Annotated in this window: 121 protein-coding genes, 1 tRNA gene and 2 riboswitches (1 of these 124 cut by a window edge); of the genes, 69 read left to right on the plus strand and 53 right to left on the minus strand. The window is 67.1% G+C overall.

The genetic code is table 11. The annotated features are described in order from the left end of the window. Positions 1-302 precede the first annotated feature (302 nt). From ACP693_RS11925 to ACP693_RS11940, 4 genes are all read left to right on the plus strand, one after another. Complete coding sequence (locus ACP693_RS11925; RefSeq protein ID WP_426019672.1) at positions 303-1556, plus strand: cation:proton antiporter; 1254 nt, start codon at positions 303-305, stop codon at positions 1554-1556. Between the two features lie 40 nt (positions 1557-1596). Further along, positions 1597-1797, plus strand: a complete 201-nt coding sequence (locus ACP693_RS11930) for a DUF2093 domain-containing protein (protein WP_426019674.1) — start codon at positions 1597-1599, stop codon at positions 1795-1797. After that, entirely contained in the window at positions 1794-2651 is an 858-nt protein-coding gene (locus tag ACP693_RS11935) for a M23 family metallopeptidase (RefSeq protein WP_426019676.1), read from the plus strand. The genes ACP693_RS11930 and ACP693_RS11935 overlap by 4 nt, the downstream gene beginning before the upstream one ends. A 66-nt stretch (positions 2652-2717) precedes the next feature. Beyond that, positions 2718-3224, plus strand: a complete 507-nt coding sequence (locus tag ACP693_RS11940; protein WP_426019678.1) for a response regulator — start codon at positions 2718-2720, stop codon at positions 3222-3224. On the opposite strand, the gene ACP693_RS11945 is transcribed toward ACP693_RS11940, so the two are convergent. Both ACP693_RS11945 and ACP693_RS11950 read right to left on the minus strand, forming a co-directional pair. Further along, complete coding sequence (locus ACP693_RS11945; protein WP_426019679.1) at positions 3170-4147, minus strand: lysophospholipid acyltransferase family protein; 978 nt, start codon at positions 4145-4147, stop codon at positions 3170-3172. The genes ACP693_RS11940 and ACP693_RS11945 overlap by 55 nt on opposite strands. Further along, positions 4137-4919: an SDR family NAD(P)-dependent oxidoreductase gene (locus ACP693_RS11950; RefSeq protein WP_426019680.1), complete on the minus strand. Its 783-nt coding sequence runs from the start codon at positions 4917-4919 to the stop codon at positions 4137-4139. Before ACP693_RS11950 ends, ACP693_RS11945 begins: the two co-directional genes overlap by 11 nt. A gap of 109 nt (positions 4920-5028) precedes the next feature. On the opposite strand from ACP693_RS11950, the gene ACP693_RS11955 reads away from it, so the two are divergent. Next, positions 5029-6303, plus strand: coding sequence for an EAL domain-containing protein (locus ACP693_RS11955; RefSeq protein WP_425984875.1), 1275 nt, complete (start codon positions 5029-5031; stop codon positions 6301-6303). 61 nt (positions 6304-6364) lie between these two features. Here the strand turns inward: ACP693_RS11955 and ACP693_RS11960 are convergent, their stop codons facing one another. The 4 genes from ACP693_RS11960 to ACP693_RS11975 all read right to left on the minus strand — a co-directional run bounded on the left by ACP693_RS11960 (position 6365) and on the right by ACP693_RS11975 (position 7695). Beyond that, on the minus strand, positions 6365-6670 hold the full coding sequence (locus ACP693_RS11960) for a hypothetical protein (protein ID WP_426019682.1): 306 nt from the start codon (positions 6668-6670) through the stop codon (positions 6365-6367). A gap of 150 nt (positions 6671-6820) precedes the next feature. Continuing rightward, positions 6821-7096 (minus strand): DUF2312 domain-containing protein, encoded by a 276-nt coding sequence (locus ACP693_RS11965; RefSeq protein WP_135195123.1) that lies wholly within the window; start codon positions 7094-7096, stop codon positions 6821-6823. 194 nt (positions 7097-7290) lie between these two features. Continuing rightward, entirely contained in the window at positions 7291-7416 is a 126-nt protein-coding gene (ykgO, locus tag ACP693_RS11970; RefSeq protein ID WP_008263184.1) for a type B 50S ribosomal protein L36, read from the minus strand. A gap of 202 nt (positions 7417-7618) precedes the next feature. After that, positions 7619-7695 (minus strand) — tRNA-Ala (locus ACP693_RS11975). A 182-nt stretch (positions 7696-7877) separates the two neighbouring features. Here ACP693_RS11975 and ACP693_RS11980 point away from each other — a divergent pair. After that, positions 7878-9161, plus strand: a complete 1284-nt coding sequence (locus ACP693_RS11980) for a lytic murein transglycosylase (protein WP_426019684.1) — start codon at positions 7878-7880, stop codon at positions 9159-9161. A gap of 643 nt (positions 9162-9804) precedes the next feature. Here ACP693_RS11980 and cysS read toward each other — a convergent pair. Next, positions 9805-11256 carry a cysteine--tRNA ligase gene (cysS, locus tag ACP693_RS11985; RefSeq protein ID WP_426019685.1) on the minus strand — a complete coding sequence of 484 codons (1452 nt, stop codon included), beginning with the start codon at positions 11254-11256 and terminating at the stop codon, positions 9805-9807. A 107-nt stretch (positions 11257-11363) separates the two neighbouring features. Here cysS and folE point away from each other — a divergent pair, with 107 nt between their 5' ends. From folE to ACP693_RS12055, 14 genes are all read left to right on the plus strand, one after another. Then, positions 11364-11978 carry a GTP cyclohydrolase I FolE gene (gene folE, locus ACP693_RS11990; RefSeq protein ID WP_426019686.1) on the plus strand — a complete coding sequence of 205 codons (615 nt, stop codon included), beginning with the start codon at positions 11364-11366 and terminating at the stop codon, positions 11976-11978. A 169-nt stretch (positions 11979-12147) separates the two neighbouring features. Next, positions 12148-12582 (plus strand): biopolymer transporter ExbD, encoded by a 435-nt coding sequence (locus ACP693_RS11995; protein ID WP_426019688.1) that lies wholly within the window; start codon positions 12148-12150, stop codon positions 12580-12582. 143 nt (positions 12583-12725) lie between these two features. Next, positions 12726-14567, plus strand: a complete 1842-nt coding sequence (locus ACP693_RS12000; RefSeq protein WP_426019690.1) for a gamma-glutamyltransferase family protein — start codon at positions 12726-12728, stop codon at positions 14565-14567. Between the two features lie 29 nt (positions 14568-14596). Further along, entirely contained in the window at positions 14597-14959 is a 363-nt protein-coding gene (locus ACP693_RS12005) for an MmcQ/YjbR family DNA-binding protein (protein ID WP_426019691.1), read from the plus strand. A 35-nt stretch (positions 14960-14994) separates the two neighbouring features. Continuing rightward, entirely contained in the window at positions 14995-15837 is an 843-nt protein-coding gene (locus tag ACP693_RS12010; protein ID WP_426019693.1) for an aldo/keto reductase, read from the plus strand. A 15-nt stretch (positions 15838-15852) separates the two neighbouring features. Next, the gene (locus ACP693_RS12015) at positions 15853-16515 is read left to right on the plus strand and encodes a Pr6Pr family membrane protein (RefSeq protein ID WP_426019695.1); all 663 of its coding nucleotides are present in this window, start codon (positions 15853-15855) and stop codon (positions 16513-16515) included. Between the two features lie 9 nt (positions 16516-16524). Beyond that, positions 16525-18054: a UbiD family decarboxylase gene (locus tag ACP693_RS12020; RefSeq protein WP_426019697.1), complete on the plus strand. Its 1530-nt coding sequence runs from the start codon at positions 16525-16527 to the stop codon at positions 18052-18054. 30 nt (positions 18055-18084) lie between these two features. Then, the gene (locus ACP693_RS12025) at positions 18085-18717 is read left to right on the plus strand and encodes a hypothetical protein (RefSeq protein WP_426019699.1); all 633 of its coding nucleotides are present in this window, start codon (positions 18085-18087) and stop codon (positions 18715-18717) included. Between the two features lie 38 nt (positions 18718-18755). Further along, positions 18756-20606 (plus strand): M14 family metallopeptidase, encoded by a 1851-nt coding sequence (locus ACP693_RS12030; RefSeq protein ID WP_426019701.1) that lies wholly within the window; start codon positions 18756-18758, stop codon positions 20604-20606. A gap of 3 nt (positions 20607-20609) precedes the next feature. Beyond that, positions 20610-21017: an MAPEG family protein gene (locus ACP693_RS12035; protein ID WP_426019703.1), complete on the plus strand. Its 408-nt coding sequence runs from the start codon at positions 20610-20612 to the stop codon at positions 21015-21017. Between the two features lie 39 nt (positions 21018-21056). Further along, the gene (locus tag ACP693_RS12040) at positions 21057-22412 is read left to right on the plus strand and encodes a TldD/PmbA family protein (RefSeq protein ID WP_426019705.1); all 1356 of its coding nucleotides are present in this window, start codon (positions 21057-21059) and stop codon (positions 22410-22412) included. Beyond that, positions 22409-23206: a 3'(2'),5'-bisphosphate nucleotidase CysQ gene (locus ACP693_RS12045; protein WP_426019707.1), complete on the plus strand. Its 798-nt coding sequence runs from the start codon at positions 22409-22411 to the stop codon at positions 23204-23206. The genes ACP693_RS12040 and ACP693_RS12045 overlap by 4 nt, the downstream gene beginning before the upstream one ends. A 106-nt stretch (positions 23207-23312) precedes the next feature. Continuing rightward, a complete protein-coding gene (locus ACP693_RS12050) occupies positions 23313-23558 on the plus strand; it encodes a DUF4170 domain-containing protein (RefSeq protein ID WP_017505336.1) in 246 nt (81 codons plus the stop codon). 66 nt (positions 23559-23624) lie between these two features. Continuing rightward, complete coding sequence (locus ACP693_RS12055; protein WP_426019710.1) at positions 23625-23837, plus strand: hypothetical protein; 213 nt, start codon at positions 23625-23627, stop codon at positions 23835-23837. Positions 23838-23994: 157 nt separating this feature from the next. Here the strand turns inward: ACP693_RS12055 and ACP693_RS12060 are convergent, their stop codons facing one another. After that, the gene (locus tag ACP693_RS12060) at positions 23995-24660 is read right to left on the minus strand and encodes a fused DSP-PTPase phosphatase/NAD kinase-like protein (RefSeq protein ID WP_426019712.1); all 666 of its coding nucleotides are present in this window, start codon (positions 24658-24660) and stop codon (positions 23995-23997) included. 86 nt (positions 24661-24746) lie between these two features. Between ACP693_RS12060 and ACP693_RS12065 the strand changes: the two genes are divergently transcribed. The 5 genes from ACP693_RS12065 to lpxK are packed head-to-tail and all read left to right on the plus strand — an operon-like array spanning position 24747 to position 30122. Next, positions 24747-25265: a hypothetical protein gene (locus ACP693_RS12065; protein ID WP_426019714.1), complete on the plus strand. Its 519-nt coding sequence runs from the start codon at positions 24747-24749 to the stop codon at positions 25263-25265. 31 nt (positions 25266-25296) lie between these two features. Further along, positions 25297-27126 (plus strand): ABC transporter ATP-binding protein, encoded by a 1830-nt coding sequence (locus ACP693_RS12070; protein ID WP_426019716.1) that lies wholly within the window; start codon positions 25297-25299, stop codon positions 27124-27126. After that, positions 27123-27806: a lysophospholipid acyltransferase family protein gene (locus tag ACP693_RS12075; protein ID WP_426019718.1), complete on the plus strand. Its 684-nt coding sequence runs from the start codon at positions 27123-27125 to the stop codon at positions 27804-27806. The genes ACP693_RS12070 and ACP693_RS12075 overlap by 4 nt, the downstream gene beginning before the upstream one ends. 10 nt (positions 27807-27816) lie before the next feature. Then, positions 27817-29109: a 3-deoxy-D-manno-octulosonic acid transferase gene (locus tag ACP693_RS12080; RefSeq protein WP_426019720.1), complete on the plus strand. Its 1293-nt coding sequence runs from the start codon at positions 27817-27819 to the stop codon at positions 29107-29109. Next, complete coding sequence (lpxK, locus tag ACP693_RS12085) at positions 29106-30122, plus strand: tetraacyldisaccharide 4'-kinase (RefSeq protein ID WP_426020729.1); 1017 nt, start codon at positions 29106-29108, stop codon at positions 30120-30122. The genes ACP693_RS12080 and lpxK overlap by 4 nt, the downstream gene beginning before the upstream one ends. Here lpxK and ACP693_RS12090 read toward each other — a convergent pair. Then, positions 30107-31432 (minus strand): amidohydrolase family protein, encoded by a 1326-nt coding sequence (locus ACP693_RS12090; protein WP_426019722.1) that lies wholly within the window; start codon positions 31430-31432, stop codon positions 30107-30109. The two genes, lpxK and ACP693_RS12090, sit on opposite strands and share 16 nt — an antisense overlap. A gap of 156 nt (positions 31433-31588) precedes the next feature. Between ACP693_RS12090 and ACP693_RS12095 the strand changes: the two genes are divergently transcribed. Further along, entirely contained in the window at positions 31589-32239 is a 651-nt protein-coding gene (locus ACP693_RS12095; protein ID WP_425984917.1) for a murein L,D-transpeptidase catalytic domain family protein, read from the plus strand. A gap of 3 nt (positions 32240-32242) precedes the next feature. Here the strand turns inward: ACP693_RS12095 and ACP693_RS12100 are convergent, their stop codons facing one another. The 5 genes from ACP693_RS12100 to ACP693_RS12120 form a co-directional block, all read right to left on the minus strand. After that, positions 32243-32551, minus strand: a complete 309-nt coding sequence (locus ACP693_RS12100; RefSeq protein WP_236547515.1) for a type II toxin-antitoxin system RelE/ParE family toxin — start codon at positions 32549-32551, stop codon at positions 32243-32245. Further along, a complete protein-coding gene (locus ACP693_RS12105) occupies positions 32509-32700 on the minus strand; it encodes a CopG family transcriptional regulator (protein ID WP_135195096.1) in 192 nt (63 codons plus the stop codon). The genes ACP693_RS12100 and ACP693_RS12105 overlap by 43 nt, the downstream gene beginning before the upstream one ends. A 32-nt stretch (positions 32701-32732) precedes the next feature. Then, the gene (purD, locus tag ACP693_RS12110) at positions 32733-34007 is read right to left on the minus strand and encodes a phosphoribosylamine--glycine ligase (protein ID WP_426019725.1); all 1275 of its coding nucleotides are present in this window, start codon (positions 34005-34007) and stop codon (positions 32733-32735) included. Between the two features lie 73 nt (positions 34008-34080). Then, complete coding sequence (locus tag ACP693_RS12115) at positions 34081-34509, minus strand: hypothetical protein (RefSeq protein ID WP_426019727.1); 429 nt, start codon at positions 34507-34509, stop codon at positions 34081-34083. A gap of 15 nt (positions 34510-34524) precedes the next feature. Beyond that, positions 34525-34686, minus strand: coding sequence for a hypothetical protein (locus ACP693_RS12120; protein ID WP_426019729.1), 162 nt, complete (start codon positions 34684-34686; stop codon positions 34525-34527). A gap of 64 nt (positions 34687-34750) precedes the next feature. Between ACP693_RS12120 and xseA the strand changes: the two genes are divergently transcribed. The 9 genes from xseA to ACP693_RS12165 all read left to right on the plus strand — a co-directional run bounded on the left by xseA (position 34751) and on the right by ACP693_RS12165 (position 43361). Then, positions 34751-36346 carry an exodeoxyribonuclease VII large subunit gene (xseA, locus tag ACP693_RS12125; protein WP_426019730.1) on the plus strand — a complete coding sequence of 532 codons (1596 nt, stop codon included), beginning with the start codon at positions 34751-34753 and terminating at the stop codon, positions 36344-36346. 52 nt (positions 36347-36398) lie between these two features. Beyond that, positions 36399-36905: a signal peptidase II gene (lspA, locus tag ACP693_RS12130; RefSeq protein ID WP_426019732.1), complete on the plus strand. Its 507-nt coding sequence runs from the start codon at positions 36399-36401 to the stop codon at positions 36903-36905. 71 nt (positions 36906-36976) lie between these two features. Beyond that, positions 36977-37543 (plus strand): DUF3035 domain-containing protein, encoded by a 567-nt coding sequence (locus ACP693_RS12135; RefSeq protein WP_426019734.1) that lies wholly within the window; start codon positions 36977-36979, stop codon positions 37541-37543. Positions 37544-37618: 75 nt separating this feature from the next. Further along, positions 37619-38062, plus strand: a complete 444-nt coding sequence (locus ACP693_RS12140) for a PaaI family thioesterase (protein ID WP_425984932.1) — start codon at positions 37619-37621, stop codon at positions 38060-38062. 109 nt (positions 38063-38171) lie between these two features. Beyond that, entirely contained in the window at positions 38172-38852 is a 681-nt protein-coding gene (locus ACP693_RS12145; RefSeq protein ID WP_426019736.1) for a Tat pathway signal sequence domain protein, read from the plus strand. Continuing rightward, positions 38853-40655, plus strand: coding sequence for an arginine--tRNA ligase (argS, locus tag ACP693_RS12150; RefSeq protein ID WP_426019738.1), 1803 nt, complete (start codon positions 38853-38855; stop codon positions 40653-40655). 13 nt (positions 40656-40668) lie between these two features. Then, on the plus strand, positions 40669-41700 hold the full coding sequence (locus ACP693_RS12155) for an adenosine deaminase (RefSeq protein WP_426019740.1): 1032 nt from the start codon (positions 40669-40671) through the stop codon (positions 41698-41700). Continuing rightward, positions 41697-42017: a hypothetical protein gene (locus tag ACP693_RS12160; protein ID WP_426019742.1), complete on the plus strand. Its 321-nt coding sequence runs from the start codon at positions 41697-41699 to the stop codon at positions 42015-42017. Before ACP693_RS12155 ends, ACP693_RS12160 begins: the two co-directional genes overlap by 4 nt. A gap of 42 nt (positions 42018-42059) precedes the next feature. Further along, a complete protein-coding gene (locus tag ACP693_RS12165) occupies positions 42060-43361 on the plus strand; it encodes a type VI secretion protein ImpB (protein WP_426019744.1) in 1302 nt (433 codons plus the stop codon). A 6-nt stretch (positions 43362-43367) separates the two neighbouring features. Here ACP693_RS12165 and pncA read toward each other — a convergent pair whose 3' ends face one another. From pncA to ACP693_RS12180, 3 genes are all read right to left on the minus strand, one after another. Then, positions 43368-44000: a bifunctional nicotinamidase/pyrazinamidase gene (pncA, locus tag ACP693_RS12170; RefSeq protein WP_426019746.1), complete on the minus strand. Its 633-nt coding sequence runs from the start codon at positions 43998-44000 to the stop codon at positions 43368-43370. Next, positions 44000-44965, minus strand: a complete 966-nt coding sequence (locus ACP693_RS12175; RefSeq protein ID WP_426019748.1) for a class 1 fructose-bisphosphatase — start codon at positions 44963-44965, stop codon at positions 44000-44002. Before ACP693_RS12175 ends, pncA begins: the two co-directional genes overlap by 1 nt. 226 nt (positions 44966-45191) lie before the next feature. Continuing rightward, entirely contained in the window at positions 45192-46229 is a 1038-nt protein-coding gene (locus ACP693_RS12180; protein WP_426019750.1) for an alpha/beta hydrolase, read from the minus strand. Between the two features lie 105 nt (positions 46230-46334). Next, positions 46335-46432, plus strand: a riboswitch (glycine riboswitch). Between the two features lie 3 nt (positions 46433-46435). Continuing rightward, positions 46436-46520: riboswitch (glycine riboswitch) on the plus strand. Positions 46521-46575: 55 nt separating this feature from the next. On the opposite strand from ACP693_RS12180, the gene gcvT reads away from it, so the two are divergent. The 4 genes from gcvT to gcvPB all read left to right on the plus strand — a co-directional run bounded on the left by gcvT (position 46576) and on the right by gcvPB (position 51060). Continuing rightward, positions 46576-47691, plus strand: a complete 1116-nt coding sequence (gcvT, locus tag ACP693_RS12185; RefSeq protein ID WP_426019752.1) for a glycine cleavage system aminomethyltransferase GcvT — start codon at positions 46576-46578, stop codon at positions 47689-47691. 10 nt (positions 47692-47701) lie between these two features. Beyond that, complete coding sequence (gcvH, locus tag ACP693_RS12190; RefSeq protein ID WP_426019754.1) at positions 47702-48067, plus strand: glycine cleavage system protein GcvH; 366 nt, start codon at positions 47702-47704, stop codon at positions 48065-48067. Positions 48068-48132: 65 nt separating this feature from the next. Beyond that, positions 48133-49479, plus strand: coding sequence for an aminomethyl-transferring glycine dehydrogenase subunit GcvPA (gene gcvPA, locus ACP693_RS12195; RefSeq protein ID WP_426019756.1), 1347 nt, complete (start codon positions 48133-48135; stop codon positions 49477-49479). A gap of 12 nt (positions 49480-49491) precedes the next feature. Next, on the plus strand, positions 49492-51060 hold the full coding sequence (gene gcvPB, locus ACP693_RS12200) for an aminomethyl-transferring glycine dehydrogenase subunit GcvPB (protein ID WP_426019758.1): 1569 nt from the start codon (positions 49492-49494) through the stop codon (positions 51058-51060). A gap of 91 nt (positions 51061-51151) precedes the next feature. Here gcvPB and ACP693_RS12205 read toward each other — a convergent pair whose 3' ends face one another. Continuing rightward, a complete protein-coding gene (locus ACP693_RS12205; RefSeq protein ID WP_426019760.1) occupies positions 51152-51757 on the minus strand; it encodes a TetR family transcriptional regulator in 606 nt (201 codons plus the stop codon). Positions 51758-51827: 70 nt separating this feature from the next. On the opposite strand from ACP693_RS12205, the gene ACP693_RS12210 reads away from it, so the two are divergent. The 3 genes from ACP693_RS12210 to ACP693_RS12220 all read left to right on the plus strand — a co-directional run bounded on the left by ACP693_RS12210 (position 51828) and on the right by ACP693_RS12220 (position 53984). Further along, positions 51828-52772 (plus strand): oxidoreductase, encoded by a 945-nt coding sequence (locus ACP693_RS12210; protein WP_426019762.1) that lies wholly within the window; start codon positions 51828-51830, stop codon positions 52770-52772. A 203-nt stretch (positions 52773-52975) separates the two neighbouring features. Then, positions 52976-53380, plus strand: a complete 405-nt coding sequence (locus ACP693_RS12215) for a PGPGW domain-containing protein (RefSeq protein WP_245159446.1) — start codon at positions 52976-52978, stop codon at positions 53378-53380. A 133-nt stretch (positions 53381-53513) separates the two neighbouring features. Further along, positions 53514-53984: a DUF6789 family protein gene (locus ACP693_RS12220; protein ID WP_426019764.1), complete on the plus strand. Its 471-nt coding sequence runs from the start codon at positions 53514-53516 to the stop codon at positions 53982-53984. A 76-nt stretch (positions 53985-54060) separates the two neighbouring features. On the opposite strand, the gene ACP693_RS12225 is transcribed toward ACP693_RS12220, so the two are convergent. The 5 genes from ACP693_RS12225 to ACP693_RS12245 all read right to left on the minus strand — a co-directional run bounded on the left by ACP693_RS12225 (position 54061) and on the right by ACP693_RS12245 (position 56651). Further along, positions 54061-54576, minus strand: a complete 516-nt coding sequence (locus ACP693_RS12225) for a F0F1 ATP synthase subunit B (RefSeq protein ID WP_346496269.1) — start codon at positions 54574-54576, stop codon at positions 54061-54063. Next, positions 54576-55148 (minus strand): hypothetical protein, encoded by a 573-nt coding sequence (locus ACP693_RS12230; protein WP_426019766.1) that lies wholly within the window; start codon positions 55146-55148, stop codon positions 54576-54578. Before ACP693_RS12230 ends, ACP693_RS12225 begins: the two co-directional genes overlap by 1 nt. Positions 55149-55216: 68 nt before the next feature. Further along, complete coding sequence (locus ACP693_RS12235) at positions 55217-55441, minus strand: F0F1 ATP synthase subunit C (protein ID WP_008261286.1); 225 nt, start codon at positions 55439-55441, stop codon at positions 55217-55219. 58 nt (positions 55442-55499) lie between these two features. Then, a complete protein-coding gene (locus ACP693_RS12240) occupies positions 55500-56285 on the minus strand; it encodes a F0F1 ATP synthase subunit A (RefSeq protein ID WP_426019768.1) in 786 nt (261 codons plus the stop codon). A 6-nt stretch (positions 56286-56291) separates the two neighbouring features. Beyond that, entirely contained in the window at positions 56292-56651 is a 360-nt protein-coding gene (locus ACP693_RS12245; RefSeq protein ID WP_135195075.1) for an AtpZ/AtpI family protein, read from the minus strand. 250 nt (positions 56652-56901) lie between these two features. On the opposite strand from ACP693_RS12245, the gene ispH reads away from it, so the two are divergent. Next, positions 56902-57873, plus strand: a complete 972-nt coding sequence (ispH, locus tag ACP693_RS12250) for a 4-hydroxy-3-methylbut-2-enyl diphosphate reductase (RefSeq protein ID WP_426019771.1) — start codon at positions 56902-56904, stop codon at positions 57871-57873. A 199-nt stretch (positions 57874-58072) separates the two neighbouring features. Here the strand turns inward: ispH and ACP693_RS12255 are convergent, their stop codons facing one another. The 6 genes from ACP693_RS12255 to ACP693_RS12280 form a co-directional block, all read right to left on the minus strand. After that, positions 58073-59611, minus strand: coding sequence for an ATP-binding protein (locus ACP693_RS12255; protein ID WP_426019773.1), 1539 nt, complete (start codon positions 59609-59611; stop codon positions 58073-58075). Positions 59612-59728: 117 nt separating this feature from the next. Beyond that, positions 59729-60400 carry an SMC-Scp complex subunit ScpB gene (scpB, locus tag ACP693_RS12260; protein WP_426019775.1) on the minus strand — a complete coding sequence of 224 codons (672 nt, stop codon included), beginning with the start codon at positions 60398-60400 and terminating at the stop codon, positions 59729-59731. Positions 60401-60547: 147 nt separating this feature from the next. Further along, the gene (locus tag ACP693_RS12265; RefSeq protein ID WP_426019777.1) at positions 60548-61369 is read right to left on the minus strand and encodes a segregation and condensation protein A; all 822 of its coding nucleotides are present in this window, start codon (positions 61367-61369) and stop codon (positions 60548-60550) included. 54 nt (positions 61370-61423) lie between these two features. Further along, the gene (nagZ, locus tag ACP693_RS12270; RefSeq protein ID WP_426019779.1) at positions 61424-62473 is read right to left on the minus strand and encodes a beta-N-acetylhexosaminidase; all 1050 of its coding nucleotides are present in this window, start codon (positions 62471-62473) and stop codon (positions 61424-61426) included. 175 nt (positions 62474-62648) lie between these two features. Further along, positions 62649-63419, minus strand: a complete 771-nt coding sequence (locus ACP693_RS12275; protein WP_426019781.1) for an SPOR domain-containing protein — start codon at positions 63417-63419, stop codon at positions 62649-62651. Positions 63420-63496: 77 nt separating this feature from the next. After that, positions 63497-64702, minus strand: a complete 1206-nt coding sequence (locus ACP693_RS12280) for a deoxyguanosinetriphosphate triphosphohydrolase (protein WP_426019783.1) — start codon at positions 64700-64702, stop codon at positions 63497-63499. Between the two features lie 72 nt (positions 64703-64774). On the opposite strand from ACP693_RS12280, the gene erpA reads away from it, so the two are divergent. Then, on the plus strand, positions 64775-65161 hold the full coding sequence (erpA, locus tag ACP693_RS12285) for an iron-sulfur cluster insertion protein ErpA (RefSeq protein ID WP_426019784.1): 387 nt from the start codon (positions 64775-64777) through the stop codon (positions 65159-65161). A 6-nt stretch (positions 65162-65167) separates the two neighbouring features. On the opposite strand, the gene ACP693_RS12290 is transcribed toward erpA, so the two are convergent. The 3 genes from ACP693_RS12290 to ACP693_RS12300 are packed head-to-tail and all read right to left on the minus strand — an operon-like array spanning position 65168 to position 68615. Further along, positions 65168-65350 carry a hypothetical protein gene (locus ACP693_RS12290; protein WP_426019786.1) on the minus strand — a complete coding sequence of 61 codons (183 nt, stop codon included), beginning with the start codon at positions 65348-65350 and terminating at the stop codon, positions 65168-65170. After that, on the minus strand, positions 65347-66438 hold the full coding sequence (locus ACP693_RS12295) for a PepSY-associated TM helix domain-containing protein (protein ID WP_426019787.1): 1092 nt from the start codon (positions 66436-66438) through the stop codon (positions 65347-65349). Before ACP693_RS12295 ends, ACP693_RS12290 begins: the two co-directional genes overlap by 4 nt. A gap of 5 nt (positions 66439-66443) precedes the next feature. Continuing rightward, positions 66444-68615 carry a TonB-dependent receptor gene (locus ACP693_RS12300; protein WP_426019789.1) on the minus strand — a complete coding sequence of 724 codons (2172 nt, stop codon included), beginning with the start codon at positions 68613-68615 and terminating at the stop codon, positions 66444-66446. Between the two features lie 146 nt (positions 68616-68761). Between ACP693_RS12300 and ACP693_RS12305 the strand changes: the two genes are divergently transcribed. Genes ACP693_RS12305 through ACP693_RS12315 form a run of 3 tightly spaced genes read left to right on the plus strand, consistent with a single transcriptional unit; the run spans position 68762 to position 70691 of the window. Beyond that, positions 68762-69067, plus strand: coding sequence for a metalloregulator ArsR/SmtB family transcription factor (locus ACP693_RS12305; RefSeq protein ID WP_426019790.1), 306 nt, complete (start codon positions 68762-68764; stop codon positions 69065-69067). Continuing rightward, positions 69064-69744, plus strand: coding sequence for an SdpI family protein (locus ACP693_RS12310; protein ID WP_426019792.1), 681 nt, complete (start codon positions 69064-69066; stop codon positions 69742-69744). Before ACP693_RS12305 ends, ACP693_RS12310 begins: the two co-directional genes overlap by 4 nt. A gap of 11 nt (positions 69745-69755) precedes the next feature. Then, positions 69756-70691, plus strand: coding sequence for an alpha/beta fold hydrolase (locus tag ACP693_RS12315; protein ID WP_426019795.1), 936 nt, complete (start codon positions 69756-69758; stop codon positions 70689-70691). A 26-nt stretch (positions 70692-70717) separates the two neighbouring features. Here ACP693_RS12315 and ACP693_RS12320 read toward each other — a convergent pair whose 3' ends face one another. From ACP693_RS12320 to ACP693_RS12335, 4 genes are all read right to left on the minus strand, one after another. Further along, positions 70718-71335 carry a hypothetical protein gene (locus ACP693_RS12320; protein ID WP_426019796.1) on the minus strand — a complete coding sequence of 206 codons (618 nt, stop codon included), beginning with the start codon at positions 71333-71335 and terminating at the stop codon, positions 70718-70720. A gap of 622 nt (positions 71336-71957) precedes the next feature. After that, positions 71958-72698: a prephenate dehydrogenase/arogenate dehydrogenase family protein gene (locus ACP693_RS12325; RefSeq protein WP_426019797.1), complete on the minus strand. Its 741-nt coding sequence runs from the start codon at positions 72696-72698 to the stop codon at positions 71958-71960. A gap of 169 nt (positions 72699-72867) precedes the next feature. Then, on the minus strand, positions 72868-74199 hold the full coding sequence (locus tag ACP693_RS12330; protein ID WP_426019799.1) for a dihydroorotase: 1332 nt from the start codon (positions 74197-74199) through the stop codon (positions 72868-72870). A 183-nt stretch (positions 74200-74382) separates the two neighbouring features. Further along, entirely contained in the window at positions 74383-75348 is a 966-nt protein-coding gene (locus ACP693_RS12335) for a glycosyltransferase family 9 protein (RefSeq protein ID WP_426019800.1), read from the minus strand. 87 nt (positions 75349-75435) lie between these two features. Between ACP693_RS12335 and ACP693_RS12340 the strand changes: the two genes are divergently transcribed. From ACP693_RS12340 to ACP693_RS12370, 7 genes are all read left to right on the plus strand, one after another. Continuing rightward, a complete protein-coding gene (locus ACP693_RS12340; RefSeq protein ID WP_426019802.1) occupies positions 75436-75654 on the plus strand; it encodes a hypothetical protein in 219 nt (72 codons plus the stop codon). Further along, positions 75651-76217 (plus strand): hypothetical protein, encoded by a 567-nt coding sequence (locus ACP693_RS12345; protein WP_426019804.1) that lies wholly within the window; start codon positions 75651-75653, stop codon positions 76215-76217. Before ACP693_RS12340 ends, ACP693_RS12345 begins: the two co-directional genes overlap by 4 nt. Positions 76218-76284: 67 nt before the next feature. After that, positions 76285-77673 carry a response regulator gene (locus tag ACP693_RS12350; RefSeq protein WP_426019806.1) on the plus strand — a complete coding sequence of 463 codons (1389 nt, stop codon included), beginning with the start codon at positions 76285-76287 and terminating at the stop codon, positions 77671-77673. 50 nt (positions 77674-77723) lie between these two features. Next, positions 77724-78527: a YgfZ/GcvT domain-containing protein gene (locus tag ACP693_RS12355; protein WP_426019808.1), complete on the plus strand. Its 804-nt coding sequence runs from the start codon at positions 77724-77726 to the stop codon at positions 78525-78527. A gap of 7 nt (positions 78528-78534) precedes the next feature. Further along, positions 78535-79293: a 3-oxoacyl-ACP reductase gene (locus ACP693_RS12360; RefSeq protein WP_426019809.1), complete on the plus strand. Its 759-nt coding sequence runs from the start codon at positions 78535-78537 to the stop codon at positions 79291-79293. Positions 79294-79492: 199 nt separating this feature from the next. Continuing rightward, on the plus strand, positions 79493-80092 hold the full coding sequence (locus tag ACP693_RS12365; protein WP_426019811.1) for a DNA-3-methyladenine glycosylase I: 600 nt from the start codon (positions 79493-79495) through the stop codon (positions 80090-80092). Beyond that, positions 80085-80726: a ribonuclease HII gene (locus ACP693_RS12370; RefSeq protein WP_426019812.1), complete on the plus strand. Its 642-nt coding sequence runs from the start codon at positions 80085-80087 to the stop codon at positions 80724-80726. The genes ACP693_RS12365 and ACP693_RS12370 overlap by 8 nt, the downstream gene beginning before the upstream one ends. 7 nt (positions 80727-80733) lie before the next feature. On the opposite strand, the gene ACP693_RS12375 is transcribed toward ACP693_RS12370, so the two are convergent. The 9 genes from ACP693_RS12375 to ACP693_RS12415 form a co-directional block, all read right to left on the minus strand. Next, the gene (locus tag ACP693_RS12375; protein ID WP_426019814.1) at positions 80734-81051 is read right to left on the minus strand and encodes a hypothetical protein; all 318 of its coding nucleotides are present in this window, start codon (positions 81049-81051) and stop codon (positions 80734-80736) included. 62 nt (positions 81052-81113) lie between these two features. Next, entirely contained in the window at positions 81114-82154 is a 1041-nt protein-coding gene (locus ACP693_RS12380) for a DNA adenine methylase (RefSeq protein WP_426019815.1), read from the minus strand. 133 nt (positions 82155-82287) lie between these two features. Continuing rightward, positions 82288-84633 carry a glycine--tRNA ligase subunit beta gene (gene glyS, locus ACP693_RS12385; RefSeq protein WP_426019817.1) on the minus strand — a complete coding sequence of 782 codons (2346 nt, stop codon included), beginning with the start codon at positions 84631-84633 and terminating at the stop codon, positions 82288-82290. Continuing rightward, complete coding sequence (locus ACP693_RS12390) at positions 84633-85013, minus strand: hypothetical protein (RefSeq protein WP_426019819.1); 381 nt, start codon at positions 85011-85013, stop codon at positions 84633-84635. Before ACP693_RS12390 ends, glyS begins: the two co-directional genes overlap by 1 nt. Further along, complete coding sequence (locus ACP693_RS12395) at positions 85010-85903, minus strand: glycine--tRNA ligase subunit alpha (protein ID WP_426019820.1); 894 nt, start codon at positions 85901-85903, stop codon at positions 85010-85012. Before ACP693_RS12395 ends, ACP693_RS12390 begins: the two co-directional genes overlap by 4 nt. Before the next feature lie 99 nt (positions 85904-86002). Then, complete coding sequence (locus tag ACP693_RS12400; RefSeq protein WP_426019822.1) at positions 86003-86896, minus strand: fasciclin domain-containing protein; 894 nt, start codon at positions 86894-86896, stop codon at positions 86003-86005. Positions 86897-87104: 208 nt separating this feature from the next. Continuing rightward, complete coding sequence (locus ACP693_RS12405) at positions 87105-87974, minus strand: 4-(cytidine 5'-diphospho)-2-C-methyl-D-erythritol kinase (protein ID WP_426020730.1); 870 nt, start codon at positions 87972-87974, stop codon at positions 87105-87107. 173 nt (positions 87975-88147) lie between these two features. Then, entirely contained in the window at positions 88148-90046 is a 1899-nt protein-coding gene (locus tag ACP693_RS12410) for a tetratricopeptide repeat protein (protein ID WP_426019824.1), read from the minus strand. 110 nt (positions 90047-90156) lie between these two features. Next, positions 90157-91812: an electron transfer flavoprotein-ubiquinone oxidoreductase gene (locus tag ACP693_RS12415; RefSeq protein WP_426020731.1), complete on the minus strand. Its 1656-nt coding sequence runs from the start codon at positions 91810-91812 to the stop codon at positions 90157-90159. Between the two features lie 195 nt (positions 91813-92007). Between ACP693_RS12415 and ACP693_RS12420 the strand changes: the two genes are divergently transcribed. Next, positions 92008-92820, plus strand: coding sequence for a uracil-DNA glycosylase (locus ACP693_RS12420; protein WP_426019826.1), 813 nt, complete (start codon positions 92008-92010; stop codon positions 92818-92820). Positions 92821-92904: 84 nt separating this feature from the next. Further along, positions 92905-94590, plus strand: coding sequence for a lytic transglycosylase domain-containing protein (locus ACP693_RS12425; RefSeq protein WP_426019828.1), 1686 nt, complete (start codon positions 92905-92907; stop codon positions 94588-94590). Here ACP693_RS12425 and ACP693_RS12430 read toward each other — a convergent pair. From ACP693_RS12430 to ACP693_RS12440, 3 genes are read right to left on the minus strand one after another with little or no spacing between them, the layout of a single operon-like run. After that, positions 94587-94718, minus strand: a complete 132-nt coding sequence (locus ACP693_RS12430; protein ID WP_426019829.1) for a hypothetical protein — start codon at positions 94716-94718, stop codon at positions 94587-94589. The genes ACP693_RS12425 and ACP693_RS12430 overlap by 4 nt on opposite strands. A gap of 57 nt (positions 94719-94775) precedes the next feature. After that, positions 94776-95432: a glutathione S-transferase family protein gene (locus ACP693_RS12435; protein WP_426019831.1), complete on the minus strand. Its 657-nt coding sequence runs from the start codon at positions 95430-95432 to the stop codon at positions 94776-94778. 30 nt (positions 95433-95462) lie between these two features. Beyond that, complete coding sequence (locus ACP693_RS12440; protein WP_426019832.1) at positions 95463-95783, minus strand: DMT family transporter; 321 nt, start codon at positions 95781-95783, stop codon at positions 95463-95465. 166 nt (positions 95784-95949) lie between these two features. On the opposite strand from ACP693_RS12440, the gene purB reads away from it, so the two are divergent. From purB to ACP693_RS12465, 5 genes are all read left to right on the plus strand, one after another. Beyond that, positions 95950-97248 (plus strand): adenylosuccinate lyase, encoded by a 1299-nt coding sequence (purB, locus tag ACP693_RS12445; RefSeq protein ID WP_426019833.1) that lies wholly within the window; start codon positions 95950-95952, stop codon positions 97246-97248. 4 nt (positions 97249-97252) lie between these two features. Further along, a complete protein-coding gene (locus ACP693_RS12450) occupies positions 97253-97984 on the plus strand; it encodes a 2OG-Fe(II) oxygenase (RefSeq protein ID WP_426019834.1) in 732 nt (243 codons plus the stop codon). Beyond that, a complete protein-coding gene (locus tag ACP693_RS12455; RefSeq protein WP_426019836.1) occupies positions 97981-98493 on the plus strand; it encodes a DNA-deoxyinosine glycosylase in 513 nt (170 codons plus the stop codon). Before ACP693_RS12450 ends, ACP693_RS12455 begins: the two co-directional genes overlap by 4 nt. Before the next feature lie 12 nt (positions 98494-98505). Then, on the plus strand, positions 98506-99348 hold the full coding sequence (gene purU / locus ACP693_RS12460; RefSeq protein ID WP_426019838.1) for a formyltetrahydrofolate deformylase: 843 nt from the start codon (positions 98506-98508) through the stop codon (positions 99346-99348). 106 nt (positions 99349-99454) lie between these two features. Next, complete coding sequence (locus ACP693_RS12465) at positions 99455-100087, plus strand: fasciclin domain-containing protein (protein WP_135194928.1); 633 nt, start codon at positions 99455-99457, stop codon at positions 100085-100087. A gap of 184 nt (positions 100088-100271) precedes the next feature. On the opposite strand, the gene ACP693_RS12470 is transcribed toward ACP693_RS12465, so the two are convergent. Then, a complete protein-coding gene (locus tag ACP693_RS12470; protein WP_426019842.1) occupies positions 100272-100595 on the minus strand; it encodes a DUF1476 domain-containing protein in 324 nt (107 codons plus the stop codon). 289 nt (positions 100596-100884) lie between these two features. Here ACP693_RS12470 and purC point away from each other — a divergent pair, with 289 nt between their 5' ends. The 6 genes from purC (at position 100885) to ACP693_RS12500 (ending at position 105278) form a co-directional block, all read left to right on the plus strand. Then, entirely contained in the window at positions 100885-101643 is a 759-nt protein-coding gene (gene purC / locus ACP693_RS12475; RefSeq protein WP_135194926.1) for a phosphoribosylaminoimidazolesuccinocarboxamide synthase, read from the plus strand. Next, on the plus strand, positions 101643-101879 hold the full coding sequence (purS, locus tag ACP693_RS12480) for a phosphoribosylformylglycinamidine synthase subunit PurS (protein WP_066550016.1): 237 nt from the start codon (positions 101643-101645) through the stop codon (positions 101877-101879). The genes purC and purS overlap by 1 nt, the downstream gene beginning before the upstream one ends. Positions 101880-101974: 95 nt before the next feature. Beyond that, complete coding sequence (locus tag ACP693_RS12485; protein ID WP_426019844.1) at positions 101975-102454, plus strand: YbhB/YbcL family Raf kinase inhibitor-like protein; 480 nt, start codon at positions 101975-101977, stop codon at positions 102452-102454. A gap of 60 nt (positions 102455-102514) precedes the next feature. Next, the gene (locus tag ACP693_RS12490; protein ID WP_426019845.1) at positions 102515-103717 is read left to right on the plus strand and encodes an MFS transporter; all 1203 of its coding nucleotides are present in this window, start codon (positions 102515-102517) and stop codon (positions 103715-103717) included. Positions 103718-103750: 33 nt separating this feature from the next. Continuing rightward, positions 103751-104413, plus strand: a complete 663-nt coding sequence (gene purQ, locus ACP693_RS12495; protein WP_426019847.1) for a phosphoribosylformylglycinamidine synthase subunit PurQ — start codon at positions 103751-103753, stop codon at positions 104411-104413. Positions 104414-104573: 160 nt separating this feature from the next. Further along, positions 104574-105278 (plus strand): hypothetical protein, encoded by a 705-nt coding sequence (locus tag ACP693_RS12500; RefSeq protein WP_426019849.1) that lies wholly within the window; start codon positions 104574-104576, stop codon positions 105276-105278. 6 nt (positions 105279-105284) lie between these two features. On the opposite strand, the gene ACP693_RS12505 is transcribed toward ACP693_RS12500, so the two are convergent. Together ACP693_RS12505 and ACP693_RS12510 are read right to left on the minus strand one after the other, a co-directional pair. Next, positions 105285-105488 carry a hypothetical protein gene (locus tag ACP693_RS12505; protein WP_426019851.1) on the minus strand — a complete coding sequence of 68 codons (204 nt, stop codon included), beginning with the start codon at positions 105486-105488 and terminating at the stop codon, positions 105285-105287. A 57-nt stretch (positions 105489-105545) separates the two neighbouring features. Next, on the minus strand, positions 105546-105971 hold the full coding sequence (locus ACP693_RS12510) for a hypothetical protein (RefSeq protein WP_426019853.1): 426 nt from the start codon (positions 105969-105971) through the stop codon (positions 105546-105548). A gap of 74 nt (positions 105972-106045) precedes the next feature. Here ACP693_RS12510 and ACP693_RS12515 point away from each other — a divergent pair, with 74 nt between their 5' ends. After that, positions 106046-106843, plus strand: a complete 798-nt coding sequence (locus tag ACP693_RS12515; protein WP_426019855.1) for a hypothetical protein — start codon at positions 106046-106048, stop codon at positions 106841-106843. Positions 106844-106846: 3 nt separating this feature from the next. On the opposite strand, the gene ACP693_RS12520 is transcribed toward ACP693_RS12515, so the two are convergent. Beyond that, a complete protein-coding gene (locus ACP693_RS12520) occupies positions 106847-107098 on the minus strand; it encodes a Tat pathway signal protein (protein ID WP_426019857.1) in 252 nt (83 codons plus the stop codon). Further along, positions 107095-107235: a hypothetical protein gene (locus ACP693_RS12525; protein WP_426019858.1), complete on the minus strand. Its 141-nt coding sequence runs from the start codon at positions 107233-107235 to the stop codon at positions 107095-107097. Before ACP693_RS12525 ends, ACP693_RS12520 begins: the two co-directional genes overlap by 4 nt. A 111-nt stretch (positions 107236-107346) precedes the next feature. On the opposite strand from ACP693_RS12525, the gene purL reads away from it, so the two are divergent. Further along, a protein-coding gene (gene purL / locus ACP693_RS12530; RefSeq protein ID WP_426019860.1) for a phosphoribosylformylglycinamidine synthase subunit PurL crosses the window boundary here: on the plus strand, positions 107347-108730 show its 5' portion. Its footprint extends 845 nt past the window's final position; the window shows 1384 of its 2229 coding nt (coding positions 1-1384); its start codon is at positions 107347-107349; the stop codon falls past the right edge of the window.

Here is a 108730-nt window from a genome sequence, read left to right on the forward strand (position 1 = left end):
CCGCCGACCCGTCGCAGGCTTATGGGGTTAGGCGATAAGACCGCCACCGCTCGACGCCCCGAGCTTGCAGGCCAACCAGCCGCGCGGAGCGTCATACCCTTCGTCGAAACGGTACTTACAAATTCACACTCCGGGCGAAGGCCCGGCGCTCCGCCCAGCCCTCCAACACCTTCGCAGCGCAAGCGCGAAGACGAAGCCGTTTTCCGCCTCGCGCGACACTGCGTCATCTTGTCAAACCCGACCTCGCGCCCCAACTGCAAAGCCTAGCCAAAATCACACCTTCGCTCGCCACAGGAGCCCTGATGCCGCATGCCGACAGCCTGATCCTCACCCTGGTCGGGGGCTTCGTCCTCGCCTTCGTGTTCGGCATGCTGGCGCATCGGCTGAAACTGTCGCCCCTGGTCGGCTATCTGGTCGCCGGGGTCATCGTCGGCCCCTATACGGGCGGCTTCGTCGCCGACACCGAACTGGCGCCGCAGTTGGCCGAGATCGGCGTCATCCTGCTGATGTTCGGCGTCGGCCTGCACTTCTCGCCCAAGGACCTGATGCAGGTCCGCAAGGTCGCCATTCCCGGCGCCCTGGTCCAGATCAGCGTCGCCACCGTGCTGGGCTGGGGTCTGGGCCGGTTCGTCCTGGGCCAGGGCGACGTCGAGGCCCTGCTGATGGGCTTTGCGCTGTCCGTCGCCTCCACCGTGGTCCTGCTGCGGGCGCTGGAGGAGCGCAAACAGGTCAAGGGCGAGATCGGCCGCATCGCCGTCGGCTGGCTGATCGTCGAGGATCTGGTCATTGTCATCGCCCTGGTCATGCTGCCGATGTTGGTCATCCCCGCCGGAACCCAGACCGATCTGGGCGGCCTCGGCCTGAACGTCGGCTGGACCCTGCTGAAGGTCATCCTGTTCGTCGTCGGCATGCTGGTCGTCGGCGGCAAAGTCATTCCCTGGCTCTTGATCCGCATCGCCCACACCAAGTCGCGCGAGCTCTTCACCCTGGGCGTTCTGGCCATCGCCCTGGGCATCGCCTGGCTGGCCTATTTCCTGTTCCACTCGTTCGCCCTGGGTGCCTTCCTGGCCGGTCTGGTCATGAACGCCTCGCCCCTGGGTCACAATGCGGCCGAGCGGTCCCTGCCGCTGCGCGACGCCTTCGCCGTCCTGTTCTTCGTCTCCGTCGGCATGCTGTTCGATCCGATGATCGTGGTGCGCCAGCCCTGGGCGGTCCTGGGCGTGCTGGGCATCATCATCATCGGCAAGTCGGTCGCGGCCCTGGTCATCACCAAGACCTTCAAGCTGGACCGCCCGACCGGCTTCACCGTCGCGGCCTCGCTGGCCCAGATCGGCGAGTTCTCCTTCATACTGGCCGCGCTGGGCGTGTCCCTGGGCGCCATGAGCCGCGAGACCCACGACCTGATCCTGGCCGCCGCCCTGCTGTCGATCTCTCTGAATCCGTTCGTCTTCCTGTTCACCGACCGGATGGGCGGCAAGCCCAAGCCGCCCCCGCCCGGCGCGATCCGCCCCGCCGCCGCGGACGGCCCCATAACGGATGCGGTCGCCACGACCTGAACCCCTTTTCGCACCGCGCGCCGCCCGCTATCGTCCGATCATGGACATGACCGCTGCAGACCAGGCCGTTCTTCACTATGGCGACGGCGAGTTCGCGGTGCTGAAGCCCGGCCGCTTCGTGCGCTGCGCCGTGACGGACAAGCCCATCCCGCTGGAAATCCTCCGCTACTGGAGCCCGACGCGACAACAGCCCTATTTCGGACCGGCCGAATTCATCGCGGCCCTGCAAGCCGCGACATGATCTCGTCGCGCCGCGCCCTGCTGATCGGCGCGGGCGCCAGCCTGATCGCCGCGCCGCTGGCGGCCCAAGATCGAAGCTCTCTTCCGCTGGCCTTGAACGGGGCCTGGCGTCAGGGCGGCTACGCCTTCGGTCGCACCACGCCGCGCGCCCTGATCTTCGTCGATGGCGAGGCCCTGACCACCGCCTCGGCCGCCGGCCTCTTCGTCATCGGCTTCGACCGCGACACCGCCGCCAGCGTTCAGATCGAGGCCCGCGCGGATGGCCGCTCGGCCCGACGCACCCTCGACATCGCCCCCTACGCCTTCCCCTCGGCCACCGTGAACGGTCTGCCGCCGTCGACCGTCGAGCCCAGCGACCCCGCCCTGCTGGCCCGCATCCAGCAGGAGATCGCCCTCAAGACCGAGGGCTTCGCAAGCCGCATCGACGCCGACGATTTCAAGAACGGCTTCATCTGGCCGCTGGAGACCTACCGCGTCTCCAGCGCCTGGGGCGCCCAGCGCATCCTGAACGGCACGCCGGCCCGGCCCCACTATGGCATCGATCTCGCCGCGCCACAGGGCAGCGTGATCCGCGCCCCCGCCGACGGCCGCATCGCCTTCGTGCGACCCGACATGCATTTCGAGGGTGGCCTGACCCTGATCGACCACGGCCAGGGCCTGATCACCTGCTATCTGCACCAGTCCCGCCTGGACGTGCAGCAGGGCCAGCGCGTGCGGCGCGGCGATCCGCTGGGCCGCGTCGGCATGACCGGAAGCGCCACCGGCTCGCACCTGTGCTGGCGCATGAAATGGCGCGACCGCAATCTGGATCCGTCGCTGATGGTCGGCGCCTTCGCGCCGCAGACGCTGGCCTGATCAATGGCTACGCTTGCGGGACTAGGTATACCCCCTTAGCGTCCGGTCGCCATTTGTCGGGGACCGATGTTTTCTCTCAGATCGTTGAACGTCCTGCTGGTGGACGATAATCAGAACATGCGCGCCATCGCCGCCGCCGTGCTGCACTCGGCCGATATCCGCAACGTCCATGAGGCGGCCGAGGGCGCGACCGCCTTCGACCTGCTGCGACGCCACCCCATCGACCTGGCGATCGTCGACTTCAACATGTTCCCGCTGGACGGGGTCGAGTTCACCCGCCTGGTCCGCACCAGCCCCGACAGCCCCAACACCTTCCTGCCGATCATCATGATGACCGGCCATTCCGAACGCACCCGCGTCTATGAGGCTCGCGACGCCGGGGTTACCGAGTTCATTGTCAAGCCCCTCACCGCCAAGGCCGTGCTGGACCGGATCAACGCCGTCATCATGCGGCCCCGCGCCTTCATCAAGACCGACGACTATGTGGGCCCCTGCCGCCGACGCCGCGAGACCTCGGACTACGCCGGGCCGTTCCGCCGCGCGTCCGACACCTCGCGCTCCAACGCCGCATAGACCTTGTCGGGCCAGCGCTTGTGGACCCAGAACCAGTCCACGGGACGCTCTCTGACCCGGTCCTCGACGAAACGGTTGGCTGCCTGGATTCCCGCCAGGGTATCGGCCGCCTTGTCCTCGCTCTGGCTGACCACGATCGGTTCATGCGCCGTCACCCGGAACCGCACGCCAGGCAGCCGCACCACCGACAGCGGCAGCATGACGGTGTCGAACTTCAACGCCAGCCGCGCCGCCCCCGGCGAGGCGTTGACCGGCTGGCCGAAGAACTCGACCTCCGGCCCTTGATTGTATTTCTGATCGACTAGCAGGGCGATGGAATCGCCGCGCTTCATCCCCGCCATCAGCTCGCGCGTTCCGTCGCCCTTGGGCGCGAACAGGCGGATGCCGTACCGTTCGCGGCTCTGGCGGATCAGCGCGTCCACATACGGATTGTTGGCGGCGCGATAGGTCACCTGGCACGGCACGCCCGACGCCATGATCACCGCCGCCATCACCTCGAAATTGGCCAGATGGCCCGAGATCAGCACCGCTGGCCGGCCGCTGTCGCGCAGGGCGTGCAGCCGCTCCATCCCGACCACCTCGACCCGGCCCCCCTCTGGCGTCAGCCGGTCCATGACCGCCAGTTCGGCGAAGGTCCGCCCCGTTTGATCCCACTGGGCCAGCGCCAGCGCCTGACGCTCGGCGGCGTCCATGTCGGGAAAGGCGATCCGCAGGTTCCGCATCACCGTCTTCTGCGTGCCGGTCAGCGGCCCCAGGGTGCGCAGCAGCCAGCCGCCCAGCCCCGACGCGCCCTCGACGCCCAGCAGGCGCAGGAAACCGAACAGCGCCTGAAAGCCCAAGGCCTCCAGACGCCAGATCAGATCCTGCTTTACACTCGCGGCGCGACCGCCCGTCGGGCTTGAGCGCGTTTCTTCACCAGGCAATCGTCAATCCACCGTCCACCACAAGGGTCTGCCCGGTCACATAGGCCGACGCGGGGCTGCACAGATAGACCGCCGTGCCCGCGATTTCATCGGGCTGGCCGATCCTTTTAAGCGGCGCGGGCTCGGTGACCGTCTTCAGCAGCTCCGGATTTTCCCACAAATATTTGGCGAAGTCGGTCTGCACCAGGCCCGGCGCAATGCAGTTGACCCGCACGTTCGACGGCCCCCATTCCACCGCCAGGTTCCGCACCAACTGCATGTCCGCCGCCTTGGAGATATTGTAGGCGCCGATCAGGGCGTTGCCGCGCAGGCCCCCGATGGACGAGATCACCAGGATGGCCCCGTCCTTGCGCTCCACCATCTGCGGCGCGACCATCTGGATCAGCCAGTGGTTCGAGATGACGTTATTCTGCAGGATCTTCTCGAACTGATCGTCGGCGATGCCCGCCATCGGCCCGGCATAAGGATTGGTCGCGGCGTTGCAGACCAGGATGTCGATCTGACCGAAGGCGGCGTTGGTTTCGTCCACCAGACGCTGCAGGTCTTCCTTCGACGCGATATTGGCCGGCACCGCGATGGCGCGCGGTTCATCGGATTTGACGCCGTACTTGCCGTTGATCTCGGCGGCGACCTCGTCGCAGGGCCCGGCCTTGCGTGACGAGATGACGACCTTGGCGCCGTGCTCGGCCAGCCGTTCGGCGATCGCCTTGCCGATTCCGCGCGACGATCCGGTGATGATTGCGACCTTGCCGGTCAGATCGAACAGTTCCATTGCGTTTCCCGTAGGTTTGGCGGGGATATTTGTTTTCCCGCTCTAGCCGAATGACATTGATAGCCTGATACTCGGGCGATTCCATCCGGGAGTGGCCGACCGCCAGCCGATGCGCAACGTAACAACGGGCTTTCTGTATTTCGCCTATCTGTTCCTCGGCATGACCGTGGGCGCCTTCCTGTGGCGCGCCGGCCTCGGGATCGGCGCAGGCGTGGCCGGAACGCTCGGCGCGCTGGGTCTGCTGGGCGCCTTCCACGGCATCGTCACCGGCATCGCCGAGCGTCGCGTCCTGAAAAAGGAAATCGGCCAGGTGCGCGAGGCTCACCGCCTGCTGGCCGATGCGATGGAGTCGACCCAAGGCGCCCTGACCGAACTGGCCCACGCCATCGAAAGCGGCGTCCTGTCCGACACCGACGCCCTGACCGGCGAGGTCCGCATGCTGGAATCCCTGGTCCAGCAGATGAGCGAGAGCATCGACGAGCGCCTGTCGGCCGCGCCCCACATCGGCGTCGAGACCTTCGAGGGCCGTCGCGTGGCCCAGTCCAACGTCCTGCTGCGCACCATCCACGAGGCGCTCAGCGAGGGCCGCGTCGACCTGTATCTCCAGCCGGTTGTCTCCCTGCCCCAGCGCCGGACCATCTTCTACGAAAGCTTCACCCGCCTGCGTGATTCGACCGATCGCGTCATGATGCCGGCCGAATATCTGTCCCTGGCCGAAGGCGAAGGCCTGGTGCCGGCCATCGACAATCTGCTGCTGTTCCGCTGCGCCCAGATCGTGCGCCGCCTGGCGCGCCAGGATCGCAAGGTCGGCGTCTTCTGCAACGTGGCCCTGACCTCTTTGGGCGACGAGACCTTCTTCCCGCAGTTCCTGGATTTCCTCAGCGAGAACCGTGACCTGAACCAGGCCCTGATCTTCGAACTGGGTCAGGCCACCTTCGACGCCCGCGGCGCCGTCGAGGCCCGCAACATGGCCAAGCTGGCCGACCTCGGCTTCCGCTTCTCGCTGGACAAGGTGCAGACGCTGGATCTCGATTTCGCCGACCTGCAGCGTTCGGACGTCAAGTTCATCAAGGTCTCGGCCGACCTGATGATCGAACAACTGCTTGACCTCGACGGCGGCGCGCCCCTGCGCTCCATGCCCGACATCCAGGCCGCCGACTTCGCCGCCCTGACCCGTCGCTACGGCGTCGAGGTGATCGCCGAAAAAGTCGAGAACGAACGCCAGGTCGTCGACATCCTGGAGCTCGATGTTGCGATGGGCCAGGGCCACCTGTTCGGCGAACCCCGCGCCATCAAGGACGAGGTCTTGGCCGAGACCGACCCCCCGGCCGAGTTCCTCCGCTCCACCCTGCGCAGCGCCGAACAGCGCCGGCGGTTCAGCTAGACCTTTCGGACCTCTCCTCGTCTTGCGGAAAGCCGCCGCCGTTGCTCGACGGCGGCTTCGATCAGTTTTCGCTTGACGTCGCTTCAGAGCCGCCACGCTTCTTTCGCCCCCACCGCCGCCGGGGGTCTTCACCGTTGGCCTTGGCGGTGATTTCCTTGAGCTTGCGGCCCTGCATCGCGGACAGAGCCTGACCCGGCGCGCCCTTTTCCGGGTCGGCGAAGGCGCGGCCGTGGGTCTTCACCCGCTCGCTGACCGAGTCGATGAACTCGCCCTCCCATTCGGACAGCGAAACGCCCGCCTTCTCTGCCGAGCGGCGGGCGCGTTTCAAAGCATTCAGCGCGGTGCGTTTAGCCGCCTCGCGCTGCATCTCGAAGGGGCTGGGCGCGGACTTTTTTGAAGCGTTACCGCCCTTCGGGCTGCTTGAGCGCAGCTTGGATGCGCCATCGCCCTTGATGCCGCCTGAGCGCGACAGCCCGCCTCCTGGCTTGAAGGGGGTGCGCTTCAAGCCGGATCAGCCTCAGATCTCGCCGAGGGCCGACAGGTAGAGGTCCAGGATGGCGTCCTCTTCCTGGCGCTTAGCCTTGTCCTGCTTTCTGATGCGGATGACCTTGCGCAGGATTTTGACGTCGTAGCCCTCGCCCTTGGCCTCGGCGAAGACCTCCTTCATGTCGGTCATGACGGCCTGCTTGTCCTCTTCGAGACGCTCAAGGCGTTCGATGATGGTGCGCAGGCGGCCTTGGGCCGTCGCGTTGAGAATGTCGGGACCACCGTCGAAGGACGCGTCGTCAGCCATGAGGGATACTCCAGAAATCAGGCGCGGACGCTAACCATGAGACTGGCGCGACTCAACCGCGAACACGAAAAAGGCCGCGGACAGAAATCCGCAGCCTGTGGATCATCGTCTCTCAAGCGCGCTATCGCCCTTCGGGCTGCTTGAGCGCGACCCAGCGTGCGCACGCCGCCGAGGCGGCGTGCAGCAAACGCTGCTTAGCCCTGCTTCGCCTTGAAGCGCGGGTCGGTCTTGTTGATGACGAAGACGACGCCCTTGCGACGCACGACCTTGCAGTCGCGGTGGCGGGTCTTGAGGGACTTGAGCGAGCTACGGACCTTCATCGTCGGACGTCCTGAGAGAAACCAATAAGAAAGCCGCTGACCCGGTCGGATCGCGGCGGAGGCGGTCGTATAGAGAGAGGGGTTCGGAAGGTCAACCCGCCAAAGGCCAAAACCGCATAGAACCCAGGCACAGCCTGCCTGGCGACGTATTTCCTCTCACGTGCTGAAGTAGCCCGAAGGGCGATAGCACGTTCAAAAACTATGGAGGCCTGACCTCCGAGTCGAACGGAGGGTTTACGGGGTTGCACGCCCGTCGCGTCGCCACTCCGCCATCAGGCCGTCAGAGGGACTGCGCTAATACGCCGCATGCCTTTAAGGCGTCGATCAAAATCGAGGTTAATGACGCCAACGAGGGAGCGATAGGGCAACGCTTTCGCCTCATTGGCGCTTTATGGCCCTGAAATGGACGTTCTCGCGGATGTCATTTCGCGTCTGACCTCGGGGGCTTTAGTTTGAATCTCATGCGCTTTTCCTATCGCCTTCTTCTCATCGGCTGTGTTTCGGCCTGTGCGCCTATGTTGCCCGAGCCGCAGGTCGGCCTGCCGACGCCGCAGCCCCAGCCGCAAGCGGGCGCGCCCGTCACGGCCCCTGCCCCCGCGCCGCAGACGCCGCCGCTGGCCGCCTATGACCAGCAAGGGTTCGAGGGCTGGAAACAGGGGTTCCTGGCGCGCAAGGGCGGCGCACGCCGCGCTGATTACGCCCGTGAACTGGACGGCCTCGCGCCCGATCCGACGGTGATCCGTCTGGACCGCAACCAGCCGGAATTCTCCAAGCCCGCCGGCGCCTATATCCAGAACGCCGTGACGCCGGTGCGGATCGCCCAGGCCAAGCAGCGAATCGACCGGGTGCCGTGGTCGGTGGTCCAGCGGTTCGGCGTGCCCAGCGAAATCCTGGTCGGCGTCTGGGCGCAGGAGAGCGCCTTTGGTCAGGTCCAGGGCGACTATGACGTCATCCGCTCGCTGGCGACGCTGGCCTATGACGGTCGCAGGCGAGATTGGGCCGAGGGCCAGTTGAAGGATGCGCTGGACATCGTCGTGGACGGCCGGCGCGAGCGCGCGGGCCTGAAGGGCAGCTGGGCCGGGGCCATGGGCCAGACCCAGTTCATGCCCGACAACTATCTGCGCCTGGGCGTGGACCAGGACGGCGACGGCAAGGTGGATATCTGGGCGGACGAAGCCGACGCTCTGGCGTCCGCCGCCAACCTGCTGGCCCAGGCCGGCTGGAAGCGCGGCCAGAACTGGGGCTATGAGATCACCCTGCCCTCCGGCTTCGACTATGCCGAGGCGGAAGGCCCGAAACACAACTGGGCCTATTGGGCGGCCAAGGGCGTGCGTCTGGCGCAGGGCGGCACGCCGAACGGGGCCGAGGCGCTGGAAGAGGCGACCATCCTGCTGCCGCAGGGGGCAAACGGCCCGGCCTTCCTGGCCCTGCCGAACCACTATGTGATCCGCCGCTACAACAACTCGGTCAGCTACGCCCTGGCCATCGGCCTGACGGCGGATGGGATCATGGGCAAGCCGGCCCTGAGCAAGGCCTGGCCCAACGATCCGTCGATGTCGCGCGAGCAGCGGATCGGAGCGCAGCGGGCGCTGACGCAGCTGGGTTACGACACCCAGGGCGTCGACGGAGTGATCGGGTCCAATACCCGCGCGGCCTTGCGCCGCTGGCAGGTGGCGACGGGTCGGATCGCCGACGGCTATCTGACGCCGACGCTGGCGGACGAGCTGATCCGCCGGGCGAACTGAGGCTGTAAATCCGGGCATGGTTCGGCGCTCCTGCCTTTCACGGGCGGAGATGATGGAGGGCTGGGCGGAGCGCCGGGCCTTCGCCCGGAGTGGGTTTGTGTTGTTACCGTTTCGACGAAGGGTATGACGCTCCGCGCGGGTGGTTGGCCTGCAAGCTCGGGGCGTCGAGCGGTGGCGGTCTTATCGCCTAACCCCATAAGCCTGCGACGGGTCGGCAGCCCCTGCGAGGGCTGTCCCGAGTGCGGCCGAGTATCCCCCTCGACCCTCCGACACCGCTCCATGAGTCGATGTCAGCGCGGGTCGTCTCAGACCCGCTCCCGTTCCATCCGCTCCCGCCGCCGCAAGGTCGCAGGCCAAGCGAGCCCTCCGGGCGACGGGACGAGTGTATTATGCGGCGGTTTCGGGAGGGGGGATGGGAGAAGGGGGACATAAATCGGCAAGCGATTGAAATCGCAGCGAATGAACCAGCGTCATTGTGATGGTTGGCGAGCGTTTCTCCCTCCCCTTCATGGGGAGGGGCGGCGAAGCGGAGCGCAGCCGGGGTGGGGCAGGATGAAGCGTCTCCGCTGCCCTAACGGCCCCACCCGGATCGCTGCGCGATCGTCCCTCCCCATGAAGGGGAGGGAGAGGCGTTTGCGGGGCTTCAGCCCTTCATCCGCCAGGTCGCGCCTTCGGGGCCGTCCATGACGACGACGTTCAGGGCGTTGAGGCGGTCGCGGATGCGGTCGGCCTCGGGCCAGTTCTTTGCGGCGCGGGCGCCGGCGCGTTGGTCCAGCAAAGCCTCGACCTCGGCCTTCAGGGCGGGATCGCCGCCCTCAAACCAGGCGTCCGGCGTCAGCGACAGCACGCCGAGCAGGCTGGCGGCTTCGGCCAGGCTCCAGCGCGCCATGGCGACGTCGTTGATGTCCGCCTCGGCGTCGTTCAGCAGATCGCGAAGGGCGTTTCCCAGCCCGAACAGCTGGGCGATGGCGCCGGGCGTGTTGAGATCATCCTCCAGCGCGTCCAGCACCGGATCCAGGTCGTTCTCGGCCAGCTCCATCTCGGCCTCGTCCAACGTGGCGAAGTCGAAATCGGCGAGGGCCGCGTCAGCGTCGCGCAGGACGCCATAGAGCCGATCCAGGTTCTTGCGGCTTTGCTCTAGCAGGCCCTGATTCCAATCAAGCGGCTGGCGATAGTGGGCGCTCAGCAGCGCCCAGCGGACGACCTCGCCCGGCATGGCCTGGACCAGGTCGTGCAGCAGCAGGACGTTGCCGACCGACTTGGACATCTTCTCGGCGTCCACGGTCAGGAAGCCGTTGTGCATCCAGTAGCGAGCGTATTCGTCGTGGGCCTGGTCGTCATGGGCGTGGCCGTGGGCGCAGACGCCCTGGGCGATCTCGTTCTCGTGGTGGGGGAAGACCAGGTCGATGCCGCCGCCGTGGATGTCGATGGGCAGGCCCAGGGTCTGTTCGATCATGGCCGAGCATTCGATGTGCCATCCAGGGCGCCCCTCGCCCCAGGGCGACGGCCAGGACGGCTCGTCGGTCTTGGACGGTTTCCACAGGACGAAGTCGTGGGGGTTCTTCTTGTAGGGCGCGACCTCGACGCGGGCGCCGGCGATCATGTCGTCCAGGTTCCGACCCGACAGGGCGCCGTATGACTTGTAGGACGAGACGTCGAACAGGACGTGCCCCTCGGCCGCATAGGCGCAGCCGGCGTCGACGATGGCCTGGATCTGATCGACGATGGCCGGAATATAGTCGGTGACGTGGGGGGCGAGGTCGGGCGGGGACACGTTCAGCAGGCCCATGTCGGCCAGATAGGCGGCCTCGTAGCGGGCGGTAACCTCGCCGATGGGCACGCCTTCGCGGGCGGCCTTCTGATTGATCTTGTCGTCCACGTCGGTGACGTTGCGGGCGTAGATCACCTTGTCCGCGCCATAGGTCCGGCGCAGCAGCCGCACCAGGACGTCGAACACCACCGGCGGGCGCGCATTGCCGATATGGGCGTAGTCATAGACCGTCGGGCCGCAGACATAGAGGGTCACCCGGTTCGGATCGCGCGGTTCGAACAGGCGCTTTTCACGGCGCAGGGTGTCGTGGATGTGCAGCGGCATAGGAGAGGTGGACTTCGTTTTCTTGCAGGACGGAGGGTCCGTCCCATATAGCGGCCTGACATATAGTCTATCGTTTATAGAGGCGCCTGCCTCAACGGATCGAGTTCATGAGCGTCATCCCCGCCAAGCCCGTCCTCGTCAGCGACGAAACCGTGCAACGTCCTTCGCGCGAACAGGCGCTGGAGGCCGTGCGGACCCTGATCGCCTGGGCCGGCGACAATCCGAACCGTCCGGGCCTGATCGACACGCCGAAACGGGTGGTGGACGCTTACGGCGAATGGTTCGACGGCTATGACGCCGATGCGGGCAAGGAGCTGAGCCGCACCTTCGAGGACGTGACCGGGTACGACGACATGGTCATCCTGCGCGACATCGAGGTGGAGAGCCACTGCGAGCACCACATGGCTCCCTTCCTGGGCAAGGCCTATGTCGCCTATCTGCCCGGCGAGAAGGTGGTCGGCATCTCCAAGCTGGCGCGTGTCGTCGAGATCTATGCGCGGCGCCTGCAAAACCAGGAAACCCTGACCAACGACATCATCGACGCCATCGAATCGCACCTGCAGCCGCGCGGCGTGGCGGTGCTGGTGGACGCCGAGCATCAATGCATGACCACGCGCGGGGTGCATCATCGGCACGTTTCGACCATCACGACCCGCTTCACCGGCGCCTTCAAGGACGATCCTGCCCTGGCGGACCGTTTTCTGAAGCTGGCCAAGGCCTGAAGCCCGTTCTTGGGGACGACTGTCGCGTATAATTGACGTTCGGGAACGGCAGATCGTTTAGAACCGCTTTACAAGCCCGCATCGGGACGCCAAGAACCGATCAAGCCTTCGGGCGATCCATAGGGAAATGTCGGCGCGGATTGCAGCCGGCGAGTAACGGAGACGATGCATGGCTGCCAAGCTGGGTGGTTCCGGTGGGGACAAGCACACGATCGAACAGACGGCGGATATCAACATCACGCCGTTCATCGACATTCTGCTGGTGCTCATGATCATCTTCATGGTCGCCGCGCCTATGGCGACCGTGTCGATCCGTCTGGACCTGCCGCCGGCGCAGCCGCCCTCAAACCCGACCGAGGAAAAGGAACCGGTTTACATCACCATCCAGGACACCGGCCAACTGTTCATCGCCGAGAAGCAAACCTCGATCGACAACCTGTCTGCTGACGTCTGCGCGGCCCTGGGCGGCGGTTCCTGCCAGGAAGAGCGCGTCTTCGTCCGCGCTCAGCCGGAAGTGAAATATTCGCAGTTCATGGAAGTCATGAACAAGATGCAGGAGAACGGCTTCTTCAAGGTCGGCCTGCTGAACGAAGACATCGAATAGGACTTTCGTTCTTTCAGGGATTTGGGCCGCGTTCCGAAAGGGACGCGGCCTTTTTCTTTGGCTGCGTGATCGGCGAGATTGGGGCTTGCCGGATGGGCCGGACCCCGCCTTGATGCCTTACTGGTTGTTCGAGGAGTTCGCCCATGCATCGTCGCACCTTCCTGTCCGCCCTGCCTGCTGGAGCCCTGACGGCCGGAGCAATGGCGGCGACGGCGGCTCAGGCCCGGCAAGCCTCCCCGACCGCCAAACCGACCGAGGCGGCCCCTGCCCCCGCCCGTGCTGATCCCCATGCCGGCGTCGGCATCGGCGACCGGATCACAGGGCCGAAGTTCATGGGACGGTCCACCGTCTGGGGCGCGAACGGGGCGGCGGCGACGGCGCACCCGGCGGCCAGCCTGATCGGCATCGACACCCTGAGGCGCGGCGGATCGGCCATCGACGCGGCCATCGCCATCAATGCGGCGCTAGGCTTTCTGGAACCGGTCGCCAACGGCATCGGCGGCGACGCCTATTGCCTGCTGTGGGACCCCAAACAGAAGAAGGTCGTCGGTCTGAACGGCTCGGGCGCCAGTCCGCTGGCCTTGAGCCTGGAGACGGCGCGGTCCAAGGCCATCGACGGCTATCTGCCCCGCTATGGCGCGGTGACGGTGAACGTGCCGGGCACGGTGGACGCCTGGTGGAGCGCGCACCAGCGCTATGGCAAACTGCCGTGGAAGGATGTGCTGCTGCCGGTCGCCGAGCTGTGCGAACAGGGCGTCCCCATGCCCCAGGTCATCGCCTACTACCTGGAACGCAACATGGCCGCCTTCGACCGGGGCGTGATCCCGATCGAGGAGAACGACAACCGCAAGCGCATCTGGGCCGCGAACGGCGCGACGCCGAAAGTGGGCGAGATGTTCGCCAATCCCTATCTGGGCAAGACGCTACGGATGATCGCCGAGGGCGGGCGCGACGCCTTCTATGACGGCCCCCTGGCCGACCAGATGGAAGCCTATTCCAGGCGAATCGGCGGCTGGTTGACCCGCGCCGACCTGGCGGCCCACCACACCGAATGGGTCGAACCGATCCAGACCAACTATCGCGGCGTGGACGTCTTCGGCCTGGGGCCGAACACCCAGGGCCTGTCGACCAACCAGATTCTGAACATCTGTGAACAGTTCGACCTGAAATCCATGGGCTTCCAGTCCGCCGCCTCGCTGCACGTCCAGGCTGAGGCCAAGCGGCTGGCGTTCGAGGATCGGGCGCGCTGGTTCGCCGACGACCGCTTCTCCAAGACCCCCGTCGAATGGCTGAACTCCAAGGCCTATGCCGCCGAACGCGCCAAGCTGATCCGGCCGGACCGGGTCATGGACCGCGTCATGCCGGGCGACGCGCCGCACCACGGCGACACCACCTATTTCAGCGTCGCCGATAGCGACGGCATGATGGTCAGCTGGATCCAGTCCAACTATCGCGGCATGGGATCGGGCCTGGCGCCGGACAATGGATCGGAGCCGCTGGGCTTCATGTTCCAGGACCGGGGCGAGCTGTTCGCCCTGACCGACGGTCATCCCAATGTCTATGCGCCCGGCAAACGGCCGTTCCAGACCATCATCCCCGGTTTCGCGGTCAAGGACGGCGAGCCCTGGATGGCGTTCGGCGTCATGGGCGGCGCCATGCAGCCCCAGGGCCAGGCCCAGATCATCATCAATATGGTGGACTATGGGCTGGAGCCCCAGGCGGCCGGCGACGCCCCGCGCTGGCAGCACTATGGCTCGTCAGAACCGACGGGCCAGCCGCAGGAAGGGACCGGCGTCCTGCACCTGGAGAGCGGCGTGCCCGAGGCGACCAAGGCCCAGTTGCGCGCCATGGGCTGGACCCTGGGCGAACCGGACGGCGGGTTCGGCGGCTATCAGAACGTCATGAAACAGATGAACCCCGGCGGGCGCTGGACCTATGGCGCGGCGACTGAGATGCGCAAGGACGGGATCGCGTTGGCCTATTGAGATTGGCCTATTGAGATTGACTTACCGACATGACCCACGACGAGGTTCGGGCCTTGCTGTTTTCGTTTCCCGGCGTGGAGGACGGCGTGTCCTATGGGGAGCCGTCGTTCAAGGTGGCGGGGAAGTTCTTCACTTGGCTGAGGCCCACGCTGGACGACAGCATCGTGGTGCATCTGGACAACCGCGATGAGCGTGACTTGCTGATCGAGATGGACCCGGCGACGTTTCATTTCACCGACCACTATCGCGACTATCCCATCGTCCTGGCGCGGATCGCGACGGTCGATCCGGTCTGGTTGAAGGCGGCGCTGGACAGGCGATGGCGCAAGGTCGCGCCGAAAAGTCTGTCGAAACAGCATCCGCGTCTTACCGGAACGGGATCGGGCGCCTAATTACACGCTCCCTGAATGCAGCGAAGGCGCGCCCCATGGCCTATGGCGACCAACCCACGATCACCGTCGATGGAATCGAAATCCCCCTGCTCGGCTTCGGCACCTGGCAGCTTGAGCCGGCGGATGCGCGGCGCATGGTCGCCGAGGCGCTGCGGATCGGATATCGCCACATCGATACGGCCTGGATCTACAAGAACGAGCAGGCGGTGGGCGAAGGCATCCGCGATTCCGGCGTGGCGCGCGAGGACCTGTTCCTGACGACCAAGATCTGGGTCGAGCATTTCACCCATGACGCCCTGCTGAAACAGGCCAAGGAATCGGCCGACAGCCTGGGCACGACGCCGGACCTGTTGCTGTTGCACTGGCCCAAGACGACGCCGTCGTTCGAGGAGACGCTGGGCGCGCTGAACGCCGCAAAGGACCAAGGCCTGACCAAGTCGATCGGCCTGTCCAACTTCCCGTCCAAGGAGTTCCGTCAGGCGCAGGGCCTGTCCAAGGCGCGGTTGATCACCGATCAGGTCGAGCACCATCCCTATCTCGGCATCGATCAGTTGGTCGCCACGGCGGCCGAGCTGGGCTCGTCGATCACCGCCTGGTCGCCGCTGGCCCAGGGCAAGATCGCCGACGACGCCACCATCAGCGAACTGGCCAAGGCTCACGGCAAGACCAATGGTCAGATCACCCTGCGCTGGCTGATCCAGCACGGGATCATCGCCATTCCCCGCACCACCAAGGAAAGCCGGGCGCGCGAGAACTTCGACATCTTCGACTTCGCCCTGACGGACGAGGAGATGCAGCGGATGGATGCGCTGGATCGCGGCGAGCGACTGGGCGACTGGCTGGACCCCGCGTTCGAATGGGACAAGACTGCCGCCTGATCGACGGAGGCGCCGGTGTTTCGCAAACGGGACCAGCCCAGGCTGTGGCGCGCGACATTCGCCGTCGTGGGCTGGACCGCGCTCGCGCTTCAATATCTGCTGATGGTGGCGCCGGTTCAGGGATGGACGGTGCTGGAGCGGACGATCAACTACTTCAGCTTCTTCACCATCCTGACCAACATCCTGGTCGCCCTGGCCTTCACCGGCCCGCTTCTGGGCGAGGGCTCCAGACTGGGCCGATGGAGCGCCAGCGAGGGCGTTCGGGCGGCCGTCGCCATGTATATCGTGGTGGTCGGGTTGGTTTATCATTTCCTGCTGCATCCCTACTGGAACCCCACCGGCTGGTCGCTGCTGGTCAATGTGGTGCTGCACTACGTCATGCCGGCCGCCTTCGTGCTGGACTGGCTGTGGTTCACGCCAAAGGGCCGGCTGCGCTGGATCGACCCGGCGAAATGGCTGGCCTTTCCGTTGATCTATGGCGGGTGGACGCTGATCCACGGCCTGGCGACGCACTGGTGGCCCTATGGGTTCGTCAATGTGGATCAGCTGGGACTGGGGCGGGTCGTGATGATCTTCGGGGCGCTGCTGGTCTTCTTCCTGCTGGTGGGGCTAGCGCTGGTCGCGCTGGATCGCGTGTTCGGCCGCGCGACGCGTGACAGCGGGCCGCGTCCCGCTTAAGCCTCCGATATGGCCTACAAATCCCTGCGTGACTTCATCGACCAGCTGGAAGCTCAGGGCGAGCTGGTGCGGGTGTCCGAACCCGTCTCCACCGTGCTGGAGATGACCGAAATCCAGACCCGGCTGCTGAGGAACGGCGGGCCGGCGGTGCTGTTCGAAAAACCGGTGATGCCGGACGGAACGATCAGCCCCATCCCCTGCCTGGCCAATCTGTTCGGTACGGTGAAACGGGTCGCCATGGGGGTGACGCTGGAGGGCAAGGACCGCACCACGGCGGGCGAACTGCGCGAGGTCGGCGAACTGCTGGCCTTCCTGCGCAATCCGACGCCGCCTCGCGGCCTGGGCGACGCGATGGAAATGCTGCCGCTGATGCAGACCGTCATGTCGATGCGGCCCAAGGTGGTGAAGAAGGCGCCCGTGCAAGAGGTGGTGCTGAAGGGCGACCAGATCGACCTGACCGCCCTGCCCGTCCAGTCGTGCTGGCCGGGCGAGCCGGCGCCCCTGATCACCTGGGGCCTAGTGGTGACCAAGGGGCCGAGCGAGGACCGCGAGGACGATTTCAACCTGGGCATCTATCGGATGCAGGTCCTGGGCAAGGACAGGGCGATCATGCGCTGGCTGGCGCATCGGGGCGGGGCGCAACACTATGCGCGGCACAAGAAGGCCCGGCCCACGGAGCCCCTGCCCTGCGCCATCGTGCTGGGCGCCGATCCGGGGACGATCCTGGCGGCGGTGACGCCGGTGCCGGACACCCTATCGGAATATCAGTTCGCCGGCCTGATGCGGGGCGCGAAGGCCGAGCTGGTTGCGTGCAAGACCGTGCCGCTGATGGTGCCGGCCCAGGCCGAGATCGTGCTGGAAGGCCACGTCCTGCTGGACGAGTTCGAGGACGAGGGTCCGTACGGCGACCACACCGGCTATTACAACTCGATCGAGAAGTTCCCGGTGTTTCAGGTCAGCGCGATCACCATGCGCAAGAACCCGATCTATCTGACCACCTTCACGGGCCGCCCGCCGGACGAACCATCGGTGCTGGGCGAGGCGCTGAACGAGGTGTTCATTCCCCTGCTGCGCCAGCAGTTCCCCGAGATCGTCGACTTCTGGCTGCCGCCCGAGGGGTGCAGCTACCGGATCGCGGTGGTGTCGATGAAGAAGGCCTATCCGGGCCACGCCAAGCGGGTGATGCTGGGCGTCTGGAGCTATCTGCGCCAGTTCATGTACACCAAATGGGTCATCGTCGTGGACCACGACATCGACGCCCGCGACTGGAAGGACGTCATGTGGGCCATCTCGACCAAGATGGACCCGGCGCGCGACATCACCGTGATCGAGTCGACGCCCATCGACTATCTGGACTTCGCCAGCCCCGAGAGCGGCCTGGGTTCAAAGATCGGCCTGGACGCCACCGACAAATGGCCGCCCGAGACCAAGCGCGAATGGGGCGAGGAAATCCGCATGGACGAGGCTGTGATCGAACGGGTTTCCGACATGTGGGACCGGCTGGGCCTGCCCGGCGACGGAACACCGATCTGGAAGTAAGCTTGGCTCTTGGTCACGCCGGGGGGCGATGTGAGCGCGTTCGAATTCTTCTTCAGCTTTTATGGCCTGCTGCTGGGCCTTTCGGTCGCCGAACTGGTGGGCGGGTTTGCGCGGGTGCTGCATGAGAAGCGGCGGATCCGGTTCGGCTGGCTGACGCCGCTGCTGGCCCTGTTCGTCGCTATCGACATCGCCACCTTCTGGAACCAGGCCTGGGTAATCTTCAGGGGCGCGCCGTTCAACACCTTCGTGCTGATCGTCTCGCTGGCCATCGCCGCGACCTTCTACGTGGCGGCCAGCGTGACCTTCCCGCGCGTTTCGGCCGAGGGCGGCGAAGAGCGGATCGACCTGGACGACCATTTCTGGGCCCACCGACGGCTGGTGTTCAGCTGTATTCTGGCGGCCAATCTGATCGTCGCCGTGATCGTGATCATCCTGGCCCAGCTCAATCCCGGCTTTGCCCAAGTCGCCAGTTCGGTGCGCCTGTGGACCGGCGTCGCCATCTTCGTGATCGGCACGGCGACGGCGGCCTTCGCGCCATGGCGCAGGGTTGCGGTCGGAGCACTGGTCGTCGTGCTGCTCTACAGTCTTTGGCAGATGGGGAACTCGGCGGCGCTGCTGCTGAAGGCCGGCGGGTGGGCGCCTGCGCTGGGCGGCGGCGGGTGACCGCTTGTCAGGCTGAGCCAATCGGCTCACGAAAGGCCATGCGATCGATTTCCCTGATGTCGGCCCTTCTTGCCGTCCTAGCCTGTAGCGTGAGTCCAGCCATGTCTCAGTCGCCGTCCCGGCCGCCCGTCCTGTCCAATATCGCGCCCTGGGACCAACCCTTCCTGCCGCCTGCGCCGGCATGGGACGGGGCGTCAAAGAGCCTGTTGCGCCCCGCCTCCGATCCCTGGGTGACGCCGTTCGAGGCCGATCGGGGCCATGATTTCTCGCCCGACTATGCCGACACCCGCGCCTGGTTCGACCGGCTGGATCAGGCCAGCGACCTGATCCGCATCGAACAGTTCGGCGTCTCGCCCGAGGGACGGCCGATCTATGCGGTGATCGCGTCCAAGGATGGGGCTGCGTTCGATCCGGCCAAGCCCGTGCTGATGATCCAGGCCGGCATCCACCCCGGCGAGATCGACGGCAAGGACGCGGGCATGATGGTGCTGCGCGACATCGCATTCTACGGCAAGGACGCCCTGCTGGACCGGGTCAATCTGATCCTGATCCCGATCCTGAGCGTGGACGGCCATGAGCGAGCGTCGGCCTATTCCCGGCCAAACCAGCGCGGGCCACGCATCCAGGGCTGGCGCAATACGGCGACCAACCAAAACCTGAACCGCGACTATCTGAAACTGGACCAGCCCGAGATGCGGGCGGTTCGCGGCCTGATCCTGAAATACCGGCCGGATCTGTATGTGGACGTCCACGTCACCGACGGCATGGATTACCAGTACGACGTCACCTATGGCTTCAACGGCGAGGACGGGGCGTTCAGCCGCTCGCCCAACGGCTCGGCCTGGCTGGATTCGATCTTCAAGCCCGCGATGAATGCGGCGCTGGAACGGGAGGGTCACATCCCCGGCGAACTGGTGTTCGGCATGGATGACGACGAACCCAGGAAGGGCCTGTCGGACGGCGGCCTGGGCGAGCGGTTCTCCAACGGCTGGGGCTCGGCGGCGCACGTTCCCACGATCCTGATCGAGAACCACAGCCTGAAACCGCACGAGCAGCGGGTGCTGGGCACCTATGTCTTCATCGAGGAGGCGATGCGGCTGCTGGCCGATCAGGGCGCGGGTCTGAGGGCCGCGACCGAGCAGGACAAGGCCCTGCGCCCGGCGCAGATCCCCGCCAACTTCGAGGCCGACGAGACGCCGTCGTCCACCCGGCCGTTCAAGGGCATACTGTACGAGATGTACGACAGCGCCGCGTCGGGCCGTAAGGAGATCCGCTGGCTGGGCCGGCCCGATCCCGAGCTGTGGCAGATGCCCTTCTATGGCTCCAAACCGACCCTGACCCTGACGCGACCGACCGCCTATTGGGTGCCGGGTTATCGCACCGACATCATCGAGCGACTGAAGATGCACGGGATCGCGATGGAGACGGTCGAGGCTGCGCGCACCGTGAACCTGTCGATGCTGCGTCTGGTCGAGCCGAAGCTGGCGACGCGGACCAACGAGGGCCACGTCCAGGCCTCGGTGAAGACGGTCGAGGTCGAGCGCCGCGACTGGACCTTCCCCACGGGTTCGGTGCGTGTGCCGACCGATCAGCCGCTGGGCGACATTGTCGTCCTGTTGCTGGAGCCGCAGTCGAGCGAAAGCTTCTTCGCGTGGGGCATGTTCCCCGAGGTCATGAGCCGGGTCGAATATATCGAGGCCTATGCCATCGCGCCGCTGGCGGACAAGATGATGGCGGCGGACCCTGCGCTGAAGGCCGAGTTCGAGGCGAAGCTGGCGGCCGACGCGGCGTTCGCGGCCGATCCGCAGGCGCGTCTGGCCTGGTTCTACGAACGCACGCCATTCTATGACGACCACTATCTGCTCTATCCCGTGGGGCGCGAGGACTGATCGATGACCACACCCCTGATGTACGCCGTCCAGGCCGCCGCCCTGTGGAGCGGCCTGCTGATCCTGATGATGCTGGTGCTGTCGGGCGTCGTGGTCAGCGGACGACGCAAGCATATGGTCTCGTTCGGGGACGGCGGGAACCCCGACCTGATGGCCGCCAGCCGGGCCTTCGGCAATCTGGTGGAATATGCGACGCCTGGCATGATCGCCATGCTGCTGCTGGCCGCCGTGGGCGCGCCGGCCTGGATGGTGCACGGGGTGGGTGCGACCCTGCTGGTCGGACGGGTGGTCCATGCCCTGGGCCTGTTGTTCCAGACCGGGCCGTCGCTGGGACGTGTGATCGGCATGTTGCTGACCTGGGTGGCGCTGCTGAGCGCCGCCGTCGGCCTGATCGCCTTCGCCGTTGTCTGACGCGGTTGCGGTGCAGCAAGCCGTCCGCCATATCGGGGCATGACTGAAACCCTGGCTGCGCCCGTTTCCACCGATCTTCTCAACGACATCGTCAAGGCGGCCCTGAGGGCCGGCGCCGACGCCGCCGAGGCGGTCAGCGCCGATCGCCGCTCCCTGTCGGTAGGGGTGCGCAACGGAAAGCTGGAAGACGTCGAACGCGAGGAGTCGCGCGACCTGGGCCTGAGGGTCTTCGTGGGCCAGCGCCAGGCGTCGGTCTCGGCATCGGACCTGTCGCCCGCGACACAGGCGCGGCTGGTCGAGCGGGCCGTGGCCATGGCCCGCCTGGCGCAGGAAGATCCCAACGCCGGTTTCGCCCCGCAAGATCGTCTGGCGCGCGGGCCGTTCGTCGACCTGGACCTGTTCGATCCCACCGAACGTAGCGCCGAAATCCTGGAACAGGCCTCGGCCGAGGCGGAAGCGGCGGCCCTGGCCGTGACAGGCGTGGCGCGGTCGGAAGGCGGCCATGCCTCATGGTCGTCCAGTCGCTGGCGGTTGGTGACCTCGCACGGGTTCGACGGCGCCTATGAGGGTTCGGCCTTCTCGCTGGGCGTTGGCGTCATCGCGGAAAAGGACGGGGCGATGGAGCGCGGCGGCGAGAGCCGTTCGATGCGCCACCTGTCCGACCTGCCCGGCGCCGAATTGATCGGACGCACGGCCGGCGAGCGCGCGGTCGCCCGCACCGGCGCGCGCAAGATCGCCTCGACCACCGCCCCCGTCATCTTCGACAACCGCATGTCGGGCCAGATCGTGTCTCCAGCCATCGGCGCCATTTCCGGCCCCTCCATCGCGCGCGGCACCTCCTTCCTGAAGGAGCGGCTGGGTCAGCGGGTGTTCGCCGAGGGCGTCACCCTGATCGACGATCCGTTCCGTCCGCGCGGCATGGGCTCCACCCCGTTCGACGACGAAGGCGTGGCGGTCGAGAAGCGCGCCCTGTTCGACAACGGCGTCCTAACGACCTGGCTGTTGAACAGCGCATCGGCACGGCAGTTGGGTCTGCAATCCACCGGCCATGCGTCGCGGGGCCTGGCGGGACCGTCGGGCGTCTCGACCCACAACCTGCACATGGAGCCCGGCGAGCAGGATCTGGCGGGCCTGATGGCCGATGCGGGGACCGGCCTGCTGGTGACCTCGATGTTCGGGCCGTCGCTGAACGGAAACACCGGCGACTGGTCCGCCGGGGTGTCGGGCCTCTGGTTCGAGAACGGCGTGATCGCCTATCCGGTCAACGAGGTGACAGTGGCCGGCAAGCTGACCGACCTGTATCTACGCCTCCAGCGCGGATCGGACCTGGAGTTCCGGGGCGGGTTCAACGTGCCCAGCCTGATGTTCGACGCGGTGGCCATCGCGGGCAAATGACCGATCTTGAATCCGATCTCGACCTGATCCGCCAGGCGGCCATCGACGCCGGGGCGCTGGCGATCGCCGAACGCGAGGCCGGGCTGAAGATCGAGTCCAAGGTCGGCGGCTCGCCCGTCACCAGCGGCGACCTGAAGGTGGACGCCATGCTGAAGGACCGGCTGCTGTCGGCGCGGCCCGACTATGGCTGGCTGTCGGAGGAGACGGCGGACTCGCCCGAGCGGCTGTCGAAGCGGCGCATCTTCATCGTCGATCCCATCGACGGGACCGTCGCCTATATGAAGCGGACGCCGTGGTGGTGCGTGCCCATCGCCGTGGTCGAGGACGGCGAGGTCGTCGCCGCCGTCATCCACGCGCCCGAAGTCGAGGAGACCTATGTGGCTGTGCGCGGCGGCGGGGCGCGGCGCAACGGCCGGGCGATCAGGGCCTCGGACGTGGATACGCTGGAGGACGCCTCGATCCTGGGCGATGCGCGACTGATCGAAGCGCCCTATTTCGACGACGAGCCCTGGCCGCCGATGCGGTTCGAGAAGCGCAACGCCCTGGCCTATCGGATGGCTCTGGTCGCCGCCGGCGCCTTCGACGCCGCCCTGGCCCTGACGCCGAAGTGGGACTGGGACGTCGCCGCCGGCTGGCTGATCGCCCAGGAGGCGGGCGCCAAGGTCAGCGATCACCACGGGCGGCCGTGGGCCTTCAACCGACCCGACCCGCGCCAGGCCAGCCTGGTCTGCGCGGCCCCGATCATCCAGCCGATGATCGTGCGGCGCTGTAAAAACGTGCCTGTATCGACCTAAGCCGGGGGTGGAAAAACCCCGCCCCACATTGATCCTTGGGCGTTCTCGGCCTATGCCGCGCGCAAAGCCCCTCCCCTGCCTTCGGGCCCAGCCTTCAGGATTTTCGATGACCGATCAGAACGCCGTCCCGCCGCAACTTCTGCACATCGTCATCGGCGGCGAGCTTCGTCACCTGGGCGAGCCGACCTTCCGCGACCTGTCGCAGGTCGAATTCGTCGGCGCCTTCGGCAGCTATGACGAGGCCAAGAAGGCCTGGAAGGCCCGCGCCCAGGCGACCGTGGACAACGCCCACATGCGCTATTTCATCCTGCACGCCCACAAGCTGATCGACCCGCGCGGCGACGCGGCCTGATCCTGCGACATCGGGGAGCCGAACCGGCGCCCCGATCCGACGTTTAGTCTGTATGCGAGGACGATCATGAACCTGGAACCGCAACAGATCTTTCAACTGGTCAGCCTGCTGGCGGTGCTGGCGCTGTTCAGCTTCTCGCTGCGCGGGCACATCAACTACGCTCGCTGGTTCAAGAGGTGGGAAGCCGACCGCAAGGCGCGGCGCGACGCCGAACTGGCGGCCGAGGCGCGGGCGAACGGCGAAGGCGGCGAGGAACCGAAGACTGGTCCCTGGGGCTGAGGCCCAACCTCAAATCCGTCACCCTCGGGCTTGTCCCGAGGGCCCACCGTTGGGCTGACGCGACCAAAGAAGCTGCGCGACGGCTCTGATGTTCGAATGCGCGGCCGCCGTGGGCCCTCGGGACAAGCCCGATGGTGACGGGTGGGTTGGTTCGCCCCTACTCCCGCCGCAGCAGCTTGTCGGTCAGCAGCGTGCCCCACCAGCCGGCCTTGAACTCGGCGCGGATGGCCTTGGGATCGTAGTCTGGGCTGTCGACCCAGTCGATGAAGCTGATCCCCCGAGGCTCGATCTCGGCGACGTATTTCTCCAGCGTGTAGTCAAGCACGCCGGTCAGCCCCTCGCGCGAGTGCAGGTATTTCTTGGACAGCTGTTTCATGGCCACCGAGATCGGTTCGCCCAGGTGAAAGTGGCGATAGAAGACCGCCATCATCCCGGCCCGATCCGCGCCCGACTTGCAGTGGATCAGCACCGGATACTGGATGGTCTTGAACAGCTCGCGGGCGCGGTGGATGCGGTCCGTCTGAGGCGGATCGCGCGAATCGAGCGGAGCGTCGATCAGGGTCAGACCCAGCCGTTCGCAGGCCTCCTTCTCCAGCCAGTAATAGCCCTCGTCGCGTTCGCCGCGCAGGTTGATGACGGTCTTGACGCCCTTCTTCTTCCAATAGGCCAGCTGGCGCGGCGATGGCTGGTTGGTGCGCACCAGGTCCGGCCCCAGCCAGTGGGCGTTGGAAAACGCCACGCGCAGAAACGCGTGGTCGGCCCAGAAATAATGCCAATGCGCCCGGAAACGGCCCATCGCGGTCGAGAGGTCGAAGCGCGCCATGCCCGCCAGATAGCGATCCGACGCCGCCGCGTCATCCGATCTCGATCCTGATGCGTTGGAATGTTCGTCAAGAACAGGAGGTCCACATGAAAATCCTCGCCGCAACCGCCGCCGTCGTGGCCAGCCTTTGCGCGGGCGTGGCCGTCGCCCAGACGCCGCCCGAGGATCAGGCCCTGATCGCCTATCTGCGCGAAAGGGCCAAAGAGGCGCTGGACACCACCCGATATACGGCCTCGATCACACCCGACGGCGGCACCACCTTGGTCTATCTGACAGGTCCGAACTGGTGCGGGTCGGGCGGGTGCCGACTGCTGGTGCTGGACCGAACGGGCGAGACCTATCGCTTGGTCGGTGAGATCAGCGTCGCCCGTGCGCCCATCCGGCTGCTGGAACAGCAGACCCACGGCCGTCACGATCTGGGCGTCTATGTCGCCGGGGGCGGCATCACCCAGGGGTATGAGGCCGCCGTGCCGTTCGATGGGCGTCGCTATGCCCCCAACCCGACCGTCGCCCCTGCCGTCAGGATCGAGGATGCACCGGGCGAAACCCTGATCCGCGCCGACGAACAGGGCCGCACGCTGGAACCGTCGCCGGACAAGCCTTGACTTGAACGGCGGCTCGGACGACCGAGAGGCGATGACCGTCGCCGCCTCAGACACCATGCCCCTGCGCGCCCTGCTGGCGCGGATCTGGCGCGACTATCTGTCCCGGCACAAGGGATCGCTGATCCTATCGGTCCTGTGCGCGGCGATGACGGGCCTGCTGACGGCGGCCTTGTTGAAGCTGCTGGAGCCCGCAATCAACGGGCTGTTCCTGGGCGGGACGGAGCCCATCAGCCTATTCGGCGTCTTCAGCTTCCCGGCCGACAAGGCGGTGATCTGGATCCCGGTCGCCATTCTGGCGGTGGCTGTGGCGCGCACCCTGGCGGCGCTGGGCCAGGCGGCCCTGGTCAACCGGCTGGGCCACACCATCGTCGGCGACATCCAGATTCGCCTGTTCGGGGCCATGATCCGCGCCGACCTGGCTCGGTTGCGCAGCCAGCATTCGGGCGGCTTCGTCTCTTCGGTCCTGTTCGACGCCAACATGGTGCGCGAGGCCTTCACCTCGGGCGTTGTCAACTACACCCAGAACCTGCTGACCCTGATCGCGGTGCTGATCTACATGGGCTTCATCGACTGGCAGCTGACCATGGTGGTGCTGCTGGGCGTGCCGCTGGTGGCGCTGGTGCTGCGCCGGTTCGGACGCAAGACGCGCAAGGCGGCCCAGGGCGCCATGGCCGAGACCGAGAACCTGTCCACCGCCCTGATGGAAAACCTGGACGGGGTTCGACTGATCAAGATCGAGAACCGCGAAGCGGCCGAACAGGGCCGTGTCGCCGAGGTGGTGGCCCGGCGCCAGCGTCACGTGATCAAGGGCGCCAACGCCCGCGCCTTCGCCGGTCCGTCCAGCGATCTGGTGGCCTATATCGTCGTCGCCGCCGTGATGGCTTATGCCGGATGGCGGGCGCAGTCGGGCGAGATGACGGTGGGCGGGTTCGCCGCCTTCATCGGCATGTTGCTGGCCGCAGGGCAAGCCCTGCGTCAGGTGACCAATCTGGCGACAGTGATGAGCGAGGGCTTCACCGCCGCGCGTCGCCTGTTCGGCGCCCTGGACATCGAGGCCGAGATTCGCGAGGCCCCGGATGCCGCGCCTCTGGCGCCCGGGCCGGTCGAGGTGGTGCTGGACCAGGTGTCGTTCGCCTATGCCCCCGGCGGGGCGCCGACACTGAACGCCGTATCGCTGCGGGTCGCGCCGGGCGAGACGGTGGCCCTGGTCGGGCCGTCGGGTGGGGGAAAGAGCACGATCCTGAGCCTGTTGCCGCGTTTCTATGACGTGACGGGCGGGGCGGTGACGATCAACGGCGCCGACGTGCGGGCCTTACGCATCCACGACCTGCGCGACCATATCGCCCTGGTGACGCAGGAGCCCTTCCTGTTCGACGACACCATCGCCGCCAACATCGCCTATGGCCGACCGGGCGCCACCCAGGCCCAGATCGAAGAGGCCGCGCGGTCGGCCGCCGCCCACGACTTCATCACCGCCTTGCCTGAGGGGTATGACACCCGCGCGGGCGAGGCGGGCCTGCGTCTGTCAGGCGGCCAGCGCCAGCGGATCGCCATCGCCCGCGCCTTCGTCAAGGACGCGCCGATCCTGCTGCTGGACGAAGCGACCAGCGCACTGGACACCGAGAGCGAGGCCCTGGTCCAGGCGGCGCTGGAGCGGCTGATGGAAGGCCGCGCCACCCTGATGATCGCCCACCGACTGTCGACCGTTCGCAACGCCGACCGCATCTATGTGATCGAGGCCGGCCGGGTGGTCGAGGAAGGGTCGCACGACGCCCTTGTCGCCAGGGGCGGCCTCTATTCCCGCCTGGCCCGCCAGCAGTCGCTGGACGGTGTGCCGGTCAGTGTCGAGACCGTCGCGTGAGGCCGCTGCGCAATCCCGTCATCCAGTCCGCCCTGGCCTGGACCCTGGCGCAATGGATGCGGTTCTGCTTCGCCACCATCCGCTGGACGCACGAGAACCGTTCGGTCGCCGAAGAGATCTGGCGCGCGGGCGGCGGGGTGCTGTGCGTCTTCTGGCACTCCCGTATCGGGCTAGCCCCCGCCTCATGGCCGCAGGGCGAGGCCCAACCCGCCAAGGGCTTGATCTCGCTGTCGGCGGACGGCGAATTCTTCGCCAAGGCCGTCGCGCGCCTGGGGATCCCCGCCGTGCGCGGATCGTCAGCCAACAAGGACAAGGCGGCGGCGGCCAAGGGCGGATCGCAAGCGCTGCGCGACGGTTTGAAACAGTTGAAGGTCGGAGCCCTGGCCATCACGCCCGACGGACCGCGTGGTCCTGCCAAGGTCATGGCCGAGGGCCTGCCGCTGATGGCGAAGATGTCCAAGGCGCCGGCCCTGTTCATCGGCATCTCCTGCAGCCCGGCGATCCGGGTGAACAGCTGGGATCGCGGCGTCGTGCCTATGCCGTTCGGCAAGGGCGCCATCGTCTGGGACCGCGCGGACTATCCGCAAGGCGCCGACATGGCCGAGGTGATCGCCGACTGGACCGCACGGCTGAACGCCGTCGAGGCGCGGGCCGATGAGATCACGGGCCTGAAACCGTGAGGATGCAACCGTGACGCCCCTGCCGTTGATCGCCTATCGGCTGGCGACCCGCGCGCTGGAGCCGCTGGCGCCGCGCCTGCTGGATGCGCGCGCGCGGCGGGGCAAGGAAGACCCCGTGCGGGTGGATGAGCGGATGGGCTTCACCCGCGCGGAACGGCCGGCGGGCGATCTGGTCTGGCTGCACGGCGTCAGCGTGGGCGAGAGCCTGTCGCTGCTGCCCGTGGTCGAGCGGTTCGTGAAGGCGCGGCCGGACCTGACGGTGCTGGTGACGTCCAGCACCGTGACTTCGGCTCAAATCCTGGCTCAGCGACTGCCCGAAGGCGTGATCCATCAGTATGCGCCGGTCGATGCGCCGGGCGTGATCGAGCGGTTCCTGGATCACTGGCGGCCGGGTCTGGCGGTCTTCGTCGAAAGCGAAATCTGGCCCAATCTGTTGCTGGAGGCGAAGCGGCGCGGCATGAAACTGGCCCTGGTCAGCGCGCGCATCACCGAAAAGACCGTCGAGGGCTGGGCGCGGTTTCCGGCCTCGGCGCGGGCGCTGACCGGCGCCTTCGACCTGGTCCTGCCCCAGGATGCGGTCTCGGCCCAGCGGCTTGAGGGCATGGGGGCGCGGATCGACGGCCTGGTGAACCTGAAACTGTCGGGCGAGCCGTTGCCGCATGACCCGGCGGCCTTCAGCCGTCTGTCCGCCGCCATCGGCGACCGGCCTGTGATCGTCGCCGCCAGCACCCATGAGGGCGAGGAAGTCGCCATCGTGCGGGCGCTGGACAGGCTGGGCGACCGCGTCTGCCTGATCCTGGCGCCGCGCCACCCCGAGCGCGGACCGCACATCGCCCAGGCCCTGCAGCGCGAGGGATACGCCTTCGCCATGCGATCGCGCGGCGAGGTGATCGGGCCGGACACCGACATCTATCTGGCCGATACGCTGAACGAGATGGGCCTGTTCCTGCGGCTGGCGGACGTGGTGGTGATGGGCGGCTCGTTCGCCCCGGCCCTGGGCCTGCCGCCGGTCGGGGGGCACAATCCGCTGGAGCCGGCGCGACTGGGCAAGCCGACGATCACGGGACCGGATGCCTCCAACTGGGCGCCGGTGACCTCCGCGCTCGCAGAGGCGGGCGGGCTGGTGCTGGTTCAGGCGCCGTGGGACCTGCCGGGCGTGATCGAGCCGCTGCTGGCGGATCTGGACGCGGCCAAGGCCATGGGCGAGCGCGGACGCCGCGCGTCGGTCGAAGCGGGTGGCGGGCTGGAGCGGCTGTGGGCGCTGCTGGCCCCGCTGACGCCGCAAAGGCGGTCCAGGCGATGAAGCTGAACACGCCACGCTGGTGGTACATCCGCGACAGCAACCATGCGCGGGTGACGCGCACCGTGCTGAAGCCCTTGGGCTGGATCTGGGCCGCCGTGACCGCGCGTCGGATCGCGCGAGCCGAGCCGGTCGATCCCGGCTGTGCGGTGATCTCTGTCGGCAATCTGACGGTGGGCGGATCGGGCAAGACGCCGGTGGCGCGCGAGGCCCTGCGGCTGCTGCGGGCGGCGGGGGTCGAGGCGCAAGGCCTGTCGCGCGGCTATGGCGGGCGGCTGGAAGGCCCCGTGCGGGTCGATCCTGACGTCCATACGGCCGAGGATGTCGGGGACGAGCCGCTGATGCTGGCGCAGGGGTCGCCGACCTGGATCGCGCGGGACCGTGTCGCGGGCGCCAGGTCTGCGGTCGCGGGCGGGGCGCAAGCCCTGGTGCTGGACGACGGCCATCAGAACCCGGCGCTGCAGAAGACCGTCAGTCTGATCGTCGTGGACGGCGAGACGCGCGGAGACGAATGGCCGTTCGGGGACGGATCGGTTTTTCCCTCCGGCCCGATGCGCGAGCCGCTGAAGGCCGGGCTGGCGCGCGCCGACGCCGTGGTGGTCATGCTGCCGACCGATGTGGACGAGGCCGATCCCGAACTGCTGGCGGTGTTCGGCGCCCTGCCCGTCTTCGTCGCGCGCCTGACGCCAGAGGGGCCGCCGCCGTCGGGGCCACAGGTCGGGTTCGCCGGCATCGCCAAGCCGTGGAAGGTCGAGCGGTCGCTGAAGGCGGCGGGCTGCGACCTGGCGGACTTCGTCCCCTTCCCCGATCATGCGGCCTATAGCGCCGAGACCATGGTGTTCCTGACGGGTCGGGCGGCGGTGTTCGACGCTGGGCTGGTCACTACCGAAAAGGACTGGGTCCGGCTGAGGCCCGACCAGCGCGCGCATGTCACGGCCTGGCCGGTCGTTGCCCGGTTCGAGGACGAGGCGGCCTTCGCCGCCTTCCTGATGACGCGGATTCAGTCGGCGCGATAGACCACGCCGGACTTCATCACGAACCTCATCCGCTCCAGCTCGGTCACGTCGGACAGAGGATCGCCCGACACGGCGACGATATCGGCGGGCATGCCCGGCGCGATCTTTCCGGCCTCGCTGGAAATCCGCAGATGTTCGGCGGCGCCGACGGTGGCGGCCTGGATGGCCTCCAGCGGGGTCAGGCCGGCGCGGACCAGAAGCGCGAACTCTTGCGCATTGTCGCCGTGGGCCGAGACGCCGCTGTCGGTGCCGAAGGCGATCTTGACCCCGCCCTCATGCGCGCGCCGCGCCATGTCCAGCATCTTTGGCCCGGCCTCCAGCGCCTTGGCCGTCTGGGCGGGTGTAAAGAAGTTGTCCGGGCCGGACGCGATTCGGGCCACGAAATCGCCGGCCAGCAGGGTCGGCACCAGCCAGGCGCCGTTCGACTTGAACAGACGGATCGACTGGTCGTCCAGATAGGTGCCGTGTTCGATGGAATCGCCGCCCGCGCGCAGGAAGGCGTTGATCCCGTCCACCCCGTGAGCGTGGGCTGTGACCTGGCGGCCCATGCGGTGGGCGCTGTCGACGATGGCGGTCAGTTCGGGATCGCTGAACTGCTGGCCCAGACCGGCGGCGGTGTTGGACAGGACCCCGCCCGTGGCCGTGATCTTGATGATGTCGGCGCCGGCGCGAACCTGAGTGCGGACGGCGCGCATGCAGTCCTCGGGCCCCGAGCAGATGCTCTCGGACGACAGCAGGTGCATGACGTCGTCGCGATAGCCGTTGATGTCGCCATGACCGCCGTGGATCGAAACCGACGAGCCCGACGCGATGATGCGCGGCCCCGGCACGTCGCCGGTCTTGACCGCATTCCTCAGCGCGAAGATCGCTTCGTTGGAGGCGCCCAGGTCTGCCACCGTCGTGAAGCCGGCCATCAGGGTGCGGCGGGCGTAGCGGGCGCCGACCATGGCCTGGTCCGCGTCGGACAGGGTGACCTCTTCCAGCCGCGAATTCGGGTTCTGCTGGCCCGTCAGATGGACGTGGCTGTCGATCAGTCCGGGCAGGACGAAGGCCTCCCTAAGGTCCACCACCTTGCCTTGAGAAGGGTCGCCGACGAAGCCGTCGCGCACTTCGACGACCTGGTTCCCTCTGATCACGAGAGTTTTACCGCGCTGCACAACGCCGTTCGACGGGTCCGCCAGCAACCTTCCGGCCTCGACGAACGTTGTCGTGGATTGCGATGAAACCCCAACACCCGTGGGGCTTTGCTGGGCCTCAGCGCCTGCGGCAGACGCCATCAGTGCGGCCAGCGCAATTCCGAAACGCTTCATCGATCTCTCCCCGCGACACGTTGGCCGCAAAATGGCCCCACAAGGCTCAGGTTGCCTCGGCCGTAACCAACTGAAACAAACACGCCTCAAGACCAACCGCAACGAGGGCGTCGCATGCGGCTATCGAGACGAGGGCTAATTCTGGGTGGATCGGCCATGCTGGCGGGATGCGCCAGCGCAAGCGCCAAGGCGCCGCTGACCACGGCTCAGACCGGAGCCCCGATCGCGATGCCGCAGGTCGGACTGCCGACGGTACAGACCGCCGCCCTGACGCCTCCGCCGCTGGATCCCCGCGGTCACGTGCGCAAGGAGCTTATGGAGCGCGCCATGACCGCGCTGGACACCCATCACCGCCACCTGCCGCTGCGCGACCGGATGTATCTGGTCGATTTCCAGAAGTTCTCGGGCGAGGAACGCCTGTACGAAGTCGATCTGGTCGCCGGCGAGGTCAAGGTCCTGCGCACCTGCCACGGTCGCGGGTCCGATCCGGCCCACACCGGCTTCGCCCAGCGGTTCTCGAACACGCCGGATTCCAACATGTCCTCGGTCGGCGCCTACGCCACCGCCGGCGCCAACTGGGGCGCACAGCAGGGACCGAACGTCCTGCTGGACGGACTGGAATACTCCAACGACAAGGCGCGCGAGCGGGCCATCATCATCCACGGCGCCGACTATGCCGACCCGGACTTCCTGGCGCGCGAAGGCAAGCTGGGCCGCAGCTACGGATGCTTCTCGGTCGCCCACACCGACCTGCCAGGCTTGCGCGAACGCATGGGCGAAGGCCGGCTGCTGTTCGCAGCGGCGTAGGGCTTAGCGTTCGGGCCGTCGGGCGGAGTGCCGGATGGTTACGACCTCCACCCGATCCGGCAGGATTGCGTAGCGGATCAGGTAAGGCTTCACGAGGGTCAGCTCGCGCGTTCCATGAATGGCGGGCCGCCCTCTGTCTGCAAAATGCGCCAGGCTTTCGGCAGCGGCCTTCAATCGAATGAAGAAACGCGCTGCGGCGGCTGGGTTGAAGTCTGCGATATAGAGGCTGATGTCCTCAAGATCGCTCAGCGCCTGATCCGTCCAGACGACTAGCCGCATTTCGGCCGGGGCAGCGGATTGGCCGTCGACCACGACTCGACCCAACGCATGACGGTTTCGTTGTCGACGACCCGTCCCGCCGCTGCGTCCGCCAGCCCCCGCAAGGTTGCGGCCTCGTCCGCCGCGTCGTCAGGCGTCGAGAACAGGTCTTCGTCGTCGTGATCGATTGCAGGATCAGCCATGGGTCAGACCCTACCACACCCCGCCGATACGGTCAGCCCCGGTCCAGCGCCCGCCAGCCGATGTCGGAGCGGTTGAAGCCGCCGGGCCAGTTGATCTTCTTGATGGCGTCATAGGCGCGTTCACGGGCCTGGGCGATGTCGTCGCCCTCGGCGCAGACGTTCAGGACGCGACCGCCAGAGGCGGCCAGCAACCCGTCGTCGCGGCGCTTCGTCCCGGCGTGGAAGACCTGGACGTGAGGACCGAAGTCCTGATCGGCGCCGCGGATGATCGAGCCTTCCAGCGGACTGTCGGGATAGCCCTTGGCGGCCATGACCACGCAGATCACCGTCTGGGGCTTGAAGGCGGGCGAAGCCAGGCCCGACACGTCGCCGCGCGCACAGCCCAGCAGATACGGAACGATGTCGCCCGCCATCCGCATCATCAGCACCTGACATTCCGGATCGCCGAATCGGGCGTTGAACTCGACCACCTTGGGGCCTTCGTCGGTCGCCATCAGACCGGCGTAGAGGACGCCGCGATAGGGCGCGCCCTCCTCGGCCATCTTGCGGATGGTCGGCTGAACGATCAGTTCGTCAGCCTGCTGGACCAGGTCGGGCGTAAAGACGGGGGCGGGCGAATAGGCGCCCATGCCGCCGGTGTTGGGCCCCAGGTCGCCGTCGAAGGCGCGCTTGTGGTCCTGGGCGCCGCCGAACAGCAGGGCGCGCTGACCGTCGCACAGGGCGAACAGCGAGCCCTCCTCGCCGTCCATGAACTCCTCGATCACGACGCGGGCGCCGGCCGCGCCGAAGCGACCGCCCAGCATCCGCTCGATCTCGGCCTCGGCGTCGGGGCGGTCGGGGCTGATGGCCACGCCCTTGCCGGCGGCCAGGCCGTCGGCCTTGATGACATAGGGCGGTTTGAACACGTCCAGAGCCGCCTTGGCGTCTTTGACCGTGTCATAGACGCCGTAGCCGGCGGTGGGGATTTCGTGGCGTTCGAGGAAGGCCTTGGAGAAGGCCTTGGAAACCTCCAGCTGCGCCGCCTTGGCCGTGGGGCCGAAACAGGGGATGCCCGCCGAGGCCAGACGGTCGGCTAGACCGGCGGCCAGAGCCACTTCGGGTCCGACCACGACCATGTCGGCCTTGATCTCGCGAGCTAGAGCCGCGAGCCCGTCGGCGTCGTCGGCCTTGATCGCGCGAAGCTCGCACAGCTTCTCGATGCCGGGGTTGCCGGGCGCGGCGACCAGACGCGTGACCAGCGGCGACTGGGCGATCTTCCAGGCCAGGGCGTGTTCGCGGCCGCCCGATCCGACGAGAAGAATGTTCATGAGACCGGGCAATGACCGGCCGTCGCCGGCCGGTCAAGCACCCGTCAGACTTAACGCCGCATTCAGCGCCCAATCAGCGTGCGGGCGGCGTCCAGGCCGGCAGGGCCTGAAGCTGGCCGGCCGTCAGGTCGGTGACCAGATCCCTGTCGCCGTTGCGGTCGATCGGCGCCACGTCGGCGACCGGCACCCGCACCTTCATGTCGCCCGGCCCTTCCAGCTCGATCACCAGATGGGTCAGGGCGCCGGAGGCATCCAGCACCAGGGTTTCGACATCGCCCAGATCGACGTCGGTGCGGGAATACAGGTCCGCATCCTCCAGCTGGTCGCGGGTCATGTTGAAGGCCAGGGCGGCGTTCGTCGCCGCCGTGTCAGCCTGTTGGTCCGGCAGGGCGACGGGCGCGGCGCCCGGCGCTGGCGCCTGGACGACATCGTCGTCGCGATCCGAACAGGCGGCGACACCGGTCAGGCAGAGGACAGCGGCAAGGGAGACAAGACGGTTCATGGGTTTCCTGACGATCTAGAGCAGGGCAGAGGCGACATAGACGCCCACCCCCAGCAGAATGATGCAGCCGATGATCAGCCACGGGCTCATGGCGCCGCCGCCTCCAGCGCGACGTTCGAGGTCACGCTCACGCGGGTTCTGGTCGGACGGATCGGTTCCAGGTGGGTCGGCTGCCATGAAAGTCGAACGGCGAGGCGCACGCGGCGTTCCCGCGCGGATCGACGCAGGCTAGGATGGGCCGATGAGCGACGACTCCTATGTGTTCGAAGGCCCGGCCGAGGCCCCTGCCCCGCGCGACAACAATCCGCCACTGTCGATTTCGGAGCTGTCCTTTGCGCTGAAGCGCACGCTGGAGGATCGGTTCGGCCATGTGCGGTTGCGGGGCGAAATCTCCAAGGTCAATCGCCACGCCTCGGGCCACATCTATCTGACGCTGAAGGACGACAAGTCGGCCATCGACGGCGTGGTGTGGAAGGGATCGGCGCGCGGCCTTGGCGTGCACCCCGAGGCCGGGCTGGAAGTCATCGTCACCGGCAAGATCACATCCTATCCGGCGCGTTCCTCCTATCAGATCGTGATCGAGAGCATGGAGGCGGCGGGGGCCGGCGCCCTGCTGGCCCAGTTGGAGCGGCTGAAGGTTCGACTGCGCGAGGAGGGCCTGTTCGAGCCGGGCCGCAAGAAGGCCCTGCCCGCCTTCCCCGCCGTCATCGGCGTGATCACCAGCCCGACCGGGGCGGTGATCCGCGATGTGCTGCACAGGATCGCCGAACGCTGGCCCTGCCGGGTGATCGTCTGGCCCGTGGTGGTTCAGGGCGAGGCGGCGTGCGGCCAGGTGTCGAACGCCATCCGCGGGTTCGACGCCATGACGGCGGACGGGCCGATCCGGCGCCCCGACTTGCTGATCGTCGCGCGCGGCGGCGGGTCGGTCGAGGACCTGTGGTGTTTCAACGACGAAGGCCTGGCCCGCACCGTGGCGGCGGCGCGCATCCCGATCATCTCGGCCGTGGGGCACGAGACGGACACGACCCTGATCGACTTTGTGTCGGATCGACGGGCCCCGACCCCGACCGGCGCGGCGGAAATGGCGACGCCGGTGCTGGCGGACCTGAGATACGCGGTCGCCGACATGGACCGGCGCGTGGTTCAGGCGGGCGGGCGGCTGATCGAGGATCGGCGCACGCGCCTGCGGGCCGTGGCGCGCGGCCTGCCGGCACGGCCGGAGGATCTGCTGGCCCTGGCGCAACAGCGGCTGGATCACGCAGCGAGTCGCCTAGGGTCGGGGCTGCAACGCAATGTCGCCCTGCACGAACGGCATCTGGCGGTGACGGGCGGCAAGCTGAGCCCGGCCCTGCTGCGCACGCGGATCGAGCGGGGCCAGGACCGGCTGCGCGGCGCGGGCGACAGGCTGGGCGCGGCCCTTCAGGCCAGCGTGGCGCGGGGCGAGCGGCGGCTGTTGCAAGTCTCGGCCCGCCTGTCGCCCGCCCCCCTGCACCGACGGCTGGATCAGCGTGAGGCCCGGCTTCACGCCGTCGGCGCGCGGCTGGACGGCGTCATGCCGCGTCGGCTGGAGCGGGACGCCGACCGTCTGGCGGCCCTGTCGCGGGCGCTGACCACGCTGGATCCCGGCCGGCCCAAGCCCGGCTTCGCCCGCGTGGAGGATTCGGACGGCGGCTGGATCACTTCGGCCAAGGCGCTGGAGGCCGGTCAGGCGGTCAGGCTGGTGTTCGGCGACGGGTCTCAACCCGCAACCATCGACGGCGGCGAACCCCGCCCGGCCTCGCCGCGTCCGGTCGCCAAACCGAAGCCGCCTGCGGCCGGTCAGGGCAGTCTGTTCTGACGCGAGCCGTTTTCCGCTTCGCCCCGGCGCCGCTTCCTGCTAACCGCGCCGCATGAAGATCACGCGCCTCGCCGTCACCGCCTATGTGTTCGCCCTTCTGATCATCGTCCTGGATCAGTTGACCAAGGCCTGGATAATCAGCGGCCTGATGCTGCAGGAGGTCGGGCGCGTCCCGGTCCTGCCGCCCATCCTGAACTTCAGCTGGGTCGAGAACACCGGCGTCAGCTTCGGCCTGTTCGGCGGCGGCGAGGCCCGTTGGGGCCTGGCCATCTTCTCCATCGTCGTCTCGGCGGGCCTGGCCTGGTGGGCGACCCAGTCGAACCGTCGCCTGCTGATCACCGCCATCGGTTTCGTGATGGGCGGGGCGCTGGGCAATGTGATCGACCGGATCCGCTTCGGCTATGTCGTCGACTTCATCGACTTCTCGGGCACGGGCGTCTTTCCCTGGGTGTTCAACGTCGCCGACAGCGCCATCACCATCGGCGTGGTCCTGCTGATTCTGGACAGCTTGGTGTCGGACAAACCCGCTAAGGTTGGCGTAGCCCCCGAAAAGTCGTAATCAACCCGTCTTCACTATGCCAACGGCGCTCTCGCAGCGCCTCGTGCATCAGCCGACCAGAGCCTGAAACCATGCGTATCCGCAGTGTCGCCGTCCTGACCCTCGTCGCCTCCTCCGCGCTTGCCGTTTCGGCCTGCGGCAGCCTGAAGCAGGGCATCGGCCTGACCAAGGTCGTGCCGGACGAGTTCGTCACCGTCTCCACCGCCCCGCTCAGCATTCCGCCCGAATACGGCCTGCGTCCGCCCGCACCGGGCCAGCCGCGCCCGCAGGAGCTGGCCCCCGAAAGCGCCGCGCGTCAGATCCTTCTGGGTCAGCGCCAGGCCGTCACCCGTACGCCGGGCGAGCAGGTCCTGGTGGCCCAGGCCGGCGGCGAACAGGCCGACCCTCTGGCCCGCTACGTCATCGACGACGAGTTCGGCGACCTGGCGCACAAGGACGAAAGCTTCGCCAACCGCCTGATGTTCTGGCGCAAGGACGACACCTCGACTCAGGCGCCCACCACGCGTCAGACCGCCGAAGGCCAACAGACCATCGACGCCACGACCGAGGCTGCGCGTCTGCAAGCCCTGACCGGCGGCCAGCAGGCCATCACGATCCAGCCGCGCCGCAGCGGCGGCTTCAAACTGCCCGGCCTGTAAGACAAGCAGAACGACGGACGCTTGCCACGGCGGCGTCCGTCCTTATTGTAAACGGACCTGACCGGAGCCGTTTGCATGACCGACACCCCAGACATCGCCGCCCTGTCCGGGGTGGAGCAGCTGCGCCTCGGCCTGACCGGCGGGATGATCGCCCCGATCGCGCGCACCGTCGGCTTCGAACTGACCGAGGTCGAGGAAGGCCGCGTCGTCTTCGAGGCCATCCCCACCACCGCCGTCTATAATCCGCTGGGCAGCGTCCATGGCGGCTGGATCGCCACCGTGCTGGATTCGGCCTGCGGCTGCGTCGTCCATTCGACGCTGCGGCCCGGCCAGACCTATACGACGCTGGAGTTGAAGACCGTTTTTCACAAGGCGCTGAGCGCGGGCACTCCGGTTCGGGCCGAGGGACGGATCGTCCAGACCGGCCGCCGCGCCGCCTTCTCCGAGGCCGATCTGCGCGGACTGGACGGCAAGCTTTATGCGACCGCGACATCCACATGCCTGATCATGGAGCGCTGAGAGGCAGCGAAGGTTTGCCGCGCCTCGCTTTAGCCGCTATCAGCGGCGAGCGTTGATGATCGGCCGCCGATCATCGTGCGCCCTCTCTCGCTGTCGGAAAAATAAGCTGATGCGTCGCGTGTTCACCGCCCTGGCCGCCCTCTCGATTGCGGCCTCCGTCCTGCCCGCCGCCGCACAGGCCCAAACCTCGCCCCGCGACCGTGGGGGGCAAGGCCAGCAGGCCTCGGGCGAAGAGGCCGCTCCCAGCCGCGCGCCGCGCATCGCCCCCTTGCGTCGCCGCGCCAACGCCGGCCCCTGCCCCTATGTGAAGATCCTCTACGACGCGGCCCGCTACGTCGAACTGGAGGGTGGTCGCGCCGCGATTTCCAACGTCGGCTACACCGGCGAGATCGAAGGCATCACCTCGGACTGCGAGTATCGCGAGGCCGATCCGATTCGCGTGGACATCGGCATGCTGTTCCAGCTGGGCCGCGGGCCTCAGGCGGCCAGCGACCAGCGCACCTATCGCTACTGGATCGCCGTGACCGAACGGAACAGCGCCATCCTGTCCAAGGAATATTTCGACCTGCCGGTGAACTTCGAAGGCCAGCGCACGGCCTCGGTCACCGAGGAACGCACCATCGTCATCCCGCGCGCCGGCGTGGACACCAGCGGCGGCAATTTCGAAATCCTGGTCGGTTTCGACGTCACGCCTGAAATGGCCGAGTTCAACCGCTCGGGCAGCCGCTTCCGCGTCAACGCCGGCGCGACGCCGGCCGCGCCCGCCCCTGCCGCCGCACCGAGCGAATAAATGGCTGATCTGAAGACCGTCCTCAGCGAAGCGGTCGCCGCCGCCTTCGCCGCCGAAGGCGTGGATGCGGCCCTGGCCCGCGTCACCCCGTCGGACCGCCCCGACCTGGCCGACTTCCAGTCGAACGGCGCCCTGGCCGCCGCCAAGGCGCTGAAGGCCAATCCGCGCGAACTGGCGGGCAAGATCGCCGACCGCCTGACCGCCGATCCGCGCTTTTCCTCCGTCGAGATAGCCGGGCCGGGCTTCATCAATCTGAAGCTCGCCGACGCGCTTCTGGCCGAACGGGCCGAAGAGGTCGCGGCCGACGCCGACCACGCCGGCGCCGCCGTCGTGGCCGATCCACGCAAGGTGGTGATCGACTTCGGCGGACCCAATGTCGCCAAGCCGATGCACGTCGGCCACCTGCGCAGCGCCATCATCGGCGAGAGCCTGAAGCGGCTGTTCCGCTTCCGAGGCGATCACGTCACTGGCGACGCCCACTTCGGCGACTGGGGCTTCCAGATGGGGCTGCTGATCACGGCCTGCGGCGACGAGGGTGTCGCGGACGCCTTCATGGCGGAGGGCGACGGCCCCTTCCCGGCCGACAGTCCGGTAACGCTGGCCGACCTGGACCGGCTGTATCCGTTGGCCGCCGGCAAGGCCAAGGAAGACCCCGCCTTCCGCGACCGCGCCCGCAAGGCGACGGCGGAACTGCAGAACGGCCGGCCCGGCTATCGCGCCCTGTGGGCCCATTTCGTGGCCGTCAGCCGCGAGGCGCTGAAGCGTGAATACGGCGATCTGTCGGTCGATTTCGACCTGTGGAACGGCGAAAGCGACGCCGATCCGCAGATGCCCGAAATGCTGGCGCACCTGAAAGAGACTGGCCTGCTGGTCGAGGACGACGGCGCCCAGGTGGTGCATGTCGCCAAGCCGGGCGAGACCCGCAAGAAGAAGCTGGCCGACGGTTCGGTGATCGAGGCCCCGTCGCCCCAGCCCCTGTTGGTGATCAGCTCGGAAGGCTCGGCCATGTACGGCACGACCGACCTGGCGACGATCCTGGACCGCAAGAAGGCCCTGTCGCCGGACCTGGCCCTGTATGTCGTGGACGAACGTCAGGCCGAGCATTTCGAGCAGGTGTTCCGCGCCGCCTATCTGGCGGGTTACGCCGCCGAGGGATCGCTGGAGCATCTGGGCTTCGGCACCATGAACGGCCAGGACGGCAAGCCGTTCAAGACCCGCGCGGGCGGGGTGCTGAAGCTGCGCGACCTGATCGACCAGGCGACGGACAAGGCGCGCGAGCGTCTGCACGAGGCCAAGCTGGGCGACGACCTGTTGCCGGCCGAGTTCGAGGCCATCGCCCACAAGGTGGCCATCGCCGCCCTCAAGTTCGCCGACCTGTCGAACGCACGCACCACCAGCTACGTCTTCGACCTGGACCGGTTCATGAGCTTCGAGGGCAAGACCGGGCCGTATCTTCTGTACCAGTCGGTCCGCATCAAATCCCTGCTGCGCAAGGGCGCCGAACAGGGACTGACGCCGGGCGCCATCGTCATCGCCGAACCGGCCGAACGCGATCTGGCCTTGACGCTGGACGCCTTCTCGACCGCCGTGTCCGACGCCTACGACAAGCGGATGCCGCACCTCGTGGCCGAACATGCCTATCGCGTGGCGCAGTCCTTCTCGAAATTCTACGCCGCCTGCCCGGTGCTGATCGCGCCGGACGAGGCGACGAAGCGTTCGCGTTTGGCCCTGTCGGCCGCAGCGCTCAACCAGCTGGAAATCGCGCTGAACCTGCTGGGAATCGACACGCCGGAGCGGATGTAGGTTAGACTGGGCGATGTCCTCCCGGAGATCGCCCATGTCGCTCGACGCCTATATCGCCGGCCTGCCCAAGGCTGAACTGCACCTGCACATCGAAGGCTCGCTGGAGCCGGAGCTGATGTTCGAACTGGCGCAGCGCAATGGCGTCGCCATTCCCTATGACAGCGTCGAGGCGGTGCGGGCGGCCTATGATTTCTCGAATCTGCAGGACTTTCTGGACATCTATTACGCCGGGGCGGCCGTGCTGCTGACGCGCAAGGATTTCGAGGATCTCGCCTTCGCCTATTTCCAGCGGGCGGGCGCCGACAACGTGCGCCACGCCGAGATATTCTTCGATCCCCAGACCCATACGGACCGGGGCGTGCCCTTCGGCGTGGTGGTCGAGGGGCTGATCGCGGGGATGGACCGGGCCAAGGCGGAACTGGGCGTCAGCAGCGGCCTGATCCTCAGCTTCCTGCGCCATCTGACCGAGGACGAGGCGTTCGCGACCCTGGAGGCGGCCAAGCCCTATCTGCATCATTTCATCGGGGTGGGGCTGGATTCATCGGAGGTCGGCCATCCGCCGTCCAAGTTCCAGCGCGTCTTCGCCGCCGCGCGTGAGCTGGGCCTGAAACTGTGCGCCCATGCCGGCGAGGAAGGCCCGCCCGCCTATGTGCATGAAGCGCTGGACCTGCTGCACATCGACCGGATGGACCACGGCAATCGCTCCATGGAGGACGAGGCCCTGATCGAGCGGCTGGCGCGCGAGCAGATGACCCTGACAGTCTGCCCCCTGTCGAACCTGAAACTGTGTGTCGTCGACGACCTGAAGGATCATCCCGTGCCCGAGATGCTGCGCCGGGGCCTGCACGTCACCCTGAACTCGGACGATCCGTCCTATTTCGGCGGATACGTGAACGACAACTACAGCCGGTTGGCGGCGGCGGTCGGCCTGACGAAGGATCAGGTGACGCTGCTGGCGCGGAACAGTTTCGAAGGGTCGTTCCTGGGCGAGGCGGAGAAGGCGGAGCGGATCGCAGAGGTGGAGGCCTACGCGCAGCGCCAATGACAATCATCCAAGTCACGCTGTCCATTGGTCTATGGTTGAGCATGGCGACCGGTCTGTTGGCTGCGCTTGGGGCCCATTTGGCCGCCGATCACAGCAAACGAAACGGGATCGTCTCAAAACGTACGTCGGACTTTTTCGACTTCTCCAAGGACGTCTTCTACTTCGGCATTGGGCCGTCGTTTCATGCCATTTTTTCGGATGTGCATCGTCGCTATGAAAGCCGCTTCATAACGCGCTGCATCTATGCGGCGAGGACGGGGTTTGTGCTGGTTCCAATCTTTGCTGTCGCGCTTGTAATAAGCGCCTTCTTACACTGAAGCTCACTTCCAACACGCCAATGTTCCTGCTATGTTCCTATCATGGAGCAGGCTAACGAAGACAGCGCGGGCCTACGCTGGCTGTTCGTCGATCTGAACGCCTTCTTCGCCAGCGTAGAGCAGCAGATGAACCCGGACTGGCAGGGCAAGCCCGTCATCGTCCGGCCGGCGATCAGCGAATACACCGGCGCCATCGCCGCCAGCTATGAAAGCAAGGCCTGGGGCGTCCATACCGGGATGCGGGTGTCGGAGGCGCGCAAGCTGTGCCCCGGCCTGATCGTCGCCGAGGCGCGGCCGGACCTCTATGTCGCGGTCCACAAGAAGATCATGGCCGAGATCGACCGCCATGTGCCGGTGTGGAAGGTCGGCTCCATCGACGAATGTTCGTGCGAGCTGCTCGGCCCGGAGCGTCAGGAAGCGAACGCCGTCGCCCTGGCCCGGCGAATTCAGGCAGGCATCCTGGAGAATGTCGGCGACTGTCTGCGGTCGTCCGTCGGGCTGGCGCCGTCGCGGTTTCTGGCCAAGACCGCCTGCGGCATGAAAAAGCCCGCCGGGCTGACGATCCTGAGGGCGAACGAACTGCCCCGCCCGCTGCTGGATCTGCCGCTGTCGAAATATCCGGGCATAGGATCGCGTATGCGACTTCGGCTGGAGGCGGCGGGCGTCACGGACACCGCCGGCCTGTGGGCCATGAGCGCCCGGCAGGCGCGCGCGGTCTGGAACAGCATCGAGGGCGAACGCATCTGGCGCGGCCTGCATGGCCTGGACAGCGAGCCGACGCCGGAGAAGCCGCCCGCCTCGATCAGCCACAGCCACGTCCTGGCCCAGGCGATGCGAACGCCGGACAAGGCGCGCGCCGTGGCGCGGCGGCTGGTGGTCAAATGCGGGGCGCGGTTGCGGCGTATGGGACTAACGGGGGCGAGCCTGACCCTGCATCTGGACATGGGACCGAAGGCGACGCCCAGAAGCGGCCGGCGTGGCTGGGAGACGGCGGCTATGAGTTGCCCCGTCGCGCCGACGCAGGACACCTTCGCGCTGCTGATCGCGCTGGACGGCCTGTGGCGCAAGGTGGAGCCTGAGCTGGAAGCCGGACGGCTGAGTTATGTCGGGGTCGGGGTTCACGGGCTGAAATCCCGCGACGCCTTCGAAACGGACCTGTTCGACACCGGGCCGGACCAGGGCGGCGAGGCCCCGTCCCTGCGCCTGTCCCAGGCGCTGGATGCGCTCAATCGCCGCTATGGCAAGGACACCGTCAGCATCGGCCCCAAGGCGGGCCTGCCCGAATTCATCGGCGCCAAGATCGCCTTCACCCGCATCCCGGAGGCGGAGGATTTCTGGGAGTGAGCCGCTCTATCCCAGCAGGGCCCCGGCCATGATCTCCACCACGCCCAGCGCCCGGAAACTTTCGCGCGCCGTCGCCTCGGTCTGTGCCGCGATGGCCCGGCTGGCGTCAGAGATGACCACGGCCTCGAACCCTTGCCGCACCGCGTCCTCCGCGGTGAAGCGGACGCAGTAGTCGAAGGCTAGGCCCGCCAGGAAGACGCGGGTCACGCCGATCTCGCGCAGCAGGCCGGCCAGGCCGGTCGCCGTGCGATGGTCGTTTTCAAAGAAGCCGGAATAGGAATCGACCGCCGGGTTGTAGCCCTTGCGGACCACGGCCAGGGCATTCTCGACCGTCGGCGCGACGTCGGGATGGAAGTCGGCGCCGGCTGAGCCCTGAATACAATGATCCGGCCACAGCATCTGGCGGCCGTAGGCGACCTCGATCTCGGTGAAGGGGGCCGCGCCGGGGTGGTTGGAGGCGAAGCTGATCTGATCCGGCGTGTGCCAGTCCTGGGTCAGGATCACGCGGGTGAACCGTTCGGCCAGCCGGTTGATCAGCGGCATGATCCCCGCCCCTCCTGCGACCGCTAAAGCGCCGCCCTCGCAGAAGTCGTTCTGCGGGTCGATGACCAGCAGGGCGTCAGTGGGCCGGATGTCCATCAAACGCCCGCGTAGGCGTCGATCTCGTTGGCCGAGCCCAGGGCCACGGGGATGCGCTGGTGCAGGTGCTCGGGCTGGATGTCCAGGATGGGCTGCACCCCGTCCGTCGTCGCCTTACCCCCGGCCTGTTCGACCAGGAAGGCCATCGGATTGCCCTCGTACATCAGACGCAGCTTTCCGGGCTTGTTCGGCTCGCGCTTGTCCCACGGATAGAGGAAGACCCCGCCGCGCATCAGGATGCGGTGGACGTCGGCGACCATGGCCGCGACCCAGCGCATATTGAAGTTCTTGCCGCGCGGACCGTCCTCGCCCTTCAACAGGTTGCCGACATAGGTCTGCACCGGCTCGGACCAGTGGCGCAGGTTCGACATGTTGATGGCGAACTCCTTGGTGTCCGGCGATATGGCGATGGCGTCGTGGGTCAAGATCCAGTCGCCGTCGTTCGACAGGGTGAAGCCCTTCACCCCGGCGCCGGTGGTCAGGACCAGCATGGTCTGGGGACCGTAGAGGGCATAGAGGGCCGCGACCTGATTGCGGCCCGGCTGCATGAAATCGGCCTCGGTCGGCGAAGGCGTGGCGGACTTCAGCACCGAGATAATGGTGCCGACCATGGCGTTGATGTCGATGTTGGACGAGCCGTCCAGCGGGTCGAACAGCGCGAGGTATTCACCGGTCGAATGGGACGCCGGCTGGACCTCGTCCATCTCTTCCGAGGCGACGCCGGCGACGGCGGGGCTGGCCAGAAGGGCGTCGGTCAGCATGTCGTTGGTCATTACGTCGAGCTTCTTCTGCTCCTCGTCCTGGACGTTGATCTGGCCCGAAGCGCCCAGGGCGCCGGCCAGGGCGCCGCCGGCCACGACCTTGCTGATGTCCGCACAGGTGGCGGCGACGACGGTCAAGACCGTCTTCAGACCCTCGGGCGCGTCCAGGGCGGCGATATGGGCGTCGAGGCGGGTGCGGGTCATGCGGTCGATCCGGTTCTGGGCGTTGCGCCGTTCTTGGCGGGCGAGACGCGCCACCGCAAGACAGAAACCCTCTCCCATTGGGAGAGGGCTTGAGCCTCGGAGAGCCGCAGGCGATACGCAAGGCGAAAGGATGAGGGTCGGATGGTGCGAATTGGCCCGCCACCCGGCCCTCATCCGGCCCTCATCCGGCCCTTCGGGCCACCTTCTCCCAAAGGGAGAAGGGATGTTAAATCGGCAGGATCGCCGTGCCGAACGCGCGCTTCAACTCATGTGCGGCGAAGGTCTGGGCCGCAGCCGCGTCCGGCACGACCGTCGCCATGCCGAAGAACTCGTGCGTCGAACCGTGGAAGGTCTTGTGGCGCACATCCACGCCAGCCTGTTCCAGCTTTTCGGCCAGCAATTCGCCCTCCGAACGCAGGGGGTCGATATCGGCGCAGATGACCGTCGAGGACGGCAGGCCGGTCAGGTTCGCTTTTTCGACGATGTTGATGCGCGGATCCTGGGCGTCGGCCTCGCTGGCGAAGATGTGCTTCACGAACCACTTCATCATCGGCTTGTTCAGCGGCTTGGCGTCGGCGTTCTCGACGTAGGACTCATTGTCCATGTCCACCCCGGCGACCGGATAGACCAGCACCTGATGTTTCGGCGCCGGCAGGCCGGCGTCGCGCGCCATCATGGAAACGCCGATGGCCAGGTTGCCGCCGGCGCTTTCGCCCATAACCGCCACCTTCTGCGGGTCGCCATTGAAGGTCTGGGCGTTTTCCAGCACCCAGCGATAGGCGGCCAGGGCATCGTCGTGGGCGGCGGGGAAGTGGTGTTCAGGGGCTTGGCGATAGTGGACCGAGACCACGATCACATCGGCCATCTTGGATACGCCGCGCGGGCCGCCGTCATAGACGTCAAGATCGGCGATCACGAAGCCGCCGCCGTGGAAATAGACCACGACCGGATGCAGCTTGTCCTCGGAATGGTCGTGCGGTTTGTAGATGCGCGCCTGGATCGGGCCGGCGGCGCCGGGAATGGTGATGTCGCTGGTCTTGACGCCCATGTCGTCGCTGGGGTCCTTGCCGTCATTGCGCAACAGGGATTTCACGGCGTCGGTCGGGGTCGGTTGCTGGCGGGCCTCTTCCGGCGACAGGGTCTCGATCGGCTTGCCGCCGAGCGACGCCAGTTCGTCCAGCACCTTCTGCATCGGGCCGTCGGCCTTGGCGGGGGTGTCACGCGGCTTGTCGTTGTCGCCGAACAGCTTGTCTATAATCGACATTTTGGGATTCCTGGGTTTCGAACGGGGGCTCTTGACGACAACCCGCCCCACGCATCCTTGTTCCCCGACCGCTTGACTTGGGGCCGGAGTCGATGCCTTAGGTCGAGCGCTCTCGCGGGAGAGTTCGGAGTCTGGAAACAGGCCTCGACGCCGAAGGCGCAACCGCCCCGGAAACGCTCAGGCAAACGGACCGCGAAGCATACGGACGCTGGAAAGTCGCCCATTCGGGCGCGCCGACGGAGCAAGGCGACATGATTTGGTCGCCGGAATCTCTCAGGCTTCAGGACAGCGGGGGCGCGAAGACGGCGGAGCTCCGCCACCAAACGCGACCGTGAAAGCCTGAACCATGACCGACCAAGCCCTGAAGACCACGCCCCTGAACGCCGCGCACCGCGCGCTGGGGGCCCGCATGGTGGGTTTCGGCGGCTATGACATGCCGGTCCAGTATGAGGGCGTCCTGGCCGAACATCGCTGGACCCGCGAACACGCCGGCCTGTTCGACGTGTCCCACATGGGCCAGTGCAAGATCACCGGCGCCGACGCGACCGCCCAGTTCGAGCGGTTCGTGCCCGGCGACTATGCGATCCTGAAGGCCGGCAAACAGAAATATTCGCTGCTGCTGAACAAGGACGGCGGGATCATCGACGACCTGATGGCGGGCCGCCCCGACCACGACGGCCTGTTCGTCGTCGTCAACGCCGGCAACAAGGACGAGGACTTCGCCTTCTGGCAGGCGAACCTTGAAGGCGACGCCAAGCTGACCGTGCTGGACCGCGCCCTGATCGCCATCCAGGGGCCGGAAGCCGCCGAAGTCATGGCCGCGCATGAGCCGATCCTGGCCGAGATGGGCTTCATGGAATGCGCCCGGCTGATGCTGTTCGGCGTCGACTGCTACGTCTCGCGTTCGGGCTATACCGGCGAGGACGGCTATGAGATTTCGGTGCCGGCGGATCAGGCCGAGCGCGTCTGGAACACCATCCTGGAAGACGCCCGCGTCAAGCCGATCGGCCTGGGCGCGCGCGACAGCCTGCGCCTGGAAGCCGGCCTGCCGCTTCACGGCCATGACATCGACCCGACGACCTCGCCGGTGGAAGGCGCGCTGACCTTCGCCCTGTCCAAGTCGCGCAAGGAGCGCGCCGACTTCAACGGCGCCGACCGCATCCTGAAGGAATTGGCCGATACGCCCACGCGCGTCCGCGTCGGCCTGATCGTCAAGGAAGGCGCCCCGGCCCGCGAAGGCGCCGAGATCGCCGACATGGACGGTAACGTCATCGGCAAGGTCACCTCGGGCGGCCCCTCCCCCACCCTGGGCAAGAACATCGCCATGGGCTTCGTGCCGCCGGCCTATGCCGCGCTGGGCACGGACCTGAAGGTCGTCGTGCGCGGCAAGACTGCCGCCGCCGAAGTCGTCGCCATGCCCTTCGTGGCGCAACGCTATTACCGCAAACCGAAGACCGTCTGAGGATCAGATCATGAAGTTCACCAAGGATCACGAGTGGGTCAGCCTGGACGGCGACATCGCCACCGTGGGTATTTCCAAACACGCAGCCGACGCCCTGGGCGACGTGGTGTTCGTGGAAGTGCCTGAAATCGGCAAGACCGTCGCCAAGGGCGCCAGCTTCGCCGTGGTCGAAAGCGTCAAGGCCGCCTCGGACGTCTACGCCCCCGTCTCGGGCGAAGTGGTCGAGGCCAACGACGCTCTGTCGACCGCGCCGGAAACCGTCAACTCGGCCCCGGAAGCGGACGGCTGGTTCGCCAAGATCAAGGTGTCGGACGCTGCCGAACTGGACGCCCTGATGGACCAGGCCGCCTACGACGCCTTCCTCGCCACTCTCTAAGACCCATCGGACCCTCTGATTAAAAGTCAGAGGGTCTTCGGCCTTTCACGGCCCAGGACAAGACCATGCGTTATCTCCCCCTGACGCCCGACGACCGCACGGCGATGCTCGCCGCCATCGGCGCGAAATCGATCGACGACCTGTTCGTGGACGTGCCCGAGGCGGCGCGGCTGGACGGGCCGGTGGACCTGCCCCGCGTGGCCGGCGAGATGGAGGTCGAACGCGCCCTGTCCGCCATGGCGGCCAAGAACGCCACGGCCGGCGCCGTGCCCTTCTTCTGCGGCGCAGGGGCCTACAAGCACCACGTCCCGGCGACGGTGGATCACGTGATCCAACGGTCCGAGTTCCTGACCAGTTACACCCCCTATCAGCCGGAAATCGCCCAGGGCACGCTGCAATATCTGTACGAGTTCCAGACCCAGGTCGCGAACCTGACTGGCATGCCGGTGGCCAACGCGTCCCTCTATGACGGTTCGACCGCCATGGCCGAGGGTGTGCTGATGGCGACCCGCGTGACCCGCCGCAACAAGGCGGTGATCAGCGGCGGCGTCCACCCCCACTACGTCAAGGCGACCGAGACCGTGGTCCACGCCGTCGGCGTCGAGACGCAGGTTCTGGCGCCCGCTGTGGACGCCGAGGCCGCCGTAATCGATCAGATCGGTCCGGATACAGCCTGCGTCGTAGTTCAAACTCCGAACGTCTTCGGCACGGCGACGGATGTCACCAAGATCGCCGAGGCCGCCCACGCCGCCGGCGCCCTGCTGATCGTCGTGGTCACGGAGGCGGTGTCGATGGGCCTGCTGAAGTCGCCCGGCGAGATGGGCGCGGACATCGTCGCGGCCGAGGGCCAGTCGATCGGCAACGCGCTGAACTTCGGCGGTCCCTATGTCGGACTGTTCGCCACCCGCGAGAAGCTGATCCGCCAGATGCCCGGCCGATTGACCGGCGAGACGGTGGACGCCGACGGCGAGCGCGGCTTCGTCCTGACCCTGTCGACGCGGGAACAGCATATCCGGCGCGACAAGGCGACGTCGAATATCTGCACCAATTCCGGCCTCTGCACCCTGGCCTTCACCATTCACATGAGCCTGCTGGGCGAGACGGGCCTGCGCAAACTGGCCCTGCTGAACCACGAAAAGGCCGTCGCCACGCGCGACGCCCTGGCGGCCATTCCGGGCGTCGAAATCCTGACCTCGCGCTTCTTCAACGAGTTCGCGGTGCGCCTGCCCAAGAACGCGGCCGAGGTCGTCGATACGCTCGCCGGGCATCATCTGCTGGCAGGCGTGCCCTACAGCCGCCTGGCGCCCGCCGCCGGCATGGACGACGTCCTGCTGGTCGCCGCGACCGAAACCACCCTGGATGCAGACATCCGGATCCTGGCCAAAGCGCTTACCCAAGTCCTCGGCGCCTAAGGGATACTGACCATGAGCACCATGAACACTGTCGGCCGCCCGACCGCCCCGAACCAAATCCAGACCAAGCCCGCCACCCTGACCGGCGGCCGCGGTCTCCTGCAAAATGAAGCCCTGATCTTCGAGGGCGACGGCTGGGGCAAGACCGGCGTCGATCTGCCGGAACCCAAGACCGATGGATCCGACCTGGGCGACCTGGTCCGCAAGGATCCGATCGGCCTGCCCGGCTTGTCCGAGCCCGAGGCCATGCGCCACTATGTGCGCCTATCGCAAAAGAACCACGCCATCGACCTGGCCATCTATCCGCTGGGCTCGTGCACGATGAAGCACAACCCGCGCCTGAACGAGAAGATGGCGCGCCTGGCCGGCTTCTCGGACATCCACCCGCTGCAACCGATCTCGACGGTACAGGGCGCGCTGGAGCTGATGGATACGCTGGCCCACTGGCTGAAGACCCTGACCGGCATGCCCGCCGTCGCCCTGTCTCCGAAAGCCGGCGCCCACGGCGAACTGTGCGGCCTGATGACCATCCGCGCCGCGCACGAGGCCTCGGGCCAGCATGAGAAGCGCCGCAAGGTGCTGGTGCCCACCAGCGCCCACGGCACCAACCCGGCCACGGCCGCCTTCGTCGGCTACACTGTCGTCGAGGTCGCCCAGACCGAAGACGGCCGCGTGGACGTGGCGGACCTGGCGTCCAAGCTGGGCGACGACGTCGCCGCCATCATGGTGACCAATCCCAACACCTGCGGCCTGTTCGAGCACGACATCCTGGAGATCAGCCGCCTGACGCATGAAGCCGGCGCCTATTTCTACTGCGACGGCGCCAACTTCAACGCCATCGTCGGCCGGGTGCGTCCGGGCGATCTGGGCGTCGACGCCATGCACATCAACCTGCACAAGACCTTCTCGACGCCGCACGGCGGCGGCGGGCCGGGCGCGGGTCCGGTGGTGCTGTCGGAGGCCCTGGCGCCCTTCGCGCCGGCTCCGTGGGTCGTGCATGACGACAACGGCTATCGCCTGATCGAGCGCGAGGAAGACGAGGCCGTCCAGGCCTTCGGTCGCCTGTGCGCCTTCCAGGGCCAGATGGGCATGTATGTGCGCGCCCTGTCCTACATGATGAGCCACGGCGCAGACGGCCTGCGTCAGGTGGCCGAGGATGCGGTCCTGAACGCCAACTACATCAAGGCCCGCCTGTCGGACCTGATGTCGGCGGCCTTCCCCGACGGCCCCTGCATGCACGAGGCCCTGTTCGACGACGAATGGCTGAAGGGCACGGACATCACCACGCTGGACTTCGCCAAGGCGATGATCGACGAGGGCTTCCACCCGATGACCATGTATTTCCCCCTGGTCGTCCACGGCGCCATGCTGATCGAGCCGACGGAAACCGAGTCCAAGGCCGAACTGGATCGCTTCATCCACGCCATGCGTCTGTTGGCGCAAGCCGCGAAGGCCGGCGACGTTGACCGCTTCAAGGGCGCCCCCTTCCACGCCCCGCTGAAGCGCCTGGACGAAACCCGCGCCGCCCGCTCGCCGGTTCTGCGCTGGTCGGCCCCGGCAGGCTCGAACCAGGCGGCGTAAAGCCGACACCCCTAAGTCCCGTCATTCTAGGGCTTGTCCCTAGGATGACGGCCATAGGAAGAATGATGGGGCTTTCGTAGCCCCGAAATCCCTAGCCCGCCGCCCGTCTCAGCGCCGCGAAGGCTGCGCGGCCAAACGTCTCGGGCGGCGCATCGGGGTGGGCCAGCCAGGCGTCCAGGGACAGCTTCATGATGCTGACCGCCGTCCCGGCGACGACGCGGCAGGCGATGTCGTCGGACGCCAGGCCTTTGCGCGCCGCTAGCGCCCCAGCCAGCAGCCGCTCGACCTGTTCGTATTTCGCCTGGTCACCCGCCCTGAGCGAGGGTGTGCCGTGGATCAGGACGGCCACCGCCTTGGTCTCTTCTGACTGAGGTTGCTGGGCCAGATCGATCAGGGCGTTCTCCACCATGTCCAGCAGGGGTTCGTCCGCCGGTCGTGCGGCGATGGCGTCCGCGACCATTTGCGGAAACCCAGCCTTGGCCGAAAAGACGATCTCCTCCTTGGATCCGAAATAGTTCAGCAGGGTTCGTCGCGATACGTCCGCCGCCTGCGCCACATCGTCCAAGGTCGTCGCCTCGAACCCCCTGTCGAGGAACAGACGCATGCCCTCGGCCTGGATACGGGCGTGCGTCTCCAGCCGTTTGCGCTCACGCAGGCCTTGATCGTTGACGGAAATCTTTTCTTGCACTTCTTGCATATTTGCACCGGATGCAGATATGCAAGCCGGAACCCTTGGAGACAACATGTTTCAGCGACAGGATAGCGAAATGACGACCTGGACCACAGACGATATTCCCGACCAGAGCGGCAAGCTTGTCATGATTACAGGCGCGACCGGCGGTCTGGGCCTGGAAACCGCCCTCGTACTGGCCGCAAAAGGCGCCGAAGTGGTGCTGGCCGCCCGCAATCCAACCAAGGGGGCCGAGGCCGAGCGGCTGATCCGCGCACGACATCCCGGCGCCGACGTGAGGTTCGACCTGCTGGACCTGGGCGACCTGTCGTCCATCTCCGCCTTCGCAGACCGTCATCTGACGGCGGGACGGCCCATCGACATCCTGATCAACAACGCCGGCGTCATGGCCCTGCCGACGCGGCAGGTCACGACCGATGGCTTCGAGATGCAGTTCGGCACAAACTACCTGTCGCATTTCGCCCTTACGGGACGGCTGCTGCCCCTGCTCAGCGCAACCGATTCCAGGTCAGAGGGGGCGCGCGTGGTGCAACTGTCCAGCATCGCCCACAGAGGCGGGCGCATCCGCCTCGACGATCTGAATTACGAAAAGACGGCCTACAAGCCATGGCCGGTCTATCAGCAGTCCAAGCTGGCCATGCTGATGTTCGCCATCGAGCTGGACCGGCGCAGCCAGGCGCAGGGCTGGAAGCTGACCAGCGCGGCGGCCCACCCCGGCTTCGCACGAACCGACCTGATCGCCAATGGTCCGGCCCAGTCGGGCGCGGGCGGATTGATGATGGCGGCGGGGCGACTGCTTCAGCCCTTCATCAGCCATTCCGCCGCAGACGGCGCCCTGCCGACGCTGCTGGCCGCCACGGGGCCCACCGTGAAGGGGGGCGACTACTATGGACCGCAACGCGTCATGGAGATGAAGGGACCGCCGGGCTCCGCCGAGATCAAGCCCCAGGCCCAGGACGCCGAGGTCGCACAACTGCTCTGGGCGGAATCCGAGCGTCTGACCGGCGTCCGCTACGGCTGATCCGTGTCGCATCGGCAACAGCCGGCGAACGACTGCGGTTCATGACCAAAGCGTCATTCAGCGGACACCGATCCGCCATCGACGCAGAGCCTTAAGAGGTTTGTGGCAAGGTCGTCACGGTCGCCTTTTCCTTTCCCGACGAGGGATCGTGCGCCCGTGACGACCGTTGTCATGACGACCTCCCCTCCCCATCTGGCGTATTCGTGACCTCCCTCTCCGTTCTCCTCGCACAGCCTTCAAAACCGCGCAGCCGCACGCTGCGTCTGGTGAAACGCTGGGCGCTGATGATCGGCGGCCTGTTCGTGGTGCTGCTGGGGATTCTGATCGCGCCCCTGCCGGGTCCCGGCGGGATTCCGGTCATTGCTGTCGGCCTGATGCTGATCCTGAAGAGCTCGTTCTGGGCCAAGCGTCAGTTCATTCGCGCCCAGTACGCCCGCCCCAAATGGGTCTATCCCTTCCGTCGCTTGATGCGGAAGAAGCCGGAGTTCGCTCCGGTCTTCTGGCAACAGGCGTTGCGTGCCGAAAAGGTCGTGACCAAGCGATCCGGTCGTCGCCTGTCGCGCGGCCGCAAACAGGTGCGGCGCTATTTCCGCAAGCTGTTCCGCTAGTTAGCCGATATTATTGCGGTTGCGTTGCTGCAACCGCTAACCACGGCAACGTGAACGCAGTCCTCCCCCCGTCAGGCGTATCCTGTCTGCGCGTTATCAGAGAACCACTCATGCGTTGGGAGGCGCTAAGGTCATGATGTCACGCGTACAAAAGGGTCTGATCGCCGGGTTTGCGGCGACCATGGCCGTATCCTTGCTCGAAATACCCAATCTGTTCCTCAACTGGTTCGATCCCTTCCAGGGGGTCATCGCAAGCATGTTGGGCATGCCGGGAAACCTCGCCGTCGGGTGGGTGGTTCACGTCATCAGCGGCGTGCTCATCCTGGGGCCGCTGTTCGCCATCCTGTGTCCCCGACTGCCGACCGACACGCCCGAGACCAAGGGCATCGTCTTCGCCGTCGGCGCCTGGGTGCTGATGATGGCGGTGATCGTCATGTTCGGAAACTACCGGACCTTCACGGCCGGCTCCGGCTTCGGCACCTTCGCCTGGCTGCTGATCACCCACGCCGTGTTCGGCATTGTGCTGGGCAATGTCTATGCCCGGCTGGTGGCGCGCGACAAACGTTTGGGCGCCACGATCATCGGCGGCGCACACGCTCACTGATCGCGGCTTGACCGCCCAAGAAAAAGGCCCCCGACGGCGACGTCGGGGGCCTTGTTTCATTCAGCGTGAGTGCGGATCAGTTCAGGCGATCGCCGATCTGGGCGATGGCGCTGTCCAGCAGCGGATCCTTGGCGCCGCTGGCGATGCGGGCGGTCAGGATCTGTTCGGCGGTCTTGGCGGCCAGGTCGGCGGCGGCGGCCTTGACCTCGGCGGAGGCCTGGGCCTCGGCCTGGGCGATGCGGGTCTCGGCCATCTTCTGGCGACGGGCCAGGGTCTCTTCCAGCTTGGCCTTGGTCTCGACTTCCAGACGACGGGCGTCGGCTTCCGCCTGGGCCATCATCTCGGCGGCCTGGGCCTCGGCCTCGGCCTTTTCCTTGCGGATCTGGACCAGCAGGGCCTCGGCCTCGGCGCGCAGGCGAGCGGCCTCATCCAGGTCCGCCTGGATCTTGGCGGCCTTGGCGTCTAGGGCCTTGGCGGCGATCTTGGGCACGCCGGCGGCGACCAGGATGCCGAAGAACAGGATCAGGCCGATGCCGACCCAGATCTCCGCATTGGCGAAGCTCCAGATGCCGTGTTCGAAGATCAGGTTCATCAGGCGGCTCCCTTGACGGCGGCCAGCTCGGCTGCGGTCGCGGCCTTGCCGGTCAGACGCTCGACCATGGCGGCGGTCGTGTCGGAGGCGATGGTGGAGACATTGGCCATGGCGGCGTCGCGCGTCTTGCCGATGGAGGCCTCGGCCTCGGCGATGCGAACGTTGACGATCGCTTCTTCCGCAGCCTGGCGGGCGTTGGCGTCCTCGGTCACGCGCGCCTTGGCGGCGGCGGCCATCGAACGGGCGTCGGCGCGGGCCTTGGCGACTTCGGCCTGAGCGAGAGCGGCCTGTTCGGCGGCCTCGGCCTGGACCTGACGCGCGGTGGCGACGGCGGTGGAAATGGTGTCGGCCCGTTCGTCCATCACCTTGCGAAGGCGCGGCGCGAAGACCTTGGAGACCAGCAGGTACAGGACGACGAACAGGATCAGCAGATAGCCGATCTGGCCCGCCCAGTGCTCGAACTGGAATTGCGGCAGGCCGCCCGAGCCGTGCTCGGCGGCGGTCGCCGTCTCGGCGTGCAGGTCCGCTTCGACCGAAGCCAGGACTGCATGGTTGGATTGGGTGCTGGCCATGAACCGTCTACTGCAGGATCAGATGAAGCGGCGCGCGGGCGAACCCCGCGCGCCGTAATCGGCTGATATCAGCCGAAGATCATCAGGATGCCGAGCACGAAGGCCAGGATGCCCAGGGCTTCGGCAAGGGCGGCGCCCACGAACAGGTTGCCGACTTGGCCGGCGGCGGCCGACGGGTTGCGCAGGGCGCCGGCCAGGAACTGACCGAAGATGTTGCCCACGCCCAGGGCCGAACCGATCATGCCCAGGGTTGCGAGACCGGCACCGATGTACTTGGCGGCTTCAGCGTCCATGATTGTATTCCTAGATTAAAGTCGTTGGTGGTTGGGGTGAAGAGACTGGTCCGGCCCTTTAGTGGGCGTGGTCCAGGTTGACCACATCATTCAGATAGATGCAGGCCAGAACGGCGAAGACGAAGGCCTGGAGGAAGGCCACGAGGAACTCCAGCGCGGTCAGGGCGACGACCATGCCCAGCGACAGGGCCGCGACCGGGAAGGCCAGCAGACCGATGCCGCCGCTCAGGCCCAGCATGCCCAGCGACACGACGAAGCCAGCGAAGATCTTAAGCGCGACGTGGCCGCCCAGCATGTTGCCGAACAGACGAAGCGCCAGGGTTACCGGACGCAGCAGGAAGGAGACGAACTCGATCAGGCCGACGACGGGGCGCAACGCCAGCGGCGCGCCCATGGGCCAGAACAGCTTGAAGAAGCCCAGGCCGTTCTTGGCGAAGCCGACCACCAGCACCAGACCGAAGGTGATCAGGGCGAAGGTGATCGTGATGGCCAGTTGCGAGGTCGCCGTGAAGGTCAGGAACAGACCCAGGATGTTCATGCCCAGGATCAGGGTGAACAGGGTGAAGACGAACGGGAAATATTTGCGGCCTTCGTGACCGATGATGGAATCGGCCAGGTTGTCGATCAGGCCGAACATACCCTCGCCCGCCGACTGCAGGCGGCCCGGCACGATCTTGGCGTTCGACGTCACGGCGGCCAGGAAGCCGACGATCACCACGAAGGCGGCCGTCATGGCGATGTGCGAATTGGTGATCGCCAGATCGACCACGCCCAGAACAGGCAGGGTCACGTCAGGAAGGTCGATGACCTTCTGAATCTGAAACTGATGAATCGGATCGGCCATGAAGCCCTATCGTTCCCCGTCTTCGTCGGCCTCGACGTAGGGTTCGGCCGGAGCCGACGTTCCCAACGCCTTTGCCTGCGCCATCAGCCGGTTGGCTGTGCGACGCGCCATGTAAATCGACAAGGCGAAGCCCAGAAGGACCCCGCCGATCAAACCCCACGGACGGATCCCAAGGACCCAATCCGCGATCGCTCCGAACGCCAGACCCACCAGGACGCCGCCGAGAAGCTCGGCGATGATCTTGTAGGCCTGACCCGACACCTGATGGCCGGTCAGCTCGGCGGATTTCTCCGCCGTCGTCCGCGCCTCCAATGCGGATGCGCTGTCTTGGAGGCGTTTGATCGCCTCTTCGCGCGATTCCGGCATGGGGGATAGGACCTGTGCGTTCAGCGTCCGGACGGTGCGTCCGAACGGGTCTGAATTCGGCGCGGAAACTAATCGTGAGCGGCCCATAGGTCAAGGCGTCGTGATCACGCTCTAAACCGTTGTAGAATTTCGACTTTCGCCGCCTGTGGACAAGCCGTGACGATGCGCCGCTGTTCACGGCGACAGAATCCCGCCCGTCGCGACACGGGTCCGATGGCGATCAGCGCCGCAAACGACTAGGTTCACGGCCATGAATGCGCATGTTCCTCCCCCCGCCGCTCCGCTTCGCCCGATTTCGGTTCGGCTGGCGACGCCGCGCGGCTTCTGCGCCGGGGTGGACCGGGCGATCCAGATCGTCGAACGCGCCATCGAGAAGTTCGGCGCCCCCGTCTATGTGCGCCACGAGATCGTTCACAACCGCCACGTCGTCGAGCGGCTGAAGGCCATGGGCGCGGTCTTCGTCAAGGAACTGGACGAATGCCCCGACGACCGGCCCGTCGTCTTCTCGGCCCACGGCGTGCCCAAGTCGGTGCCCGCCACCGCCCGGGCGCGCGAGCTGGTGTTCCTGGACGCCACCTGCCCCCTGGTGTCCAAGGTCCATGTCGAGGCCGAGCGTCACCATGCCGCCGGCAAGCACATCATCCTGATCGGCCATGCGGGCCACCCCGAAGTCGTCGGCACCCTGGGCCAGCTGCCGCAGGGCGCCATCAGCCTGGTCGAGACCGAGGCCGACGCCGAATCGTTCGAACGCCCCGGCGACGCCCCTCTGGCCTATGCGACCCAGACCACCCTGTCGGTCGACGACACGGCGGGCATCCTGAAGGTGCTGAAGCGCCGCTTCCCCGAACTGCCCGATCCGCACAAGGAAGACATCTGCTACGCCACCACCAACCGCCAGGATGCGGTCAAGGCGTTGGGCGAGGGCTGCGAGCTGGTGCTGGTGGTGGGGTCCAAGAACTCGTCCAACTCGGTGCGGCTGGTCGAGGTGGCGATGCGCGCGGGCGCCGGAGCCGCCTATCTGGTGGACGATGCGTCCCAGGTGGACTGGACCTGGTTCGACGGGGTCCAGACCGTCGGCGTCACCGCCGGGGCCTCTGCGCCCGAGCCGCTGATCGAGGGCTTGGTGGACGCCATCCGCGCCCGGTTCGACGCCACAGTGACCGAGGACGACGGCGCCCGCGAGACCGTCACCTTCAAACTGCCGCGTCTGCTGACGGCCTAAGTCGCTAACCCGCTGGGCGCGATGACGTCCATCTCGTTTTAGATCCCGTCACCCTCGGGCTTGTCCCGAGGGCCCACTGTTGGTCGCGCTCGACCGCAGACGTTGCAAGCCGTCGCCTGAACCCGTCCGCAACCTCGTTCGCATTCACCGTAGGCCCTCGGGACGAGCCCGAGGGTGACGGAAGTGGTTTGTGCAGAACCTACTCGACGGCCTGCAAGGGCAGGGCGACGCGGAAGGTGCTGCCGACGCCGGGCGCGGTAACGACCTCGATCTTGCCCCCCATCAGCGCCGCCAGACCATGCGCCGCCGTCAGGCCCAGCCCCAGGCCGTCGGCTGTGCGCGTGCTGCTCTCGTCGCCTTGGGTGAAGGCGTCGAACAGGCGGGTCGCAGCCTCGGGCTCCATGCCGGGGCCGGTGTCCTCGACCTCCAGCACCAGCTGATCGCCGGCGACGGCCCGCAGGGTGATCTGGCCCGTCCGGGTGAAGCGCACGGCGTTGTCGCTCAGCGCCGCCATCAGTTTCTCGACATGGACCGGATCGCCCAGCCATTCGCCCTCGGCGGCCTCGACGTCTATCTTCAAGCCCTTGGCCTCAGCTGCGCCACGAAGGTCGTTGGCGACACGGCCGAGCAGGTTGTTGGGCCGGAACGGTCGCGTCTCCAGCGTCACCGCCCCGTCGCGCAGCCGCACCACGTCCAGCAACTCCTCGACCAGCCGCAGCTGCTGACGACCCGACGCCTTCAGGATTTCCAGTCTGTCGCGCTGCTGCGGCGTGACCAGGTCCGCCCCGATCACCTCGGCCATGCCCAGCACCCCGTTCAGGGGCGTGCGCAGTTCGTGGCTGACGTTCGACAGGAACCGGGTCTTGGCCTGGTTTGCGGCCTCGGCACGCTCCAGCGCGGACGATAAGGCGACCTCGGACGCCCGCAGACGGCGCACATCGGCGGTCGTATTCCAGAACAGGAACGCCGTGCCGACGATCAGAACCACGACCAACAAAAGCAGCAGCGGCCCGGCCTTCGTCAGGATCTGATAGCCCGGCCGTTCCGGCGTCCAGACGACGCGGCCCAACAGGGCGCCGCCAGCGTCGCGCACATCGACCCCACTCATGCCTTGGGGCGGCGCGGCGTCGCCGGGCTGGAAATGCACCTCGGTCAAGGCCAACCGCGTGCGCAGCGGGTCCAACTCGGCCGCAAACGGCTTGAGCGAGGCCACGATCGGGTCGGACGTCGGCGTTGACCCGGCCGCCGTGTGGCGCACGACGGTCGAGGCGCCCAGCACATAGATGTCGCCGCCGACCTGTACGAAGGCGGCCTTCAAGCGGACGGCTACCTCCGCTGTCGCCGAGCGATCTCGTCCAGCGGCTTGCGCACGCAATTCATCAACCAAAGGCTGGGCCGTTCGTCCGACCGCGTCGCCGATCTGCGCACTGGCTGGCCGGCCCTCGGTGCTGAGGCGGAACAACCGTCCCGCGCCATCATAGCCCAAGGTGAACTGATGCTTGTGCTGGGCGGCGTAGAAGGCGCCGAAGTTGTGGTCGTACCAGGCCACGTCGCCGGCTGTCATGTGATCGACCGCCTCGTCCCAGACCGAGGCCGTGGTCAGGTTCTCGCCGATGATTTCCAGCGCCCGCGTCAGGCGCAACTTCACCAACGCCTCTTCCTTGCGCGCCTGGTGCGCATCGATGCCCTGGCTGACCATGCCCAGGACGCCGGCCATGCCGATGATGGACGACAGCATCAGGATCACCGCGATCCTGAACGTGCTCCACGCCCGCCAACCCGTTTTCGATACCACGCCACTCATAAAGTTCAGCTTAAACGGCGCTGACTAAAACTGCGTGAACGTGACGCAGCGTCAGCGGGGCTCGCCGACGAAATCCTGGGCGAACTCGGGCGCGTCGTCATCGAGAGGCAGGCTGCCGTCCTCGTCGTCGGCCTCGGAGGCGCGGCTGGGGTCCGGCACCTCGAACCCGACCGGCAGCGACAGGTCCAGCAGGCCCGCCGCCTTCATCTCCTGCACGCCCGGCAGGTCGTACAGGGTCGCCAGGCCAAAATGCTCCAGGAACCGATCCGTGGTCGCATAGGTCACCGGGCGGCCCGGCGTCCGCCTGCGCCCCCGCAATCGCACGAACCCCATCTCCAGCAGCAGGTCCAGCGTCCCCTTGGAGATGCTGACGCCGCGCACGCTTTCGATCTCGGCACGAGTGACGGGCTGATGGTAGGCGATGATGGCCAGGGTCTCCAGCGCGGCCTTGGACAGGCGGCGCGGCTCCTCGCGCTCCTGCGTCATCATGAAGGCCAGGTCCGGCGCGGTGCGGAAGCGCCAGCGGTCGGCGACGCACTCCAGCTCCACCCCCCGCCCCTCATATCGGGCGCGCAGACCCGATATGGCGCGCGCGACATTGCAGTTCTCGGGCAGTCGCGCGGCGATCTCGGCGGCGGTCAGCGGCCCGGCGGCGGCGAACAACAGGGCCTCGACCCGCCGCTCGATCTCGGCTTCGTCGGGTTGGAAGGCGAGGTCAGACATAGAAATATCCGCTCATCCCCGCGAAAGCGGGGACCCAGTCCTGTCGCTCGGCAATGCGTTGGCCATCCATCGGCGAAGGCATGACAGACCTTTGCGCCCAAATCACTGGGTCCCCGCTTTCGCGGGGATGAGCGGAAAGTGAAGCCATCACCCCATCAGCTCCAGCGGCTGGCCCTGCCCGCGTCGTTTCAGGAACAGCTCGGCGAACGCCTGCGTCTGTCGAATGTCCATCGCCCCCTCCTTCACCAGCTCCAGACTGGCCGACAGGGTCGAGGCCGTAAAGCTGGCCTGGCTGGGGCCTTCCTCGCCCTCCCGATGCGGCGCCACCTGATCCAGCGGGGTCCAGTCCGCCAGTTTCGGCATGATCTCGCGCAGCCAGTCGCGCGCCGCCTCCAGCGGAAAGGCCTCCACCCGCTGGCCCGGCGAATACTGCCGCGCGCCCTCGCGCCGACGCTGGGTCACATAGGCGCTCATCAGTTCGTACAGGCTGGCGTCGATCCGATCGGACGGCACGATCACCGTCGCCTCCGGATCGCCGCGCGTGAAGACGTCGCGCTTCAGTTGGGGCCGCGCCATCAGTTGTTCGACCGAGCGCCGCATGGCCTCCAGCTTCTGCAGGCGAAAGGCCAGGGCGGCGGCCATCTGCTCGGCCGGCGGCTCCTCGCCCTTGTCTTTCTCGGTGCGAGGCAGCAGCAGCCGCGACTTCAGATAGGCCAGCCACGACGCCATCACGAGATAGTCCGCCGCCAGGGCGAAGTTGCGCCGCCGCGCCTCGTGCACGAAGGCCAGATACTGTTCCGCCAACTGGGTGATCGACAGCTTCAGCAGATCGACCTTCTGGTTCCGCGCCAGGGCCAACAGCACGTGCAGCGGCCCCTCATAGCCGTCCAGATCGACCACGAACGCCTCGCGCTCCTCGACCTCGGCGACGGCGGTGAAGTCCAGATTGGGCTGAAACGCTTCGGACATCTTTCTTGGCCTACCGCGCTTCACGCTGCTTGATGCCGGGACGGTCTAGGCGGCTCATGCCTGCGCCTCCCCCACGTCCGGTCCCTTGGCGACATCCAGCCGACCGCCCATGGCCTGGAAGAAGCGTTCGTGCCCCGCGACCGGATCAAGCGGTTCGGGCACACGCACGATCCGCGCCATCGCCGCCTCGGCCCGCGCCTTGGCCTTGCCCTTCAGCCTGCCGGTCGCCTCGGCCACCGCCTGCATCTCGGCCATGTCGCCGTTGCAATGCAGAACCACGTCGCACCCGGCCTTCAGCGACCGATGCGCCCGCTCGCCCAGCGATCCGCTCAGCGCCTGCATCGACAGGTCGTCGGTCATGATCAAGCCGGAGAAGCCCAGATGCTCGCGCATCATCTTTACGGCCTTCTTGGACTGGGTCGCCGGGCGCTTCTTGTCCACGGCGGTGAAGACGATGTGCGCCGTCATGGCCAGCGGCATGTCCGACATCGCCTTGAACGGCGCGAAGTCCCAGCCATCCAGAGTGTCGAAATCGGCATGGACCGTCGGCAGGTCCTTGTGGCTGTCGGCGAAGGCCCGGCCATGGCCCGGCATATGTTTGATGCAGGGCAGCACCCCGCCCGCCAGCAACCCTTCCGCCGCCGCCCGACCCAGCAGGGCGACCGTATCCGGATCCTGGCCATAGGCGCGGTCGCCGACGATGTCGTGGGCGCCGGGCACCGGCACGTCCAGCACCGGCGCCAGATCGACGTTGATCCCGACCTCGCGCAGATCATGCGCCATCAGCCGCGCGCCCAGACGCACCCGTTCGCGCGCGCCCATCGGGTCGTTCGACGCCGTCACATAGGCGTTTCCCGGCGGATATTTGGGCCAGTGCGGCGGCCCCATCCGTTGGACCCGCCCGCCCTCCTGGTCGATCAGGATCGGCGCGTCAGGATCTCCGATGGCGGCCCGAAGTTCGTCGGTCAGGGCCCGCACCTGATCAGGCGTATCGATATTGCGCCGGAACAGGATGAAACCCCACGGCCGCGCATCGGCGAAGAAGGCCTGCTCGTCCTCGGTCAGCCGATGGCCCGAACAGCCGTAGATGGCGGCGGAGGTCATGCCGCCCCCCTGACCGCCATACTGCCCGTCACCCTCGGGCTTGTCCCGAGGGCCCACGGTTCAGCGCCCAGAATCCATGAACGGGACGCACATCCCCTCCCCTCGCCCCTTCGACCGCGATGCGGACGGGTGGGCCCTCGGGACAAGCCCGAGGGTGACGGAAGGTAAAACCGCATCACCGAACGATGCAGTCCCGCCCGGCGGCCTTCAGCGCGTTGCAGAAGGCGACCGCCCGCTCGCGCGACAGGCCCGAGAAGGTGGTGCGGTACAGGGTCGAACCGCTGGACGAGGTCACTTCGGTCACCCGCTTCTGGGCGCCCGACGCATATTGACCGAAGCGGCCGGCGACGGCGGCGTATTCGCGGTCGGCGATCTCGGTCGAGGAGAACGCGCCGATCTGCACCGCGGCCGAGCCCGTCGCAGCGGCCGGGGCCGTCGTCGCCGGCGCGGCCGGAGCAGGCGTCGTCGGACGCGGCGCGGGGGCTGCTGGCCTCGTGGCGGCGGGCGGCAGGCCTTGGCCGGTCGGGGCGGCGGTCGGCGGCGCGGCGGGGCGCGGCTGGGGCGCTTCCGGCGGCGGGGTGAAGGTCACGGGGGCGTCGGTGGTCTCGGTCTCGTCGCGGTAGACGCGCACCCCCTCGGCCGGATCGATAGGCTGGGCGTCGACGGGCGGGGCCGTCTTCATCTCGCCGACGGGCTGGCCCACGGCGGGCGGCGCGTCGGTCGAGGCCCTAAGACCAGATCGCCCATAGAGCCAGGCCACGGTGACCGCGATCAAGATCAAGACCACGACACTGACGATCAGCGTCACCGGCGGCGCCTTGCCTCCGCCCGAGCCGACGTTGCGACCGCTGCGCGGGTCATAGCTGTTGCGACGGAACGGCAGGTCGTCATCGGTCGGGGGCGTATAGGCGCCCCGGCCCGGCTTGTTGTCGTCATCAAAGGACATGGTCGCGCTCCGCCGTCTGTCAGGCGCGAATCGGCGCGCCGAACGATCACTCTACGCCCCCGCGCAAATCTTTCGAATCACAGATCGAGGGCGAGGTCGAGGCTGAACAGTTTCTGGTGCACTTCTATGGCGTAGCGGTCGGTCATTCCGGCGATATAGTCGCAGACTGCCCGCGCCCGCTGCGTCCGGTCGCTGGTCAGGGCGGGCGTGCTCCACTCGGGCGGCATCACCTCCGGCTCGGCCATGAAAAGCTCGAACAGTTGCGACAGCACCCTCCGCGCCTGGCTGCGCGTGCGATTGACGCGGTAGTGGCGATACATCCGCTCGAACAGGAACTTCCTCAGGATCGCCAGGTCGGCGTGCATGGCGTGCGAGAAATCGACCATGGTCCGCCTGGCCAGACGCACGTCCTCGGTCGTGACGATCCGGTCTTCCTCCAGCCGCCGCGCCGTCTCGGCCAACACGTCCTCGACCATGACGCCGATCATCCGCCGCACGGCCTCGATCCTCAACATCCGGTCGTCGATGGCGGGATAGTCGTGACGCACCTGGGCCAACATCGGCCCGATCAGCGGCACCTGATCCAGGTCCTGCAGGGTGATCAGCCCCGCCTGCACCCCGTCGTCCACATCGTGATTGTTATAGGCGATGTCGTCGGCGACGGCCGCGCACTGGGCCTCCAGCGACGCGAACGTGCCCAGACGCAGGTCCCAGTCCGCCTCCCCGCGGGTCCTGTAGGGCCGCACCACCGACCAGGCCGGTTCGTCCAGCCGATGCGCCACCGGGCCGTTGTGCTTGATGACCCCCTCGACCGTCTCCCAACTCAGGTTCAGCCCGTCGAACTGCGGATAGCGGTTCTCCAGCTCGGTCACCACGCGGAAGCTCTGGACATTGTGGTCGAAGCCGCCGTGACCGGCCATCTGCACCACCAGCTCGTCCTCGCCGGCGTGGGCGAAGGGCGGGTGGCCCAGGTCGTGCGCCAGGGCGATGGTCTCGGCCAGATCGTCATCTAGCCTCAGCGCATGGGCCAGGGACCGCGCGATCTGCGCCACCTCCAGCGAATGGGTCAGGCGGGTGCGATAATGATCGCCTTCGTGCGCCACGAAGACCTGGGTCTTCTCCTTCAGTCGCCGAAACGCCGTCGCATGGATGATCCGGTCGCGGTCGCGCGCAAAGCCCGTGCGGGTCCGGCTACCCGGCTCGGGAACGCGGCGCCCCCGGGTCAGGTCGGCGCGTTCGGCGTAGGTCGCGAGGCCCATCTGGCTGAAGTCTGTCTGGCTCAAGTCATCAACTTTGAAGCTGCTTTGATCCGGAGGCCCTTTGCGAACGCCCTTGCGGGCCTCATATAGACAGCCGTGAGCACCGTCCAATCCACAGAACCGTCCACACCCGCCTTCAGCGTCGCCACGCGCGCGTCGGAGGGCATCGTCCTGGCCGCCAGCGCCGCCAAGCGCCTGGCCAAGCTGGGCGCAGCCGAGGGCAAGACCCTGATGCTGCGCGTGGCGGTGGACGGCGGCGGATGTTCCGGCTTTCAGTACCGGTTCGAACTGATCGAGACGGCCGAGGACGACGACCTGCGCGTCCAGGCCGACGACCAGGCGGCGGTGATCGACCCCGTCTCGGTCCCCTTCCTGAAAAACTCCGAGATCGCCTATGTCGATGAACTGGCCGGCGCCCAGTTCGTCGTCCGCAACCCCAACGCCGCGTCCAGCTGCGGCTGCGGCGTCAGCTTCTCGATCTGACGCCGATCACCGTCGACGCCGGATCAGGGCCCAGACGGTGACGACCACGGTCGAGGCCAGCAGGGTCGAAAAGACCGCATCCCAGACGCCGTCTCCCAGCAGAGCGCCGATCAGGCCCGTCAGGCTAAGTACGAACACCACGACGGGCGCACCGAAGATGGCCCAGATATTCAGGTCCTTGCGGCTCATGCCGGCTTCCGCCGTCCCTTGCCCAGCCACAGATACAGGCCCGAGATCAGGATGACGATGGTAGCGATGTCCAGCAGCGCCCACAGGATCTTCAGCGCCAGCCCGCCATAGTCGCCGAAGTGCAGCGGCTGCGACAGCGACAGCGCCTTCACATACCAGGGCGTCGGGGCAACGGCCGCCAGTTCCCCGGTCCGCGCATCGATCAGGGCCGGCGTCGTCAGATGGGTCGTCAGCGGCGTGTCGCCGTGGAAGAAGACGGCATAGTGGTGATCGGTCGAATAGTCGGTCCCCGGAAACGCCACGAACTGCAGCTTCATGCCCGGCAGCGCCTGTTTCGCCCGCCCCACCGCCGCATCCAGAGAGGCCCGCTCGCCCGCAGGCGCCGGGGTGTCATAGGCCACGGTCAGGTCCTTCAGCGCCGTGTTCTTCCAATAGGCCAGGATCGGCGTGGCCAGAGTGTTGATCACACCCGTCGCCCCGACCACCAGCACCCACCCGGCCGTCACCACCCCCAGCAGGTTGTGATAGTCGAGCCAGCGGGTCCGCGCGGCCTTCTTGGCCCGCACCGTGCCGAACGGCAGCCGGCGCATGAAGGGCGCATACAGCACCACGCCCGACACCACCGCCACGATCAGCATCAGGCCCATCAGACCCAGGAACAGCATGCCCGGCAGGCCCAGGAACATGTCGGTGTGGAGCTGAAGCAGGAACTCCATCACCGGATGGCCGGCGACCGGCGGCGCCACCTCGCCGCTGGTGCGGTCGATGGGCTCGAAACTGTATTTCCCCGCCGGCCCGTTTGGATCGACGCTGGTGACGTTCACCACCGGCCGGTCCTCGTCGAAGCTCATGAAGGCCGGGACCTCACCGGGATGCAGCGCCAGACCCGCCGCCAGCACCTGGTCCAGGCTGAGCGGCGGCCCCTCCGGGTTCGCCGGGGTCCAGGCCTGCGGCAGCAGCACTTCCTCGATCTCATGCGTGAACACCAGCGGCAGGCCGGTCACGCACAGCATCAGCAGGAACAGGGTCGAGACCAGGCTCGACCACTTGTGCACCCAGGTCCAGGCGCGGATGGTCCGCGTCTTCATCCGGTTCAGAACTCGGCCGAGACCGACAGGCGGAACGTGCGCGGCGCGCCCAGCGTCTGATAGCCGGACGTCGGGGCATAGCCGCCCACGGCCACCCACTGATCCTCGTCGGCGAGGTTCTCGACCCGCGCGCGAACCGTCAGCGGCTTGCCGCCCGCCTCGAAGGCGTAGCGCACGCCTGCATCGAACCGGGTCCAGGCGTCCAGCTCCACCGTATTGTCGGTGCTGACCGGCTGTTCGCCCGTATAGACGACCCGGCCCTCCAGCGTCAGGCCGGCGACCATCGGCACGTCCCACTCCGCATTCAGATTGGCCTGGAACTCGGGCGAGCCGGTGGGGCGTTTTCCGACCAGGGCGGCGTCCAGCGAACGGGTGACTTCCGCGTCCAGCCAAGTCGCGCCGCCGATCAGACGCACGCCCGCGATAGGTTCGCCATAAACGCCCACTTCGACGCCGGTGTTCTGCTGCTCGCCGTCGGCGGTGTAGTTCTGGCCGTCGAAATAGGCCTGCGGGCGGTTCGCCTGGAAGACGCTCAGCGTGCCGCCGAACGTTCCGGCATCATATTTCACGCCGACCTCGTATTGCTCGGACTGGAACGGGGCCAGCACTTCGCCGACATTGCCGACCGGCGCGCCGCCGACCTGGGCGGGCGCCGTCGCGCCCGGCTGCAGCGCCTCGGCGTAGTTGGCGTAGAGCGAGAGGCGTTCGCTGGGCTTGAACACGACCGCAAAGGCCGGCGTCCAGGCGTCGCCGTCATAGGCCGAGATTTCCGCGCCGGTGTTGTAGTCGAACGACCGCGTCTCGATCTCCTGATAGCGCACGCCGACCGTGGCCAGCAGGCGACCGTCCAAGAAGGACATCATGTCCGCAAAGGCGATCGAGCGGTTGTTCACCCGCTCGGTCACCAGTGGATCGGACAGATCGCCGCCGACGAAGAAGTCGGGCGTCGGCGCCGTCACGTCGATCGGGTCGTACAGATCGCTGGCGAAACCGGCGAAGTCCGAAAAGGCGTAGGCGTTCTTGGACTTGGATCGCACCTGCGACGCCGAGGCCACCAGCCGGTGTCCGACCGGTCCGGTCGTCACGTCCGCGCGCAGGCCGACGTCGCCCGCCCACACCGTGTCCTCGCGCACATTGTCGAAGCGATAGGCGCTCAGCGCCCCGTCCGCATTGGCGTTCGGATTGGCCAGGACGTTGTCCTCCTCGCCCCGACGCCCGCCGACGGCCGCCCAGGCGGTGACGCGGTCGGTCAGATCGAACTCGCCGCGCGCGGCGCCGAACAGCTGTTCGTCGTCGGTATAGGTCCAGGGCTGGGCGAAGTTGGCGTCGGCCGAGGGCGCCTCGGGAACCGCGCCGTTCGGCGTCACCTGCGGACGCGGCGCGTCGATGCGGTGATCCTGCCAGCCCAGATCGGCCGAGAAGCGGGCCCGCTCGCCGCGACGATCCACGCCCAGGCCAAGCACGCGCAGCTCGCTGTGCTGATCCTCGACCGCGCCCTCGCCCGCCCGGCTGACCAGGTTCAGGCGCGCGCCCCAGGCGTCGTCGGCGCCGAAGCGGCGCGCCAGATCGGCGGCGGCGTAAATCTCGTCGCCGCCTTCCCATCCGGCCGTCAGACGGTTCAGGTCCGCGCCCGTCGCGCGCTTTGGAACCAGGTTGAAGGCGCCGCCCACCCCGCTGCCGCCCGGCGCCGCGCCGTTCAGGAAGGCCGTAGCCCCGTGGAAGACCTCGACCCGCTCAAGCAGTTCCGGCGCCACATATTGGCGCGGCAGCACGCCGTACAGGCCGTTGTAGGTCATGTCGTCCGAGTAAACCGGGAAGCCCCGGATCAGATAGACTTCCTGGAAATTGCCGAACCCCTTGGTCACCCGCACAGCCGGATCGTTCTGCAGCACGTCGCCGACGCTGCGCGCCTGCTGGTCGCGGATCAGGGTCTCGGTATAGCTGGTCACGTTGAACGGTGTGTCCATCGTATCCAGAGCGCCGAACAGGCCGACACGACCGCCCTTCGCTACCTGTCCACCGGCATAGGCGCCGGGCAAGCCGACCTGCGACCCGCCGGTGACGACGATCTCGCCCAGTTCCGCCACGCTCGGCTGGTCCTGCTGCGCCAGGGCGGGCGTGGCGGCGGCCAGGGCCAGGCTGCTGACGGCGCAGGCGAGACGGGAAAAACGGATCATGGATTGCAACGCATTATCAACGCAGGGAGGAAGGCGCTCCCATACGCCTCGTTGCGACTGGCTTGCAATGGCAGAGGCCTGGGTTGCGACATTTTGCGGTCGTATCGGGCTTGCAATTAGCGACATTCCTAATTAGGAATTCGGCTATGAATACCCTGTTCAAGGCCCTGTCGCATCCGGTGCGTCGTCGCATCATCGCCATGCTCCGCGCCGGTCCGCTGGCGTCCGGCGACATCGCCGCCGCCTTCGACATGAGCTGGCCCACCATCACCGGCCATCTCAACGCCCTGAAGGAGGCCGGTCTGGTCAGTCCCGAGCGTGAGGGCCAGACCATCCGCTACCGGCTGGAAATCTCGGCGGTCGAAGAGGCCATGGCCTTTCTGATGGACATCGTCGGAACCGGCGAAGCGGCCGAAACCCTGCCCGACGCGCAAAAGGAACCCCGCCGATGAAGGACCGCCTGTCGCTGCTGGACTATCTGACCGTCGCCGTCTTCGGCGTCCAGGCGGCCTTCGCCCTCTATATCGGCTTCAAGGGGCCGACCACGCCGATGCCGATGCACTGGAACGCGAGTTGGCAGGTCGATCGCTGGGGCGACCGCGTCGAGTTCGCCGTCTTCTTCGGCGGTCTGACCCTGATCGGCTTCATCGCCGCCGCCGGCATGGGCTTGGCCGCCATGCGCGCCGAAAGCCATGGGGAGGCTTCGCGGCGCCGCTCGATGCGGATCGGCCAGGGCCTCACCCTGTTCCTCTTCACCGCCATCGGCCTGACCATCGCCTGGGCCAGCCTGGGACATGCGACGGCGGACAGCGGCCCGGTCGTCATGACCGGCGGCCTGTCGCTGATCCTGCTGGTCACCGGCGCCTTCCTAGGCCGGGTCGCGCCTAATCCCCTGATCGGCGTCCGCACGCCTTGGAGCTACAAGAGCCGCCTGGCCTGGGACCGATCCAACCGTCTGGCGGGCCGGCTATTCTGCCTGATCGGTCTGGTCGGCCTGATCGCCGCGCCCCTCGCGCCTCAGCCTTATGGCGTCACGGCCCTGACTGCCGCCGTCCTGATCGTCGCCGCCGTCTCTGTCTTCGAAAGCTGGCGCGTCTGGCGCGCCGATCCCGACCGCCAACCCTTCTGAAGGCGCCCGCCATGCCGATGCTGATCCCCGCCCTTCTCGCCGCCAGCCTGCTCGCCGGCCCGGTGTCGACCGAGATCACCCTGCCGTCACAGCCCGCGCCGCTGCACGGAACCCTGCTGACGCCCGACGCCCCCACGGCCGTCGCCGTCATCCTCCCTGGCTCGGGCCCGACGGATCGGGATGGGAACAGCCCGCTGGGGGTCTCGGCCTCGACCTACCGCCTGCTGGCCGAGGGTCTGGCGCAACAGGGCATCGCCACCGTCCGCATCGACAAGCGCGGCATCGGGGCCAGCGCGGCGGCGGGTCCGGCCGAGGCCGATCTGCGGTTCGACGCCTATGCCGCCGACGCTCGTGCCTGGGCGACGCAGGCCGCCGCGCGCGCGGGCCTGCCCTGCGCCTGGCTGATCGGCCACAGCGAGGGCGCCCTGGTGGCGCTGAAGGCGGTCGAAAACGACGACAAGATTTGCGGCCTGATCCTGCTGTCCGGCGCCGGCCGCCAGGCGGGCACGGTGCTGCGCGAACAGTTGGCGACCCTGCCCGAGCCGATGAAGACCCAGGCCTTCGCCGCCCTGACCCAGCTTGAGGCCGGCCGCACCGTCGCTGACACGCCGCCTGCGCTGGCGGCCCTGTTCCGTCCCTCGGTCCAGCCCTATCTGATCTCGTGGCTGCCGCTGGACCCCGCCGCCCTGCTCGCCGCCTACGACGGCCCGGTCTTGATCGGTCAGGGAACCACCGACCTCCAGATCACCGTCACGGACGCCCAAGCCCTGGCCGCCGCGGACCCCAAGGCGGCGCTGAAACTCTGGGACGGCGTCAACCACCTCCTCAAGACCGCCCCCGCCGACCGTGCGGCGAACATGGCGACCTATGCCGATCCGGCGCTACCGCTCGCGCCGGGCGTGGCGGAGGACGTGGGGGCGTTCATTCGGGGGAATGCGAAGCGCTGACTTCGGCTCCTTTCAAAGTCAGGAGATCACTTCCCGCCAGTTTGCTCAGTCTGGAGCGCTGCCGCAGGCGTAGGAACCTCATCATTCACAGATTCGGCATTCACAAAATACTTATGGCGAAGGTTCGGATAAGGGTGAAGCTGACCGAGATATTTGTATCCTAAGCGGGCGAAAATAGTCGTCGCGGCGTCGACGTCGGACAGATAATCTTGGCCATCATTTCCAGCGGCAATGTCGGCTTCTATGAAGTCCAATATCATAATCATATATCCGATTTCTTCTTGAGCTTTTGGATCAGGGATGACTACGTTATTCGCTGCCAGCAGATGTGCTCGCGCACGCCGAAGCGCACCACTTTCCGTAAGATGCTTGGCGTTGGCGGCTTCGGCCTCCTTGTCACCTATTTCGCCGCTGTAACTGCCCGAAACGACCTCAAGCTCTGACCCTATATTGTAGCAGACGCTGCCGATCTTGCGGCGCTCGAACACAGCCGCCTTCGCGCCCTGTAAGACTGCGTACCAAAGAGCGCCAACTGCCGCGAACGCGGCGACGCCGTTTAACGCAAGGGCCCACCAAGCCGCGTTAGCCGAGGAAACAGCTGCGGCAGCCGCATGCTGAGTAGCCGCCAACATATCCGCTTCCATGATCACTCCGACGTTCGTATCATCAAACTAGCAAGCCGATCCTTGCCGATGAGCGTCCACTTTGGGTCGTCTTGCGAAGTTGCCTCCCGAACCGGACCTCCCCAGCGTCGCCTAGCGAGCAAAGGCAGCGAAGTTCGGCTAAGATTGTTAGCGGTCGTAGCAGAATGAAGGGGAAAGTCGCTTAACGGAGATCGGTCTATTCACCGTTACCTCTGAACGCCATAGACCCAGATGGCCTGCGCCACCAAATGGACGGTGAGTTCTGCGTCCGACGAAAGAGACTAAGAACGGCTGCACTGTGTAGCAGTCCCCATCTCCGAGGCTCTTCTCCATAAGCCGTTCCAGATCCGACCACTTGGTCCACTCCAACCAGTCTGTCTCGCTGTAATCGGGACGTACCGTCGGCACTTCGGTCGCTCCCTCGACGAAAGTCGATCCTTCGAACTCGTAGAGCCAGACACCGGAAAACTGCCGTGTGCCGCCGCTAAAGCCGCCGCCCACGCACGACGTGAGGGCCAAGCCCATTGCGACCACGCTGAACAATCTGAGATTCATGCCCAATCTAATCATGTTTTCTGAGAGCGGGCTAAGGACCGAAATCAGCCATCGACCAGTCCGCCGCCTACCGCTCCCTCAACTCTCCCCGCGCCCCCTCCGCCAGAGCGAAGAACCGCTCCCTGACCTCCGCCGCAAAAGGGTTGTCGCGTTCGATGGCGCGGAAGACGGCGGGGCTATCGTGGCGGACCATGTCGACGGCCTGCATCAGCCGGTCGAAGCTGGCGGTGGTCATGCGCGTCGGCAGGGGCTCCATGGCCATCAGGACGCGGGCGATCAGGTGGGTCAGGCCCTGGACGGTGGCGGCCTCGCGGTCGTGATCCTCGGGACTGACCTGGAAGACCTTCAGCCCCAGCGCCCGGCGGCAGAAGGCGGCGACGCGGCGGGCGTCCTTTCCGCCTCGCACCTCGCAGATGGCGATGCGCAGGCCGGCGATGCCGTCCTTGCCGCTCTGCGGGCCGAGGGGGTGAGTGCCGACGATGCGCACGCCGGGCGGCAGCAGGGCGTCCATGGCCTGCGCCGGCTTCACCTTCACCGAGCCCACGTCGATGACCAGGGCGCCCGGCGCCAGGTGCGGGCGGATGGCGATCAGCGTCGCCTCCAGCGCCTCGACCGGCACGGCCAGCACCACCGTCGGACAGGCGGCGGCGGTCGTCAGGTCGGTCAGGGTCGCGACGCCCTCGCCGCCCCCGACTCCAGGCGTCGCCGCCGGATCATGGGCGAGGATGTCGAACCAGGGCGACAGATGCCGCGCCGTCAGCCGCCCGAAGGCGCCGAAGCCGATCAGGCCGAGCTTTTCCTTCGCCACCGTAACACCCGGCGCCTTCCCACCAACCTCTGTCATCCTCGGGCTTGACCCGAGGACCGGGTGCGGATCGGGCTGTGCGCTCGCCGCCGACGCAATGCAGCGGACCCTCCGGTCCTCGGGTCAAGCCCGAGGATGACGGAGTGGTAGTAGATCGCGGGGCGAAGCGACCTCACAGCGTCTCCATGAACCGCACCGGCCGGCCGTGCGCCGATCCGATCAGTTCGCCGTCCTGCATCACCACCCGGCCGCGCACGATGGTCGCCATCGGCCAGCCGGTCGCCTCCACCCCGTCGAATGGGGTCCAGCCGCAGCGCGTCGCCTGCTGGTCGTGGGTGATCGTCCGCTTCGCCTTCAGATCGACGATGGTCAGGTCGGCGTCGTAACTGACGGCCATCCGCCCCTTGTTGGCCGTGCCGAACACCCGTTGCGCGCCGGCCGAGGTCAAGTCGATGAACCGCTCCAGGCTCAACCGCCCATTGGCCACGTGCGTCAGCATCAGCGGCACCAGGGTCTGCACCCCCGGCATCCCCGACGGCGAGGCCGGATAGGGCTTGGCCTTTTCTTCCTTGGTATGCGGCGCGTGGTCGGAGCCCAGCACGTCCGCCACGCCCTGCTGCATCCCCCACAGCCACAGGGCGTCCACATGCTCCTGCGACCGGATCGGCGGGTTCATCTGGGCGTAGCTGCCCAGCCGCTCATAGGCCTCGGGCGCGACCAGGGTCAGGTGCTGGGGCGTGATCTCGACGGTGGCGACGTCCTTGTGGAAGCGCAGATATTCCATCTCGTCCCTGGTCGTGACGTGCAGCACATGGATGCGCGCGCCGGTCTCCTGGGCCAGGCCGACCAGGCGCCGCGTCGAGCGGATGGCGCTCTCGGCGTCGCGGACCTCGGGGTGGCTTGTCCAGTCGCCGGTGCGGGCCAGGCCGCGACGTTCGATCAGCCGGTATTCGTCCTCGGAGTGGAAGGTGGCGCGGCGGCGCACGTTCGACAGAACCTTGCGCACCCCCTCGTCGTCGGCGATCAGCAGGTCGCCGGTCGAGGCGCCCATGAAGACCTTGACCCCGCAACAGCCCGGCAGCCGCTCCAATTCGCCCAGATAATCGGCGTTTTCGTGCGTGCCGCCGACGTAGAAGGCGTGGTCGGTCCACATCCGGTCTTTCGCCCGCGACAGCTTGTCGGCCATGGTGTCCGGGTCGGTGGTGTTGGGATTGGTGTTCGGCATCTCGAACACGGCGACGACCCCGCCCAGGGCGGCGGCGCGCGACCCGGTCTCCAGGTCTTCCTTCCACTCCAGGCCCGGTTCGCGGAAATGGACCTGGGTGTCGATGACGCCGGGCAGGACCGTCAGGCCGGTCGCATCGAAGGTCTCGCCGGCCGAGGCCTGGGACAGGTCGCCGATGAAGGCGATCTTGCCGTCGATCACCCCGACGTCGGCGGGGCCGCGCCCCGCATGGTTCGCCACCTCGCCGCCACGGACGATCAGGTCATAGGTCTGGGTCATGGGGCGGGCATCCTTCTATTCGATGCCGTGCTTCTACATTTCCGCTCATCCCCGCGAAAGCGGGGACCCAGTTCTTTCGCCAGGACACGATCACTGGGATTGCTTGATCGAAACCCGTTCACACAATGATCGCTCAAAGCACTGGGTCCCCGCTTTCGCGGGGATGAGCGGGATGGAGGGGTGTTAATTCCGCGCCTTCAACATCCGCGTCGCCGTCTTCAGCACCCGCTCCCACGGCAGGTCCATCATATGCTGGATCGCCTGGTTCAGGCGCGGATCCAACGTCTTGAACTCGTCATAGCTGCGCGGCCCCCGCACAGCCTCGCCCTTCCACGGCCCGCGCGTCGTCTCGTCCGACGGGCCGAACACCGCCACCACCGGCGCGCCCGAGGCCGTCGCCAGATGGGTCCAGATCGAGTCCGCCCCGACATACAGCGCCGATTTCGACAGGGCCGCCACAGTCTGCAGCCGGGTCAGCCTGCCCTGCAGCTCGATCACCCGCGCGCGGGGCACGGCGTAGCGGATGGTGTGGGCCGCCTCGCGGTCGATCTCCTCGCCCACGATCATCAACCGCCCGCCCGCCAGCGGTCCGTCGTCCGCCAGCAGCTTGGCCGCCACCTTGGCATAGCGTTCGGCGGGCCAACGCTTGCCCATCCATTCCACGCCCGGCCCGACCGCCAAAATCGGCCCCTCGCCGCCCGTCGTGGGGATCAAGGCCTGAACCTGAGCCATCGTCTCGTCGGACACGAACAGCTTCGGCGCCGGAATCTCCTCCGGCTCCAGCTTCAGCACCGCCGCCGCCGCCTCGACCGCATGAAGGCCCGGCGCATCCTTGCCCCGCACCGCCCGCTTGTGCCGCCTCAGCTTGCCCGACAGGTCCGAGCCGCGCATGTCCACGACCAAACCCCATTTGGTCCCGCGCACCTGGTTCCACAGGGCGATCCATTCGAAATGGCCCTCGCGCTCCAGCACGATCAGCTTCGTCAGGCGCGGCGTGTCGGCGAACAGCGGCGCGCTGGCGGCCGATCCGACGATCGTGAAGGTCGCATCCGGCAGGCTCTCGACCAGATGCGCCAGTACGCCCGAAGACAGCACGGCGTCCTCGGCGTCCGCCTCGGCGATATACAGGATGGGAAACCGCCCGATCATCCGTTGACGGATACAGGGATTCTATCGGGGGTTCAGCGTCAAACGCAGGTTTCCACAGGCAGGCGCCATGGGTTAGAACCCGCGCCCATGATCCAGACGCCCGATCCAGCAGCCGCCGCCGCCCTCGAACGCTTCAAAGCCCAGCGCGTCACGGCCATCTATCGGCTGGACCTGATCGCCAAGGGCGCCACCATTTCCTACGAGGACGGCACGCCCATCGACATGGTGTCCGAAAAGGCCCGGCTGGAAGCCGTCGTCGCCGACATGGACCGCCGCATCGCCCAGTTGGAACGCGCAGCCGGGTGAGTCTTCCCCTCCTCCCCGGCCGGACCTGCGGCGGCTGCGTCGAATGCTGCCGGGTCATTCCGCTGGACCTGCCGGAACTGGCCAAGCCGACCGGCGAGCTGTGCGCCTATTGCGTCGACGGCGCCGGCTGTTCGGTCCACGCCATCCGGCCCAGCACTTGTCGCATCTGGTTCTGCCTGTGGCGCGTGGTCGAGCTGTCCGACGACTGGCGGCCGGACCACAGCGGCGTCATCGTCCGCCCCGACGGGGTCGAGGACGGGATCATCACCCTGTATGTCCTGCGCCGTTCGGACTTCCTCGCCTCGCCAGACGTCTTCATGACCGTCGTCGGCTGGATCGCCGAGGGGATCGAGGTCGCGCTCAGCATCCCCGGCCCGGTCGGGACCTATCCGGCCCGCGCCGTTGTCACCGACTGGCTGCGCCCGGCGATCGAGGACGGCGACCCCGCCGCCTTCCTGGCCCGCGTCCTGCGCTCGCTGGACACCCTGGCCGAGCATGACTTCCAGCCCGACGGCGTCGCCCGACGATACGCCGTGACAACCCAGGATGACCCATCCGCTTAGCCGAAGCTTAAGTCCTTGCCGCTATTCTGAAATCTGTAAAGCCGCCGCTTTGAGAGATACGCCGGAAATGCAGGCCTGGGACGCGCTGCGACGCCCGATCTGGATGTTCGATCCGTCCGCCCTGCGCGGCGTCTATGCGAACGCCGCCGCCCTGGATCTCTGGGGCTCCGACAGCCTCGACGCCCTCCTGGCCCGCGACTTCAGCCAGATGTCGCCGGCTGTGCTGGCCCGTACCGAGCGGCTGGCGCGCGAGACGGCGAACGGCGAGACCCTATCCGAACACTGGACCTTCTATCCCAACGGACGGCCGCTGACGGTGACGGCGGTCATCTCGACCTACTGGCTGGACGACGGCACGCCGGTCCTGCTGTTCGAGGCCGCCCCGATCGAGGTCGAAAGCGAGGAACGTCGCGCGGTCGAGGCCCTGCGCCACACCTCCACCCTGATCTCCCTGTTCGACAGCGAAGGCCGTCCGCTGTTCTCCAATCCGGCGGCGTTCGCGGCCTATGGCTCGACCACCCATCCCTTCGAGGCCCGGTTCGCCCAGCCCGAGCGCGCCCAGCCCATGCTGGCGGCGGCCCTGTCCGGCGACCTGGCGGCCGACGTGTGCGAGATCGTCACGCGCGAGGGGCCACGCTGGCATCATCTGGACATCCGCCCGGCCATCGATCCCGTCACCGGCCACCTGGGCCTCATCCTGACCGAGATCGACGTGACCGAACGGGTCCAGGCCGAGCAGGCCCGCGTCGCCGCTGAACAGAAAACCGCCATGGCCGAGGCCCGTCAGCGGTTCCTGACCGACATGTCGCACGAACTGCGCACGCCGCTGAATTCGGTCATCGGCTTCTCGGACCTGTTGTCCAAGGCCGGCCTGGCACAGGAACACGGCGACCACGCCGACCGGATCAATGGCGCGGGCCAGCGCCTGTTGTCCGTCGTCAACGACATGATCGACCTGTCGTCCGACAAGGTCGTTCCTCTGCCGACGCTCGACGCCGTCATCGAGGAACCCGCAGCCGCCAATGAAGACGCCGCCGCCCTGCGCGTCCTCTATGTCGACGATCACGACAGCAACCGCGCCCTGGTCATGGCCGTCATGTCCGCCCAGGGCATCGTCTGCGCCACCGCCAACGACGGCGCGCAAGGGGTCGAGGCGGCCCGCGACGGTGACTGGGACGTGATCCTGATGGACATCCAGATGCCGGTGATGGACGGCGTCGATGCGACCCGCGCCATCCGCGCCCTGCCGGGTCTGGTCGGCCGCACGCCGATCCTGGCCCTGACCGCCAACACCCTGCCGGAACAGCTGATCCAGTACGAAGAGGCCGGCATGGACGACTGCATCGCCAAGCCGATGAACATCGTCGATCTGGTCACCCGCGTCACGGCCTGGGGCGCCAGCGACTGGCGCAACTTCGACCCCCTGTTCGATCCCGAGGCCGCCGCCGTCGCCTAAATTCGGCGCGGCGTCTTCTGGAGCCGCCGCCTGCGCCCTATCTTGCGCCCATGCCCATCGCCCGTCTCGACAGCCGCGCCCTGATCTCCGTTACGGGCGAAGACGCGAAGCCCTTCCTGCACAATTTGCTGACCCAGGACGTGGAGACGCTGGCAGAGGGCGAGCTGCGCTTCGGCGCCCTTTTGTCCCCGCCCGGCCGGCTGCTGTTCGACCTGTTCGTCCTGGGCCAGGCGGACGGCGTCCTGCTGGATGTCGCGACTGAGCGCCGCGACGCCCTACTCCAGCGCCTTTCGATGTACAAACTCCGCGCCAAGGTCCAGGTCGCCGCCGACGACCGCGCCGTCTTCGCCGCTTGGCCGGACGCGCCCGAGGGCTTCATCCCCGACCCGCGCACCCCGCTGATGGGCGGCCGCCTCTATGGCGAGGCCACGCCCGATGCCGCTCAGGCCGACTACGACGCCCACCGCCTGTCCATCGGCCTGCCCGATCCGACCGCCGACGCCCCTCAGGACAAGACCTATCCGATCGAGGCCGACTTCGACCTGCTGAACGGCATTGACTTCCAGAAGGGCTGTTTCGTCGGACAGGAGACCACCTCGCGCATGAAACGCCGGGGAACGATCAAGAACCGGATGCTGCCGCTCGACTTCGACGGCCCCGCCCCAGCCTTCGGCGCCGAGGTGCTGAAGGGCGAACTGCGTGCGGGCGAGGTGCTGTCGGGTCGTGACGGCTCGGCCATGGCCCTGCTGCGGATCGACCGGCTCGACGGCGACCTGGCCGTGGACGGCCGCCCTGTGCGCTTGCGCAAACCCGCCTGGATGGGCGAGGACGTCCTCCCCTCCTCAAACACTTGAGTCTCCCATGAAGATCGCCGACCAGATCGTCCTCGTCACCGGCGGCGCACGCGGCGTCGGGGCCGCCGCCGTCCGCGCCTTCGCCAACGAAGGCGCCCGCGTGATCATCAACTGGCGCGCCAGCGAGGACGCCGCGACCGCCCTCGCCGCCGAGATCGGCGACCGCGCTATCGCGCTCCAGGCTGACGTGACCGACCGCGCCGCCGTCGACGCCATGGTCGCCGCCGCCCGGGCCCATTTCGGCGCCCCCGTCACCACCGTGGTCAACAACGCCCTGGACTACAGCTTCAACGGCGACGCCCGGTCGCAGATGACCGACATCGGCTGGGACGAACTGGCGGCCCAGTTCTCGACCGTCGTGCGCGGCGCGCTGAACACCATCCAGGCGACCGCCCCCGGCATGGCGGCGGCCCGGTTCGGCCGCGTCGTCAACATCGGCACCAACCTGTTCCAGAATCCGGTCGTGCCCTATCACGACTACACCGCCGCCAAGGCCGCCCTGCTGTCGCTGACCCGCACCGCCGCCGGCGACCTCGGCCCCGATGGCATCACCGTCAACATGGTCTCGGGCGGCCTTCTGCGCACCACCGACGCCAGCGCCGCCACGCCCGAGGCCGTCTTCGACCTCATCGCCGGCATGACGCCCCTGCGGTCGGTGACCACCCCCGAAGAATTCGCCGACGCCGTCCTCTTCTTCGCCTCGCCGTGGAGCCGCGCAGTGACGGGTCAGAACCTGGTGGTGGACGGGGGATTGGTCAGGGACTGAGGCCAACGTGATCTTCCCTTCTCCCAGTGGGAGAAGGTGGCCCGAAGGGCCGGATGAGGGTCGGCCGGTGGGCAAGTTCGCACAGTCCCGACCCTCACCCTTTCGCGCAAGACCGATCGCTGACGCTCCCGGGCGCTCAAGCCCTCTCCCAGCGGGAGAGGGAACTGGACACAATCGAACAAACCGGCGACCTCTCGCAATGACCGACTCACACGCCTCGGGCCGCTGCGGCTGGTGCGGGACCACCGACCCGCTCTACATCGCCTATCACGACACCGAATGGGGCGTGCCGGAACGCGACCCGCGCGCCCTGTGGGAGAAGCTGGTCCTCGACGGCTTCCAGGCCGGCCTCGCCTGGATCACCATCTTGAGAAAGCGCGAGGGCATCCGCGACGCCTTCGACGGCTTCGACCCCGAGATCGTCGCCCGCTATGGCGAGGACGACATCCAGCGCCTGCTGAACGACCCCCGCATCATCCGCTCGCGCGCCAAGATCAACGCCGCCATCCAGGGCGCTCAGATCTGGCTGGAGATGCGCGACAACGATGAGGACTTCTCCGCCTGGCTCTGGTCCTTCGTCGACGGCGAACCGATCCAGACGACCCACGCCGACTTCCGCCAGGCCCCGACCCAGACCGAACAGTCGGTCACCATGGCCAAGGCCCTCAAGAAGCGCGGCTTCAACTTCTGCGGCCCGGTGATCGTCTATGCCTTCATGCAGGCCGTGGGCATGGTCAACGATCACCAGACGACCTGCTTCCGTCACGCCCAGGTTCGTGCGATGGCGGGCCATGGCTAAAGCCCCCTCAAACCCCAAGGCCTTCCCGACCCTCGCGCTGGAGACGGTGCTGATCCAGCGCGTCAACGGTCACGTCTGCGGCGTGGACGAGGCGGGGCGCGGACCGTGGGCCGGCCCGGTGTCGGCCGGAGCGGTCATTCTGAACCCCGACGACCTGCCCCTTGGCATAGACGATTCCAAGGCCCTGACGGAAAAGCGCCGCGCCGCGCTGGAGCCCGAGATCAAGGCCCGCGCCGTCGCCTGGGGCGTCGGCTTCGCCTCGGTGGAGGAGATCGAGGATCTGAACATCCTGCACGCCACCGGCCTGGCCATGTGCCGCGCCATCGAGGCTCTGCAGGTCCAGCCGGTCGCGGCTCTGGTAGACGGCAACTACCGCTTCAAACTGCCGTGCGAAATCCAGACCGTGGTCGGCGGCGACGGCCTGTCGCTATCCATCGCGGCGGCGTCGATCCTGGCCAAGACGGCGCGGGATCGGCTGATGATCGATCTGGACGCGCAATATCCCGGCTACGGATTCGCCAGCCACAAGGGCTACAACGCGCCGATCCACCAGAACGCCTTGAAAACATTGGGCCCCTGCCCCGCCCACCGGCGCAGCTGGTCCCCGATCAAGGCCCTGCTTCAGGACGCCTGAAACCGCCTCAGATGTGCATAAAGCCGCCCATCAGCGCGCCCATCAGGGCGGCCACGGCGGCGCCGGCCAGCGCCATCATCCAGCGCGGCGGCGGGCTCAGCTCGGGTTCGAGATCGACATGCTCGACCGACGGCGTCGCCTCGTTCGGGCGACTATAGCGGGCGGCGTTGTGCGTGAATGTCGGCCGTGCATCGGCGGCCGGCGCATCCCAGCCCCAATCGGCCTTGGCGACACGCGGCGCCCACGAATGCGGCTCCGCGGCCGGCCGGACGCGGTAGTCGTCGGCGCGGTCGGTGTTCGGAGAGCGGTGCGTGTGCGGTTGCATACATCCACAACGACACGCCGCGATTCGCGTTCCGCAACTTGCGACTGTTGTTTTCGCTGCGCTTATGCGGCCACAGGCAGTTCGACCGGCCGATCCGTGACCACGAACAGATGTTCGACGTTCCTCAGCCTCCCGACCGTCCCGACCTTCTCGCCCTTGGGATTATGGATGCCGATCCGGGCGCCGACGTATCGCGGGTGCGCCACCTCCAGCACCTGAACATGGCCCCGCGCCGACAGCATCTCGACCAGTTCGGCCCGGCTCAGATAGCCTTCGTCGTTGAAGCTGACGATCAGATTGGGCGCCTTGACCCGTTCGATCACGGTCTTCAGCGCCGGGCCGATGCCGGGCCGACTGTTGAAGGCGCTCTTGCGCGTCCTGACGTCCACCCGCTTGTTGGCGATCCCATAGGTCTCGGGCCGGTCCCACAGCACCAGGCTCTCCCAACAGTGGTAGTTGGCCAGATAGGAATGCTGGTTATAGGGCGGGTCCAGATAGACTAGGTCCGCCTCGACCTGTTCGGCGATCTCGATGGCATCGCAGTGCGTCGCCCGGCACGGGCCGCCGTCCACCGCCGCAACCATGTCCGGCGTGCGCAGCTCCAGCGTCTTCAAGGCTCGCGGGGCCCACTGTTTCATATAGGCCATCTGAACCCCGGCGGTGGAATCCACTCGATCCGCCGCCTCCATCAGGCTGACCAGGACGATGGCCTTCAGCTCCGGCTCCAGCCCCATGGCCTCGATCCGGTCGCGCATGGCGTCGATGCGCGCGCCGTTGTCGGGGTGGAAGTAGCGCGCATCCTGGCAAAAGGCCTGGGTGAACCATCCCGCCTGCCGCGTCACCGTCCGCAACTCGGCCAGCACGGTCTCGACCCGGTCGATCCACCGCTCCCGATCCGCCTGGACATAGGCGGTCGCCAGGGCGTGGGCATAGGCGTTGTAGTCGTTCGACCACACCTGAAACCCCTGCTTCTTCAACGCATGCCCGACCCGCGCCGTGCCCGAGAACAGATCGCAGACCCGCCCGCCCTGCGGCAGGACGCCGGCGACGGCGCCCGTCACATGGCCCAGCAAGGCGCGCTTGGAGCCGATGTATTTGATCATGACGCGGCCCGACTCATCGCCCCACCATAGCCGCTTACCGCGCGGCGCGAGAGGGGGCGGGGACCGAGCGCATCATCGGGTCGCACTCGGCCCGGTCGGGATCGGCGACGACCACCGGCGCGAAGGCTCTCCCCTACCCCGCGATCTGGCCGAAGTCCGCGACCTGGCCCATAACGTCGCGCACCTGGCCCAGCAGCTTCAGGCGGTTGTCGCGTTCGGCGGGGACGTCGGAGTTGACCAGCACGTCCTCGAAGAACCGGTCCACCGGGGCGCGCAGGCGGGCCAGGGCCGTCATGGCGGCGGCGAAGTCCTCGGTCTCCAGCGCGGCCTCGACGGCAGTGCGGGCGGCGCCGACGGCGAAGGCCAGGACGGTCTCGGGCTCGGGCTGGTTCGGCAGGCCGGTCTGGACCATGCCGGTCGGCAGCGGGGTTGGTTTCTTCTCTTCGGCGCGCAGGATGTTGGAGGCGCGCTTGTAGCCGGCCAGCAGATTGGCCCCGTCGTCGGTGGCGAGGAAGGCGGCCAGCGCCTCCACCCGACGCACGATGCGGACGAGGTCGTCGTCGCCCAGAGCGAAGACGGCGGCGACGAGGTCGTGGCGCTGGCCCCGGTCGCGGAGGAGGACGGTCAGGCGGTCGGCGAAGAAGGGTAGGATGGAAAACTCGTCTTCAAAACTCCCAGTCTTCGTTCTGAGGTCTACATCTCGTTCTTCAAACCTAGCCATGACTTGCTTTCGCTTAGCCACAGCGTCTTGGAACCTGGCGAGAGTTTCGGCCTTCAGGGTCGCGAGATCGTCATAGGTCTCTGACACTGGCTGATTGATCAAAACATCAACAGCGCTAGTCTGCGCGCGAAGTTCTTGGCGCTGGACAGCGGCGCTCAACGAAATTCGCACACCATTCTCCAGCACCAGCCGGATCACGCCCAGCGCCGCTCTCCGCAGCGCAAACGGATCCTTCGACCCCGTGGGCTTTTCGTCGATGGCGAAGAAGCCGACCAGGGTGTCCAGCTTGTCGGCCAGGGCGACGGCGACCGTGACGGGCGCGGTCGGGACCGTGTCGGCGGGGCCTTGCGGCTTGTAATGGTCGCGGATGGCGTCGGCGATGCGGTCGCGCTGGTCACGGCCCCACCCGCGGTCGGCTTCGCCTCCCGGTCTCTCCCCATAAAGGGGAGGGAGAGGATCGGGCGCGGATTCTCCCTTCTCTTCATGGAGAGGGACGGCGGAGCGCAGCGAAGCCCGGGTGGGGAAGTTCTCGGCGGTGCGGGCGTAATAGCCGCCCATGACCCCCTGCAGTTCCGGGAACTCGCTGACCATGCCCGACAGCAGGTCGGCCTTGGACAGGCGCGCCGCCATCTCGGCTTCGTCGGCATTAGCGCCGACCAGGGGAGCGATCTCGCGGGCCAGGGCGGCGATGCGCTCGACACGCTCGGCCAATGTGCCCAGTTTGGCGTGGAAGGTGACGCCGGACAGTTTGGAGTTCCAGGCGTCGAAGCCGACCTTCTGGTCCTCGTCCCAGAAGAAGCGGGCGTCGTTCAGGCGGGCGGACAGGACGCGGCTGTTGCCGGCGGCCAGGGCCTTGCCGCCGTCGGTGGCCTCGACATTGGCGACGACCAGGAAGTTGGGAGCCAAGCCGTCCTTCGACGGGTCACGAACGGCGAAATACTTCTGGTGCACCTTCATCGACAGGCGCACGACCTCGGGCGGCAGGGCCAGGAACTGCGGGTCCATGTCGCCCAGGATCGGGGTCGGCCATTCGGCGAGACCCGCCACCTCGTCCAGCAGGCCGTCGTCATCGACCAAGGCCAGGCCGCGCGCGGCGCAGGCGGCCTTGGCCTGTTCCAGGATGCGCAAGCGTCGGTCCGCCACGTCGATCAGGACGAAGTTTTTCTCCAGTTGGGCGCGGTAGTCGACGAAGTCGCTGACCTTCAGCGGTTGGCCCGAGCCCATGAAGCGGTGGCCCTCGGTGATCGCATCCGATGGGATGCCGTCGATCTCGAACGGCACCACCTTGCCGTCGAAGATGCACAGGATGCGCTTGATCGGCCGGACCCAGCGCAGCGTGCCGGAACCCCAGCGCATCGACTTGGGCCAGGGGAAGGTGCGGATGACATGGTCCACCGTCTCGGCGACCAGATCGGTCGTGGCGCGGCCCTTGGACGACAGAACGGCGAACAGGACGCCGTCGCGTTCGGTCAGTTGATCGCGGGTCAGGCCGGTCTTGCGCAGGAAGCCCTCCAGCGCCTGTTCCGGGGCCGAGGCGCGCGGGCCTTTCAGCTCTTCCTCGCGGTCGGGCGTGGCGACGGGCAGGCCGTCGATGACCAGGGTCAGCCGGCGCGGGCCGGCATAAGTGGTCAGCGCATCCCAGGTCAGGCCGGCGGCCTTGAGCCGGTCGGAGACCATGCGGTCCAGGTCGCGCGCGGCGCCCTGCTGCATGCGGGCGGGGATTTCTTCGGAGAAGATTTCGAGAAGAAGTTGGGGCATCAGTCGGCGGACTCTTCGGTCGTGGCGGCAGACCGCATCAGGGTAAGGGCGACGTCCCGCAGGGCCAGCGGCGCGTCGGCCGCACCGGGATCTGCGCCGAAGGCGATGTTCAGCAGGAAGGGGCGCGGGGCCAAGAAGGCGTTCTGCAGGATGCCGAACCACTCGTCGCTGACCACGACCACGCCGCGCCAGCCGCCGGGCTGTGCGGTCAGATGGCCGCTCAGATCACCGGCAGGACGGACGATGCGCACCTCGGCCCACGACTCCTGGCCTTCGATTTCCACACGGCCGCTGGAGAACAGCGAGATCGCCTCGCCGGGGTGCTGCTCCAGATTGATGTCGGCCAGATCGAACGAGAGGATTCCGGAAACAGTGCTCACGACGCGGCCTTTTCATTTTCGACATAGGCCAGGGCGCAGGCTTTGCAGAGGTCGCGGATGCGGCCGATGTAGCTCTGGCGTTCGGCGACGGCGATGGCGCCACGGGCGTCCATCAGGTTGAACAGGTGGCTGGCCTTCAGCACCTGGTCATAGGCCGGCAGGACCAGGGGCTGGTTTTGCGGGCCGCGCATGTCCAGCAGGCGCTGAACTTCAGACACCATGTCCTCGAACCGGCGTTTCAGCCCGTCCACGTCATAGCCGTGGAAATTGGCCTCCGACTGTTGCCGCTCGTTCTCCAGGAAGACCTCGCCATAGGTCAGGCCCTCCTTGGTGAACTTCAGGTCGTAGACGTTGTCCACGCCCTGGACATACATGGCCAGGCGCTCCAGCCCGTAGGTCAGCTCGCCCGAGACCACGTCCACCTCGATGCCGCCGACGCCCTGGAAATAGGTGAACTGCGTCACCTCCATCCCGTCGCACCAGACCTCCCAGCCCAGGCCCCAGGCCCCCACGGTCGGGTTCTCCCAGTCGTCCTCGACGAAGCGGATGTCGTGCAGTTTCGGATCGATGCCGATCGCCGCCAGCGACCCCAGGTACAGCTCCTGAAGGTTGTCCGGGTTCGGCTTCAGGATGACCTGGTATTGGTAATAGTGTTGGAGGCGGTTCGGGTTTTCACCATAGCGGCCGTCGCCGGGGCGGCGGCTGGGCTGGACATAGGCGGCCTTCCACGGCTTGGGGCCGAGCGCGCGCAGGACGGTGGCGGGGTGCAGGGTGCCGGCCCCGACCTCGATGTCGTAGGGCTGAAGAATGGCGCAGCCCTGCTCGCCCCAATAGCGGTGGAGCGTCAGGATCAGGTCCTGAAACGCGAGCGGCTCGGTCGAGGGGGTCAAATCGGGCTCGTGGGGAGGGGTGCAAAAAAGACGGCGGACCATAGGGCCCGCCGCCTTCCGCTTCAACACGCTACCAAACGAGCGCGTGGGTGACCCGTATTATTGAGGGGTCGGGTTGGCCTCGTCGCCGCCGTCAGCGGCGGGATCGGCCGCATCGACCGGAGGCGTGGCCGAGGGATCGACCTGACCGTCGGTCGGGTTGGCGACCGGGGGCGAGGCCGTGGTGGTGGTGGCCGCAGCCGGTTCACCCGTCGGGGCCGTCGCAGGCGCGGCGGGGGCGGCCGGAGCAGCCTCTTCCGCAGGGGCTGCGGCTTCGGCCGGAGCAGCGGCTTCTTCATCGCCCATGGCGGCCATGGAGTTCGCCGGGTTCAGGACCTGGTCGATCGGGAAGATGGCACCGTTCGAGGCGTCCAGTTCGGCGCTGACCACGGTGGCGCCGTCAGCCTTGATGGCCGTGCCGGTGCCGTCCAGCAGGACCTGGCTCTCGGCGGCGGTCGGAACGCCGCCCTTCTTGCCCATGATCTGGTCGGGCGTCACGTCGGCGACGATGACGTGATACAGCAGCAGCTGACGCAGTTCGGCGGCGTTGGCCGGATCCATCAGACGCGTGCGGTCCGCTTCAGGCAGGGCGGCGAAGGCCGCGTCGGTCGGGGCGAAGATCGAGATGGCCGGGCGCGTCGCCAGGGTGTCGGTCAGTTGCGCCGCATCCAGGGCCGCCAGGAGGGTGGTGAACTGGCCGCTCGCTTTCAGCTTGTCGACGACGGTTTCGCCGGCGGCCGGCGTGGCGGCCTGGGCGACATCCGTTGCAGCCGGCGCTGCGGCTTCAGCGGCCGGCGCCGATGACGCGGGCGCGGCAGGCATGGACGGATCACTCTGGGGCACGGGGGCCTCGGCCGGGGCGGGCGAGGTCGGCGGAGTGACGTCCTGAGCGAAGGCGGGCGCGGCCATCAGGGTGACCACGGCGGTTGCGGCAAGCAGTTTTGCACGAAGCATGACGGTATCCTTTTTCTGTTTGAGGATCACCATGAGGGGAGCGGCGACCCGTTCCAGTCATCGGAACTGCGGACTCAAATCAGAACACCGTGATCTGGTTCCGAGATTTCGAAACAATCCGTAACGATTGTGATGATCAAGGCGAGACCTTGGCGATATCGGCGTTCCACAGGTCGAATGGCCAGTATTCGGCCACAAAGCTCGAACGCTACTGAACGGCCAAGCGCGTTGCTGTGACCCAGGCGTGGGGATGAGCGGCAGCCAGCGTTCGCGCCGCCGCCTGGGCCGCCGCCTCGGTGGGATACAGGCCGAACACCGTTGCGCCCGAACCGGACATGCGGGTCAGGGCCACATCCGGCGTGGCGGCCACGGCGGCGAGGGCGTCCGCGATGGCGGGCGTCAGGGCCAGCGCCGGGGGCTGGAGGTCGTTGCGCTGAACCGACAGCCAGTCGATGACGGCGGCGACGGACCAGTCGTGCGGGGAGTCTGGCCGGTCAGCTGTGCGCACCGGCCCGGCGTCATAGGCCCGATAGACGGCGCCGGTCGGGGACGGAACGCCGGGGTTGAACAGGACGGCCGGCAGCGGCGGCAGGCGCGGCTCGTCGGTCAGCACGTCTCCCCTGCCCTCGGCCCAGGCGGTGCGCATGCGTAGGCACATCGGGCCGTCCGCACCCACGACGCCGGCGACCGCCTCCAGCGCATCATCGTCGATGTCCAGCGACAGGGCTTGCCGCGCCAGCTTCAGCGCCGCGCCCGCGTCGGACGACCCGCCGCCCAGCCCGGCCGCGATAGGCAGGCGCTTGTCCAGCGTCACCTTCAGCTTCGGCTCTGCGATGCCTGAGACCTCGCCCAGGCGCAGAAGCGCGCGCAGGATTAGGTTGTCGGGCGTAGCGCCCAGCGCCTCGCCGAACGGGCCGGTCACATCGAGGGACAGACTGTCGGCCGGCTCGACCGACACTTCGTCCCCCACATCGGCGAAGGCGACCAGGCTGGACAGGGGGTGATAGCCGTCGGCGTCCACCGCCCCGACATGCAGGAACAGATTGATCTTGGCCGGAGCCAGGGCTGTCAGTGGGATCATAGGGTCTGACTATCCCAAGGCAGGACAGATTTCATCCGCTCATCCCCGCGAAAGCGGGGACCCAGTTCTGTCGCTTGGCAGTGCATTGGACGAGCATCGCTCAACGATCTTACGCATTGTTCGCCCAAAGCACTGGGTCCCCGCTTTCGCGGGGATGAGCGGATTTTAGGTTAGTTCGAAACACCTTGAGCCGATGGAGTTCCGTCCAGCCCATTGGCGATCTTGCGCTCGACATCGGCGCGGCGCTCGGGTTCGGGCTCCAGCACCAGGACGCGGTTCCACAGCCAGACTGCCTCGCGTTCGCGGCCCACCCGCCAGTATGCGTCGCCGAGATGGTCGTTGATCTCGGCGTTGGACGGCTCCTTGTCGACGGCCTGTTCCAGGGTGTCGACGGCGGTTTCGAACTGGCCCTGTTTGAACTGGGCCCAGCCCAGCGAGTCCTGGATGTTGCCGTTTTCGGGCTCCAGCGCATGGGCGCGGGCGATCATCTCGGCGCCCTCCTGGACCCGCAGGCCCTTGTCGACCCACAGATAGCCCAGGTAATTCAGCATGTCGGCGTCGTTGGGCGCGGTCTGGAGCGCAGCCCACAGTTCGGCCTCGGCCTCGGGCGTGCGGCCCAGGGCCTCAAAGGCGGCGCCGCGCAGGAAGTGGACGCTGGGGCCCTGATCGGCGGTGTTCAGCACCGGGCCGTCCAGCAGGGTCAGCGCCTCGTCATGCTGTTTCAACTGCATCAACTGCCCCGCCAGGACCAGGGCGATCCGACGGTCGTCGGGGCTGGCGGCGGCGGCGCGACGCAGTTCGGCCAGGGCGTTGTCCGACTGGCCATCCTCTTCCAGCGCAATGGCAAGCTGGGCGCGGGCGGCGGCGTAGAGCTGGGGATCGTCGGTCCCGACGCGCGACAGGGCGCTGCGGGCGGCCGACTTCAAGCCGGCGCGCGACAGGACCTGGGCCAGCTGGAACTCGGTCTCGTCATCGTCGTGCAGGTTCTGCGCGAGCCGCAGATAGACGGCGGCGAACTCGTTGCCGCGCTCGGCCGACGCCTGGGCGGCGGCGGTGATCAGACCTTGCGCCGCGCCTTCGCGGAAGTCGGGCAGGACCGGGGGCCGACCGCCGTCGCGCACCCGCTGCAACGCGCGGACGACGCCGGGATCGACCGGCTGAACCGCGATCGCGGCCTCATACAGGGCGATGGCGTCGTCGCGACGGCCGCGCCGTTCCATGAACTCCCCATAGGGGCGTTTGAACAGGGCGCCGACACCGGCCACGTCCGCGGCGGCCTTCAGCTCGACCTCGGCCTCGGCATAGTCGCGGCGCTTTTCCAGCAGGGCGGCGCGGTTCATCCGGGCGAAGGCCAGGGTCAGGGGATCGCCGCTGATCGGCGCGGGCTGAAGCGCGCGGCTCCAGTCCCCTGCCGCCGCCGCGATCCACGGCGCGACCAGCAGACCGGCGCGGGCATGGGGGGCGCCGATGGGTTGCTGGGCCAGGGCGGCGTTGGGCGTCCTGGCGTCGCCGCGTACGAAGTCCTGAACCAGCCGGACCAGGCGTCCGCCCTCGACGAAGGCGGGCGAGGCGGTCGCATCGGTGGGCGCCAGCGCCGCCGCCACGTCCAGATCGCCGGTCAGCAAGGCCGAGGTGAAGGCCTGTTCGCGCACGCGCGGCTGCTCGGGAACCAGTTGCTCGGCCTGGGCCAGATAGTTCGAGCCGATGGCGCCCTCGCCCTGCATCAGAGCCAGCTTGCCCGCCAGATACAGGCCATAGGCGCTGCGGCCCTCGGCGTTCGTGGGGATCGGCGCCCAGACCGCTGGGATGGGCGGCGTGACCGGGGTGTCGGTGATGATGATGAAGGGATCGGGCGCAGCGTCCTGGCTGGACGGCGCCTGATCCGAAGGCGCCTGGCCCGGCGTCGGCTCGCCTGGCTTGAGAATGATCGCCGGAGGATGGGTTTCCGGCGTCGGCGCGGCAGGCGGGGTTTCCTGTGCGCCGGCCTGCCCGGCGGCGGCCAAGGCGAGAACGGTCAGGGAGGCGGCGAACAGACGCGAATGAGGAGGGCGCGAACGGGAGGCGATCATGCCTCGACCCTTCACGCTTTCACCCGCCCCCGCAAGAGGACAGATGATTGCTCCCCCACTCCTCTCATCCCGGCGAAAGCCGGGATGAGAGGGTTGAAGGGGTTATTCCGTCACATGTTCGGATAGTTGGGACCGCCGCCGCCCTCGGGCGTGGTCCAGACGATGTTCTGCGACGGATCCTTGATGTCGCAGGTTTTGCAGTGGACGCAGTTCTGGGCGTTGATGACGAAACGCGGATCGGTCTTGGCGACCTCGTCCGCATAGACGACCTCGTACACGCCCGCCGGGCAATACAGCCGCGCCGGTTCGCCGTATTTGGGCAGGTTGACCTGGATCGGCTTGGACGGGTCCAGCAGCTTCAGGTGGGCCGGCTGATCCTCGGCATGGTTGGTGTTGGAGATGAAGACCGACGACAGCTTGTCGAACGACAGCTTCCCGTCCGGCTTGGGATAGCGGATTTCCCTGTGGTTCGCCGCCAGCTCGGTCGAGGCGGCGTCGGTCTTCTCGTGCTTCAGCGTCGGGATCGGCGACCAGCCGCCCAGCAGGGTGCGGCACCACATGTCGAACATGCCGAACGCCCCGCCCAGGGTCGTGCCGAACTTGGACAGCAGGGGCTTGGCGTTCTTGACGACCGACAGCTCCTTATGGACCCAGCTCTTTTCGAAGGCGGTCTGGTATTCGACCAGTTCGTCGCCGCTGCGTCCCGCCTGAACCGCGTCATAGGCGGCGTCGGCGGCCAGCATGCCGGTCTTCATCGCATTATGGCTGCCCTTGATGCGGGGCACGTTCACGAAACCGGCCGAACAGCCGATCAGGACGCCGCCGGGGAAGCTGAGTTTCGGTATCGACTGCAAGCCGCCCTCGGTGATGGCGCGGGCGCCGTACGAGATGCGCGTGCCGCCTTCCAGGTGCGGGGCGATGGACGGGTGGTGCTTGAACCGCTGGAACTCGTCGAATGGCGACAGGAACGGGTTCTTGTAGTTCAGGTGCACGACATAGCCGATAGCCACGTAGCGGTCGCCGAAATGGTACAGGAAGCTGCCGCCCCCGGTGTGTTCGTCCAGGGGCCAGCCGGTGGTGTGCTGGGCCAGGCCGGGCTGGTGCTGCTCGGCGGGCACCTGCCACAGCTCCTTCAGGCCGATGCCGTATTTCTGCGGCGACTTGCCGTCCTGAAGCTTGTGTTTGGCGATGATGGTCTTGGCCAGGGAGCCGCGCACGCCCTCGGCGATGAAGACATATTTGCCGTGCAGTTCGATGCCCGGCTGGAAGTCGTCGGTGGGCTTGCCCTCGCGGTCGATGCCGAAGACGCCGGCGACGACGCCCTTGACCCGGCCCGTCTCCTCTTCCCAGACGACGTGACTGGCGGCCATGCCGGGATAGACCTCGACGTCCAGGGCCTCGGCCTGTTCTCCCAGCCAGCGGGTGACATTGCCCAGCGAGGCGATGTAGCAGCCGTGGTTGTGCATGAAGGGCGGCAGCAGGGGCATGGGCAAGGACGCCTCGCCCTGCGGACCCAGCAGCAGGAACCTGTCCTTTGTGACCGGCGTCTCCAGCGGCGCGCCGCGTTCCTTCCAGTCGGGGAACAGTTCATTCAGCGCCTTGGGATCGATGACCGCGCCGGACAGGATATGGCCGCCGACCTCGGCCGCCTTTTCGAGCACGGCGACAGTGATGTCCTTGCCGTCCTTTTCCGCCCGCTGCTTCAGGCGGATGGCGGCCGACAGGCCGGCGGGGCCGCCGCCGACGATGACGACGTCGTATTCCATGACCTCGCGTTCGACGCCGTCCAGCGCCTGCAGCGGCGGCAGATTGTCGATGATCGCTTCCTGGCGGGCGTTCTCTGCGCCGCCCTCGATGGCTTCTTCGGCCATGTCTTCCCCTGAAATCCAGCTTGTTCTGTGGTTATGCCGCTTATCGGAAGGTGACGCGAGGGCGGTCAAGGCCTATCGGTAGCCCGAGACATGAACGCACAACCCCACGACATCGCTGCAGTCGAAAGCCTGCTCGCCTTCTGGCGGGATGCGGGGGTGGACGCCTGCTATGGCGATGCGCCCGTCGACCACACCCATGTGGCCCCGCCGCCGGCCGTCAAAGCGTTGCAGAAGGCGACCGCCTCGGTCGTCATGCCGCTGGTCGGCGCCAACGCCGAGGACGCCATCGCCGAGGCGCGGCGACTGGCCACAGGCGCGGCGACGCTTCAAGATCTGGCGGCGGCCGTCGCGGCCTTCGAGGGCTGTCCCCTGCGCGGCATGGGCGCGACCCAGTCGGTGTTCGGGCGCGGCAATCCCAACGCCTCGGTCCTGATCATCGGCGAAGGCCCCGGCGGTGACGAGGACCGGGCCGGCCAGCCCTTCGTCGGCAAGGCGGGCCAGTTGCTGGACCGGATGCTGGCGGCGGCGGGCCTGACCGACAAGGTCTTCATCACCAACACCGTCTTCTGGCGCCCGCCCGGCAATCGCACGCCCAGCCCGCAGGAGCAGGCGGTCTGCGCTCCTTTCGTCGAGCGCGCCTTCGCCCTGTTGCAGCCCAAGGCCGTCCTGCTGCTGGGCGCGGCCTCGGCCAAGTCCGTGCTTCAGGCCGAAGAGGGGATCATGAAGCTGCGTGGCAATTGGAAGGAATGGCGTCTGGCGGAGGGTGCGGTGTCCGCCCCCGTCATGCCGACCCTGCATCCGGCCTTCCTGCTGCGTCAGCCCCAGGCCAAGCGTCAGGTGTGGAGCGACCTGCTGTCGCTGGCCGTTCGCCTTGAAACGGACTCGGTTGAAGAACAAGGCTAATCGCGGCATGCTGGCATGCTGACGACCGATCGCCATACACGCGCCCGTATCTTACGCGCGTCGCCAACGAGGGGGCCGCCGCTTATGTTTCTGTTCCGCCGCGCGTTCCTCGCGCCGACGCTTGCTGTTGCTTTCAGCGCCCTGGCGGGCGCGGCCATCGCCGAAACGCCTTACGCATCAACCTCCGAATCGAGCGTCGGTTCCAATCGGCTCTCGGCGCTCAGCTCTGCGGACCGCATCTCCTACACCACCGCCTTCGACGCCCTGCGGCGCGGCGACATCGAGACCGCCCGCGCCTCGGCGCGTCAGGCGCAGGACCGGGTCCTGCTGGGTCAGGTCGAGTTCGAGAGCCTGTTCCACCCCGACCACGTCGCCACCTACGAAGAGCTGACGGCCTGGCTGGAGACCTATTCCGACCTGCCGTGCGCGGACCGCGTCTATACGCTGGCCCTGCGTCGTCGCCCCGACGGCGCGCCCGAGCCGGTTCGGCCCGGCGGCGTGATCGGACGCACCTGGAACAGTCTGGTGACGGCTGTCTCGGGCGGCGGCGGGGTCGACGATCCGGCGAAGGCGGCGCGCGTCGCCTACAACAACGACGACCTGACCGGCGCCTCGGCCATGGGTCGCCAGATCGGCGACTGGTGGACGGTCGGCCTGGCCGAATGGCGCCTGGGCCAGTTCCACGAATCCTTCGCCGCCTTCGAGCGGGTGGCCAACGATCCGACCGAAGACCCCTGGGTCCGCGCCGGCGCCGCCTACTGGACCGCGCGCGCGGCCGGCCAGTCGGGCCGCCAGGATCGTGTGACCGACTATCTGCGCCTGTCGGCCCAGTGGCCCGCCACCTTCTATGGTCAGATCGCCCTGCGTCAGCTGGGCGAGGAACCCGTCATCGAGAACATGGGCCCGCGCGCCTATGAGGCCGAGCCGCGCCTGCGCCGCGCCGCCTATGTGCCGCAGAGCGCCGCCGTCGAACCGACCGCGCTGGAAGCCTTCGTCCAGGCCGACGCCCGCGCCAAACGCACCGTCGCCTTCTATGAGGTCGGACGCCGCGCCGACGCCGAGACCGAGCTGCGTTCGGGCCTGCGCACCGCCGTCGGCGATGCTGCCAAGATGTGGACGGCCCTGGCCCGCGCCATCATGCCGGTCGGCAATGCGGACGCCACGCGCATCGACGCGACCCGCTATCCGATGCCGGACCTTGCGCCCGAGGGCGGCTTCGTCATCGAGAAGTCGCTGGTCTATGCCCTGGCGCTGAAGGAAACCGACTTCAACCCCAACGCCCGGTCCAGCGTCGGCGCCTATGGGCTGATGCAGGTGATGCCGACGACGGCGGCCGAGATGACGGGGGATCGCACCTTCGTTTCCGACCCGTCCAAGCTGCTGGTCCCGGCGGTGAACATGCGACTGGGCCAGACCTACATCAACCGGATGCTGGCCCTGCCGGCCTTCCAGGGCGACCTGCTGCGGGCCGTGGCCTCCTACAACGCCGGGCCGGGTCCGATGCTGTCGGCGGTGCGCAAGCTTGGGCCGGACGCCGATCCCCTGCTGCTGATCGAGACCATCGACGTGCCCCAGGCGCGCGATTACGTCGAGAAGGTCATGGCCAGCTACTGGATCTATCAACGCCTGTTCGGCGGCCCGCTGAAGACGCTGGACGCCCTGGCCTCGGGCGCCCGGTCCGTGCCCATGGCTCTGGACTATGTCGCGCCGCCGCCCCAGACGCAGCCGGTGCTGATCGCCGAAGCGACCACCGTCGCCGGTGCGCGCTAGAAGACCGTAAACAGGAGGCTGGCCCAGAAGGCCGCGCCGATCAGGGCCGTCAGGCCATAGCCCATCACCGGATGAATGCCGCGCGAAGCGGGTTCGGCCGGATCGGTCGGGAGGGTCGGGCTTCTCATTCCTCACAGATAACGGCGTCCGCTTAACGCAGCGTCAGCCGGGATGGTTGTCGCCCGTTAAGCCATCGTCGAAGCCAAGGCGTCGGCCTCCCACTGACGGAAGTCGGGATGGGCCAGCAGCGTGTCGGCATAGGCCTGGGCCGTCCCGTCGTCGCCGTGGATCGCCATATCCAGCTGGAAATGGCGAATGCGCGCCGCGACCGGCGTGAAGAAGGCGTCAGGCACCGACCATTCTCCGAACAGATAGGGCCCGCCGCCCCCGAACCGGTCCCGCATGCCCCGCCACAGTTCGACGATGCGGCGCAGATCCTTGTCCAATCCCGGATGTTGCGGCGCGGGGGCCCGGCTGGGGCCGACCATCCAGTGATCGGGCCCCGTCGAACAGGCGGTCCGCAAGGCGCTGAAACCCCCGTGCATCTCGCAGGCCGCGGACCGCGCCAGCCAGCGCGCATGGGCGTCGGCGGGCCACAGCCGCGCCTCGGGATAGCGTTCCGCCGCCCACACGGCGATGGCCATCGAGTCCCAGATCACCTCGCCGTCGACCTTCAACACCGGCACGAGGCCGGATGGCGAATGCTCACGAAGGCGGCGATCGGTTTCCGGCTGGTTCAGCGGCACGACGATCTCGTCAAACGCCGCGCCGCAGTGTTTCAGCACCAGCCAGGGCCGCAGCGACCATGTCGAATAGGCCTTGTCGCCGATCACCAGTTCCATGTCGTCCTCACCTTGGAAACGTGGCGACCATCAATGGCTGGACGCCAGCTTCAGCACAACCAGTCCCGAGGCCACCAGGACCACGCCCGCGATCCTGAGCGGCGTCAGCGGCTCGCCCAGGAAGACCGCCCCGACCACGAAGGCGCCCACCGCCCCGATGCCGGTCCAGATGGCGTAGGCCGTGCCCAGCGGCAGGGTCTTCATCGCCATCGACAGCAGGCCGAACGATCCGATCATGAAGACCAGCATGCCGACGGTCGGCCACGGCTTGGTGAAACCCGCCGACGCCTTCATCAGAAATGCCCAGACGACTTCGAGCAGGCCGGCGAAAAGAAGGAATATCCAGGCCATGATGGTCTCCCTTGCATGGCGATCCGGGTCGTCCCGGCGGTCATGCCCGATGAAGGGAGAGGTCGTCCTCTGAGCCGATATCTGGGACAGGCCGGCCCGAAGTCAAGCGACGAACCTTGACGACCAACCTTGACTCGGGGCCCCTTGAGACCGACACGACCGGCCCATGATCACGCGCTATTCCCGCCCCGTCGCCGCCGCCATCTGGTCGCAAGAGACCAAGTACAAGATCTGGTTCGAGATCGAGGCCCACGCCGCCACCAAGATGGCCGAGCTGGGCGTCATCCCCCAGGACGCGGCGGACGCCATCTGGGCCAAGGGCAAGGACGCGACCTTCGACGCGGACCGCATCGACGAGATCGAACGCACCACCAAACACGACGTCATCGCCTTCCTGACCCATGTGTCGGAAATCGTGGGCGAGGAAGCCCGCTTCCTGCACCAGGGCATGACGTCTTCGGACGTGCTGGACACCTGTTTCGCGGTCCAGCTGGCCCGGTCGTCAGATCTGCTGATCGACGGCGTCGATCGCGTCCTGGCCGCGCTGGAGAAACGCGCCAAGGAGCATAAATACACCCCGACCGTCGGCCGCAGCCACGGCATCCACGCCGAGCCGGTGACCTTCGGCCTGAAGCTAGCCGGCTATCATGCCGAGTTCCAGCGCGCCAAACGCCGCCTGATCACCGCCAAGGAAGAGATCGCCACCTGCGCCATCTCCGGCGCCGTCGGCACCTTCGCCAACGTCGATCCGGCGGTGGAGCAATATGTCGCCGACAAGATGGGCCTTCAGGTCGAGCCGGTCTCGACCCAGGTCATCCCGCGCGACCGCCACGCCGCCTTCTTCGCCGCCCTGGGCGTCGTCGCCAGTTCCGTCGAACGCCTCGCCGTCGAGATCCGTCACCTGCAGCGCACCGAGGTGCTGGAAGCTGAAGAGTTCTTCGACAAGGGCCAGAAGGGCTCGTCGGCCATGCCGCACAAGCGCAACCCCATCCTGACCGAGAACCTGACCGGCCTGGCCCGTCTGGTCCGTTCGGCCGTGACGCCCGCGATGGAGAACGTCGCCCTGTGGCACGAGCGCGACATCAGCCACTCCTCGGTCGAGCGCGGCATCGGCCCGGACGCCACCATCCACCTGGACTTCGCCCTGCAGCGTCTGGCGAATGTGGTTGAGCGGCTGAACGTCTATCCTGAGAACATGCAGAAGAACATCGACCGCCTGGGCGGCCTGGTTCACTCGCAACGGGTCATGCTGGCCCTGACCCAGGCCGGCATCTCGCGCGAAGACGCCTATGCTGCGGTGCAGGAGAACGCCATGAAGGTCTGGCGCGGCGAAGGCGTCTTCATCGACTTCCTGAAGGCCGACGACCGCGTCACCCTGCCCGCCGACCAGCTGGAAGCCCTGTTCGACCTCGACTATCACACCAAGAACGTGGACGTGGTGTTCAAGCGGGTGTTCGGAGACTGAGGCCATGAGCGAGCGCACGATCCGGCTCAATCCCCGGCTCGATCCCCGCGACTATGCGGCGGCCTATGCGCGCGACGGGATGGTGCAGGTGCCAGATCTGCTGGACGAGGCCAGCGCCGAATGGCTGGACCTGGCGCTTGAACACGACACGGCCTGGCGCCTGTCGCTGAAGACCCCCGAAGGCGGCAAGCTGCTGTCGCCCCAGGAGATGCAGACCCTCGGACGCGACGCCCTGAGCGCCAAGGTGCAGCACGCACTGGCGGAGGCGCGCGACGGCTTCTCCTTCCTCTACCTGGCCTATCCGATCATCACGACCTTGCTGACCGGCGAGGACGAGGGCCACGCCACCCATGCCCTGCTGCAGTTCTTTAACGACATTCCCTTCACCACCTTCGCCAAGGCGGTGACAGGCGAGACTGGCGTAACCAAGATCGACGCCCAGGCGACCTGGTTCCGGCCCGGCGACTTCCTGACCCAGCATGACGACACGGGCGTGGGCGAACGGCGCGCGGCCTATACGCTGGGCCTGTCGCGCGACTGGCGGCCCGACTGGGGCGGGCAACTAATGTTCCACGACGCGAACGGAGACATCGAGCGCGGCTTCAAGCCGGGCTTCAACGTCTGGACCGTGTTCAAGACGCCACGAATGCACTCCGTCGCCCCGGTCGCCGCCTATGCCGGCGGCAAGCGCCGCTCGATCACCGGCTGGCTGCGCGACGATCCGCCGGTCAAGTGACCGACCGCTCGACCGGCGACCGCAGACAGGGCTTCGCCCCCGTCGTTGATGGGGAGACCCGCCTGCTGATCCTCGGCAGCCTGCCCGGCGACGCCTCGCTGAAGGCGGCGCAGTATTACGCCCATCCGCGCAACGGCTTCTGGCCCCTGATCGGCGGCGTGCTGGACGAAGACCTGACCGCCCTGCCCTATGAGCAACGCCTCGAACGGTTGAAGGCGCGAGGCGTCGGTCTGTGGGACGTAATCGCCTCGGCGGAACGGTCGGGCAGTCTGGACGTGGCGATCCGGTCGCCGGAGGCGGCCGACTTGCGGGGTCTGGTCGAAAGCCTGCCGGAGCTGAGAGCCGTCGCCTTCAACGGCGGGCTGGCGGCCAAACTCGGACGGCGCATTCTGAGCGATCTGGATAGCATCGCCTTGGTCGATCTGCCGTCGTCCAGCCCGGCTCATGCAATATCCTTGTCGGCAAAGGCGGACAGCTGGGCCATACTGGGGCAGTTTCTCCCCGGATAAGCCTGCCGCCTGATGATCCTGACCCTTTCCTGCCCCGACCGCCACGGCATCGTCGCGGCCGTTTCCGCCTTCCTGCTTCAGCGGGACGCCAACATTTCCGACGCCCAACAGTTCGGCGACGCCTCCAGCGCCACCTTCTTCATGCGGGTGGTGTTCGAGCCGGCGGAAGGCGACCCAGAGGCGGCGATCCGCGCAGCCTTCGCACCGTTAGCCGAGCGGTTCGCCATGGACTGGACCCTGCGTGGACCGGCGCCGCGCCGGGTGATGATCCTGACCTCCAAGTTCGATCACTGCCTGGCGGACCTGCTTTACCGGTGGCGCATCGACGAACTGCCAATGCAGGTGACGGCGGTCGTGTCGAACCATCCCCGCGAACTGATCGGCCATGTCGATCTGGGCGATCTGCCCTTCCACCACCTGCCGGTCAGCGCCGCCGACAAGCCGGGGCAGGAGGCCGAACTGCTGCGGCTGATCGAGGAGACGGGGACCGAACTGGTCGTGCTGGCGCGCTATATGCAGATTCTGTCCGACGACCTCAGTCGCAAGCTGGAGGGACGTTGCATCAACATCCACCACTCCTTCCTGCCCGGCTTCAAGGGCGCGCGGCCGTACCATCAGGCCCATGCGCGCGGCGTGAAAGTGATCGGGGCCACCGCCCACTACGTCACCCCCGACCTGGACGAAGGCCCCATCATCGAACAGGACGTGGAGCGGATCAGCCACCGCGACACGCCCGAAGATTTGATCCGCAAAGGGAGAGATATCGAGCGCCGCGTCCTGGCGCGCGCCGTGCGTCGTCATCTGGAGGATCGCGTTTTGTTGCACGGCACAAAGACGGTGGTGTTCGAAGACTGAATGGTGAAGCTGCGATGTCTTGACGCGGGCAGTGCATCCATTGTGCGGTTTCGCGCGTAACGTTCCCGTTACCGCCTTGAGAGCGGCCCAAAGGGAACGAAACACAATGACCAATCTTCGCAATCTCATGCTCGTCGCCGTATCGGGCGGCGCGCTGATGGCGCTAGGCGCCTGCGGCAACAACGAGCCGGCCGCCACGACTCCGGCGGAATCGACCGCCATGGCTCCGGCCGAGGGCGCCGCCATGGCCCCCGCAACCGATCCGATGGTGGGCGGCGCCGCCATGAGCCCCAACGAAACCATCGTCGCCAATGCGTCCAAGGCGTCGAACCTCAGCACCCTGGTGTCGGCCGTGACCGCCGCCGGTCTGGTCGAGACCCTGCAGGGGCCCGGCCCCTTCACCGTCTTCGCGCCTGACAACGCCGCCTTCGAGAAGATCCCCGAGGCGACGCGCACCAGCCTGATGCAGCCGGCGATGAAGGCCGACCTGACCAAGATCCTGACCTATCACGTGGTCGCCGGTCGTCTGACGGCCGCCGACATCGCCGCCCAGGCCCAGGCCAACGGCGGAACCGCCACGCTGAAGACGGTTCAGGGCGAAGAACTGAAGGTTTCGGCCGGCCCGAACAACACCTGGGTCATCACCGACGCCAAGGGCGGCACGTCCACGATCACCCAGGCCGACGTGGGTCAGTCCAACGGCGTGGTCCACGTCGTGGACACGGTTCTGATGCCGTAAAAAATAATTTGGTTTCGGGCGGAAACGCCTGAAACCAAATCTCGGCGCTCGTGTTCTTCAAGGGCGCGAGACGCACACTACGCCGGGTGAGACATCCCCCAACGTCCCCGGCGAAAAGAAAGGGCCGCACTTTCCCCCGGGTGCGGCCCTTTCGAATTCTCTCATTAGCCCGAAGGCCTGAAACCTATTCGCCGGCGCGAATGCCTTCACGGGCGATCGAGGCCAGTTCGTCGATCTTGGAGCGAATCTCGCCTTCCGACACGGACAGGCCGGAGGCCTTGAAGTCGCCGGCGACCTTGCGGAACACGTCCTCGTCGCCAGGCTGCTCGAAATCGGCTCGCACGACGGCGGCGGCGTACTGATCCGCGCTCTCGCTCGACAGGCCCATCTTTTCGGCAGCCCACAGGCCCAGCATCCGGTTGCGCCGGGCGATGGCCTTGAACTCCTGCTCCTGATCGAGGGCGAACTTGGCCTCGAAGGCCTTTTCCCGATCGTCGAAGGTCGTCATTTCGCTCAGCAAAGCTCCGTCCACCCCGCTAACGTCGGGGCAAGCGCCGTCTATAGACCGCCCGTCCATGAACGCAACCTGACTTCAGTCGCACACGCGCCCTGTCCCCAACCATTCCATCCGTCGCCATCCTCATTTGTATCGGGGGCCGCCTTCGGCTAAGGAGACGCCGAACGAGATTGACTGCCCGAACGATTCCGAAACGCGCCGCCAGGACCGGGTCTTCCCCATCCAAAAATGGCCGCGCGATTTTTGTTTCTGGAGGGCGCCCGTAAGCCGGGACCGGACCATGAACAGCAAGCGCAAGAAGATCTACGAAGGCAAGGCCAAGATCCTGTACGAAGGACCCGAGCCCGGCACCCTGATCCAGTATTTCAAGGACGACGCCACTGCGTTCAACGCGCAGAAGAAGGCCGTCCTCGAAGGCAAGGGCGTGGTCAACAACCAGATCAGCGAGTTCATCATGTCGCGCCTGAACGGCATCGGCGTGACCAACCACTTCATCAAACGCCTGAACCTGCGCGAGCAGCTGATCCGTGAAGTCGAGATCATTCCGCTGGAAGTCGTCTGCCGCAACATCGTCGCCGGCTCCATGAGCCAGCGCCTGGGCATCGAGGAAGGCACGCCCCTGCCCCGCTCGATCATCGAATTCTACTACAAGAAGGATGAGCTCAACGACCCGATGGTCACCGAAGAGCACATCACCGCCTTCAACTGGGCCTCGACCCAAGAACTCGACGACATGCTGGCCATGACGGTGCGCGTGAACGACTATCTGTCGGGCATGTTCAGCGCGGTCGGCATCACCCTGGTCGACTTCAAGATCGAGTTCGGCCGCGTCTGGGAAAACGACTTCAGCCGCGTGCTGCTGGCCGACGAAATCAGCCCCGACAGCTGCCGCCTGTGGGACACCACCACCGGCGAGAAGCTGGACAAGGATCGCTTCCGCCGCGACCTGGGCAATGTCATCGAAAGCTATACCGAAGTCGCGCGTCGCCTGGGCATCATGAAGGGCATGCCGACGGTGATCCAGGGAGGGCTGCACTGATGGCTAAGGTCAAGGTTCACGTCTTCCTCAAGCCCGGCGTCCTGGACGTTCAGGGCAAGGCCGTCGAAGGCGCCCTGCAAGGTCTGGGCTGGTCCGGCGTCTCGAACGCCCGCGTCGGCAAGCTGATCGAGTTCGACCTCGCCGGCGCCGAAGACCCGCAAGGCGAAGCCAAGAAGATGTGCGAGCAACTGCTCGCCAATACGGTGATCGAAAGCTACCGCATCGAGGCGGCGTAAACTCTGCCGTCTCCTCCCCATTTCATGGGGAGGAGACGGTTGCATCCTTCGACATCGACGCCAGTTTAGCAGACGGCTTGATTGACGGAGCGCCCATGACCTTCACCCTCACCTCCACCGATATTCAGGACGGCGGCGTGCTACCGGACGCCCAGGTTCACGCCAAGGGCAACCAATCGCCTCACCTCGCCTGGTCCGGCGCGCCGGAGGGCACTAAGAGCTATGCGATCACCTGCTATGATCCCGACGCGCCGACCGGCTCGGGGTTCTGGCACTGGACCGTCGCCAACATCCCCGCAGACGTGACGGAGCTGGAGGCTGGCGCCGGATCGTCTGGCGGGCATCTGCCGCACAGCGCCATTCAGGGCCGCACCGACTTCGGCCAGGCCGGTTTCGGCGGCGCCGCCCCGCCTCCCGGCCATGGTCCGCACCGCTACATCTTCACCGTCTTCGCCGTGGATGTGGAAAGCCTGGACGTCACGGCCGACAACTCGGGCGCCGTGTTCGGCTTCAACCTGCACTTCCACACCCTGGCCAAGGCCTCGATCACCGCGACCTACGAAAACAAAGCGTGATCGCTGTCGGGCGGCTTCGCCCTTGTCGTGTCATGAACGCTGATTAGTTTGCAGTGCAACATGACAGACGCCGCCCTCGACACCGCCCTTCCTGTCCGCTCGCGCGGGGCGGTCGCCCTCGTGCTGGTCGCCCTGGCCATGGGCGGTTTCGCCATCGGCGTGACCGAGTTCGCGGCCATGAGCATCCTGCCCGACTTCGCCGCCGGCCTGGGCGTCGATGCGCCGACCGCTGGTCACGTCATCAGCGCCTATGCCGCCGGAGTGGTGGTGGGGGCGCCGATCCTGGCGGTGCTGGGGGCGCGGCTGCCGCGCTGGCATCTGCTGATCGGCTTCATGGCCCTGTTCGCCGTCGGCAATGTCCTCAGCGCGCTGGCGCCCACCTATGGCTGGATGCTGGTGTTCCGTTTCCTCAGCGGCCTGCCGCACGGCGCCTATTTCGGCGTGGCGGCCCTGGTCGCGGCCTCCATCGTGCCGCTGCATTTCCGCACCCGGGCGGTCTCGACCATCCTGATGGGACTGACCGTCGGGACGGTGCTGGGCGTGCCCGTCGTCAACATCATCAGCCATGCCTATGGCTGGCGCTGGACGTTCGCCATCGTGGGCGTGCTGGCCGTGATCACCATGGCCCTGGTCGCACTGTTCGCCCCGCGCGATCCGGCCCATGCCGACGCCAGTCCCTGGCGCGAACTGGGTGCCCTGAAGCGCGGGCAGGTCTGGCTGACCCTGGGTGTCGGCGCCGTCGGTTTCGGCGGCATGTTCGCGGTCTATGCCTATCTGGCCTCGACGCTGCAGGCCGTGACGGGCGTGGGGGCCGAGGTCCTGCCCTGGGTCTTCGCCGTGTTCGGGGTCGGCATGTTCCTGGGCAATATTCTGGGCGCCTGGGCGGCCGACCATGTGGGGTTCAAGGCGGCGGGCGGCCTTTTGCTGTGGAGCGCTGCGGCTCTGGCCCTTTATCCCATGGCGGCGTCGAATCTTTGGGCCGTGATGGGCGTCGTCTTCCTGATCGGTGGAGGCGGCGGCTTGGGCTCCGTGTTGCAGACCCGCCTGATGGATGTCGCCGGCGACGCCCAGACCCTGGCGGCGGCCCTGAACCACTCGGCCTTCAACACCGCCAACGCCATCGGCCCCCTGCTGGGCGGCATGGCCATCGCGGCGGGTTACGGTTGGACCTCGACCGCCTGGGTCGGCGTCGGCCTGTCGCTGGGCGGGTTCGCCATCTTCCTGGTCGCCTGGCTGACGGGTCGGGCGCGCGTGACGGCCTGACAAGCCAAAAGAACCCTGCTAAAGGGCCGCGCCATGAGCGCAGCCGTCATCGTCTTCCCCGGTTCCAACTGTGATCGCGACTGCAAGGTCGCCGTCGAACGCTCCACCGGCGAGTCCGTCTCCATGGTGTGGCATGCAGACACCGAACTGCCTTCGGGCCTGGACCTGATCATCATTCCCGGCGGCTTTTCCTATGGTGACTATCTGCGCTGCGGCGCCATGGCGGCCCAATCGCCGGTGATGCAGGCCGTCAAGAAGGCGGCGGACGAGGGCGTCGCCGTGGTCGGCATCTGCAACGGCTTCCAAATCCTGTGCGAGGCCGGAATGCTGCCCGGCGCCCTGTTGCGCAACAAGGGGCTGAAATACGTCTGCAAGCACATCGCCCTGACCGTCGCCAACGGCCAGACGCGCTTCACCGCCGGCTATCAGGGCCAGCCCGAAGTGACCATGACCCAGGGCAACGGCGACGGAAACTTCTTCGCCGACGCCGAGACCCTGGCTCGGATCGAGGGCGAGGGCCAGGTCGTCTTCCGCTACGTCGACAACCCGAACGGCTCGGTCAACGACATCGCGGGCATCCAGAATGCGCGCGGCAACGTCCTTGGCATGATGCCCCACCCCGACCGCGCCTTCGAGGCCGAACTGGGCTCCGCCGACGGCGCGACGCTGTTCCGGAGCATCTACGCGGCGGCTTGACGGCAATCTGAAGTTAGGGCGGATTGTGCCCATGCGCAGTTCTCTTCGACTCACCGCCACTTTCTTAGCGCTCGCCACAGCGACACCAGTACTGGCTCAAGAAAGCCCCTCACAAGGCGAGGACTGGACGTTGACGGCCGTTCCTGAGCGAAAGGCCGTAATGGCCACGATCGACTTCACCTCGGGTCTTGCCATTGCCGCGCGTTGCGTCGATGGCGTCTACGATGTGCTGATCACGGGGCTGCCCGAGGCAACAAGAAGCTCGACCTCGCGTGAACTGGGAATCCAGGCGGGCGATCAGGAAGAACCCTACACCTCAGTCTGGACTGTAGGCACACAACGTAACACCGCCTTTAGCCGCATTCCCGCCGTTGTCGCCCGCGATTTGGCCAAGGGCGGCAAGCTTCAGGTCATTGTGCCTGCCACAAGCAACGGCCCGCGCACGCGTTATGTCATGGATCTCGATCCTTCCAGTACGGCTATAGAGCAGACTTTGACCGCTTGCGGACGGCCGATGGTGGATCCCCGCGAAGCTCGGGCTGATGAAATCGACGGCAATGGCCAAGACGGATTGCCCAACACAGTACGGTGGCAAACCATGCCCCGACCGGTTTTTCCAAATCCTGTTGGTGGCAGAATGCCGCTCGAAGGCTATGTCGCGCTCTCATGCGTCCTGACAGCCTCGGGTCAGTTGACCGAATGCCAAACCGAAAGCGAGCAGCCGGCAGGGTACGACTTGTGGAAGGCCGTCGAGCGTTCGTTGCCGCGGGCCAGACTGGAACTGTCGGATGAAGCCTCGGCGGCCGGCCTGACTTTGGCCGGCCGAATGGTCCGCTTCTCGGTCAATTTCAAGGTCGAGCCCTAAGCCCGTCTAGATGTCCTTAATCTGAGACCGACCGTCGGAAAGGTCGGCAGCTTGGTCGTCTTCGTCTGCGTCGTCGAACGCCTTTTCACCAGCCTCACGCTGGGCGGCCAGTTCGCGGGCGCCTACGCCGAGGCCTTGTTCGATGGCCCGGTTAGCTTCGACCTCTTTTTCGAGCGAGGGCGTGTGGTTGTCGGTGTCGAGATCGGCCATGGGGTCTTCCTGTGTTGAAGGCTGCCCCTGACAACCGTTCGGTCGCGGCGATTGTTCCTATCGACCGAAAAACGGCTCCAGGCTGGCGCGCGACAGGGGGCGGAAGATCAGGAACTGGCCGCCGACGGTCAGGGTGATCTCGTGCGCCTGGGGGCGTTGCAGCAGGACGGGGTCGTCCAGGGAGACCACGCGACCCGAGGCGATGTCGCGCGCATCCAGCGGCGGCAGGGTCGGTCGACCATTGGCCGAGGCCAGAGCCGCCATGAAACCCCGAACCTCATTGGCCTGTTGCGCGGGCGTCGGGGCGGAACGGACGCGGGTCCATGCCGTCTGGACCGGCGTCGTCAGGGTCGAGACGGTTTGCGCCCGCCCCTCGCCCGCCACCGCAAGGACGGCGAAGGCGGCGAGGCACAGGCAGAGAAGGCGAGCCCTGATGATCATGTCCCACAGGATGAGGCCGCCGAACGCCAATGCAAGCTTCACTTTTATAGCGTGATGGATGAACCTTCTGGCGGTCCGGCGCGTAAAGGGCCGATAAGCGTCGCACTGGAACCCGAATGTCCTCCATCATCCGCCCCACACCGCGCCAGCGCACCCGGCGCCTGGTCGTCCTGGCCGCCGCCCTCTTCGCCATCGTCGTGCCCTTGGTGCAGAACCTGGCCGGTCTGGGACTGACCCAGGCCGAATTCGCCGCCGACGGCAACACCACCCTGCGGGTCGCCGGCTACGCCTTCTCGATCTGGGGTCTGATTTATGTCGGCGTCCTGGCCTATGCGATCCGTCAAGCCCTGCCGCAGACCGGCGAGAGCCCGCTGCTCAACCGGATGGGCCTGCCGTCCGCCGTCGCCTTCTTCGGCATCGGCTTCTGGATCATCGTGGCGGCCATGAACCTGAAGGCCGCCAGCGTGGCCGTGATCTTCGCCTCGCTGATCGCCCTGCTGCTGCCGTTGCTGGCGGTGTCGGGCCATATCCGCGCGCTGCGGCTGATGGACCGCGAGCGTATCCTGCTGGTTTGGCCCCTGGCGGCTCTGGCCGGCTGGCTGACGGTCGCCGCGCCGCTGAACCTGATCACGACGGTGACGGCCTTCGACGCCCTGCCTGCCGCCCTGTCGCCCAGCCTGTGGGCCATCGTCGCCATCGTGGCGGTCGTGGTCGTCGCCCTGGCGGTGACGGCGGTTCTGAGGACCATGGCCTATCCGTTGCCGACAGCCTGGGGCCTGCTGGGCGCCTTCGTCGCCGAACAGGCGGACAAGCCCGCCGTCGCCTTCACCGCCCTCGCCGGCGCCATCGTCCTGCTGATCGGAGGGCTGCTGCTGACCTTCCGCCTGCGGCCGGGCATCGAACGCGCCCGCTAAGGCTCAGGGTTTCGGCGTGTCGGTGACGGCGTCGTCCTGAGGCTCGTGATCGTCGGCGCCGACGTCAAAGGCGCCGTCTTCATCGAAACCGACGCTGCCGACCCCGACTGCCGAGCCGGTCAGACGCTGACGTCGGCTGGCCATTGCGGCCTCCGGCGCGGCGGCGTCCATCTCGGCGGTCGTTTCGGGATCGTTCGAACGGTCCATCTGCTGGCCCGAGGCCGGCGTGATGCGGTCGGTGTGGGGCTTGCTCATGCCGCATCCTCCTCGGTGTCGTCGGCCTGCTTCTGGGCCCTTTCGGCCAGGGCGGATGCGCCGGCGTCGTCAGCGGCGATCTCAGGCAGGTCGTCGTCTTGCGGGGTTGCGGCGGGGTCGATGGGGGTGTCGGTCATGGTCGGCTCCTGTGGCTGTCGCCTGAATCAACCGTTCGCGTTGTTCGATGTTCCCCGATCTTGCGCCGTGCGGGCTGACATTTGGCCCATCTGCGGCTAGAAGCGCCGCCCATGAGCGCTCCTGAAAAGACCCCCGTCAAAACGATGGCCGAACTGGCCGCCGAATACGGCCTGGCCCCGAATGAATATCAGGTCGTCCTCGACCGGCTGGGCCGAGAGCCCAACCATGTCGAGCTGGGCGTCTTTTCGGTCATGTGGTCCGAGCACTGCTCGTACAAATCCTCCAAGATCCACCTGGGCAAGTTCCCGACCACCGGCGACCGCGTCATCTGCGGGCCGGGCGAGAACGCCGGTGTGATCGACATCGACGACGGCGACGCCTGCATCTTCAAGATGGAGAGCCACAACCACCCCTCCTACATCGAACCCTATCAGGGCGCGGCGACGGGCGTGGGCGGCATCATGCGCGACGTCTTCACCATGGGCGCCCGGCCGGTGGCCCTGCTGAACGCCCTGCGTTTCGGCGATCCCTCGCACGAGAAGACCAAGCGCCTGGTCAAGGGCGTCGTCTCGGGCATCGGCGGCTATGGCAACTGCGTCGGCGTGCCGACCGTGGCGGGCGAGACCAACTTCCACTGCGGCTACAACGGCAACATCCTGGTCAACGCCATGTGCGTCGGCCTGGCCAAGTCGGACAGCATCTTCTATTCGGCCGCGCCCTCGGCCGGTCTGTCGGTGGTCTATTTCGGCTCCAAGACCGGCCGCGACGGCATCCACGGCGCCACCATGTCCTCAGCCGAGTTCGACGACGAGTCGGAATCAAAACGCCCCACCGTCCAGGTCGGCGACCCCTTCGCCGAAAAGCTGCTGATCGAGGCGACCCTCGAACTGATGGCCTCGGGCGCTGTCGCCGCCATCCAGGACATGGGCGCGGCCGGCCTGACCTCGTCCTCGGTCGAGATGGCCGGCAAGGGCGGCGTCGGCATCGAGCTGAACATGGACGCCGTGCCCCAGCGCGAAGAGGGCATGTCCGCCTATGAGATGATGCTGTCGGAAAGCCAGGAGCGGATGCTGGCGGTCCTCAAGCCCGGCCGCGAGGCCGACGGCGAACGCATCTTTAAGAAATGGGGCCTGGACGCCGCCACCATCGGCGTCACCACCGACACCGGTCGTCTGGTGCTGAAGCATCACGGCGAGACCGTCTGCGACGTGCCCCTGGCGCCCCTGTTCGACGACGCGCCCCTGTACGACCGCCCCTGGGTCCAGCCGGAACTGCATCCCCGACTGAACCCCGCCGACGTCCCCGCGCCCGAAAACTGGGCCGATGCGGTGATGAAGGTGATCGCCTGCCCCGACATGGCGTCCAAGCGCTGGATCTGGGAACAGTACGACCGCCACGTCATGGCCGACACGCTTCAGGACTCGGCCACCGGCGCCGACGCCGGCGTGGTCCGCGTCCACGGCACGGACAAGGGTCTGGCCGTCACCAGCGACT

It is taken from the genome of Brevundimonas sp. TWP1-3 (assembly GCF_049896085.1).
Lineage (GTDB): Bacteria > Pseudomonadota > Alphaproteobacteria > Caulobacterales > Caulobacteraceae > Brevundimonas.

Coding starts and splice junctions, on each gene's coding strand:
- ACP693_RS11925 (WP_426019672.1), top strand. CDS start 303: ATGCCGCATGCCGACAGCCTGATCCTCACCCTGGTCGGGGGCTTCGTC.
- ACP693_RS11930 (WP_426019674.1), top strand. CDS start 1,597: ATGGACATGACCGCTGCAGACCAGGCCGTTCTTCACTATGGCGACGGC.
- ACP693_RS11935 (WP_426019676.1), top strand. CDS start 1,794: ATGATCTCGTCGCGCCGCGCCCTGCTGATCGGCGCGGGCGCCAGCCTG.
- ACP693_RS11940 (WP_426019678.1), top strand. CDS start 2,718: ATGTTTTCTCTCAGATCGTTGAACGTCCTGCTGGTGGACGATAATCAG.
- ACP693_RS11950 (WP_426019680.1), bottom strand. CDS start 4,919: ATGGAACTGTTCGATCTGACCGGCAAGGTCGCAATCATCACCGGATCG.
- ACP693_RS11955 (WP_425984875.1), top strand. CDS start 5,029: ATGCGCAACGTAACAACGGGCTTTCTGTATTTCGCCTATCTGTTCCTC.
- ACP693_RS11960 (WP_426019682.1), bottom strand. CDS start 6,670: ATGCAGCGCGAGGCGGCTAAACGCACCGCGCTGAATGCTTTGAAACGC.
- ACP693_RS11965 (WP_135195123.1), bottom strand. CDS start 7,096: ATGGCTGACGACGCGTCCTTCGACGGTGGTCCCGACATTCTCAACGCG.
- ykgO (WP_008263184.1), bottom strand. CDS start 7,416: ATGAAGGTCCGTAGCTCGCTCAAGTCCCTCAAGACCCGCCACCGCGAC.
- ACP693_RS11980 (WP_426019684.1), top strand. CDS start 7,878: ATGCGCTTTTCCTATCGCCTTCTTCTCATCGGCTGTGTTTCGGCCTGT.
- cysS (WP_426019685.1), bottom strand. CDS start 11,256: ATGCCGCTGCACATCCACGACACCCTGCGCCGTGAAAAGCGCCTGTTC.
- folE (WP_426019686.1), top strand. CDS start 11,364: ATGAGCGTCATCCCCGCCAAGCCCGTCCTCGTCAGCGACGAAACCGTG.
- ACP693_RS11995 (WP_426019688.1), top strand. CDS start 12,148: ATGGCTGCCAAGCTGGGTGGTTCCGGTGGGGACAAGCACACGATCGAA.
- ACP693_RS12000 (WP_426019690.1), top strand. CDS start 12,726: ATGCATCGTCGCACCTTCCTGTCCGCCCTGCCTGCTGGAGCCCTGACG.
- ACP693_RS12005 (WP_426019691.1), top strand. CDS start 14,597: ATGACCCACGACGAGGTTCGGGCCTTGCTGTTTTCGTTTCCCGGCGTG.
- ACP693_RS12010 (WP_426019693.1), top strand. CDS start 14,995: ATGGCCTATGGCGACCAACCCACGATCACCGTCGATGGAATCGAAATC.
- ACP693_RS12020 (WP_426019697.1), top strand. CDS start 16,525: ATGGCCTACAAATCCCTGCGTGACTTCATCGACCAGCTGGAAGCTCAG.
- ACP693_RS12030 (WP_426019701.1), top strand. CDS start 18,756: ATGCGATCGATTTCCCTGATGTCGGCCCTTCTTGCCGTCCTAGCCTGT.
- ACP693_RS12035 (WP_426019703.1), top strand. CDS start 20,610: ATGACCACACCCCTGATGTACGCCGTCCAGGCCGCCGCCCTGTGGAGC.
- ACP693_RS12040 (WP_426019705.1), top strand. CDS start 21,057: ATGACTGAAACCCTGGCTGCGCCCGTTTCCACCGATCTTCTCAACGAC.
- ACP693_RS12045 (WP_426019707.1), top strand. CDS start 22,409: ATGACCGATCTTGAATCCGATCTCGACCTGATCCGCCAGGCGGCCATC.
- ACP693_RS12050 (WP_017505336.1), top strand. CDS start 23,313: ATGACCGATCAGAACGCCGTCCCGCCGCAACTTCTGCACATCGTCATC.
- ACP693_RS12055 (WP_426019710.1), top strand. CDS start 23,625: ATGAACCTGGAACCGCAACAGATCTTTCAACTGGTCAGCCTGCTGGCG.
- ACP693_RS12060 (WP_426019712.1), bottom strand. CDS start 24,660: ATGGCGCGCTTCGACCTCTCGACCGCGATGGGCCGTTTCCGGGCGCAT.
- ACP693_RS12065 (WP_426019714.1), top strand. CDS start 24,747: ATGAAAATCCTCGCCGCAACCGCCGCCGTCGTGGCCAGCCTTTGCGCG.
- ACP693_RS12070 (WP_426019716.1), top strand. CDS start 25,297: ATGACCGTCGCCGCCTCAGACACCATGCCCCTGCGCGCCCTGCTGGCG.
- lpxK (WP_426020729.1), top strand. CDS start 29,106: ATGAAGCTGAACACGCCACGCTGGTGGTACATCCGCGACAGCAACCAT.
- ACP693_RS12090 (WP_426019722.1), bottom strand. CDS start 31,432: ATGAAGCGTTTCGGAATTGCGCTGGCCGCACTGATGGCGTCTGCCGCA.
- ACP693_RS12095 (WP_425984917.1), top strand. CDS start 31,589: ATGCTGGCGGGATGCGCCAGCGCAAGCGCCAAGGCGCCGCTGACCACG.
- ACP693_RS12105 (WP_135195096.1), bottom strand. CDS start 32,700: ATGGCTGATCCTGCAATCGATCACGACGACGAAGACCTGTTCTCGACG.
- purD (WP_426019725.1), bottom strand. CDS start 34,007: ATGAACATTCTTCTCGTCGGATCGGGCGGCCGCGAACACGCCCTGGCC.
- ACP693_RS12115 (WP_426019727.1), bottom strand. CDS start 34,509: ATGAACCGTCTTGTCTCCCTTGCCGCTGTCCTCTGCCTGACCGGTGTC.
- ACP693_RS12120 (WP_426019729.1), bottom strand. CDS start 34,686: ATGGCAGCCGACCCACCTGGAACCGATCCGTCCGACCAGAACCCGCGT.
- xseA (WP_426019730.1), top strand. CDS start 34,751: ATGAGCGACGACTCCTATGTGTTCGAAGGCCCGGCCGAGGCCCCTGCC.
- lspA (WP_426019732.1), top strand. CDS start 36,399: ATGAAGATCACGCGCCTCGCCGTCACCGCCTATGTGTTCGCCCTTCTG.
- ACP693_RS12135 (WP_426019734.1), top strand. CDS start 36,977: ATGCGTATCCGCAGTGTCGCCGTCCTGACCCTCGTCGCCTCCTCCGCG.
- ACP693_RS12140 (WP_425984932.1), top strand. CDS start 37,619: ATGACCGACACCCCAGACATCGCCGCCCTGTCCGGGGTGGAGCAGCTG.
- ACP693_RS12145 (WP_426019736.1), top strand. CDS start 38,172: ATGCGTCGCGTGTTCACCGCCCTGGCCGCCCTCTCGATTGCGGCCTCC.
- argS (WP_426019738.1), top strand. CDS start 38,853: ATGGCTGATCTGAAGACCGTCCTCAGCGAAGCGGTCGCCGCCGCCTTC.
- ACP693_RS12155 (WP_426019740.1), top strand. CDS start 40,669: ATGTCCTCCCGGAGATCGCCCATGTCGCTCGACGCCTATATCGCCGGC.
- ACP693_RS12160 (WP_426019742.1), top strand. CDS start 41,697: ATGACAATCATCCAAGTCACGCTGTCCATTGGTCTATGGTTGAGCATG.
- ACP693_RS12165 (WP_426019744.1), top strand. CDS start 42,060: ATGGAGCAGGCTAACGAAGACAGCGCGGGCCTACGCTGGCTGTTCGTC.
- pncA (WP_426019746.1), bottom strand. CDS start 44,000: ATGGACATCCGGCCCACTGACGCCCTGCTGGTCATCGACCCGCAGAAC.
- ACP693_RS12175 (WP_426019748.1), bottom strand. CDS start 44,965: ATGACCCGCACCCGCCTCGACGCCCATATCGCCGCCCTGGACGCGCCC.
- ACP693_RS12180 (WP_426019750.1), bottom strand. CDS start 46,229: ATGTCGATTATAGACAAGCTGTTCGGCGACAACGACAAGCCGCGTGAC.
- gcvT (WP_426019752.1), top strand. CDS start 46,576: ATGACCGACCAAGCCCTGAAGACCACGCCCCTGAACGCCGCGCACCGC.
- gcvH (WP_426019754.1), top strand. CDS start 47,702: ATGAAGTTCACCAAGGATCACGAGTGGGTCAGCCTGGACGGCGACATC.
- gcvPA (WP_426019756.1), top strand. CDS start 48,133: ATGCGTTATCTCCCCCTGACGCCCGACGACCGCACGGCGATGCTCGCC.
- gcvPB (WP_426019758.1), top strand. CDS start 49,492: ATGAGCACCATGAACACTGTCGGCCGCCCGACCGCCCCGAACCAAATC.
- ACP693_RS12205 (WP_426019760.1), bottom strand. CDS start 51,757: ATGCAAGAAGTGCAAGAAAAGATTTCCGTCAACGATCAAGGCCTGCGT.
- ACP693_RS12210 (WP_426019762.1), top strand. CDS start 51,828: ATGACGACCTGGACCACAGACGATATTCCCGACCAGAGCGGCAAGCTT.
- ACP693_RS12220 (WP_426019764.1), top strand. CDS start 53,514: ATGATGTCACGCGTACAAAAGGGTCTGATCGCCGGGTTTGCGGCGACC.
- ACP693_RS12225 (WP_346496269.1), bottom strand. CDS start 54,576: ATGAACCTGATCTTCGAACACGGCATCTGGAGCTTCGCCAATGCGGAG.
- ACP693_RS12230 (WP_426019766.1), bottom strand. CDS start 55,148: ATGGCCAGCACCCAATCCAACCATGCAGTCCTGGCTTCGGTCGAAGCG.
- ACP693_RS12235 (WP_008261286.1), bottom strand. CDS start 55,441: ATGGACGCTGAAGCCGCCAAGTACATCGGTGCCGGTCTCGCAACCCTG.
- ACP693_RS12240 (WP_426019768.1), bottom strand. CDS start 56,285: ATGGCCGATCCGATTCATCAGTTTCAGATTCAGAAGGTCATCGACCTT.
- ACP693_RS12245 (WP_135195075.1), bottom strand. CDS start 56,651: ATGCCGGAATCGCGCGAAGAGGCGATCAAACGCCTCCAAGACAGCGCA.
- ispH (WP_426019771.1), top strand. CDS start 56,902: ATGAATGCGCATGTTCCTCCCCCCGCCGCTCCGCTTCGCCCGATTTCG.
- ACP693_RS12255 (WP_426019773.1), bottom strand. CDS start 59,611: ATGCTGTCGTCCATCATCGGCATGGCCGGCGTCCTGGGCATGGTCAGC.
- scpB (WP_426019775.1), bottom strand. CDS start 60,400: ATGTCTGACCTCGCCTTCCAACCCGACGAAGCCGAGATCGAGCGGCGG.
- ACP693_RS12265 (WP_426019777.1), bottom strand. CDS start 61,369: ATGTCCGAAGCGTTTCAGCCCAATCTGGACTTCACCGCCGTCGCCGAG.
- nagZ (WP_426019779.1), bottom strand. CDS start 62,473: ATGACCTCCGCCGCCATCTACGGCTGTTCGGGCCATCGGCTGACCGAG.
- ACP693_RS12275 (WP_426019781.1), bottom strand. CDS start 63,419: ATGTCCTTTGATGACGACAACAAGCCGGGCCGGGGCGCCTATACGCCC.
- ACP693_RS12290 (WP_426019786.1), bottom strand. CDS start 65,350: ATGAGCCGCAAGGACCTGAATATCTGGGCCATCTTCGGTGCGCCCGTC.
- ACP693_RS12295 (WP_426019787.1), bottom strand. CDS start 66,438: ATGAAGACGCGGACCATCCGCGCCTGGACCTGGGTGCACAAGTGGTCG.
- ACP693_RS12300 (WP_426019789.1), bottom strand. CDS start 68,615: ATGATCCGTTTTTCCCGTCTCGCCTGCGCCGTCAGCAGCCTGGCCCTG.
- ACP693_RS12305 (WP_426019790.1), top strand. CDS start 68,762: ATGAATACCCTGTTCAAGGCCCTGTCGCATCCGGTGCGTCGTCGCATC.
- ACP693_RS12310 (WP_426019792.1), top strand. CDS start 69,064: ATGAAGGACCGCCTGTCGCTGCTGGACTATCTGACCGTCGCCGTCTTC.
- ACP693_RS12315 (WP_426019795.1), top strand. CDS start 69,756: ATGCCGATGCTGATCCCCGCCCTTCTCGCCGCCAGCCTGCTCGCCGGC.
- ACP693_RS12320 (WP_426019796.1), bottom strand. CDS start 71,335: ATGGAAGCGGATATGTTGGCGGCTACTCAGCATGCGGCTGCCGCAGCT.
- ACP693_RS12330 (WP_426019799.1), bottom strand. CDS start 74,199: ATGACCCAGACCTATGACCTGATCGTCCGTGGCGGCGAGGTGGCGAAC.
- ACP693_RS12335 (WP_426019800.1), bottom strand. CDS start 75,348: ATGATCGGGCGGTTTCCCATCCTGTATATCGCCGAGGCGGACGCCGAG.
- ACP693_RS12340 (WP_426019802.1), top strand. CDS start 75,436: ATGATCCAGACGCCCGATCCAGCAGCCGCCGCCGCCCTCGAACGCTTC.
- ACP693_RS12350 (WP_426019806.1), top strand. CDS start 76,285: ATGCAGGCCTGGGACGCGCTGCGACGCCCGATCTGGATGTTCGATCCG.
- ACP693_RS12355 (WP_426019808.1), top strand. CDS start 77,724: ATGCCCATCGCCCGTCTCGACAGCCGCGCCCTGATCTCCGTTACGGGC.
- ACP693_RS12360 (WP_426019809.1), top strand. CDS start 78,535: ATGAAGATCGCCGACCAGATCGTCCTCGTCACCGGCGGCGCACGCGGC.
- ACP693_RS12365 (WP_426019811.1), top strand. CDS start 79,493: ATGACCGACTCACACGCCTCGGGCCGCTGCGGCTGGTGCGGGACCACC.
- ACP693_RS12370 (WP_426019812.1), top strand. CDS start 80,085: ATGGCTAAAGCCCCCTCAAACCCCAAGGCCTTCCCGACCCTCGCGCTG.
- ACP693_RS12375 (WP_426019814.1), bottom strand. CDS start 81,051: ATGCAACCGCACACGCACCGCTCTCCGAACACCGACCGCGCCGACGAC.
- ACP693_RS12380 (WP_426019815.1), bottom strand. CDS start 82,154: ATGATCAAATACATCGGCTCCAAGCGCGCCTTGCTGGGCCATGTGACG.
- glyS (WP_426019817.1), bottom strand. CDS start 84,633: ATGCCCCAACTTCTTCTCGAAATCTTCTCCGAAGAAATCCCCGCCCGC.
- ACP693_RS12400 (WP_426019822.1), bottom strand. CDS start 86,896: ATGCTTCGTGCAAAACTGCTTGCCGCAACCGCCGTGGTCACCCTGATG.
- ACP693_RS12410 (WP_426019824.1), bottom strand. CDS start 90,046: ATGATCGCCTCCCGTTCGCGCCCTCCTCATTCGCGTCTGTTCGCCGCC.
- ACP693_RS12415 (WP_426020731.1), bottom strand. CDS start 91,812: ATGGAATACGACGTCGTCATCGTCGGCGGCGGCCCCGCCGGCCTGTCG.
- ACP693_RS12420 (WP_426019826.1), top strand. CDS start 92,008: ATGAACGCACAACCCCACGACATCGCTGCAGTCGAAAGCCTGCTCGCC.
- ACP693_RS12425 (WP_426019828.1), top strand. CDS start 92,905: ATGTTTCTGTTCCGCCGCGCGTTCCTCGCGCCGACGCTTGCTGTTGCT.
- ACP693_RS12430 (WP_426019829.1), bottom strand. CDS start 94,718: ATGAGAAGCCCGACCCTCCCGACCGATCCGGCCGAACCCGCTTCGCGC.
- ACP693_RS12435 (WP_426019831.1), bottom strand. CDS start 95,432: ATGGAACTGGTGATCGGCGACAAGGCCTATTCGACATGGTCGCTGCGG.
- ACP693_RS12440 (WP_426019832.1), bottom strand. CDS start 95,783: ATGGCCTGGATATTCCTTCTTTTCGCCGGCCTGCTCGAAGTCGTCTGG.
- purB (WP_426019833.1), top strand. CDS start 95,950: ATGATCACGCGCTATTCCCGCCCCGTCGCCGCCGCCATCTGGTCGCAA.
- ACP693_RS12450 (WP_426019834.1), top strand. CDS start 97,253: ATGAGCGAGCGCACGATCCGGCTCAATCCCCGGCTCGATCCCCGCGAC.
- purU (WP_426019838.1), top strand. CDS start 98,506: ATGATCCTGACCCTTTCCTGCCCCGACCGCCACGGCATCGTCGCGGCC.
- ACP693_RS12465 (WP_135194928.1), top strand. CDS start 99,455: ATGACCAATCTTCGCAATCTCATGCTCGTCGCCGTATCGGGCGGCGCG.
- ACP693_RS12470 (WP_426019842.1), bottom strand. CDS start 100,595: ATGACGACCTTCGACGATCGGGAAAAGGCCTTCGAGGCCAAGTTCGCC.
- purC (WP_135194926.1), top strand. CDS start 100,885: ATGAACAGCAAGCGCAAGAAGATCTACGAAGGCAAGGCCAAGATCCTG.
- purS (WP_066550016.1), top strand. CDS start 101,643: ATGGCTAAGGTCAAGGTTCACGTCTTCCTCAAGCCCGGCGTCCTGGAC.
- ACP693_RS12485 (WP_426019844.1), top strand. CDS start 101,975: ATGACCTTCACCCTCACCTCCACCGATATTCAGGACGGCGGCGTGCTA.
- ACP693_RS12490 (WP_426019845.1), top strand. CDS start 102,515: ATGACAGACGCCGCCCTCGACACCGCCCTTCCTGTCCGCTCGCGCGGG.
- purQ (WP_426019847.1), top strand. CDS start 103,751: ATGAGCGCAGCCGTCATCGTCTTCCCCGGTTCCAACTGTGATCGCGAC.
- ACP693_RS12500 (WP_426019849.1), top strand. CDS start 104,574: ATGGCCACGATCGACTTCACCTCGGGTCTTGCCATTGCCGCGCGTTGC.
- ACP693_RS12505 (WP_426019851.1), bottom strand. CDS start 105,488: ATGGCCGATCTCGACACCGACAACCACACGCCCTCGCTCGAAAAAGAG.
- ACP693_RS12515 (WP_426019855.1), top strand. CDS start 106,046: ATGTCCTCCATCATCCGCCCCACACCGCGCCAGCGCACCCGGCGCCTG.
- ACP693_RS12520 (WP_426019857.1), bottom strand. CDS start 107,098: ATGAGCAAGCCCCACACCGACCGCATCACGCCGGCCTCGGGCCAGCAG.
- ACP693_RS12525 (WP_426019858.1), bottom strand. CDS start 107,235: ATGACCGACACCCCCATCGACCCCGCCGCAACCCCGCAAGACGACGAC.